The 115,343-nt window shown below is 57.5% G+C and carries 93 protein-coding genes, 1 other RNA gene and 3 pseudogenes (2 of these 97 cut by a window edge); 24 read left to right on the forward strand and 73 right to left on the reverse strand.

What is annotated here, in order from left to right; genetic code table 11:
* Both rnhA and FDP08_RS02895 read right to left on the reverse strand, forming a co-directional pair.
* Positions 1–88: the beginning of a ribonuclease HI gene (gene rnhA, locus FDP08_RS02890; RefSeq protein ID WP_137434529.1), read on the reverse strand. Its footprint begins 356 nt before the window's first position; 88 of the gene's 444 nt are visible here — the first part of the coding sequence; the start codon lies at positions 86–88; its stop codon lies beyond the left edge, outside the window.
* Entirely contained in the window at positions 88–909 is an 822-nt protein-coding gene (locus tag FDP08_RS02895; RefSeq protein ID WP_137434530.1) for a class I SAM-dependent methyltransferase, read from the reverse strand. The genes rnhA and FDP08_RS02895 overlap by 1 nt, the downstream gene beginning before the upstream one ends.
* 108 nt (positions 910–1,017) lie before the next feature.
* Between FDP08_RS02895 and gloB the strand changes: the two genes are divergently transcribed.
* From gloB to FDP08_RS02930, 7 genes are all read left to right on the forward strand, one after another.
* A complete protein-coding gene (gloB, locus tag FDP08_RS02900) occupies positions 1,018–1,812 on the forward strand; it encodes a hydroxyacylglutathione hydrolase (protein WP_137434531.1) in 795 nt (264 codons plus the stop codon).
* 165 nt (positions 1,813–1,977) lie between these two features.
* Positions 1,978–3,711, forward strand: coding sequence for a lytic transglycosylase (locus tag FDP08_RS02905; protein ID WP_137434532.1), 1,734 nt, complete (start codon positions 1,978–1,980; stop codon positions 3,709–3,711).
* An 80-nt stretch (positions 3,712–3,791) separates the two neighbouring features.
* Positions 3,792–5,561 carry an extracellular solute-binding protein gene (locus tag FDP08_RS02910; RefSeq protein WP_427901849.1) on the forward strand — a complete coding sequence of 590 codons (1,770 nt, stop codon included), beginning with the start codon at positions 3,792–3,794 and terminating at the stop codon, positions 5,559–5,561.
* A gap of 38 nt (positions 5,562–5,599) precedes the next feature.
* The gene (locus tag FDP08_RS02915) at positions 5,600–6,685 is read left to right on the forward strand and encodes a microcin C ABC transporter permease YejB (protein WP_137434534.1); all 1,086 of its coding nucleotides are present in this window, start codon (positions 5,600–5,602) and stop codon (positions 6,683–6,685) included.
* Positions 6,682–7,710, forward strand: a complete 1,029-nt coding sequence (locus FDP08_RS02920) for an ABC transporter permease (RefSeq protein ID WP_137434535.1) — start codon at positions 6,682–6,684, stop codon at positions 7,708–7,710. The genes FDP08_RS02915 and FDP08_RS02920 overlap by 4 nt, the downstream gene beginning before the upstream one ends.
* Before the next feature lies 1 nt (position 7,711).
* Entirely contained in the window at positions 7,712–9,328 is a 1,617-nt protein-coding gene (locus FDP08_RS02925) for an ABC transporter ATP-binding protein (RefSeq protein ID WP_137434536.1), read from the forward strand.
* A gap of 63 nt (positions 9,329–9,391) precedes the next feature.
* Positions 9,392–10,177, forward strand: a complete 786-nt coding sequence (locus FDP08_RS02930; protein ID WP_137434537.1) for an enoyl-ACP reductase FabI — start codon at positions 9,392–9,394, stop codon at positions 10,175–10,177.
* A gap of 49 nt (positions 10,178–10,226) precedes the next feature.
* On the opposite strand, the gene FDP08_RS02935 is transcribed toward FDP08_RS02930, so the two are convergent.
* Positions 10,227–10,631, reverse strand: coding sequence for a PilZ domain-containing protein (locus FDP08_RS02935; RefSeq protein ID WP_137434538.1), 405 nt, complete (start codon positions 10,629–10,631; stop codon positions 10,227–10,229).
* A 31-nt stretch (positions 10,632–10,662) separates the two neighbouring features.
* Complete coding sequence (locus FDP08_RS02940) at positions 10,663–12,486, reverse strand: DUF1631 family protein (RefSeq protein ID WP_137434539.1); 1,824 nt, start codon at positions 12,484–12,486, stop codon at positions 10,663–10,665.
* 123 nt (positions 12,487–12,609) lie between these two features.
* Between FDP08_RS02940 and FDP08_RS02945 the strand changes: the two genes are divergently transcribed.
* Positions 12,610–13,683, forward strand: a complete 1,074-nt coding sequence (locus FDP08_RS02945) for a 3-deoxy-7-phosphoheptulonate synthase (protein ID WP_137434540.1) — start codon at positions 12,610–12,612, stop codon at positions 13,681–13,683.
* 38 nt (positions 13,684–13,721) lie between these two features.
* On the opposite strand, the pseudogene cobA reads toward FDP08_RS02945, so the two are convergent.
* From cobA to leuC, 21 genes and pseudogenes are all read right to left on the reverse strand, one after another.
* Positions 13,722–14,543 (reverse strand): annotated as a pseudogene (gene cobA / locus FDP08_RS02950) (uroporphyrinogen-III C-methyltransferase); the annotation flags it as partial.
* A 14-nt stretch (positions 14,544–14,557) separates the two neighbouring features.
* Positions 14,558–15,832: a serine--tRNA ligase gene (gene serS, locus FDP08_RS02955; RefSeq protein WP_137434542.1), complete on the reverse strand. Its 1,275-nt coding sequence runs from the start codon at positions 15,830–15,832 to the stop codon at positions 14,558–14,560.
* Positions 15,833–15,959: 127 nt separating this feature from the next.
* Positions 15,960–17,297, reverse strand: a complete 1,338-nt coding sequence (locus tag FDP08_RS02960; protein WP_137434543.1) for a replication-associated recombination protein A — start codon at positions 17,295–17,297, stop codon at positions 15,960–15,962.
* Complete coding sequence (gene lolA / locus FDP08_RS02965) at positions 17,297–17,956, reverse strand: outer membrane lipoprotein periplasmic chaperone LolA (protein WP_486624536.1); 660 nt, start codon at positions 17,954–17,956, stop codon at positions 17,297–17,299. The genes FDP08_RS02960 and lolA overlap by 1 nt, the downstream gene beginning before the upstream one ends.
* A 9-nt stretch (positions 17,957–17,965) precedes the next feature.
* Positions 17,966–19,510 (reverse strand): annotated as a pseudogene (locus tag FDP08_RS20670) (DNA translocase FtsK); the annotation flags it as partial.
* Positions 19,511–20,035: 525 nt separating this feature from the next.
* Positions 20,036–20,566 (reverse strand): annotated as a pseudogene (locus FDP08_RS20675) (DNA translocase FtsK 4TM domain-containing protein); the annotation flags it as partial.
* Between the two features lie 6 nt (positions 20,567–20,572).
* Positions 20,573–21,814 (reverse strand): O-succinylhomoserine sulfhydrylase, encoded by a 1,242-nt coding sequence (locus tag FDP08_RS02975; protein WP_137434545.1) that lies wholly within the window; start codon positions 21,812–21,814, stop codon positions 20,573–20,575.
* A 30-nt stretch (positions 21,815–21,844) separates the two neighbouring features.
* On the reverse strand, positions 21,845–23,368 hold the full coding sequence (gene purF, locus FDP08_RS02980; RefSeq protein ID WP_137434546.1) for an amidophosphoribosyltransferase: 1,524 nt from the start codon (positions 23,366–23,368) through the stop codon (positions 21,845–21,847).
* 35 nt (positions 23,369–23,403) lie between these two features.
* Positions 23,404–23,973, reverse strand: coding sequence for a CvpA family protein (locus FDP08_RS02985; RefSeq protein ID WP_137434547.1), 570 nt, complete (start codon positions 23,971–23,973; stop codon positions 23,404–23,406).
* A gap of 94 nt (positions 23,974–24,067) precedes the next feature.
* A complete protein-coding gene (locus tag FDP08_RS02990) occupies positions 24,068–24,700 on the reverse strand; it encodes an SPOR domain-containing protein (RefSeq protein WP_137434548.1) in 633 nt (210 codons plus the stop codon).
* Between the two features lie 121 nt (positions 24,701–24,821).
* The gene (gene folC / locus FDP08_RS02995; protein ID WP_137434549.1) at positions 24,822–26,138 is read right to left on the reverse strand and encodes a bifunctional tetrahydrofolate synthase/dihydrofolate synthase; all 1,317 of its coding nucleotides are present in this window, start codon (positions 26,136–26,138) and stop codon (positions 24,822–24,824) included.
* The gene (accD, locus tag FDP08_RS03000) at positions 26,122–27,048 is read right to left on the reverse strand and encodes an acetyl-CoA carboxylase, carboxyltransferase subunit beta (RefSeq protein ID WP_137434550.1); all 927 of its coding nucleotides are present in this window, start codon (positions 27,046–27,048) and stop codon (positions 26,122–26,124) included. Before accD ends, folC begins: the two co-directional genes overlap by 17 nt.
* A gap of 41 nt (positions 27,049–27,089) precedes the next feature.
* On the reverse strand, positions 27,090–27,902 hold the full coding sequence (trpA, locus tag FDP08_RS03005) for a tryptophan synthase subunit alpha (protein ID WP_137434551.1): 813 nt from the start codon (positions 27,900–27,902) through the stop codon (positions 27,090–27,092).
* A gap of 20 nt (positions 27,903–27,922) precedes the next feature.
* On the reverse strand, positions 27,923–29,131 hold the full coding sequence (gene trpB, locus FDP08_RS03010) for a tryptophan synthase subunit beta (protein ID WP_206077304.1): 1,209 nt from the start codon (positions 29,129–29,131) through the stop codon (positions 27,923–27,925).
* Positions 29,124–29,753, reverse strand: a complete 630-nt coding sequence (locus FDP08_RS03015; RefSeq protein ID WP_137434553.1) for a phosphoribosylanthranilate isomerase — start codon at positions 29,751–29,753, stop codon at positions 29,124–29,126. The genes trpB and FDP08_RS03015 overlap by 8 nt, the downstream gene beginning before the upstream one ends.
* Positions 29,754–29,760: 7 nt before the next feature.
* Positions 29,761–30,657, reverse strand: a complete 897-nt coding sequence (gene truA, locus FDP08_RS03020; RefSeq protein ID WP_137434554.1) for a tRNA pseudouridine(38-40) synthase TruA — start codon at positions 30,655–30,657, stop codon at positions 29,761–29,763.
* Between the two features lie 106 nt (positions 30,658–30,763).
* On the reverse strand, positions 30,764–33,967 hold the full coding sequence (locus FDP08_RS03025; protein ID WP_137434555.1) for a FimV/HubP family polar landmark protein: 3,204 nt from the start codon (positions 33,965–33,967) through the stop codon (positions 30,764–30,766).
* A 391-nt stretch (positions 33,968–34,358) separates the two neighbouring features.
* The gene (gene asd, locus FDP08_RS03030) at positions 34,359–35,474 is read right to left on the reverse strand and encodes an aspartate-semialdehyde dehydrogenase (RefSeq protein ID WP_137434556.1); all 1,116 of its coding nucleotides are present in this window, start codon (positions 35,472–35,474) and stop codon (positions 34,359–34,361) included.
* 119 nt (positions 35,475–35,593) lie between these two features.
* On the reverse strand, positions 35,594–36,667 hold the full coding sequence (gene leuB / locus FDP08_RS03035; RefSeq protein ID WP_137434557.1) for a 3-isopropylmalate dehydrogenase: 1,074 nt from the start codon (positions 36,665–36,667) through the stop codon (positions 35,594–35,596).
* Between the two features lie 131 nt (positions 36,668–36,798).
* The gene (gene leuD, locus FDP08_RS03040) at positions 36,799–37,446 is read right to left on the reverse strand and encodes a 3-isopropylmalate dehydratase small subunit (protein ID WP_137434558.1); all 648 of its coding nucleotides are present in this window, start codon (positions 37,444–37,446) and stop codon (positions 36,799–36,801) included.
* A gap of 17 nt (positions 37,447–37,463) precedes the next feature.
* Entirely contained in the window at positions 37,464–38,882 is a 1,419-nt protein-coding gene (gene leuC, locus FDP08_RS03045; protein ID WP_137434559.1) for a 3-isopropylmalate dehydratase large subunit, read from the reverse strand.
* Positions 38,883–39,358: 476 nt separating this feature from the next.
* On the opposite strand from leuC, the gene FDP08_RS03050 reads away from it, so the two are divergent.
* Positions 39,359–40,225 carry a LysR family transcriptional regulator gene (locus FDP08_RS03050; RefSeq protein ID WP_137434560.1) on the forward strand — a complete coding sequence of 289 codons (867 nt, stop codon included), beginning with the start codon at positions 39,359–39,361 and terminating at the stop codon, positions 40,223–40,225.
* 6 nt (positions 40,226–40,231) lie between these two features.
* Here FDP08_RS03050 and FDP08_RS03055 read toward each other — a convergent pair whose 3' ends face one another.
* The 10 genes from FDP08_RS03055 to FDP08_RS03100 all read right to left on the reverse strand — a co-directional run bounded on the left by FDP08_RS03055 (position 40,232) and on the right by FDP08_RS03100 (position 51,321).
* The gene (locus FDP08_RS03055; RefSeq protein ID WP_137434561.1) at positions 40,232–41,371 is read right to left on the reverse strand and encodes an MFS transporter; all 1,140 of its coding nucleotides are present in this window, start codon (positions 41,369–41,371) and stop codon (positions 40,232–40,234) included.
* A gap of 214 nt (positions 41,372–41,585) precedes the next feature.
* Positions 41,586–42,680 (reverse strand): chorismate synthase, encoded by a 1,095-nt coding sequence (gene aroC / locus FDP08_RS03060; RefSeq protein WP_137434562.1) that lies wholly within the window; start codon positions 42,678–42,680, stop codon positions 41,586–41,588.
* 24 nt (positions 42,681–42,704) lie between these two features.
* Entirely contained in the window at positions 42,705–43,589 is an 885-nt protein-coding gene (prmB, locus tag FDP08_RS03065; protein ID WP_137434563.1) for a 50S ribosomal protein L3 N(5)-glutamine methyltransferase, read from the reverse strand.
* A gap of 60 nt (positions 43,590–43,649) precedes the next feature.
* Positions 43,650–44,861: a patatin-like phospholipase family protein gene (locus tag FDP08_RS03070; protein ID WP_137434564.1), complete on the reverse strand. Its 1,212-nt coding sequence runs from the start codon at positions 44,859–44,861 to the stop codon at positions 43,650–43,652.
* 5 nt (positions 44,862–44,866) lie between these two features.
* The gene (locus FDP08_RS03075; RefSeq protein ID WP_137434565.1) at positions 44,867–45,739 is read right to left on the reverse strand and encodes a DUF4892 domain-containing protein; all 873 of its coding nucleotides are present in this window, start codon (positions 45,737–45,739) and stop codon (positions 44,867–44,869) included.
* Between the two features lie 19 nt (positions 45,740–45,758).
* Positions 45,759–46,676, reverse strand: a complete 918-nt coding sequence (locus FDP08_RS03080) for an alpha/beta fold hydrolase (protein ID WP_137434566.1) — start codon at positions 46,674–46,676, stop codon at positions 45,759–45,761.
* 8 nt (positions 46,677–46,684) lie between these two features.
* Entirely contained in the window at positions 46,685–47,035 is a 351-nt protein-coding gene (locus FDP08_RS03085; protein WP_008171779.1) for a PilZ domain-containing protein, read from the reverse strand.
* 114 nt (positions 47,036–47,149) lie between these two features.
* Positions 47,150–48,154 (reverse strand): DNA polymerase III subunit delta', encoded by a 1,005-nt coding sequence (gene holB, locus FDP08_RS03090; RefSeq protein ID WP_137437200.1) that lies wholly within the window; start codon positions 48,152–48,154, stop codon positions 47,150–47,152.
* Positions 48,155–48,175: 21 nt separating this feature from the next.
* Positions 48,176–50,287 carry a transglutaminase TgpA family protein gene (locus FDP08_RS03095; protein ID WP_137434567.1) on the reverse strand — a complete coding sequence of 704 codons (2,112 nt, stop codon included), beginning with the start codon at positions 50,285–50,287 and terminating at the stop codon, positions 48,176–48,178.
* Positions 50,284–51,321: a DUF58 domain-containing protein gene (locus tag FDP08_RS03100; RefSeq protein ID WP_137434568.1), complete on the reverse strand. Its 1,038-nt coding sequence runs from the start codon at positions 51,319–51,321 to the stop codon at positions 50,284–50,286. Before FDP08_RS03100 ends, FDP08_RS03095 begins: the two co-directional genes overlap by 4 nt.
* A gap of 230 nt (positions 51,322–51,551) precedes the next feature.
* On the opposite strand from FDP08_RS03100, the gene FDP08_RS03105 reads away from it, so the two are divergent.
* Positions 51,552–52,184: a hypothetical protein gene (locus tag FDP08_RS03105; RefSeq protein ID WP_137434569.1), complete on the forward strand. Its 633-nt coding sequence runs from the start codon at positions 51,552–51,554 to the stop codon at positions 52,182–52,184.
* Positions 52,185–52,333: 149 nt separating this feature from the next.
* On the opposite strand, the gene FDP08_RS03110 is transcribed toward FDP08_RS03105, so the two are convergent.
* The gene (locus tag FDP08_RS03110) at positions 52,334–53,323 is read right to left on the reverse strand and encodes a DUF6160 family protein (protein ID WP_137434570.1); all 990 of its coding nucleotides are present in this window, start codon (positions 53,321–53,323) and stop codon (positions 52,334–52,336) included.
* Between the two features lie 184 nt (positions 53,324–53,507).
* Positions 53,508–54,104: a hypothetical protein gene (locus tag FDP08_RS03115; protein WP_137434571.1), complete on the reverse strand. Its 597-nt coding sequence runs from the start codon at positions 54,102–54,104 to the stop codon at positions 53,508–53,510.
* A 126-nt stretch (positions 54,105–54,230) separates the two neighbouring features.
* On the opposite strand from FDP08_RS03115, the gene FDP08_RS03120 reads away from it, so the two are divergent.
* Complete coding sequence (locus tag FDP08_RS03120) at positions 54,231–55,535, forward strand: anthranilate synthase component I family protein (protein WP_137434572.1); 1,305 nt, start codon at positions 54,231–54,233, stop codon at positions 55,533–55,535.
* A 44-nt stretch (positions 55,536–55,579) separates the two neighbouring features.
* Here FDP08_RS03120 and thrH read toward each other — a convergent pair whose 3' ends face one another.
* Positions 55,580–56,191 carry a bifunctional phosphoserine phosphatase/homoserine phosphotransferase ThrH gene (thrH, locus tag FDP08_RS03125; RefSeq protein WP_137434573.1) on the reverse strand — a complete coding sequence of 204 codons (612 nt, stop codon included), beginning with the start codon at positions 56,189–56,191 and terminating at the stop codon, positions 55,580–55,582.
* Positions 56,192–56,394: 203 nt separating this feature from the next.
* Between thrH and FDP08_RS03130 the strand changes: the two genes are divergently transcribed.
* A complete protein-coding gene (locus FDP08_RS03130; RefSeq protein WP_137434574.1) occupies positions 56,395–57,117 on the forward strand; it encodes a phosphoadenylyl-sulfate reductase in 723 nt (240 codons plus the stop codon).
* Positions 57,118–57,128: 11 nt separating this feature from the next.
* Here FDP08_RS03130 and cysB read toward each other — a convergent pair whose 3' ends face one another.
* Positions 57,129–58,106, reverse strand: a complete 978-nt coding sequence (gene cysB, locus FDP08_RS03135; protein WP_137434575.1) for an HTH-type transcriptional regulator CysB — start codon at positions 58,104–58,106, stop codon at positions 57,129–57,131.
* Between the two features lie 240 nt (positions 58,107–58,346).
* On the opposite strand from cysB, the gene FDP08_RS03140 reads away from it, so the two are divergent.
* Positions 58,347–61,079: a winged helix-turn-helix domain-containing protein gene (locus tag FDP08_RS03140; RefSeq protein ID WP_137437201.1), complete on the forward strand. Its 2,733-nt coding sequence runs from the start codon at positions 58,347–58,349 to the stop codon at positions 61,077–61,079.
* Between the two features lie 260 nt (positions 61,080–61,339).
* On the opposite strand, the gene dinG is transcribed toward FDP08_RS03140, so the two are convergent.
* The 5 genes from dinG to FDP08_RS03165 form a co-directional block, all read right to left on the reverse strand.
* Positions 61,340–63,529: an ATP-dependent DNA helicase DinG gene (gene dinG, locus FDP08_RS03145; RefSeq protein ID WP_137434576.1), complete on the reverse strand. Its 2,190-nt coding sequence runs from the start codon at positions 63,527–63,529 to the stop codon at positions 61,340–61,342.
* Positions 63,529–64,275 (reverse strand): general secretion pathway protein GspB, encoded by a 747-nt coding sequence (locus FDP08_RS03150; protein WP_137434577.1) that lies wholly within the window; start codon positions 64,273–64,275, stop codon positions 63,529–63,531. The genes dinG and FDP08_RS03150 overlap by 1 nt, the downstream gene beginning before the upstream one ends.
* Before the next feature lies 1 nt (position 64,276).
* Positions 64,277–66,022, reverse strand: a complete 1,746-nt coding sequence (locus tag FDP08_RS03155; RefSeq protein ID WP_137434578.1) for an AAA family ATPase — start codon at positions 66,020–66,022, stop codon at positions 64,277–64,279.
* 98 nt (positions 66,023–66,120) lie between these two features.
* Positions 66,121–67,608 (reverse strand): DUF3336 domain-containing protein, encoded by a 1,488-nt coding sequence (locus tag FDP08_RS03160; RefSeq protein WP_228263217.1) that lies wholly within the window; start codon positions 67,606–67,608, stop codon positions 66,121–66,123.
* 36 nt (positions 67,609–67,644) lie between these two features.
* Positions 67,645–68,436, reverse strand: a complete 792-nt coding sequence (locus FDP08_RS03165; protein WP_137434580.1) for an MlaA family lipoprotein — start codon at positions 68,434–68,436, stop codon at positions 67,645–67,647.
* Positions 68,437–68,472: 36 nt separating this feature from the next.
* Between FDP08_RS03165 and FDP08_RS03170 the strand changes: the two genes are divergently transcribed.
* Entirely contained in the window at positions 68,473–68,880 is a 408-nt protein-coding gene (locus FDP08_RS03170) for an acyl-CoA thioesterase (RefSeq protein ID WP_137434581.1), read from the forward strand.
* 31 nt (positions 68,881–68,911) lie between these two features.
* Here the strand turns inward: FDP08_RS03170 and FDP08_RS03175 are convergent, their stop codons facing one another.
* From FDP08_RS03175 to FDP08_RS03185, 3 genes are all read right to left on the reverse strand, one after another.
* Positions 68,912–70,033: a beta-ketoacyl-ACP synthase III gene (locus FDP08_RS03175; protein WP_137434582.1), complete on the reverse strand. Its 1,122-nt coding sequence runs from the start codon at positions 70,031–70,033 to the stop codon at positions 68,912–68,914.
* 152 nt (positions 70,034–70,185) lie between these two features.
* Complete coding sequence (gene hrpA / locus FDP08_RS03180; RefSeq protein WP_170978962.1) at positions 70,186–74,112, reverse strand: ATP-dependent RNA helicase HrpA; 3,927 nt, start codon at positions 74,110–74,112, stop codon at positions 70,186–70,188.
* An 8-nt stretch (positions 74,113–74,120) separates the two neighbouring features.
* Positions 74,121–75,797: a long-chain fatty acid--CoA ligase gene (locus FDP08_RS03185; RefSeq protein ID WP_137434583.1), complete on the reverse strand. Its 1,677-nt coding sequence runs from the start codon at positions 75,795–75,797 to the stop codon at positions 74,121–74,123.
* A 208-nt stretch (positions 75,798–76,005) separates the two neighbouring features.
* Between FDP08_RS03185 and FDP08_RS03190 the strand changes: the two genes are divergently transcribed.
* A complete protein-coding gene (locus tag FDP08_RS03190; protein WP_137434584.1) occupies positions 76,006–76,491 on the forward strand; it encodes a MaoC/PaaZ C-terminal domain-containing protein in 486 nt (161 codons plus the stop codon).
* Here FDP08_RS03190 and FDP08_RS03195 read toward each other — a convergent pair.
* The 21 genes from FDP08_RS03195 to FDP08_RS03295 all read right to left on the reverse strand — a co-directional run bounded on the left by FDP08_RS03195 (position 76,488) and on the right by FDP08_RS03295 (position 95,461).
* A complete protein-coding gene (locus FDP08_RS03195; protein ID WP_228263218.1) occupies positions 76,488–77,459 on the reverse strand; it encodes an AgmX/PglI C-terminal domain-containing protein in 972 nt (323 codons plus the stop codon). The two genes, FDP08_RS03190 and FDP08_RS03195, sit on opposite strands and share 4 nt — an antisense overlap.
* Entirely contained in the window at positions 77,452–77,946 is a 495-nt protein-coding gene (locus tag FDP08_RS03200) for an ExbD/TolR family protein (protein WP_137434585.1), read from the reverse strand. The genes FDP08_RS03195 and FDP08_RS03200 overlap by 8 nt, the downstream gene beginning before the upstream one ends.
* On the reverse strand, positions 77,943–78,458 hold the full coding sequence (locus tag FDP08_RS03205) for an ExbD/TolR family protein (protein ID WP_137434586.1): 516 nt from the start codon (positions 78,456–78,458) through the stop codon (positions 77,943–77,945). Before FDP08_RS03205 ends, FDP08_RS03200 begins: the two co-directional genes overlap by 4 nt.
* A gap of 16 nt (positions 78,459–78,474) precedes the next feature.
* Positions 78,475–79,131, reverse strand: coding sequence for a MotA/TolQ/ExbB proton channel family protein (locus FDP08_RS03210; RefSeq protein ID WP_137434587.1), 657 nt, complete (start codon positions 79,129–79,131; stop codon positions 78,475–78,477).
* 16 nt (positions 79,132–79,147) lie between these two features.
* Positions 79,148–79,465, reverse strand: coding sequence for a hypothetical protein (locus FDP08_RS03215; protein ID WP_137434588.1), 318 nt, complete (start codon positions 79,463–79,465; stop codon positions 79,148–79,150).
* A complete protein-coding gene (locus FDP08_RS03220) occupies positions 79,466–79,936 on the reverse strand; it encodes a tetratricopeptide repeat protein (RefSeq protein ID WP_137434589.1) in 471 nt (156 codons plus the stop codon).
* Positions 79,926–82,727 carry a tetratricopeptide repeat protein gene (locus FDP08_RS03225; protein WP_137434590.1) on the reverse strand — a complete coding sequence of 934 codons (2,802 nt, stop codon included), beginning with the start codon at positions 82,725–82,727 and terminating at the stop codon, positions 79,926–79,928. Before FDP08_RS03225 ends, FDP08_RS03220 begins: the two co-directional genes overlap by 11 nt.
* The gene (locus tag FDP08_RS03230; protein WP_228263219.1) at positions 82,724–84,331 is read right to left on the reverse strand and encodes a hypothetical protein; all 1,608 of its coding nucleotides are present in this window, start codon (positions 84,329–84,331) and stop codon (positions 82,724–82,726) included. The genes FDP08_RS03225 and FDP08_RS03230 overlap by 4 nt, the downstream gene beginning before the upstream one ends.
* Before the next feature lie 48 nt (positions 84,332–84,379).
* Positions 84,380–84,931 (reverse strand): AraC family transcriptional regulator, encoded by a 552-nt coding sequence (locus FDP08_RS03235; RefSeq protein ID WP_228263220.1) that lies wholly within the window; start codon positions 84,929–84,931, stop codon positions 84,380–84,382.
* Between the two features lie 325 nt (positions 84,932–85,256).
* The gene (locus FDP08_RS03240; protein ID WP_137434592.1) at positions 85,257–86,435 is read right to left on the reverse strand and encodes a vWA domain-containing protein; all 1,179 of its coding nucleotides are present in this window, start codon (positions 86,433–86,435) and stop codon (positions 85,257–85,259) included.
* A gap of 22 nt (positions 86,436–86,457) precedes the next feature.
* On the reverse strand, positions 86,458–87,300 hold the full coding sequence (locus FDP08_RS03245; protein WP_137434593.1) for an AAA family ATPase: 843 nt from the start codon (positions 87,298–87,300) through the stop codon (positions 86,458–86,460).
* Between the two features lie 87 nt (positions 87,301–87,387).
* Positions 87,388–89,346 carry a vWA domain-containing protein gene (locus FDP08_RS03250; RefSeq protein WP_137434594.1) on the reverse strand — a complete coding sequence of 653 codons (1,959 nt, stop codon included), beginning with the start codon at positions 89,344–89,346 and terminating at the stop codon, positions 87,388–87,390.
* A 35-nt stretch (positions 89,347–89,381) separates the two neighbouring features.
* Positions 89,382–89,726, reverse strand: coding sequence for a hypothetical protein (locus tag FDP08_RS03255; protein ID WP_137434595.1), 345 nt, complete (start codon positions 89,724–89,726; stop codon positions 89,382–89,384).
* Complete coding sequence (locus tag FDP08_RS03260) at positions 89,726–90,172, reverse strand: YcgN family cysteine cluster protein (RefSeq protein ID WP_137434596.1); 447 nt, start codon at positions 90,170–90,172, stop codon at positions 89,726–89,728. The genes FDP08_RS03255 and FDP08_RS03260 overlap by 1 nt, the downstream gene beginning before the upstream one ends.
* Positions 90,169–90,462: a YcgL domain-containing protein gene (locus FDP08_RS03265; protein ID WP_137434597.1), complete on the reverse strand. Its 294-nt coding sequence runs from the start codon at positions 90,460–90,462 to the stop codon at positions 90,169–90,171. Before FDP08_RS03265 ends, FDP08_RS03260 begins: the two co-directional genes overlap by 4 nt.
* Positions 90,459–91,607, reverse strand: a complete 1,149-nt coding sequence (locus FDP08_RS03270) for a ribonuclease D (protein WP_137434598.1) — start codon at positions 91,605–91,607, stop codon at positions 90,459–90,461. The genes FDP08_RS03265 and FDP08_RS03270 overlap by 4 nt, the downstream gene beginning before the upstream one ends.
* Before the next feature lie 19 nt (positions 91,608–91,626).
* Entirely contained in the window at positions 91,627–92,229 is a 603-nt protein-coding gene (recR, locus tag FDP08_RS03275; RefSeq protein WP_137434599.1) for a recombination mediator RecR, read from the reverse strand.
* A gap of 12 nt (positions 92,230–92,241) precedes the next feature.
* Entirely contained in the window at positions 92,242–92,565 is a 324-nt protein-coding gene (locus tag FDP08_RS03280) for a YbaB/EbfC family nucleoid-associated protein (RefSeq protein WP_137434600.1), read from the reverse strand.
* Positions 92,566–92,623: 58 nt separating this feature from the next.
* Positions 92,624–94,486, reverse strand: a complete 1,863-nt coding sequence (dnaX, locus tag FDP08_RS03285; RefSeq protein ID WP_137437205.1) for a DNA polymerase III subunit gamma/tau — start codon at positions 94,484–94,486, stop codon at positions 92,624–92,626.
* 110 nt (positions 94,487–94,596) lie between these two features.
* Positions 94,597–94,693: signal recognition particle sRNA small type (gene ffs / locus FDP08_RS03290), an RNA gene on the reverse strand.
* A gap of 87 nt (positions 94,694–94,780) precedes the next feature.
* A complete protein-coding gene (locus FDP08_RS03295; RefSeq protein WP_137434601.1) occupies positions 94,781–95,461 on the reverse strand; it encodes a 2OG-Fe(II) oxygenase in 681 nt (226 codons plus the stop codon).
* Positions 95,462–95,604: 143 nt separating this feature from the next.
* Here FDP08_RS03295 and FDP08_RS03300 point away from each other — a divergent pair, with 143 nt between their 5' ends.
* From FDP08_RS03300 to FDP08_RS03340, 9 genes are all read left to right on the forward strand, one after another.
* Positions 95,605–96,498, forward strand: a complete 894-nt coding sequence (locus FDP08_RS03300; protein WP_137434602.1) for a D-hexose-6-phosphate mutarotase — start codon at positions 95,605–95,607, stop codon at positions 96,496–96,498.
* 17 nt (positions 96,499–96,515) lie between these two features.
* On the forward strand, positions 96,516–97,331 hold the full coding sequence (locus tag FDP08_RS03305; protein ID WP_137434603.1) for a lysophospholipid acyltransferase family protein: 816 nt from the start codon (positions 96,516–96,518) through the stop codon (positions 97,329–97,331).
* Positions 97,331–98,278 (forward strand): SDR family oxidoreductase, encoded by a 948-nt coding sequence (locus tag FDP08_RS03310; RefSeq protein ID WP_137434604.1) that lies wholly within the window; start codon positions 97,331–97,333, stop codon positions 98,276–98,278. Before FDP08_RS03305 ends, FDP08_RS03310 begins: the two co-directional genes overlap by 1 nt.
* Before the next feature lie 29 nt (positions 98,279–98,307).
* Positions 98,308–100,446 (forward strand): XrtA/PEP-CTERM system histidine kinase PrsK, encoded by a 2,139-nt coding sequence (gene prsK, locus FDP08_RS03315; RefSeq protein ID WP_137434605.1) that lies wholly within the window; start codon positions 98,308–98,310, stop codon positions 100,444–100,446.
* 121 nt (positions 100,447–100,567) lie between these two features.
* On the forward strand, positions 100,568–101,941 hold the full coding sequence (prsR, locus tag FDP08_RS03320; RefSeq protein WP_137434606.1) for a PEP-CTERM-box response regulator transcription factor: 1,374 nt from the start codon (positions 100,568–100,570) through the stop codon (positions 101,939–101,941).
* Between the two features lie 51 nt (positions 101,942–101,992).
* Positions 101,993–104,695, forward strand: a complete 2,703-nt coding sequence (locus FDP08_RS03325) for a tetratricopeptide repeat protein (RefSeq protein ID WP_137434607.1) — start codon at positions 101,993–101,995, stop codon at positions 104,693–104,695.
* Positions 104,696–105,001: 306 nt separating this feature from the next.
* On the forward strand, positions 105,002–106,828 hold the full coding sequence (locus tag FDP08_RS03330; RefSeq protein WP_228263221.1) for a PA14 domain-containing protein: 1,827 nt from the start codon (positions 105,002–105,004) through the stop codon (positions 106,826–106,828).
* 215 nt (positions 106,829–107,043) lie between these two features.
* Positions 107,044–107,718, forward strand: a complete 675-nt coding sequence (locus FDP08_RS03335; protein ID WP_137434609.1) for a PEP-CTERM sorting domain-containing protein — start codon at positions 107,044–107,046, stop codon at positions 107,716–107,718.
* 80 nt (positions 107,719–107,798) lie between these two features.
* On the forward strand, positions 107,799–108,848 hold the full coding sequence (locus FDP08_RS03340) for a glycosyltransferase (RefSeq protein ID WP_170978963.1): 1,050 nt from the start codon (positions 107,799–107,801) through the stop codon (positions 108,846–108,848).
* A gap of 6 nt (positions 108,849–108,854) precedes the next feature.
* On the opposite strand, the gene FDP08_RS03345 is transcribed toward FDP08_RS03340, so the two are convergent.
* The 5 genes in view from FDP08_RS03345 to FDP08_RS03365 are tightly spaced (at most 21 nt apart) and all read right to left on the reverse strand, a layout consistent with a single transcriptional unit that may run on beyond the window.
* Positions 108,855–110,897, reverse strand: coding sequence for an acyltransferase family protein (locus tag FDP08_RS03345; RefSeq protein ID WP_137434611.1), 2,043 nt, complete (start codon positions 110,895–110,897; stop codon positions 108,855–108,857).
* Positions 110,898–110,913: 16 nt separating this feature from the next.
* Positions 110,914–112,470 (reverse strand): exosortase, encoded by a 1,557-nt coding sequence (gene xrt, locus FDP08_RS03350; protein WP_137434612.1) that lies wholly within the window; start codon positions 112,468–112,470, stop codon positions 110,914–110,916.
* A gap of 21 nt (positions 112,471–112,491) precedes the next feature.
* Positions 112,492–113,688: a GNAT family N-acetyltransferase gene (locus FDP08_RS03355; RefSeq protein WP_137434613.1), complete on the reverse strand. Its 1,197-nt coding sequence runs from the start codon at positions 113,686–113,688 to the stop codon at positions 112,492–112,494.
* Positions 113,631–114,527, reverse strand: coding sequence for a glycosyltransferase (locus tag FDP08_RS03360; protein WP_228263222.1), 897 nt, complete (start codon positions 114,525–114,527; stop codon positions 113,631–113,633). The genes FDP08_RS03355 and FDP08_RS03360 overlap by 58 nt, the downstream gene beginning before the upstream one ends.
* Before the next feature lie 8 nt (positions 114,528–114,535).
* On the reverse strand, positions 114,536–115,343 hold the 3' portion of the coding sequence (locus tag FDP08_RS03365) for a glycosyltransferase family 2 protein (RefSeq protein ID WP_137434614.1). The gene runs 74 nt beyond the window's last position; the window shows 808 of its 882 coding nt (coding positions 75–882); the start codon falls outside the window, past its right edge; its stop codon occupies positions 114,536–114,538.

Here is a 115,343-nt window from a genome sequence, read left to right on the forward strand (position 1 = left end):
TGCCATAGCTCAGCACTACACCCCAACCTCCCGGCCCCGGGTTTCCCTTGCAGGCGCCATCGGTGTAGAGAACAACCTTACCGACCATCAGTATTCCTCGAGTTGATTATGGTTAAGCGCAGCCCCGCTGCGGTTCCGTCCTTTCCCGGGGTACGAAAGCGAGGCTCCAACGGCCCCCCTGCCCGGCATCGCAATCACCTTCTTTCCCTGCCAGACCGGCTTGCGGGGTATTCTTGAGTAAACCCGTTTTTTGGCAAGAATACAGTAATAGGCGCCTACCGGCAGGAACCGATTGCCACAAACACGCTCCACGATTCCCGGGCCATCACTCAACACTGCTCGCTGGAGCGGCACCTGAAAAAAGGAGGAACCTGCGGACTCCACGGAAAAATCAAGCAACCGGAGCCAGTCTTCCATCCGCCGTTTCATCATGAAGCGTCCGCCCCAGGGGCCGCCGCGGTGCCTTGACGCCAGCTTCCGGAGCCCCCAGAGGCTGAAAGGGTTGAACCCGATCAACACCATCATCCCTTCTCCGCGAAGAACCCTGGACGCCTCACGCAACGCCTGGTGGGGATGCGGTGAAAAGTCAGCGGTATGGTGAAGTATTACCAGGTCCATGGAATCCCCGGGGAAGGGCAATTCATCCGCATCACAGACCGCTACTCCGTCAGGTATGGCGGAATTCCACATAGGGGTGGTGAGGATTCTCTGGGAAAAATCGGCGGTGCTTGCCAGCGGCAGGCGGTGGCTAAGGCCAACCTGCAACTGCCTGGCCCCCGACAGCTTCTGAATATGATGATCAACGCAAGCCCTCTGATCCGCCAGCAGCGAACGGCCCAGGGGGGTCTGGAACCAGCTTTCAAAACTTTGCTGTCGGGCAGAGTAATCAATCTCACCTGCTGGGGTCATCGCTGCATTCCCTTCGTTCATTGCGCGTTCGTTGCGGCCTTGATGTTGGGACGTCGCTGTTAATGCACTATCATAACAGTCACATTCGTTTTGCACATGTGGGAGCCTATGCTGACCATCAGCGCTATTCCAGCTTTTAATGACAACTACATCTGGTGCCTGTTCAACACCGACGACCGCAAGGCACTGATTGTCGACCCTGGCCAGGCGGAACCCGCCATTCGGTTCCTTGCTGACAACGGGCTGGAGCTTGATACCATTCTGGTCACCCACCACCACCCGGACCACGTTGGCGGAGTCGATACCCTGGCCAAAACGGTTTCCGGATGCCGCATCATTGGCCCCGCCAACTCACCCTTCAAGGGCGCCACCAGCGAGGTCCACCCTGGTGATGAAGTGGTGTGGCAAGACCTGACCTTCAATGTGCTGGCTGTGCCCGGCCATACACTCGACCACATCGCCTATTTTACAGATTGTCATGTGAACGACCGCCCGGTGCTGTTTTGTGGCGACACGCTGTTTGTCTGCGGGTGCGGGCGACTGTTCGAAGGAACGCCGGAGCAGATGAAACAGTCCCTGGAGAGCATCCGCAACCTGCCGGATGAAACGGCCGTCTATTGTGCCCACGAATACACAATGGCCAACCTGAAGTTTGCCAGGCACTGGCTGCCGGATGACGCGCAACTGCGTGAATTTGAAGCCCGGTGCCAGAAGCGCCGGGACGACGGCGAACCAACCGTGCCGTCCATCCTGGGTGACGAAAAACGACTGAACCCCTTCCTTCGATGGGATGATCAGGCGGTGATCGATTCAGCAAAAAGACATGCCAGCAAAGCAGGACTGACCATCACGTCGGAGAATGACGTTTTCGCAGTAACCCGGCATGGCAAGGATACCTTTTAGGGGGTCGCGGGTAACAAATTCTATCAATGACGTAACCAGAGTCTTGTTGACCCCCTGAAAAGCGTTCCAATAGAATCCGTATAACTTTTGCGCCGTAAACTACTAAATATGCCGGGTTTTCAGACAGATCATCCCGGCGTCGCCCAGCCAACCGGAAGTCGTTATATGTCGGTCTCGCGAGTATCAATCCTGTTTCTTCTTGGCACACTAACCAGTGGTTGCAGCCTCTTCGCCCCTGCAGAGCGAGATCACACGGAAGCTTCCGCAAACGTTCTTGAAACCGAAAGGTTGACTGTTGCTGCCGGAGACGAGGATCTCAAGGAATCCATTGAATCCGACCCCGATAACAAATCAGCTGACAAATCGTCCCGCACGCAACTGGATGATGCCATCGAGCCCTCACTCAAAAAAACAGCTGAAGATGCCAGACAAAAACTGGACACTCCCAAACAGGAAAATTCCGCTGAAGAGGTCGCCGTATCGGATCTTTGGCAACGACTGAGATCCGGGTTCGCGCTGGACCATGACGCCAGTGACCCCAGGGTCCAGGCCCAGCTCAACTGGTACAAAAAACACCCGCGCTACATTGACCGCGTTGTAGAGCGAGGAAGCCGTTACCTGCACTACATTGTCACGGAAACCGAGAAGCGTGGTCTGCCCACAGAACTGGCTCTGCTCCCTGTGGTGGAAAGTGCGTTCGACCCGTTCGCCTACTCCCATGGCCGCGCTGCTGGCCTGTGGCAGTTCATTCCGTCAACCGGCAAGTATTTCGGCCTGACCCAGAGCTGGTGGCACGACGACCGGCGTGATGTGATAGCAGCCACGGACGCGGCACTGACTTACCTCGACAGGCTGGCAACCCGTTTTGACGGCGATTATATGCTGGCACTGGCTGCCTATAACAGCGGCGGCGGCACCGTTTCCAGTGCTATGAGGCGTAACCGCAACAAGAACGCAGCGACTGATTTCTGGTCACTGGATCTGCCCAGGGAAACCCGCCATTACGTACCCAAACTGATCGCGCTTGCAAAGATATTTGACCAGCCGGAGAAATACGGCATTGAATTGCCGGCGCTTTCCGATGAGCCCTATTTTGAGGTCGTGAAAACTGGCTCACAGCTGGATCTTGCCCAGGCCGCGGAACTGGCGGGTGTGGACATTGACGAAATCTACCTGCTTAACCCGTCTTTCAATCGCTGGGCGACGTCGCCGGACGGCCCCCACCGTCTGCTGGTGCCAAAGGAAAATGCCAGCACCTTCATCGCGGCACTCGAGAAAACCGATCCTTCGCAACGCGTATCCTGGAACAACTATAAGGTGGTTTCCGGCGATACGCTCAGCACCATCGCAAAACGTTATTCTACAACGCCTTCGGTTATCCAGCAGGTCAACAATCTCAACAGCCACATTATCCGTATCGGCCAACGGCTGATGATTCCTTCTGCAGCCAAGCAGTCAGAGACCTATGCACTCAGCGCCAGTGAGCGGCTTGCCAGTAAACAGGAGCGCAGCGGCAAGAACAGCAATGGCACCCGCGTTGACTATACTGTTCGCTCAGGTGATACCTTCTGGGATATTGCCCGCGAACACCGTGTCTCTGTCCGGCAGGTTGCATCCTGGAATGGCATGGCACCGGGCGACCCGCTGATGCCTGGCAAGAAACTGGTTATCTGGTCCAAATCCAAGCAGCCTGCCATGCTGGCCAGCAACAACAGAGGCAAGGGCATGGTCCGCAAGGTGGGCTATCAGGTCCGTAAAGGCGACTCCCTGTCGACCATCGCCAACCGTTTCGCGGTGAATGTGAGGGATATCGCAAGCTGGAACGATCTCAACACGTCACGTTATCTGCAGCCCGGGCAAAGTCTGGTACTCTATGTGGACATAAGAAACAGTCCCTGAGCCTGAACCGGAAGCGCGCGAGATCTATGACAAGAACACGGAAAGCCCCATCCCTCATCAGTGCTTTTACTTTTGTCGCCATGGCTCTCCTGCCATGGCAATCCATCTCAGCCGATACTGCGGCAAAACACGGCATTGCGATGCACGGGGATACCCGTTATCCCGAGGGCTTTCCCCACTTTGATTACGTCAATCCGGACGCCCCCAAGGGCGGCACCATACGTATGGCGGTGGTGGCCAATGGTTTTGATTCCTTCAACCCTTTCGTAATCCGTGGCGTGGCCGCGGCCGGCATTAACGCCTACCTTTACGATACGTTGATGGAGGCCTCTGCAGACGAGCCTTTCTCAGCCTATGGCTTGATTGCAGAATCCATAGAGACACCCGAGGACCGGAGTTACGTCACTTTCAACCTGCGCGAAGAAGCCCGCTTCCAGGACGGCGAGCCGATTACCGCCGAAGACGTGAAATTTTCTTTCGACGTCCTGACCACCAAGGGCCACCCTTTCTATCGCAATTACTATGCGGACGTAACAGAAGTAACGATCGAGGATGAGCGACGAATCCGCTTCGATTTTGCAGAGACCAACAACCGGGAACTGCCCCTGATTCTTGGTCAGCTGCCCGTCCTTCCCAGTCATTACTGGGAGAATCGTGAGTTCGGAGATAACGGCCTGACACCCCCTGTGGGCAGTGGCCCCTATCGAATCGGAGACTTCGAGCCAGGTCGTTCCATTACGTTCGAGCGAGTAGAGGATTACTGGGCAGAGGACCTTGGCGTCCGCAAAGGCAAGTTCAATTTCGATAACCTTCAATACGACTATTACACGGACGACACCGTGGCGCTGGAGTCGTTCCGGGCTGGCAACTTTGATTTTCGGGTGGAATCCTCTGCCAAGAACTGGGCAACCGCCTATAGGGGTGACCAGTTCGAATCCGGCAAGGTAAAAACCGAGGCGGTCAAGCATGGTCGCCCGGCAGGAATGCAGGCCTTTGCCATGAACACGCGCCGCGAGGTGTTGAGTGATCCGAAAGTGCGCGAAGCACTCAGCTACGCGTTTGACTTCGAATGGGCCAACAAAAACCTGTTCTACGGGCAGTACACCCGTACCTCCAGCTACTTCGAGAACAGTGAGCTGGCCTCATCCGGCCTCCCCGAAGGCCGGGAACTGGAGATTCTGGAACCCTACCGGGAACAGCTACCCGCGGATGTCTTCACGGAAGCATACCAGCCACCCTCGACCGCTGGTGAAAGGAGCCTGCGCGACAACCTCCGTACCGCACTTACCATGCTCCGGGACGCCGGCTACGCTGTAAAAGATGGCACCATGGTGAATCTCGAAACCGGTCAACCCTTGGCGTTCGAGATTCTGATTTACCAGAAAACGTTCGAGCGGGTGGTACTGCCCTTCAAGAACAATCTGGCAAAGCTGGGTATCGATGTATCGGTACGGCTGGTGGATACCAACCAATACATCCAGCGAATCCGTGAATTCGACTACGACATGACCGTGCAGGGTATCGGACAGTCCGACTCTCCGGGTAATGAGCAAAGAGAGTACTGGCACTCGTCCACCGTCGACGTGAAAGGATCGCGCAACTACATGGGTGTCGACAGCCCGGTGGTTGATGACCTTGTCAACATGGTGATCCAGGCACCGACCCGGGAGGAACTCGTTCACCGGGTACGGGCGCTGGACCGGGTGCTGCTCCACGGGCATTACGTGATACCGAACTGGTACCTGCCCAAGGACCGCATCGCCTACTGGTCCTTCCTGACGCGGCCGGATACTGTGCCCAAAAATGGCGTTGATATTAACAACTGGTGGGTGAAAAGCACTGACCAATGATGCAGTTCTCTGACATAAACGAGACGGAGTTCCGCTGAATGGGCAGTTATATCCTCAGGCGCCTGGCGCTGATCATCCCCACATTGCTTGGAATCATGCTGCTCAACTTCGTGATTGTTCAGGCCGCCCCGGGCGGCCCGGTTGAACAATTGATTGCGGAAACCGAAGGGCATGGTGGCGGTGCTCTCGCCAGGGCCAGTGGCGGTGGCTCGGGCGGCGAAGTTACCTCTTCAAGTGGCGATAGCCGTGGCTCCCGCGGGCTCCCGGAGGAGCTGCTCCGGGAGATCGAAGTCATGTACGGCTTCGACAAGCCAGCCCATGAGCGCTTTCTGAAAATGCTCGGCGACTACGCCACTTTCGATTTCGGCGATTCCTTCTACCGTGACCGGTCAGTCATCGAGTTGATACTGGACAAAATGCCGGTGTCGATCTCCCTGGGGTTATGGTCCACCCTGATCATCTATCTGATTTCCATTCCACTGGGCATCCGCAAGGCCGTCACCGACGGCTCCCGGTTCGATGTCTGGAGCAGTTCTGCCATCGTGGTGGGCTACGCCATTCCCGGCTTCCTGTTCGCCATACTGCTGATTGTCCTGTTTGCCGGCGGCAGCTACCTGGACTGGTTTCCCTTGCGGGGGCTGACCTCATCCAATTTCGACGAGCTTAACTGGTACCAAAAAATCGGTGATTATTTCTGGCACCTGGCACTGCCCGTCACCGCCAATGTGATCGGGGGGTTCGCCACCCTCACCCTGCTGACCAAGAACTCTTTCCTTGATGAAATCAGCAAGCAATACGTTGTAACTGCCCGCGCCAAGGGTCTGGAAGAAAAGCAGGTGCTATACGGGCACGTGTTCCGCAACGCGATGTTAATCGTCATTGCCAGTCTTCCCGGGGTACTGGTCTCACTATTCTTCACCGGCTCACTGCTGATCGAAGTGATCTTTTCCCTGGACGGGCTGGGGTTGCTCGGCTTTGAAGCGGCCCTGAACCGTGATTACCCGGTGATCTTCGGCACGCTCTTTATCTTCACGCTCATGGGCCTGGTGCTGAAACTGATCAGCGACATCACCTACGTTCTGGTGGACCCGCGCATTGATTTTGAAAGCCGGGAGGGATCATGAGTCTGGTAAAGCTGACCCCGATCCAGCAGCGCCGGCTTGCCAACTTCCGCAAAAACCGCCGCGGCTTCTGGTCTCTGTGGGTATTCCTGGCCCTGTTCGGGCTCTCCCTGATCGCCGAAGTGATCGCCAACGACGTGCCGCTGGTAGCCTACTACAAGGGGGATCTCTATTTCCCGGTGGTGGAAAGCGTGCCCGAAGAAACCTTCGGTGGATTTCTGCCCACGGAAGCCGATTACCGCGATTCCTTTATTGCCGATGAAATCAACGATAACGGGTGGATGATCTGGCCCCCGATACGCTTCAGCTACAACACCACCAACTACAACCTGGAAGTTCCGTCGCCCGCGCCCCCGAGTGCCGAGAACTGGATAGGTACCGACGATCAGGGCCGTGACGTTGCGGCAAGGGTCATCTACGGATTCCGGATCTCGGTTCTGTTCGGACTCATCCTTACCATACTCAGCTGCATCGTCGGGGTCATTGTCGGCGCCATCCAGGGCTTCTATGGCGGCAAGATCGACCTGGTCGGACAACGGTTCATCGAGATCTGGTCCGGGCTTCCGGTTCTGTATCTGCTGATCATTCTATCCAGTATCGTGCAGCCGAACTTCTGGTGGCTGCTGGGCATCATGCTGCTTTTCAGCTGGATGGGGCTGGTGGATGTGGTGCGGGCGGAGTTCCTCCGTGCCCGCAACTTTGAGTATGTGAAGGCTGCCAGAGCCCTGGGGCTGGGCAACCGCAAGATCATGTTCCGGCACATTCTGCCCAACGCCATGGTCGCCACGCTTACGTTTTTGCCATTCATACTGACCGGCGCCATCACCGGCCTGACCTCGCTGGATTTCCTGGGTTTCGGCCTGCCCTCCGGCTCCCCGTCGCTCGGTGAGCTGATTGCCCAGGGAAAATCCAATCTCCATGCGCCCTGGCTCGGCATTTCGGCCTTCGTTTCCCTGTCCATCATGCTGACCTTGCTGGTCTTCGTCGGCGAAGCGGTGCGCGATGCCTTTGACCCGAGAAAGAACTGATATGTCGCAGCTTCTGGAAATCAAGGACCTGTCCATCACCTTTGACGCCACCGTTCAGGCCGTCCAGGGGCTGTCGCTCCGGATAGACCGGGGCGAGACCGTCGCGCTGGTGGGGGAAAGCGGTTCCGGAAAATCGGTATCGGCGCTGTCGGTTCTAAGGCTTCTGGATGAGCGCCACGCCAGTTACCCGAGCGGTGAGATCCTGTTCCAGGGCGAGGACATGCTGAAAGTCAGCCAGAAACGGCTGCGGCAGATCCGCGGCCGGCAGATCAGCATGATCTTTCAGGAGCCGATGACTTCCCTCAACCCGCTGCACACGGTTGAAAAACAGATCAGCGAGACGCTCGCGCTGCACAAGGGCATGCGCGGCCCACAGGCAAAGACCCGCTGTATAGAGCTGCTGGAACTGGTGGGCATACCTTCGCCGGAGGATCGCCTGAACGCCTACCCGCATCAATTATCGGGTGGCCAGAAGCAACGGGTGATGATCGCCATGGCACTGGCCAATGAGCCGGACCTATTGATTGCGGATGAACCGACTACCGCCCTCGATGTTACCGTGCAGAAACAGGTCCTGGAGTTGCTCAAAGACCTCCAGCACAAGCTTGGCATGGCCATCCTGCTGATTACCCATGACCTGTCCATCGTTCGTCGCTACGCCGACCACGTCGTCGTTATGGAGCGAGGCCTGCTGGTAGAGGAAGCGGCGACAACAACCCTGTTCGACGATCCAAAGCACCCTTACACCCGTCGCCTGCTTGACGCGGAACCCCCCGCCTCACCTTCAGGCGCCATGGTCAACAACAAGCCGCTGCTGGATGTGGACAACCTGGATGTTCGCTTTATTACCCGAAAAAGCCTGCTGGGCACGCCGAAAGCCTGGTTCCAGGCGGTAGACAACGTCAGCTTTTCCCTCAACCAGGGCGAGACGCTTGGCATCGTGGGTGAAAGCGGCAGCGGCAAAACCACCATTGGCCACGCGCTGCTGAAACTGACCGGTAGCACCGGGAGCATACGGCTCACCGGATCGGAGTTATCCCATTTAGACCAGAAAGCATTCCGCCCCTGGCGCAGCCGACTCCAGATTGTGTTCCAGGACCCCTTCGGCAGCCTCAGCCCCCGCATGTCGGTCGCCGAGATTGTTCGGGAGGGTCTCGAAATTCACGCACCGGCCACCCCGGAGGAACAGGACCGGAAAGTTATCCAGGCACTGAACGACGTGGGCCTGGACCCGGACGCCCGACACCGCTACCCCCATGAATTTTCAGGTGGCCAACGGCAGCGAATCGCCATTGCCCGGGCGCTGGTGCTGCAGCCGGAGCTGATCATTCTGGACGAGCCCACCTCGGCCCTTGATCGAACGGTGCAAAAGCAGGTGATTACCCTTCTGAGAGATCTACAGGACAAATATGGTCTAAGCTATGTGTTTATCAGCCACGACCTGTCCGTGGTCCGGGCGCTTAGCCACAAACTGCTGGTGCTCAAAAACGGCTGCGTGGTGGAATATGGCGAAGCATCCGGAATTTTCAACACACCGAAACACGAGTACACCCGTGAACTGCTTGGAGCGGCGCTTTTCTATACCGGGTACGACAGGCTGGACACTACGACCAATTGAGCGTTACCCGCACCGCTGCGGTTCATGGATAATGCCTTAAACTGAAACACAGGGAGAACTGTTATGGGATTACTCAGTGGCAAGAAAGCACTGATTGTCGGCGTTGCAAGCAAGCACTCAATTGCCTATGGCATTGCAGATGCCTTCGCCAGAGAGGGCGCCGAACTGGCTTTTACCTACCAGAATGAAAAGCTTAAATCCCGGGTGGAGAAATTCGCCGAAGGCTGGGGCAGTTCACTGATTTTTCCATGCGACGTTGCCAGCGATGACGAAATCGAAGCTGTGTTCACCGATCTGGGCAAGCACTGGGATAATGTCGACGTTATTGTGCATTCCGTTGGCTTTGCGCCGGGCAACGAACTTGATGGCAACTACGTGGACGTCACTACCCGTGAGGGCTTTCGTATTGCCCACGAAATCAGCTCCTACAGCTTTGTAGCGCTGGCCAAGGCCGGCCGCAAGATGCTGCACGAAAACAGCTCGCTGCTGACCCTGAGCTACCTGGGCGCCGAAAAGGTACTGCAGAACTACAACGTGATGGGACTGGCCAAGGCGTCACTGGAAGCCAACGTTCGCTATATGGCCGGCAGCCTGGGGCGTGATGGTATTCGGGTTAACGCCATCTCCGCAGGGCCCATCAGGACTCTGGCGGCCTCCGGCATCAAGAGCTTCCGCAAAATGCTCGCGGAGAATGCCCGCAGGGCGCCCCTGCGTCGGAATGTAACTACTGATGAGGTTGGCAATGCCGCCGCTTTCATGTGCTCCGACATGGCCAGTGGTATTACCGGCGAAATCATGTACGTGGATGCCGGCTTCAACATCACCGGCATGGGCGAACTGGAAGACTGACAGCGCCTGCAGTTCCCCGGTGGGGCCTCTGCCCTGCCGGGAACCACGGTTAACCTTCCGCCATCGCCCTGGCAACCGCTTCAACCCATTCCAGATACGCCGTATCGTCAGACTCCAGAATCTGCAGCCCCACCAGCCAGCCACTTCCGTCGGCCGGACGACACCACACCACTTCCACCATTAACCGGAAGGGTTCGGAGACTTCTTCCAGACTCACCCAGGCAGGCAGTATCGCCCCTGTTGTTAACGGCTCAGAGGTGGCGAGCCGGATTCCCCTGGCAGACAGATCACTGGTTCGCGACACTATTGTGCGTTCGTTGCCGGTACCATCAGGAACCGACGACTCCAGCTCCATCGTCACCTTCGCACTCGCCGTCAGTCGGTATTCGGACCGGTTATCCCCGGATTCCGGAGAATCGTCGTAGTCACCAAAGTTGTAATCAATATCACTCATGATTTCCCACCTGACGTTGCCGGTTACCCGATCAGTTCCGGCCAACCCGGATGCGCCCCACAACCCTGGACAGGGTTTCGTCAAATTCTGCAGAGGCCCCCAGTACGCGAATGCGGCCCGCAACGATCTCGTCTACCAGTTCGTCCACCAGGAACTCCCGGCGATTCAGGCCCAACCGGTCCACAAATACCAGTTTTTTCGAGGCGTTGATCCGCACCGCCAGTTTCAGGCGAACCGAGTCCTGGCCCTTCCCGGAGCCTTCTTCCACGATCCAGCCACCAAGTTTGATACCGTCAACAAGTTGCTGCGCTGCGGCGACTTTCTCGCGCAACAAGCGATCCTGTTCGGCCTCTTCATCGGCCACGCGCTGAGCCTCTGCTGCCTGTTCGCTGCGGGTAAGTTCCTCCTGCCTGGCGGTTTCTTCTTCCCGTTGTCGCCGTTCTGCCTCGTCCTTTTCCCGGCGCAGCGCGTCAGCTCGCGCCTTTGCTTCCTTCGCTGCTTTTGCGCGCTGAAGCTTCTGACGATCAAGCACCACCGACAGAGAGGTAACCGTTTCCGCCAATACCTCGCCAAAGGGTTTCAGCGGTGGCAAGGAGCGCAGGGTGCCGCTGTCGAGACCAGCCACAAATCGCGCCCAGGGCTGTACACCGAGTTTGACGCCCGCGCCATTGGTCCAGAGCACTTCACAGGTGTCTGGCAGCAGCGCGAAGAAGAATCTGCGCCGTTCCTTTGCGCCCTCGCCCTCAACGTACCACTTGCCCTTCAGGGGCGATACGTCCGCTTCAGCAGGTTCGGAGAAGGTGAGCCAGGCAGAATCCCAGGAAAAGCGGTTATCGGTCGGCAGAGCGGGCACAAGATCCGGTGTTTCACCCCGCAGGCGTGCGACCATGACGGACTGAACACCCTCCAGGGCTTTTTCTTCCAGCGGGTTCTTCTGAACCCGGTTCCACACGTCGGTTATGCGATCACCAATCTGTTCACCGACCGTGTAGAGCCGGTTCCGGTCCCGGTCCGAAAGGCCGGGATCGCCAATCCACACCAGCCACTCCAGGAGCTTGCCGGCATGTCGCCAGTTTTCACCCTCGGTGCCCTCTTCCCAGACGATCTGTTTCAGCAATCCGAACCAGTGATCAAAAATGAAATTCACCACTGCCTGTGGCAATTGACGATTCTGCAGGGCCCGCCCCACCAGAGCACGCGCTGTCTGCTCCGCCCGTCGCTGCCTGGCGGCTCCCTGCTCCGTTTCGAGCAGGCGCTGACGCAGTCTGTCGTTCTGCTGTTCCCGTCTGGTGGCGTCCTCTTCCCACTGGCGGCAAAAAACCAGCACCGGCTCGATATCGCCGGAATCGAAACTGCCGGAAACCGCTATAATCAGTGCATCCAGCTGATCCAGAATTGCCCTGGCCGACCGTCCACCTGAGGCACTCCAGCCGCGGCAGTCCTGCAGGCTGTCGAGCCACTGAATCAGCGTTTCATGGAGTGCACCGGCGCCTTCAAGATTCATTCGCCAGGCAAAAAAGAACCTCAGGCGGGCGATGCGACGGGCGAGCTCAGGGTGCAAACCACTGGTTTTAAGGAAGACGCCCATGATGCGGTCGGCAACATAGGCGGAGTTGATCTGCCGGACAGACCAGGTCAGGGAAACCGAGCGAATCACATGGGTGACAGGCTCGTCCCTTTGCTCTGTCCAGCAGGAAAGCAGTAGCGGCCCCCAGTCGCTGACCGCGTCCGGTGACAGCTTTCGGGCCGGGTAAGGAAGATCTGGTACGCGAATGCCGGAGAGCACGTCGGCCATCTTCTCTGGAACCCGCTTCCGGGGCAGGACTTTCCCCTTGTTCTGCGTGCTCTGCTGCATCCGTTCTCCGCGCGTCAGAAGCGTTGAAAAGGTCTATCAAATAACGCAGTATAACCAACTCGCCGGGGTTTACTGCAACTTAACGCCGGCCAGTCATGTTTATGCGACGGGGATAACAACAGAATGTCGGGCACCAATCTAGAGAATCTGAATGTGGCGAGTCAGGAACCATTGATCACACCTGAAGCGCTGAAGCAGGAATTGCCGCTTTCCGGCAAGGCTGCGGAAACCGTGGAAAACGGCCGCCAGGCCATCTATGACATCATGGACGGCAAGGATCATCGCCTGTTTGTGGTGGTGGGCCCCTGCTCCATTCATGATGTTGAAGCTGCCCGGGACTATGCTGTAAAACTCAAGAAGCTGGCGGATGAAGTCAGCGATACCCTGCTGATTGTCATGCGGGTGTATTTCGAGAAGCCACGCACCACCGTCGGCTGGAAGGGCTTGATCAACGACCCACACCTGAACGATACCTTTGATATCGAACAGGGCCTTCACATTGGCCGCCGCCTGCTGCTGGACATTTCCGAACTCGGCCTGCCCACGGCCACTGAAGCCCTTGACCCGATTTCCCCGCAATACCTGCAGGACACTATTTCCTGGTCCGCCATTGGCGCCCGTACCACCGAATCCCAGACGCACCGAGAGATGAGCAGCGGTCTGTCCATGGCCATCGGCTTCAAGAATGGTACCGATGGCAGCCTGGACGTCGCGGTCAATGCCATGAAGTCGGTCTCACATCCCCACAGCTTCCTGGGCATCGACCAGCAGGGCAAGGTGGCGATCATCCGCACCCGCGGCAACAACTATGGCCATGTGGTTCTCCGTGGCGGCGGTGGTAAACCCAACTACGATTCAGTCAGTGTTGCCCTCTGCGAACAGGCGCTCGAGAAAGCGAAACTGCGTCAATCGATCATGGTCGACTGTAGCCACGCCAACTCCAGCAAGGACCCGGGCATTCAGCCATTGGTCATCCAGGACATTACCCACCAGATTCTGGAGGGCAACCAGTCCATCCAGGGCCTGATGGTGGAAAGCAACCTGAACTGGGGCAATCAGTCGATTCCGGAAAACCTGGCTGATCTCAAGTACGGCGTGTCGGTCACTGACGCCTGCATTGACTGGGAAACCACTGAAAAGGCCCTGCACGACATGCGGGACAAGCTCAAAGACGTGTTGCCGAATCGGCGCGGCTAATCCGGTGCCGCGGCTGGTCAAGAGCCGCGGCTGAAGGCTCAGCCGCCTACCCAATCCAGCCTGCTTCTCAGGGTCACCACCCTGCCTATGATGACCAGTGTGGGAGCAGGCACCTCGTTCTCCTCTACCCGCTCGACGATAGTGGACAGGTCTCCGGTAACAACCTGCTGCTGGGGCGTGGTGCCCCGGGACACCAGTGCCACCGGCATATCCGGGGACATTCCGTTGGCAATCAGCTGCCGGCAGATGATGGGTAGGCCCACCAGTCCCATGTAGAACACCAGGGTCTGGTTGTTCTGCACGAAATCCTTCCACGGCAGGTCGCAGGTATCATTTTTGAGATGGCCGGTTACAAAGCGGACTGACTGGGCATGATCGCGATGAGTGAGCGGTATCCCGGCGTAAGCCGCACATCCGGACGCAGCAGTGATTCCCGGCACGACCTGGAAGCGCACGCCAGCCGCGGCCAGGGTTTCGATTTCCTCGCCACCACGACCAAAAATGAAGGGATCCCCACCCTTCAACCGTACAACTTTGTGCCCCTTGCGGGCGAGTTCCACCAGCCGGTTGTTGATCTGCTCCTGGGGCAAGGTATGGTTCGACCGCTGCTTACCTACGTGAATCCGTTCCGCGGTTTCCGGAATGAGTGACAGGATTTCCGCCGATACCAGGCGATCGTACAACACCACTTCTGCCGACTGAATCAGGCGCCAGGCCTTCAGTGTCAGAAGTTCCGGGTCACCGGGGCCGGCGCCCACAAGCGCGACCTCACCCTCGGAACTGTTGGGGTTTTCGGTGACCGGATTCTTTTGGTATCGAACCGGTGCAGGCTTTGCACCAACGCCCCTCCATGGTGCATCGTCGGATCTGTCACTCATTGGATTTTTTCTAAACCTCCCATGTACGGCTTCAGGACCTCCGGAACCAGAATGCTGCCGTCTGCCTGCTGGTAGTTCTCCATGACCGCGATCAGTGCACGGCCAACGGCGAGACCGGAACCGTTCAGGGTGTGGACCGGCTCAGGCTTGTTGGTTTCCGGATTACGCCAACGTGCATGCATGCGCCGTGCCTGGAAATCCCGGGTATTGGAACAGGAAGAAATTTCCCGGTACTTGTCCTGCCCCGGCAGCCACACCTCGATATCGTAGGTGCGAGCCGCTGCGAAGCCCATGTCACCACCGCACAGGTCAACCAGTCGGTAAGGGAGTTCCAGTAGTTGCAGTACCTTTTCCGCATGGCCGGTGAGGGCCTCGAGCGCTGCCTCGGAATCTTCGGGCCGCACCACCTGGACCAGCTCTACCTTGTCGAACTGGTGCTGCCGGATCATACCCCGGGTGTCACGGCCGTAGGAGCCGGCCTCGCTGCGGAAACAGGGGGTATGGCATACCATCTTCAGAGGCAGCTCTTTGGCGTCCAGGATGGTGTCACTGACCAGGTTGGTGGCAGGTACTTCCGCCGTGGGAATCAGGTACAGCGGCTTTTCGCCATCCATACGGAACAGATCTTCCTCAAACTTTGGAAGCTGGCCGGTACCGTAGAGGGTCTCGGCATTCACCAGATAAGGAACATAGGCTTCCATATAGCCATGCTCTTCGGTATGCAGATTCAACATGAACTGGGCCAGTGCCCTGTGCAACCGCGCAACCGGGCCGCGCATCACCGCAAACCGGGAATGGGCCAGGCGTGTCGCGGTTTCAAAGTCCAGACCGCCAAGCGCTTCGCCGAGTGCGACGTGGTCTTTGGGCTCAAAGTTGAACGTTTTCGGTGTGCCCCAGCGACGAACCTCCACGTTGTCGTCTTCGCTCTCTCCCGCCGGTACCGTCTCATCCGGCAGGTTAGGAATCGCCGCAAGGAAGTCATTCAGTTCTTCCTGAAGCATGCGCAATTCGTCTTCTGCTTCTGACTTCTGCTGCTTCAGGTTTTCCACCTCATCCAGCAAGGGCTGAATGTCCTCACCGGCCGCCTTGGCCTTGCCGATGGATTTGGACCGGCGGTTCTGCTCGCCCTGCAAGGTTTCCGTTTTCACCTGGATCGCACGGCGGCGTTCCTCGAGCTGATCGAAGGTGGCTTTATCAAAGGTAAAGCCCTTGATGGCCAGGCGACGGGCGATCTCTTCAGTCTGGGTGCGGACACGTTTGGGATCGAGCATGGTTATCCTGAGTTTTCCGGTTCAAAGGTAAGTGGACAAGTGTCTGTTTTCTGACGATTGACTGGGCATTATACCTGCGAGGATGTCTGTGGCTACAGCAGGCATGGCCCGGCAGACTATTTCAGGTTTACGGATAACGCTTGCGGGGGCTGTTACGGTTCCACTGATCAAGTCGATCCCGCTTTTCAGCCAGTTTGATTTCCAGACCACGATTGACGGGCTGGTAGTACCGGCGTTGATGGATAGCTTCCGGCAGGTAGGATTCGCCGGCGGCAAAGGCCTCCGGCTCATCGTGGGCGTAACGGTATTCATGACCATGGCCCATCGATTCAAGCAGCTTGGTAGGCGCATTGCGCAGGTGAACGGGCACTTCATAGTCCGGATCCTTGCGGATATCGGCCATACACTGGTTGAAGGCCTTGTAGACGGCATTGCTCTTTGGCGCCATCGCCAGGTAGGTCACCGCCTGGGCAAGGGCCAACTCCCCTTCCGGCGAACCCAGTCGCTCCTGAGCCTCCCAGGCGTCCATGGAAATCTGCAGTGCCCTGGGGTCAGCGTTGCCGATGTCCTCACTGGCAATTCTGGCCAGCCGGCGAGCCACATAAAGGGGGTCACAGCCGCCATCGAGCATACGGCATAGCCAATACAGGGACCCATCGGGGTCCGAGCCACGCACCGACTTGTGCAGCGCCGATATCTGGTCGTAGAAAACATCGCCGCCCTTGTCGAAGCGTCTCAGGCTGGTCTGCAGAACCTGCTCCAGGTGATCGCGGGTGATTCTCGCGGCGTTTTCTTCATCCGGCTCGGCAAGATCCGTTGCCACCTCGAGTATATTCAGCGCCCGCCTGGCATCTCCGCCTGAGGCTGACGCCATAAGGTCCAGAACGGGGCCATCAACCGTGAAACGTCCGTCCAACCCCTCCGGAGCGGACAGCGCCCGGTTCAGCAATTCCAGAATATCGTCATCGGAGAGATTCTTGAGGACATAAACCCGGGTGCGGGACAGCAGTGCGCTGTTGAGCTCGAAAGAAGGGTTTTCTGTGGTGGCGCCCACGAAAATGAAGGTGCCATCCTCGATGTGAGGAAGGAACGCATCCTGCTGGCTCTTGTTGAAGCGATGAACCTCATCAACGAACAGCAGGGTATCCCGGCCTTCACTGCGCTTGCGGTTTTTCGCCCGTTCCACAATCGCGCGGATATCCTTTACACCGCTCAGAACCGCGGAGACGGTCTCGAAGCTCAGGTCACTGAGGTTGGCAAGCAGGCGAGCGAACGTGGTCTTGCCGACGCCAGGAGGCCCCCAGAGGATCATGGAATGGAGCTGGCCCTGCTCCACAGCCCGGCGAAGGGGCTTGCCCTCACCCACCAGATGGGCCTGGCCGACGTATTCGTCGAGGTTTTCCGGGCGCATTCGTGCAGCCAGTGGCCGAAACCCCTGCTGTTCACCGAACAGGCTTTCCTGCATCAGGCTCCGTCCCGGATCACATCCACGTCATCGGGGTATTCAAGGACAAAGGCGCTGTCGCTCACGTCTTCGTTGAGACGGATATCGTCGAAGCTGAGCACGCTCAACTGGGACAACGAATCCTGCATACGCATCTCCTGCAACTCGCCCTTGAAGAAGGTCAGACGCAGAGACACGAACAGCGAATCCTCTCTTCTGGGTTCCAGGGTAAATTCCCGGGTGTTTTCGCCAACACTGCGCATTGACACCTCGTAGGTTTCATCCAGATTGTCTACTTCACCACTGAGCAGCAACGCAGGTGTCGTCGAGACTTTTTCGTCCAGACTGTGGACGGTGACCTGTTCCAGGTCCGGGTCGTAAACCTCTACCTTGTTGCCATCGCTGACTACGAACTGGGAATGGGGCTGGCTGGTCTCCCAGTAGAACAGGCCCGGGCGTTTGGCCTTGAGGGAACCACGGCTTTCCTGCACACGGTTGCCGTTTTCGTTAACCACAATCTGGATGAAGCTGGCCTGAAAGGTTTCGTAACTCTCCAGCATGGACGCCAGTTCCGCTGCGGCTTCTTCCCCGCTCTCTTCAGCGTGGGCCGGCAGGGCAAACATCAACACCGCTGCCAGAATGGATAAGATCCACAAACCCTTTGGTGATTCCATCATCATTCGGTACTCCTAATCTCGTGGTGGCGGTGGTGCCAGTACTTCGCGGGCGCCATTGTGCCCGGCAGAGCTGACCACACCGGATGCTTCCATGGCCTCGACCAGGTTTGCCGCCCGGTTATAGCCGATCTTGAATTTTCGCTGCACGGATGAAATTGAAACACGTCTACCCTCGGTGACGAACGCAACAGCCTCGTCAAACAGGGCGTCCCCTTCACTGTCCCCGCCGCCATCGCTCAGGCTGGGCACACCGGGAAGGTTTTCGCCTTCGGCGCCGTTGAGCACATCATCGACATAAACCGGCTCACCGCGCGCTTTCCAGGCACTCACAACCCGGTGCACTTCGTCGTCATCCACGAAGGCACCGTGAACACGTACCGGAAGCCCGGAGCCGGGGGGCAGGTAAAGCATGTCGCCATGCCCCAGCAACTGCTCTGCTCCGCCCTGATCCAGTACCGTGCGGGAGTCAATCTTCGACGACACCTGGAACGACATACGGGTGGGAATATTGGCCTTGATCAGGCCGGTAATGACATCAACCGACGGCCGCTGGGTGGCCAGAATCAGGTGAATACCGGCGGCACGGGCCTTCTGTGCAATCCGCGCGATGAGTTCTTCCACTTTCTTGCCAACAATCATCATCATGTCGGCGAATTCGTCGATCACCACCACGATGAACGGCAGTGTTTCCAGCTCTGGCCGCTCCTGTTCATCGTTTGCGAGATATTCATCCGGCTTCCAGGTGGGATCCAGCAGGGGCTCTCCCGCTGCAGCGGCGTCTTTTACCTTGCGGTTGTACCCGGCCAGATTGCGAACACCCAGGCTCGCAAGCAGCCGGTAACGTCGCTCCATCTCCGCCACGCACCAGCGCAAGGCGTTGGCGGCATCTTTCATGTCGGTGACCACCGGTGCCAGCAGGTGTGGGATACCGTCGTAGATGCTCAGCTCCAGCATCTTGGGGTCCACCATGATAAAGCGGACTTCTTCCGGTGTGGCTTTCAGCAGCATGCTCAGGAGCATGGCATTCACACCTACCGACTTACCGGAACCCGTGGTACCTGCAACCAGCAGGTGCGGCATCTTGGCAAGGTTCGCCACCATCGGATTGCCGCCGATGTCGTTGCCCAGCGCCAGGGTCAACGCAGAGGAGGATTCCGTAAACACCCGGGCACTCAATACCTCACTGAGCCGGACCATTTCACGTTCTTCATTGGGAATTTCAATGCCGACAACCGACTTACCGGGAATAACCTCAACCACACGGACACTGAGAACCGCCAGTGAACGGGCCAGGTCTTTCGCAAGGTTGGAGATCTTGCTTACCTTGACCCCGGCAGCAGGCTTGATTTCGAAACGGGTAATAACCGGCCCGGGATTAACCTCGACCACTTCCACAGAAACCCCGAAATCCGCCAGTTTCTCTTCCAGAAGGCGCGACATATGCTGAAGCGACTCCTCGGAATAGCCCCTTTCCTTGTGCTCTTCCGGCGGATCCAGAAGCGAAATCGGAGGAATGGGACTCTCGATGTCTTCCAGCAGCGATGCCTGTTTGCTTTTTCCACTGCCGTTTGTGGTGGACTGATCTTCACGCTTGAACGGGGAGATCTTCAGGGACTTGCCAGCGGGACCTGTGGGTGGCTTTTTGCCACTTTTCAGGCCGGCTTCAGGCATATCGGCACCCGGAGCACTGTCATCCCGGGAGCTGAAGCTTTCAAGCCGCGCCGGTTCGGCATCGTCCACGGATTGCACACCCTCAAGCCCCGGTTCACGCCGTTGTTTCGGCGGAGCCGCTGGCTTTGCCTTGTCCTTGCGGGGGCCCAGACCCAGCAGACGTCTCCACCAGGGCACACCTGCAGCCTTGTTCCTGACCGATGCCGCTACCTTGTCCCGCACCACCGGCGGTTCCACAGGTTTCTTCGGGGGTGCGGTCGCTGCCGGCCCGGGAGCATCAGGCGCAGTCCGCGCCTTGGCGGAAGACGAAAACAGGCTCTTGATGCTGTTAGCCGCGCGCAGGGTCAGGTTGCCCAGTTGATCCATCAACCAGAACCAGGACAGCCCGGTACTCACCGTCAGTGCAAACAGGAAGATGGAGATCAGTAACAGCGTTGTCGCCGGCAAGTTGAAGAAGCGCACCATCGCCTCGGAAACCGCTGCACCAAGCACACCACCGGAGGTAACCCCGAGCCCGAACACGGAATACAGTGACAGCAGGCTGGTCGCCGACAACAGGATCAGCAGAAACCCGCCGAATCGCACCAGGAACAAGGGCACGTGCATATCGATGGGATCATTCCGGCGGCGGATAAGCATCAGGGCGTAGGCCGCGATCATCACCGGAAACAGGAAGGCCACATGACCAAAGAAGTCGCGGAGCAGGCTGGCGAGCCAGGCGCCGGTGCGGCCAGCGTAATTCTGCACACTGGTTTCATGCCCTATGCTGGCCCAGCCGGGATCCGAAGGGCTGAAGGTCACCAGTGCCATGCCCAGATAGATACACAGCGCAATCAGCGCAATCACCGCCCCTTCCCGGGCCCCCTGGGCCAGAAAATGACGGAACCGCAACTGTTTGTCTGTCAGCTCTCCTGATTTTTTTGCTTTTGCGCTCTCAGCCATGAATGCTCAGACAGTTCCCTGACGGTAATTTTCAAGAGCCTCAAACCCACGCTGCAAGTCGGTTTTGAGATCCTCAACAGCTTCAATACCTACCGAGATCCGTACCAGATTTTCGGTAATACCCGCGTGCTCCTTGTCCTCCGGAGACAGTCGGCCATGAGTGGTTGTGGCCGGATGTGTAATCGTTGTTTTGACATCACCAAGATTGGCGGTGATGGAGATCATTCGGGTTGCGTCGATAAACGCCCAGGCCTGCTCTCTCCCACCTTTCACGGTAAACGAGAGCACCCCGCCGAATCCGCTCTGCTGGCGTTTCGCCAGCTCATGCTGCGGATGGTCGGACAAGCCAGCATAGAATACCCGGTCTACGGTGCCCTGCCCTTCCAGCCATTTGGCCAACTCTAACGCATTGTCACAGTGGGCGCGCATACGGATTGGTAAGGTTTCCAGACCCTTGAGGAAAACCCAGGCGTTGAACGGGCTCATGGTCGGGCCGGCTGAGCGCAGGAAGCCGTAGACCTCCTCCATCAGTTTGTCGGGACCAACCACCACACCGCCAACACAGCGACCCTGTCCGTCCAGGTATTTGGTTGCGGAGTGAATAATGATGTCTGCACCATGCTCGAACGGGCGCTGCAGAACCGGTGTGCAAAAACAGTTGTCCACCACAAACAGGGCATCGTTGTCATGGGAGAGTTTGGCCAGGGCCGCCATATCCGCCACTTCGCACAGCGGATTGGACGGTGTTTCGATAAACACCATTCGGGTTTCCGGTCGCACGGCAGCCTGCCATTGCGCCATGTCGGTCAGGCCCACAAAAGTGGTTTCGACACCAAATTTGGCCAGATATTTCTGGAACAACACGTTGGTGGTACCGAACACGCCCCGGGAACAGATCACGTGATCACCGGTTTTCAGCAATGCCATGCAGGTGGCCAGAATAGCTGCCATGCCGGAAGACGTCGCCACTGCCCTTTCACCGCCTTCCATCGCTGCAATCCGGGCCTCGAACGCCTGCACCGTGGGATTGGTAAAACGGGAATAGATATTGCCCGGCTCTTCGCCTCCGAACCGTGCCGCCGCCTGGGCGGCACTGCCATAGACAAAGCTCGAGGTGGGAAAGATCGCATCGCTGTGTTCCAGCTGGCCAGTACGGATCTGCCCTGCACGGACCGCGAGAGTATCCACCGACATGCCCTCAAGATCCGATTCCGGGATCAGGACGTGCTCTTCGCGGCGATAGGTCATGACAAACTCCTGTTTACGACCGTGGCGTGGTCAATCTTCATCGTTATACAGATCAATAATACCGTTATCGGAAGAATCTCCGGAACCGCCCTCGAAGCGGTTCTCATCGTTGCGGGCGGCTTCCAGCTTGTTGAGATACGCAGCGTCCACATCACCGGTGATGTAGTTGCCGGTAAACACCGAGCACTCCCAGCCTTCAATATCCGGGTTAACGTCACTGACACAGGTAATCAGGTCTTCCAGATCCTGGTACAGCAGCCAGTCTGCGCCGATCAACGTCGCAATCTCGTCAACGCTGCGATCATGGGCGATCAGTTCATTCACCGACGGCATGTCGATACCGTACACGTTGGGATAACGCACCGGGGGCGCCGCTGAGGCAAAATAGACCTTGCGGGCACCGGCATCCCTGGCCATCTGCACGATCTCCTTACAGGTGGTGCCCCGAACGATAGAATCGTCCACCAGCATCACGTTCTTGCCACGGAACTCCAGGTCAATCGGGTTCAGCTTCTGGCGTACTGACTTCTTGCGCATTTTCTGGCCGGGCATGATAAAGGTGCGGCCGATGTAGCGATTCTTGATGAACCCCTCCCGGAACTTCACCCCCAACCGGTGCGCCATCTGCATCGCAGAGGTACGGCTGGTATCGGGTATGGGCATTACCACGTCGATATCATGATCCGGGCGCTCCCGCAGAACCTTCTCCGCCAGGGTTTCCCCCATTCTGAGGCGAGCCTTGTAAACCGACACCTGGTCAATGATGGAGTCAGGCCTTGCGAAATACACATGCTCGAACACGCACGGGTACAGGTGGGGTTCTTCTGCACACTGCTGGGTATACAACGTGCCATCAGTTTCAATGTAGACCGCCTCACCAGGGGCTATGTCGCGCACCAGTTTGAAACCGGCTGCACTCAGGGCGACGCTTTCGGATGCAATCATGTACTCCTCGCCCGCCTCGGTCTTTCGCACGCCATAACAGGCCGGGCGGATACCATTGGGGTCGCGGAAGCCGACGATGCCATAACCGGTGATCATTGCAATGACGGCATAGGCGCCACGGCACCGTTTGTGCACCGCACGCACGGCGGAAAAAATCTCTTCCTTGGTCGGGTCGAGCTTGCCCAGCTTCTGCAGTTCGTGGGCAAATACGTTCAGCAGTACTTCCGAGTCCGAGTTGGTGTTGATATGGCGCAGATCGGTGCGGAACAGGTCATTGCTGAGGTCTTCGGCGTTGGTCAGGTTACCGTTGTGGGCCAGCGTAATGCCGTAGGGGCTGTTGACATAGAAAGGCTGAGCTTCGGAAGAGCTGGAACTGCCGGCGGTAGGGTAACGGACATGGCCGATACCCACGTTGCCCACCAGCCGTCGCATATGACGGGTACGGAATACATCCCGCACCAGCCCGTTGTCCTTGCGAAGGAAAAAACGCTCGTTCTGAAAGGTTACTATTCCCGCTGCATCCTGGCCCCGGTGCTGTAATACGGTCAGCGCGTCGTAAAGCGACTGATTCACGTTGGAAGTACTGACTATGCCGACAATGCCACACATGGATACGGTAATCTCCGAAGCGTTAAAACTGAATGTTAGCGGGACGCGGAAGCGGGTTCCACGTTATCTTCCTGTTGCGATTCCGGGGAGTCGTCCATGCCTCCACCTGCGGGCCCGAGAAAGCGCGCGAATTCGTCTCCCAGGGTCCTTCGTGACCAGTCCTCCACAACGGCCAGACGCTCAATCATCACTGACGTACGCCACCAGGTATCTTCGGCCAGGGGTGTATAGCGGGTAAAGGCGATTGCGACAATCACCACCACCAGCCCCCGTAACAGGCCAAATCCCATGCCCAATACCCGATCGGTTGCCGACAGGCCGGTAGCCTTGACCAGGTGGCCAATCAGGTTGTTGATGATGGCACCAACGATCAGGGTGGCAAAAAACAGGATGGCAAAGGCCGCTACCAGGCGCACCAGTGGCGTCTCGACGGTGCCCTCGAGGAGAGACTGCATCTGGGGATGAAACGTTCGGGCAATAATGAACGCACCCACCCAGGTTATCAGCGACAGCGCTTCCTTGATGAAGCCACGCTTGAGACTGATAAGGGTAGAAACAGTAATCAGGGCAATGATGACCCAGTCGATCCAGATCAGCGCATCCATGAAAAACCCGGTGGAGAAAAGGAAGCGCGAATTCTATCAGGAAACGTCACCTGACCAAACCGTCCATTACGCAATACTGAGGCAGCCCGACGCTCTATTTTTCGCCGGAGGTTACCAGGCTGTTGAGGCCGAAGGCTTTGTCGAGGACCTGCTTGGCTTTTTCGGCTTCCGCTTTCTCGGCAAACGGCCCACTGAAAACCCGGGTAAGCTCGGCGTCGCCACGGGTTACTTCCTGAAGGTGGGAGTTGTAGCCCTTTTCACGCACCTTGTTCCGGAGGTTCCTGGCGTTATCGGCGCTGCCAAAACTGCCCAGTTGCACAACCCAGGCGCCCTCCAGGGACCGGGTAAACTCGGCAGCATCCTCCTCCCTGACAGGTTCTTGCGTTTCCGGCTCGCTGACTTCCTGTTGCGATACTTCAGGCTCTTCAACGGTGGGGACTGGCTCTGGCGCTTCCACCTCTGACACCGCCTGTGGCGGATCTCCAAAGGCAGGCTCTTGCACTACAGGCTGCTGATCGCCATTACCGGATTCTTCAAGACGGTAGGCAGGTGCTTCGGCAATCTCGGGTTCCGGCGCTTCAACTTCGGGGAACGGAGGCTCCTCGGGAATTTTGATGGAAGTGGATTCACGTTCGGAGTGTGGTTCATCAAACATCATCGGCACAAAGATAACGGCAAGAGACACCAGCACGAGCGCCCCGATGATTCTTTGCTTCAGTCCATCCACGTTACGCAATCCCCTGTTAATTCACGACTCGCCAACATTGACCAATACTGTGCCCGATAGTAACCGCCACCTGTTGAGAACTCAAAGCCTCATGGCAGGCATGACGGATATTTAAGATGGGTCATTTTCCCAGAGCGTCACGGGCCGCCGCAACGGTAAAGAACGATCCGAACACAATGACCAGGTCATCCTGAGTTGCTTCCGCCAGGGCGTTTTCCAGAGCCTCCCCGACCGATGACGACAGCGCCGGCGAGGCCTCGCCGATGATTCCCGTCAGGCGTGCTGCCAGTTCCTGGCAACTCAGGCCACGGGGAACCTCCAGCCCGGCAAGATACCACCGATCGACAACCCGGCTCATTGCACGGCCAACGCCTTCCACATCCTTGTCGGCCAGGGCTCCATAGATGGCGATAACACGCCCCTCAGCCTTTCGCTGGCGACCGATTCGGTTGGCCAGCCAGTCAGCGGCATGGGGATTATGGCCGACATCCGCAATGACCCGGGGGGAGGCACTCAAAACTTCGTAACGTCCCGGGAGCGCAAGCCCGGCGAGCAACTGTTCAATAGCCGCCAGTTCCAGGCCAGGCTCGAGCTGACGTATAGCAACAACGGCAGCTGCCAGGCTATGGACAGGAAGCCCGGTATCGGGAAGCCTTACCTCGTCACCATAACGCGCCTGCCTGAGGATGAATACGTTCGCTGCCTGCCCGTCGTTCTTCGTTGGTACCAGCTGATAGGTCTCACCCGGGCGTTCAAGGTGAACCTTCTGGGCGGACGCCTGCTGAAGCACGGACGCCGGGGGATCTGTATCGGCATAGATGGCATTGACGCCAGGGCGCAGTATTCCGGCCTTCTCGAAGCCAATAACCTCACGGTTATCCCCGAGAAAAGATACGTGATCAATATCCACCGAGGTAATGATCGCCAGGTCCGGATCCAACACGTTCACTGCATCCAGCCGGCCCCCAAGCCCTACCTCGAGAACCCAGTCTTCCACGCCGGCTTCCTCGAACAATACAAAGGCAGCCAGGGTGCCAAACTCGAAGTAGGTCAGCGTGGTGTTGCCGCGGGCCGACTCAACCCGTTCAAAAGCGCGAACCAGACTGTCATCGGTAACATTTGAACCGTTGATCCGGACTCGCTCATTGTAATGCTGCAGGTGCGGTGAGGTGTAGGCGCCGGTCGAACGACCAGCCCTGATCAACAGTTGTTCGATCGCTACAACGGCACTGCCTTTACCGTTGGTGCCACCGACAGTAATGATTCGCGCCAACGGATTGCGACGAAACAGTCGCCGCAGCACCAGGAGAACCCGGTCAAGGCCAAGGTCAATTTCGGAAGGATGGATGGATTCGAGATAACTGAGCCACTGCTCAAGTGTGGCTCCGGCGCCCGGCATATTCGAATGCCGGGCGCCGGAATCATTCTGCGGGGACATCGCTTTCCGGCCGCTCCGATACTTCAAACTCGATCGGTGCTTCCGTGGCAGGCTTGTCCATACCGGCAAACTTGGCCAGCAATGCTGCAATGCGTTCGCGCATATGGTGACGGTGCAGGATCATGTCGATCGCGCCATGGTCCAGCAGGAATTCACTGCGCTGGAAGCCCTCGGGCAGCTTTTCGCGAACCGTCTGCTCGATAACACGGGGGCCGGCAAACCCGATCAATGCGTAGGGCTCGGCGATGTTAAGGTCGCCCAGCATGGCCAGGCTGGCGGAAACACCACCAAACACCGGGTCCGTCATCACGGAGATGTAGGGAATGCCTTCCTGCTTCATGCGCTCAAGCGCCGCAGCGGTCTTGGACATCTGCATCAGCGACAGGATGGCCTCCTGCATTCGCGCGCCACCACTGGCCGAGAAACACACCAGGGGAATCCGTTCTTCCAGGCACACGTTGGCCGCCTGGACAAACTTCTCGCCCACAACCTGGCCCATGGAACCGCCCATGAAATTGAACTCGAAGGCCACCGCAACCAACGGCGTCTCGAGACAGGAACCGCGCATGGCGACCAGTGCGTCTTTTTCACCGGTGGCTTTCTGGTTCTGGGCCAGCCTGTCCTTGTAACGTTTGCTGTCCTTGAACTTAAGGCGATCCCACGGCTCCAGGTCAGCCGCAATTTCCTGGCGGCCTTCCTTGTCCAGAAAGATATCCAGGCGCCGACGGGCCGTTACCCGCAAGTGGTGCTGACATTTGGGACAAACATCCAGGTTCTTGTCGAGTTCCGGCTTATAGAGAAAGGCGCCGCATTTCGGGCATTTCTTCCAGAGGCCTTCGGGAACCCCGGTCCGTTGCTTGGATTCCGAGCGAATCTTGCTCGGCATGATCTTGTCCAGCCAGTTACTCATGGTCTCATCCTGTCCTTTGTTGCCTGCCGGATACCTGTCTGTCAGGAGGCCAGGCTGTCCAGTGCTTCGCGCATCGGGTGAAGCAGATCTGTCAACGCCCGCTTGAGCTGATCGGGATCTGCCTGATTCCGGGCTATTGTATCTACCAGCACACTGCCGACAATTACACCATCGGATACCCGTCCGACAGCGGAGGCAGTAGCTGCATCACGAATACCAAAGCCGACAGCAACCGGAAGAGCGGTCAGTTCATGAATGTGAGCGACCTTGGCGGCCACTTCATCCACATCAATTTTGCCAGCTCCGGTTACGCCCTTGAATGAAACATAGTACACATAGCCGGAACTGTGCTCACTAATTGCACGAATCCGGTCATCGGTGGTGGTCGGCGCCAGCAGAAATATCGCATCCAGGTTACGTGCGGTAAACAGCGGTGCCACCTCGTCCGCTTCTTCCGGCGGCAGGTCCACCGTGAGTATGCCGTCCACACCGGCATCAACGGCAGCGTCAGCAAATTTTTCCTGCCCCATGGCTTCCATGGGATTGAGATAGCCCATCAACACAACGGGGGTCGCATCGTCTTTCTCACGGAACGTTTTCACCATCGCCAGCACCTGGCGCAGGGACGTGCCGTGCTTGAGCGCCCGCTCACAGGCCCGCTGGATCACCGGGCCATCTGCCATGGGGTCCGAGAAGGGCACGCCCAACTCGATAATATCCGCGCCCGCGTCCACCAGCGTGTGCATCAGATCAACGGTCTGATCCGGGTGTGGATCACCGGCGGTAATGTAGGGGATCAGCGCCTTGCGACCCTGCCCTTTCAGGGATTTCAGAACCCCTTCGATTCGACTCATGCCAGCTCCTTTGCTGTAGCTTAAACCTCGATACCATCTATCTCGGCGATGGTCTGCATATCCTTGTCGCCGCGCCCGGAAATATTAATCACCACCATCTTGTCTTTATCCATGGAGGCGGCAAGCTTGATCGCGTACGCAACTGCATGGGCCGTTTCCAGCGCCGGCATGATGCCCTCAACGCGGGTCAGCTTGCGGAAGCCGTCCAGCGCCTCGTCGTCGGTCACCGACACATAGTGTGCACGACCAATATCCTTCAGCCAGCTATGCTCCGGCCCCACACCCGGGTAATCCAGACCGGCACTGACAGAATGTGTTCCGGCAATCTGGCCGTTCTCATCTTCCATCAGGTAAGTTCGGTTGCCGTGCAGCACACCCGGACGACCGGCGCTGAGCGGTGCAGCGTGCTGGCCAGTTTCGATACCAAGGCCGCCGGCTTCCACACCATACAACTCCACACTTTCGTCGGTCAGGAACGGATAGAACATACCAATCGCGTTGGATCCGCCGCCGACACAGGCGACCAGAGCGTCTGGCAGCTTGCCGGTCCGGTCCAGGGACTGCTGGCGGGTTTCTCGACCAATTACCGACTGGAAGTCACGGACCAGCAGAGGATAAGGATGGGGCCCGGCCACGGTTCCGATAATGTAGAAGGTATCGTCAACGTTCGCGACCCAGTCCCGCATGGCGTCGTTCATGGCGTCTTTCAGGGTGCGGGTGCCACTGGTAACCGAATGGACCTCGGCTCCCAACAGCTTCATCCGGTAAACGTTCGGAGACTGCCGCCGGATGTCTTCTTCACCCATGAACACGTGACATTCAAGCCCCAGACGGGCACAGACGGTTGCGGTAGCCACACCGTGTTGGCCGGCACCGGTTTCGGCGATGACGCGTTTCTTGCCGAGAAAACGGGCCAGAAGTGCCTGGCCTATGGTGTTGTTTACCTTATGGGCGCCCGTATGATTGAGGTCTTCACGCTTGAGCCAGATCTGGGCGCCACCGGTTTCCCGGGTCAGCCGCTCGGCAAAATACAGCGGGCTGGGACGGCCCACATAGTGCGCCAGGTCCCTGTCGAATTCGGCCTGAAACTCCGGATCGTCCTTGAGCCTCTTGTACTCGCGCTCAAGGGTCAGCAGCGAATCAAACAGCGTTTCGGACACAAATCTGCCGCCGTAGGCACCGAAGTGGCCCCGTGCATCCGGAAGCGCCTTGAGCATTTCTTCAGTCAGTTTCATCGACACGGTGAACCTCGTTTATAAAATCAGTGATTTTTTGAACGTCTTTGATGCCTTTGCTGCTTTCTACACCACCACTGACATCAACCGCCCAGGGCCGAACCTCCGCGACAGCGCGGAATACGTTATCAGAAGCCAGGCCGCCGGCCAATATCAGCGGCAATGGACGGGCCTCCGGAATCAGTGACCAGTTGAAGGCCTGCCCTGTTCCGCCGTATTTATCCGGGTCCCAGGCGTCAACCAGCAACCCGCTGGCATTGCCGTAATTCCGAAAGGCATTTTCAATGTCCGAGCTTTGCCGTACCCGTACCGCCTTGATCCAGCGCACACCGAAACTGTTGCAGAACTCCGGGGATTCATCGCCATGAAACTGCAGCATGTCCAGAGGCACCTGTGACAGAACTTCCCTCACATACTCCGCGTCCGGATTAACGAACAGCCCTGTTGCCGATACAAACGGCGGCAACGAACGAACAAGCGCTTTCGCAGCGGTTGGCGCCACGTATCTGGGGCTGGGCTCGTAGAAGACAAACCCCAGAGCGTCCGCACCGGCCCTGGTCGCATTTACAACGTCCTGTTTCCGGGTAATCCCGCAGATTTTGACTCGGGTTTTCATAGGGCTGTTATCGCTGCTTTCGATGTATGTGAGTCGGGGGGCGCGGTCTGTTGTCGGCGTCGCTGAACCAGGGCGCCACAAAGCCTGGCCCACATTGTGCCGCGGGAATCGGGAATTCGGCCGGGTACCCCACATCCACCAGGTACAATCCATGGGGTGGCGCAGTCACGCCCGCAACGGTCCTGTCCCTGCTCTCAAGTATCTCACGAATCCATTCCGGCTGCTGCTGCCCGCTACCAACGGCCATCAGTGCGCCGGCGATATTACGGACCATGTGGTGTAGAAATGCATTGGCCTGCACATCAATTACGACGAACTTTCCCTTTCGGGTTACGTTGATGGCCTCAAGAAACCGGATGGGGGATCTGGACTGGCAACCGGCGGCACGAAATGACGAGAAATCGTGCTCCCCTCTCAGGAACTGGGCCGCCTGATTCATCACGCCGACATCCAGTGGCCGGAAGGTCCAGCTGACCTGACCACTGAGGATGCCCGGCCGTACCGGGTGATTATAAATCACGTACCGGTAACGCCGGTACGTTGCCGAGAAACGCGCATGGAAGTCCCCCACACCATTGCCGGCCCAGTGCACGGCAATATCCGAAGGCAGGGAGGTGTTGATACCCATTACCCACGAGCGGGGATTACGTACAGAGGGGGTTTCGAAATGGGCAATCTGGTAACTGGCATGGACACCAGCGTCGGTGCGGCCCGCGCAGACCAGTTCAACCGGGTGGTCCGCCACTTTTGATACGGCATGTGTCAACTCGCCCTGAACCGAGCGAACACCGGACTTCTGATACTGCCAGCCGTGGAATCCCCGGCCGTCATACTCGAAAGCGAGCGCTACACGCCCCGCCCCGATGGAGCTATCGGTGGTCAGTGGTTGCGGTGTAAGAAACAATGAGTCGTCCGGAATTCGGTGCTGATGACAAAGCAAAACGCCGGCATTTGGTCCAGGCTTGGCCCGGTAGCCGGCGTTTTGCGCTTCCTCCCCTGATTATAGCGAATCAGGACAGATTTTTAAGGAGATCCTGCGCTTCCGCTTTCTGCTCCTCATTTCCCTCCAGAGCAACTTCCTCCAGGATATCCCGGGCTCCGTCCACATCACCCATCTCAACGTAGGCCCTGGCCAGATCCAGCTTGGTTGACGCCTCATCGGTGCCCGACAGGAAGTCAAAGTCATCGTCGTCGCCCAGGTCGGACTCATCGATGTCAGCCGATTTTGACGCAGCCGCCGTAGAGGCAACGGGAGGCTCTTCGTTCGCCTCGTCACTTTCTGCATCTTCGCCAAGTTCCGGCAGCTCTTCTTCAACAGCTTCGGCACCGGCAACAGTCTCTTCCGGGTCTGCGGGCTCTTCGCCGCTCAGCGCGTCTTCAAGCCCCAGTTCCTCGTCGAGTCGTGCAGCGTTGTTTTCCACGTCAGTACCGTCTGTACCTGCACTATCGCCGGAGTCTGCGAACTCTTCCATCAAAGCAAGGTCCTCGTCAGAAACATCGAGCTCCAGATCATCCAGCTCATTTTCATCGCTGTCGCCAGATGCACCCTCATCTCCGGCAACCTTGTCCAGTTCTGCATCCAGCTCATCAAGGAATGACTCGTCCAGCGAATCGAGTTCGCCTTCCTGCAAGTCATCCTCTTCTGGCTTGCTTTCCTCAGCTTCCGCAGTCTCAGGCTCAGCCTCAGACCCGGAGGGTTCCAGCTCTTCTTCATCGAGCTCCAGTGAGGCGAATTCGTCGGCATCAGCATCAACGTCACCGAGCTCAAAGCTCAGATCTTCTTCATCGTCTGCCTTCGCCGCCCCGTCGGTAGACTCATCCTCCAGGGTGAAATCGAAGGAGTTGTCAGCCAGGTCATCAGCCTCGGACTCGCTGGCGCCCTGCTCCGTCAGTTCATCCTTTTCATCTGTGGACGACTCCACACCGGAGAGGTCGTATTCAATCATGTCATCCGGACCGGATTCCCTGTCAGTGCCCGCTTCTTCCTGTTCATCAATATCAAGTTCGGAAAAGTCCGTTTCCAGACTGCCAAACTCATCTTCTTCCTCTTCGCCTGGACGGGATTCGTAGCGATCAGAAGCGAATTCATCAGAAAGGCCGTCCTCAGCGGTGTCATCCGCCTTGTCCACGGAGGACTCAGTACCGTACGAATCGGACCTCAGCTGTGACTCAAGGTCATCAATGCTCGGCATTGACTCGGCTTCTTCAAGGCGCGACCGCATATCATGGGCTTCGGCAATAGCCTCATCGTCATCCAGTGCCTCAACTTCGCCGAGCTGTTTCTCGAACGATGCCCGGTCCTGCGTATCGGCATAGACCCCCAAAAGCTTCAGCCGGAGATCTGTGCGGCTTGGCTCGCGCGAAATGGCGGTTTCAAGGGACTGGGCAGCCTGGTCCATTCTGCCATAGGCAATGTAGGTGTCCGCTTCGGCCAATGGATCGCCTTCCGGACTCTCCGCGCCTTCCTCGTCGTCCAGCGTCAGGTCGAAGGTGTCAGTGTCACTGTCGGCATCGCCGTTAAGCTGATCGTAGAACTCTTTTTCGCGATTGGCATTGCGACGGGCCAGAAGCAGTAACAGCAGCAGCAGAAGAATCAGACCACCGCCCAACGCAACCTGGTAAAGGGTATTGTTGGTAATGGCGCTGATAATATTGCCCGGAAAGCCCTTGTCAGGCTGCGCCGGCGGCGTAGTAGGCTGCTGGCCTGGCTGCTGCGATGCCGGTGCTGCAACTGCAGCCTCTTCGTCGCGTTCGTCATCTGCCGCAGCGTCATCGGATCCGGTTGCGGCAAGGTCCGATGGCTCTTCACCTGTAGCTGATGGCTCTTCACCCGTGGCTGACGGCTCTCTGTCCGATGCTGAAGGCTCTTCATCCATTGCTGACGGCTCTGCCTCGTCGTCATCAGCAGCAGCTACCTGGTCATCAGCCATTTCATCAGCGTCAACGGCATCAGTTTCAGCGGTATCAACCTGTTCAGTTTCCGCTTCCGCGAGATCTGCTTCGGAATCACCTTCGGCTTCAACGTCGTCTTCCGCTACCTGTTCGGCAAGGGTTTCGTCATCAGGCGCATCGACGGGTTGCTCTTCGCTTCCCTCAGCGTCCGCCTGTTGAATCTCCGCAAGCTGGGTGTTCTTGAGTTCAAGCAGCCGCTGGAGCGTCTCTACCTGCTCCTGCAGGTCATCGACACGTCCAGTGAGTTCGTCGTTCTCGCGGCGGGCACTCTCAAGCTCTTCCATCGCAACGGCGGTGCCAGCATCGACACCACCTGCAGTATTGCCATCCCCACCTGCTGAACCACCTTCGTCTGCATCGCGCGAACTGCTGTCATCACTGGCAAGCAATCTCAGTTCATCACCGCCAGTTGTCCCCTGGGTATCCTGCCCGGAGGCGACCTGGGTATCGGTAGCGTCTACCGTACGCTCGGGGCTGGAGAATGCCTCGTTCTGCAATGCGACCTGCCTGGTGGCCTCATCACGGGAACGGCTGCGGATATCCTCGATGGAAGGCACACGCAGAACTTCACCGCGCTTGAGGCGGTTGATATTGCCACCGATAAAGGCATCCGGATTAAGATCCTGCAGCGCCAGCATCACCTGCTGTGTGGAAAGGCTGTTATCCGGCCGAACGCTGACCGCGATGGTCCACAGGGTATCCGAAGGACCAGTGGGGCCAAAGGTACGTGAACGCTGTGAAGTAGAGCGCTGTAATTCCTGCGACCTCGCCTGGGCCCGCGGCTGGGCCTGTCCTTGTGACGGTTGCGATGCCTGTCGAGTGGCAGGTGCGGAAACCTGCTCCTGCACCCCTGACTCCTCGGCGTAAACCGGAGGATCCACCAACACGGCGTATTCACGCATCAGCCGGCCGTTTGGCCAGGTCACTTCCAGCAGGAAGTTGAGGTAGGGCTCCCGCAAGGGCTCCCTGGACGAGACGTTGACCACCAGGCTGCCATCTCTGGCCGTTGTCACCCGGAAATCGAGTTTGGTAAGGAAATAGTTCCGGTCGATACCAACCCTTTCATAGGCTGACTCGGGAGCGATGTTTACAAACACATCACCGGGGTCCACTCCCTCGCTTTTACGCAGATTGATCTCTGCGTCCAGAGGCTCATTCAGATAGGACTGTAATTCAATCTCTCCCAGACCCAGGGCCTGTGCGACGCCGGAACCGAGCCCTCCCGCCAGAGCCAGAGCAACCGCAAGCTTGCGTACCTTCATGCTTTTTCCTTACCAGTCTCCGTTATTCGTTACTGTTCCTGGGAACAGATATCGGACGAGGTTGGATGACTTCCGTCTTGATTACTATCGTTATTATGTAATGTTTTTAATATTCAGTTGCGCAAGTATTGTTGATAATGCCTATTTTATCAATCATGAAGCTGCAGACCTTGTACCATTTTTTCATATATACTTGGTAACATATTGTTACCAAACGATGATCCGGTTACTCCAACAGCCAAAACCCTACCCTTCCGAGCCTTAAATGGCCGGAACATTTACAAAACGCTTCCGAAAATAACAGGGGCGGAGGCGTATTTCAGCCTCCGCCCCTGACCGGTTCTCTGAAACCGGACACAGTTGGCATAATCTTGCCCGCTGCAGGACCGCGCTACTTCTCCTGAAGGATGCGGAGCATCCGGCGCAGCGGTTCAGCCGCACCCCACAGCAACTGGTCACCTACCGTGAATGCAGAGATATACTCCGGCCCCATGGCAAGTTTCCGGATCCGACCGATCGGAACACTCAGGGTTCCGGTAACCTTCGCAGGCGTGAGTTCCCGGATGGTGGCATCACGCTCGTTAGGAACCACCTTCACCCAGTCGTTGGCTTTCGCCAGAATCGACTCTATTTCGGATATCGGCAGATCCTTCTTCAACTTGATAGTCAGCGCCTGACTATGGGAGCGCATGGCACCGATACGGACACAAATACCATCTATGGGAATAGGATTGTCGCTGCGACCAAGAATCTTGTTGGTTTCTACGCCAGCTTTCCATTCTTCCTTGCTCATGCCGTTATCAAGCTGCTTGTCGATAAACGGAATCAGGCTGCCTGCCAGTGGTACTTCAAAGTGCTCAGTGGGGAAACCGTCAGAGCGCATGGTGTCGGTGACCTTGCGGTCAATCTCGAGAATGGCGGATGAAGGATCTGCCAACTCGTTGCCCACGGCGTCCTTGAGCTCACCCATCTGGTTCAGCAGCTCACGCATGTTCTGCGCGCCTGAGCCTGAAGCAGCCTGGTATGTCATGGGCGACACCCACTCGATCAGGTCCTGCTCCAGCAAGCCACCAAGGGCCAGCATCATCAGGCTGACGGTGCAGTTGCCACCGACGTAGTCTTTCACGCCCTTGGCCAGTGCGTCGTCAATCACATTGCGATTGACCGGATCAAGCACAATGACGGAGTGATCGACCATCCGCAGCGTGGAAGCCGCATCAATCCAGTAGCCCTGCCATCCGGCATCACGGAGTTTCTGGTACACCGCACCGGTGTAATCGCCACCCTGACAGGTAACCACCACATCCAAGGTTTTCAGGGTGTCGATATCGAAGGCATCCTGCAATGCAGGTACACCCTCTTTCCCTACGTCCGGAGCCGGTTTGCCGGCCTGGGACGTGGTAAAGAAGATCGGTTCGATATCCGCGAAATCGTTTTCTTCACGCATGCGCTGCATGAGGACAGAGCCCACCATACCGCGCCAGCCAATAAGTCCAACTCGCTTCATGTGCGACCTTTGAACCTCGTTTTATGCCCGCCCTCTGCCTTTATCGCTGGCAGGGACAGGATGGATGATCCCGCGACAACAGCATCGCGTTGTCGTCGGGTCTCAAAACATTACCGGCCTCAGAGCGCCGCCAGAACCGCATCACCCATCTCACGGGTGGACACTTTCCGGCCCTCGGCAGACATGATATCCGCCGTTCTCAGGCCCTGATCCAGCACCTTGCTGACCGCCGCCTCAATCGCCCCGGCAGCTTTATCCTCACCGAGACTGTACCGCAACATCATGGCGACACTAAGGATAGTGGCCAGCGGATTGGCAATGCCCTGGCCCGCGATATCGGGCGCGGAACCGTGACAGGGCTCATACATGCCCTGCTTCTCGGAGTTCAGGGAAGCAGACGGCAGCATACCGATGGAGCCTGTCAGCATTGCCGCTTCGTCCGAAAGAATATCACCAAACATGTTGCCAGTCACAATCACATCGAACTGTTTCGGCGCGCGCACCAGCTGCATGGCGGCATTATCCACGTACATATGGGAAAGCTCCACATCCGGGTATTCCCGGCGCAGATCTTCCATGATTTCCCGCCACAGAACAGTGACTTCCAGAACATTCGCCTTGTCAACTGAACAGAGTTTCTTGCCCCGCTGCTGGGCGGCCTCAAAGGCTACCCGGCCTATACGACGAATTTCCGATTCGGTGTAAGCGTATGTGTTGTAACCCTGACGCTCGCCATTTTCCAGCTCACGAACACCCCGTGGCTGGCCGAAATAAATGCCACCGGTCAGCTCACGGACGATCATGATGTCCAGGCCGGAAACCACTTCCGGCTTCAGCGAAGACGCGGAGGCGAGCTGCGGATACAGAATCGCGGGGCGCAGGTTGGCAAACAGCTCGAGATTGGAGCGCAGACCCAGCAACCCTTTTTCCGGGCGACTGGCCATGGGACGTTTGTCCCATTTTGGGCCGCCAACAGCACCCAGCAAAATCGCGTCGGCCTTGCGGGCCTTGTCCAGGGTTTCGTCCGGGAGTGGCGTGTCGGTCTCGTCGATTGCCGCTCCGCCAACGAGAGCGGATTCGAAGTGCAGATCCAGGCTGAACGTTTCGTTGACCTTGTGCAGGATCTTTTCCGCTTCCGCGACAATTTCCGGGCCGATGCCGTCTCCCGGGAGCAGCAGGATAGTTCGGGACATTTTGTTTCCTTTAAAATTTTTCACATTGTCGGATTACGCTTCGCTAATCCGACCTACGGTTTGCGATCCAATGTAGGTCGGATTAGCCGAAGGCGTAATCCGACAAACTCTCATACTTTACCGAACGCCAATCAACCACCCGCCCCAAACAACCAAGGCGCCGTTTCCCGCCGCGATGTTTCGTAGGCCTTGATCACCTCCGCATCCTCCAGCGTCACACCAATATCATCGAGGCCATTCAACAAACAATGCCGGCGGAAATCATCCACCTCGAAGCTGAACGACTCGCCGGATGGCGTGATAACGGTTTTCGCTTCCAGGTCGACGGCCAGTTGATATCCTTCTTCAGCTTCTGCTTCCTGGAAAAGTCGATCAACACTTTCTTCATCCAGAACAATAGGTAACAACCCATTCTTAAAGCAGTTATTGTAGAAAATATCCGCAAAACTGGGCGCTATGATAACGCGGAACCCGAAATCTTCCAGCGCCCAGGGCGCGTGCTCGCGGCTGGAACCGCAGCCAAAGTTGCGGCGGGCGAGCAGTACGCTGGCGTTGCTGTAGCGGTCCTGGTTAAGCACGAAGTCCGGGTTGATCGGCCGTTGGGAACAATCCTGGTCCGGCTTGCCCTCGTCCAGGTAGCGCAACTCATCAAACAGGTTGGGGCCGAAACCAGTGCGCTTGATGGATTTCAGAAACTGTTTGGGAATAATCATGTCCGTATCCACATTGGACCGGTCCATGGGGGCAACGATGCCCTTGTGTTGCTTTAACGCTCGCATGGTGTCTCTCCTGTGGATCAGTTCATCATCTCGCGGACATCAACAAAGTGCCCTTTGATCGCCGCCGCAGCCGCCATCGCCGGACTCACCAGGTGCGTTCGCCCACCAAAGCCCTGACGGCCCTCGAAGTTGCGGTTGGAGGTAGATGCACAATGCTCTCCCTGCCCCAGCTTGTCGGCATTCATGGCCAGGCACATGGAACAGCCCGGGTCACGCCACTCAAGACCAGCTTCGAGAAAAATCTTGTCCAACCCCTCCTGCTCGGCCTGAACCTTCACCAGGCCGGAGCCTGGCACAACCATGGCCTGCTTGAGCGATGGTGACACCTTGTGCCCTTTGACCACCGCCGCGGCTTCGCGAAGGTCTTCGATGCGGCTGTTGGTGCAGGAGCCGATGAACACACGGTCCAGCTTGATCTCGGTAATCGGCATATTGGGTTTAAGGCCCATGTATTTGAGGGCGCGGACAATGCCTTCCCGCTTGATGGGATCACTTTCTGCCTCAGGGTCCGGCACCTTGCCACCCACGCCGGCGACCATTTCCGGAGACGTACCCCAGCTCACCTGCGGCATGATCTCGGAGCCTTCGAGCTCCACCACCTTGTCGAACACCGCATCGTCATCGCTGTGCAGCGTCTTCCAGTATTCAATGGCCCTGTCGCGCATCTCGCCTTTCGGAGCGAACGGGCGATCCTTCACGTAGTCGATAGTGGTCTGATCCACTGCCACCATACCCACCCGGGCACCAGCCTCGATGGACATGTTGCAGATGGTCATGCGGGCTTCCATGGAGAGGTTACGAATCGCCTCGCCACCAAACTCGATCGCGTGGCCAGTGCCACCCGCAGTACCGATCTTGCCGATGATGGCCAGTACAACGTCCTTCCCGGTCACGCCAGGCCCCAGCTTGCCATTCACCTTCACCAGCATGTTCTTCATCTTCTGCTGAACCAGGCACTGGGTCGCCAGCACGTGCTCGACTTCGGACGTACCAATACCATGGGCCAGACAGCCGAAGGCGCCGTGGGTAGAGGTGTGAGAATCGCCACACACGATGCTCATCCCCGGAAGCGTTGCGCCTTGCTCCGGCCCGATCACATGCACGATACCCTGGCGCTGGTCCTTGATCTTGAACTCAAGAATCCCGAACTCGTCGCAGTTCTTGTCCAGGGTTTCCACCTGAATCCGCGATACCGGGTCGACGATGCCTTCCACCCCACGGGCGCGATCCGTGGTAGGTACGTTATGATCCGGCGTTGCCAGGTTGGCGTCCAGCCGCCAGGGTTTGCGACCGGCCAGGCGGAGCCCTTCGAAGGCCTGTGGTGAGGTAACTTCGTGAAGCAGGTGCCGGTCGATGTAGATCAAAGCTGAGCCGTCGTCCCGCTGCTTGACGAGATGGTCGTCCCACAATTTGTCGTATAAGGTCTTGCCCGCCATGTTCTCTCTCACTGTCCGGGGGTTTCTGGTTTTACCGCTATGGTTCTATCTTACCGCTTCGCCCTGGATAACCTCAATTCATGTTTTTTATGTTGTGCATTCCGGTTTGGAATATTACGCTTTGGTTTGGCTAAGCCCACCCAAAGCCGGGCCTGATGATTGCGTGCGGGTCGCCTGGTGGTAAGGGCCTCCCAAAACACGCCGTTAACCCATCCGTGGGGGCTCGGTCGCGCCGTCCCTGGCGCTCCACGGTTTTGGGAGGCCCTTACCACCAGGCTTGTCGGACCTTATTCGAGCCTGCAGGTGCCGATTCATCGTAGGTCGGATAGAGCGGAGCGAAATCCGACGTTGTTCTTGCCGCCAACACCGATGTCGGATTACGCCTTCGGCTAATCCGACCTACGTTAATGCGAAGACAACACGCAAATTCACGGCATAGGACCTCCACCTGAGCCGCAGTCAAAGAGGCAAAAACCATGGACGCAAACTCACTCAAGGCCTTCCTGACAATCGTGGACCAGGAGTCCTTCTCGGAAGCCGCTGAGCTGCTCCATCTGACGCAGCCCGCAATCAGCAAAAGACTGGCGGCACTGGAAAACCAACTGGGAACAAAGCTGATTGACCGCAGCAACCGACAGGTCAGGCTGACGGATGCCGGCGCTCGTCTGTTGCCCCATGCCCGCCGAATTCTGGATGAAGTCCACAATGCCCGGCAGGCGCTTTCGGATCGGGAAGGTGCGGTTTCGGGGCCACTGTCGGTAATTGCCAGCCACCACATCGGCCTGCACCACCTGCCGGCCTGGTTGCGGCGGCTGAACCGGGATTATCCGGAGGTGTCGTTGGAGCTGCAGTTCATGGACTCCGAAGGCGCTTTCGGGCGGATGCGCAAACGTACCGCAGAGCTGGCGTTTGTTACCCTGAGTGAAAGCATGGACCAGGCGTTCGAGGTGTATGTGCGCTGGGAGGATGCCATGGCGTTTGTGGTGTCGCCGGAGCATCCATTGGCTTCACTGGAAAAACCTGGGCTGGAAGATCTGTCCCGCTTCGATGCCCTGTTACCCGAAGCCGGCACTGCCACCTACCGCACAATCAGCCGTCTGTTTCTGGACGCTGGCCTGCCTCTGAAGATCCAGATGCCGACCAACTACCTTGAAACTATCAAGATGATGGCCAGTGTCGGGTTGGGCTGGAGTGTGTTGCCAGTGAGTATGGTGGACGACTCCTTGACCGTGCTGTCCGTGCCACACTCCGTCAGCCGTATCCTCGGCGGCGTGGGATTGAAAGGCCGGTCGCTGAGCCCCCAGGCCCGGGCATTGCTGGATATCGCATCCGAACTGCAGTAGCGCCGGTTAATGCTCCGGTGGCGGTCTCAGACCCCGCCAGGTGATCACAATGGCGATGGCCATTGCGATCGCGCCACCCCAGAAAGCCGCCGAGGTACTGAACCCGTCCACTAGAAAGCCCGACATCCAGGCGCCAATCGCACCACCAGCGCCAAAGGTCAGTCCGCTATACAACGCCTGCCCCTGACCGTGGTGGTGTTGACCAAAGAATCCCTGGATGTACTGCACCGAAATCGCGTGGAGTGCCCCGTAAGAAGCCGCATGGAGAAGCTGCGCGAAGATCAACACGGCCAGCACATCCGTCACTTCCGCAATCAGCACCCAGCGAATCATCGTCAGGGCAAGCGCTCCAATCGCAATTTGCCGTACCGTGAAATTTCTGGTCAGCCGGTGCATCACCAGAAACAACCCGATTTCTGCAAGCACCCCCAACGACCACAACAGCCCGATTGCCAGCTTGCCGTACCCGTGTTGCTCAAGATGAATACTGAAAAACGTGTAATAGGCTCCGTGGGACACCTGTAGCAGGAAATTCATCAGGAAAAACGTCACCACCGCGGGGTGCGTCACAATCGCCTTCAGACTGCCCTTGGGGGCGGGAGGCTTACGCTCACCCCGCTCTGACGGCACCAGAAACGCCGACACCGCAATCCCCGCAAACACCGGCAACAGCAACCAGGGCAACAGATTGATCGGAACCAACTCCAGTATCCCGCCCACCAGCGCCACAGCACCGATAAACCCCACGGACCCCCACAGCCGAACCTTGCCGTACTTGTCCCGCTGGGTACCCAGCGCCCGCAGGGTGATCACCTCATAAAGTGGGAGAATCGCGTTCCAGAAAAATGTAAACGCCAGCATCACCAACAGCAGCCCATAGAACCCGGGCTCCAAAAACACACCGGCAAAAAACAGCGAACCAACAATCGCCCCGAACCGGACCAACCGAACCCGCTGCCCGGTCCTGTCCCCCAGCCAGCCCCAGACATTGGGCGCGATAATCTTGGTAAGCTGGATGGTCGCCATCAGAGTGGCGATCTGAAGGTAGGAAAACCCCCGGTCTTCGAGGTACAGCGACCAATAGGGAAGCAGCCCGCCGAGGAGAGCGAAGAACCAGAAGTAGAGGTTGGATAGTCGCCAGTAGATAACGAAATCTCCAGAGAGTTATCACAGAAGTCCGACCGCCACGGCAAGCAGGGCCTCTAAAAACCGTGGAGGGCCAGGGATGGCCCGACCGAGCCTACATGGACGTACTTGCGGCGTGTTTTGAGAGGCCCGGCTTGCTGTGGCTTGCACCGCTTGGCAGGCTTGTTGTCGGATTACGCCTTTGGCTAATCCGACCTACGAACTACCCCGGATATCAGGCCTGCCCGATATCCGGGGTAGCCACCGAAACATCCGCATTCTGGCCGCGATGGCGCAGGTAATGGTCCATCAACACTATGGCCATCATTGCCTCCGCAATCGGTGTCGCACGAATACCCACACAGGGGTCATGCCGCCCAGTTGTGATTACCTCCACCGGATTGCCGTTCACATCAATACTCCGCCCCGGCAACCGCAGGCTCGACGTCGGCTTGAGCGCAATGCTGGCCAGAATCGGCTGCCCGGAAGAGATGCCGCCCAGCACGCCGCCGGAATGATTGGAAAGGAAGCCCTCGGGCGTCAGCTCATCCCGGTGCTCCGTGCCCTTCTGGTCAATACAGCCAAAACCGGCACCTATCTCCACACCCTTTACCGCATTGATGCTCATCAACGCATGCGCCAGATCCGCATCAAGACGGTCAAAGATAGGCTCGCCCAGTCCGGGGGGCACGCCTTCGGCAACGACATTGATACGGGCGCCAATGGAATTCCCTTCTTTGCGCAGAGCGTCCATGTAGGCTTCCATCTCCGCAACCTTGTCCACATCGGGGCAGAAGAACGGGTTCTGGTCGACCTGCTCCCAATCCAGTTTCTCGATCTTTATCGGGCCGAGCTGCGACAGGTAACCACGGATGGTGATACCCAGGCGTTGCTCCAGAAACTTCCGCGCCACCGCACCCGCGGCCACCCGCATGGCGGTTTCCCGCGCCGAGGAGCGGCCACCACCGCGATAATCCCGCACACCGTACTTGTGCATGTAAGTGTAATCAGCGTGAGCAGGACGGAATTGCTCGGAGATCTTCGAATAATCCTTGGAACGCTGGTCCGTGTTTTCGATCACCAGGCCAATGGGGGTACCGGTGGTTTTGCCTTCGAAAACACCAGACAGGATCTTGACTTCGTCCGCTTCCCGGCGCTGGGTTGTATGCCGTGACGTACCCGGCTTGCGGCGGTCCAGGTCCCGCTGCATGTCCTCTACTGACAGCTCCAGCCCTGGAGGGCAACCGTCAATAATGCACCCGAGCGCGGCGCCGTGACTTTCACCGAAGCTGGTGACCGTAAACAATTTTCCGAAGCTATTTCCCGACATGATTCAGTATCTTATCCAGGGTTCTTAATTAAGGTCTTCAGCAGTCAACAGGAACACTCCGTCACCACCGTTCTCGAATTCCAGCCAGATAAAGGGCAGATCCGGATAGGCTTCCTGCAGCGCCACCCAGCTGTTACCTACTTCAACAATCAACAGACCGCCCGGGTTGAGGTGCTTCGCTGCGCCAGCGAGTATCCTGTGAGCGATGTCCAGCCCATCACCACCGGCAGCCAGGCCCAGTTCCGGCTCATGGCTGTATTCGGCCGGCATGTCCGCCATGTCTTCAGCATCTACGTAGGGCGGGTTGCTGAGGATGATATCGTAACGGCCTTCGATGCCGTCAAAGACATCCGAACGAACAGTTCTGACCCGGTCTCCGACCTCATGATACTCGATGTTTGCAGCAGCGACCTCCAGCGCATCGGGCGAAATATCCGACAGGTCCACGTCCGCCTCACCAAACACGGTGGCGGCAGCAATACCGATACAACCGCTGCCAGTGCACAGATCCAGCACTCTCCCCACCGGATGATCTCCCAGCCACGGCTGAAAACCGCCCTGAATCAGTTCCCCCAAAGGCGACCTGGGCACCAGCACACGCTCATCCACGTGGAAGGGCAGCCCCATAAACCAGGCTTCGCCCAGCAGATACGCCAGCGGCACGCGGTCACTGATCCGGCGTTCCATGCGTTCCACGATCAGTTGCCGCTCATCGCGGGTCAGGCGCGCGTCCAGGAACAGGGTGTTGTTTTCCAGGGGCAGATGGAGGCTGCGCATCACCAGCTGGACCGCCTCGTCCCAGACATTATCGGTGCCGTGCCCGAAATACAGCGGGGAATCGGCAAAACGCGAGGAAACGTAGCGCAGGTAATCCCTGACGGTATGCAGGTCATCGATGGGGTTGGTCACAAACTCTCTTCCTGTCCGGAAATGGTCAAGGGGCGGAATTATACGCTTCCGCCGCCATGATTACAGTGCCAGAGGCCCGGAGCTGTTGAGGTTTTCTTCGTAGCGGTCCAGTGCAGCCGCCATGCGCTCACGTCCCAACCGGATCAGTTCCGGCGCCTTGTGATAGTCGTAGCTGCGGCCGGCGTTCTTGGGAATATTCACCAGCAGATCCGGCGGATACCCGGCAATCTTGTACTGCACCAGGGCGCTCTGCATGGTTTCGATGGTCAGGTTCATCACGTCGAACTTGCCGATGCCCAGCTTGTCCCAGTCGATGGTTTCATGATCATCCTTATGCTTTGCAGGTTCCGGTTTGATGGCGGGCAGTATTTTTTTTGTCTCCTCTTTTTTAACCGCCCTACTGATCTTTTCTTCCGGAGAGTCAGGCGACGCCGACTCTTTTCTTGCCGTGAACGTCTTGATCGCATCCCAGTCAAACCAGCGGGAGGCCTTGTCGCGGATCTTGTCCACCCACTCATCCATATCGACACCGCCTTCACCGGTGTTTTCGAACGCCGCATCCGGCAGGCGGCGACTCCGATCATCCTCACCACTGAGGTTTACAGCGACCACCATATCTGCATGGGATGAAATCGTCGGAATGATCGGCAGGGGATTCAGCAGGGCACCATCCACCAGCACACGCCCGTTAAGTACCAGCGGGGTCACCACGCTCGGAATGGCGACGGAAGCCCTGATCGCCTGATCCAGCGGGCCTTCCTGGAACCAGATTTCCTTGTGGGCAAGAAGGTCTGTGGCAACGGCGGTGTAGGCCAATGGCAGGTCTTCAATCCGGGTATCCCCAATCATTTCCCGGACCACAGAAAAGATCTTTTCGCCGCGGATGGCACCCACGGAATTAAAGGTGAGATCCAGCAGTTTAAGCACATCAAACTGCCCCAGGCCGGTTACCCAGTCCTTGTAGTCCTTCATCTTTCCGGCAGCAAACACGCCGCCAATCAGCGCCCCCATGGAACAACCGGATATGGCAATGATCTCATACCCGCGTTCCACCAGTATCTCGATAGCACCGATGTGGGCATAGCCCCTTGCGCCACCACTACCCAACGCCAGTGCAACAGTCTTGCCCTTGCCGGTGTTGCCTGAAGCGGGTTCCTCTTTCGCCCTGGAGGACTGCGCCGCAGAGATGCCCGAACTGGTGACTATTTGGGAGATGTCGTCTTTGGGCTTCTGATCTTCATCCTGAGATGTGGAATCTGTCGGCTTGCTCATCCCTTTCACCTCGTAATCACCATCACTTCCACCCGGTCACCCTGGCGGTCGGGATTGGGTATAACAACCGCGGGGCCAACCGTAATGATTGTCTGCCGGCTCTCGGAAACACCACTCTTGGCCAGAACCTGAGCCAAAGACTTTGCGGCTTCCTCTGCCCGCGCTGCAGACTCTTCAAAACTCTCGTTTTCCTTGAGCTCCGAATAGGCGGTCAGTATGACCCTCGCACCCTCTTCGCCGGCCCAGTCATTGATAATGCGGCGATCCGCGCTGCTCCATTCAAAGCGGTACGTAATACCCCCCTTCCAGGGTACTATAACCGGCCCCTTGATTCGCGCACTCTCGTTCCCCAAGCCAGGAATCTCGGTACCCTGGGGGGCCACCAGGTGCTCAACCCAGACATACTGGCGCTGGTTGGCACGGGTAACCGTGTAGACCAGTGTCAGCCAGGGTTTACCGTTCTCGTCCACGGACCCCGCCACCAGGTAGTCCTGGTTGTTATCACGGCCATAGAGGCTGGATTGATCAAAGATCTGGTTGGCCCACACATTACTACGCCCGCAGTTTCGACCAGAACACTCGAACAGGATCTGGGCACCACGGGTCTGCAGTTCCCTCAGATAGTGATCGCGGGCCTCTTCACGGTTGGCTCCGCCCTGTACTTCGTACAACTGGCCGAGCCCCTTGACCGGAAGCCGTGCCATAACCGCCGAGCGGATTTCGTTATTAACCTCACGAACCGGGCTGAACAGCACCAGGTGCCCCGGCGAAGAAATGGTAATTTCCTGTTCCAGCCGCGAATCCGGAAAAGGCTCCGGGGGAGGCATCTGCGCCGACACCACGGCCGGGCCGCCGACTAAAAAAGCGGCGACCAACATGACTAACTGCGACAAGCGCTTATTCTGCATCGTCTAAAAAGCCTCTGACTGCATCGACAACCGGCCCGACATCCCCTTCCAGGTGGCAATGATGGCCACCCGGCACGGTCATCAGGTCAAGTTCTGCAATGGCATTCGTTCGCGAACCCAGCTCGGGGCGACTCGCAAGCAGCCCTTTCTCGGCACGCAAAAAACGTGTGGGGGTAACAACCTTTTCCAGACAGGCCGTTACCTGTGCTTCGTCCATCATCAACATGGAAGGATGACGTAAACGGGGGTCTGCCCGCCATACGAAACCCTGTCCTGACTTTTTCATACTGCGGGCAACCAGCATCCTCGCCGCCGGTGGAGACAGGGGAATCATGCCCCCCTCCCTGGCTTTGGCTGCTGCCGCGACATCAGGGTATACGACCGGTTTTCCGGAACCCGTCATTCGTTTGGAAATGGCCTTACGCATCTGCCCGATCACTTCCTCGGGTTTGCGGCTGATAGGGCCAAGGCTGTCGATCATCACCAGCCTGCGCACCCGTTCCGGAAAGGCTGCCGCATAAAGCACACTGACGATGCCACCGAGGGAATGGCCAACGAGGTCGATCCTGCCACCCGGTGCCTCACTGAAATGGGTTTCAACCAGCTCCGCCAGATCCGCCACATAATCCATCAACTGATAGCCCTGCCCCGGCGGCCGGTGCCCGGAATGGCCGTGGCCCGCCATATCCAGTGCATAGACATCCCGGTGGCCCGCCAGTTCCGGAGCCAGCCGAGCGAATGACAGGGCATTATCCAGCCAGCCATGGGCCAGCAATACGGGGGGCTTGTTGGTGGTGCGGTCAGCAGGCCAGTGCAGGCCTGCGAGGGTGATATGGTTCAGTGGCCAGTTTTTTTCCCGATACAGGGCCTCGGCATCGTGAAAGGTTTCCAGAGCGGTGTCGTTCATTGAAACGCTTACATGGTGTGGGTGGGTCGGTCCGAGCTCAGTGAACCCGCCAGATAGGATTCAATCTTGGTGCGGGCGGTTTCGTCATCGCCGTTGAACTGCACACCAATGCCGGCAGCGCGGTTGCCCTGAGCGCCCTTGGGGGTAATCCAGATAACCTTGCCGGCCACCGGAATCTTCTCCGGTTCATCCATCAGGTTCAGCAACAGGAAAACCTCATCGCCCAGCTGATACTGCTTCTGTGTGGGTATGAACAGGCCACCCTGTCGGATGTAGGGCATATAAGCCGCATAGAGTACGGCCTTGTCCTTGATCGTCAGGGTAAGAATGCCACTGCGTGCGCCAAAACCGGGCCCCATAGTTAACACCTATCTTTATTGTGATGACCGGAGTTCAGAAACTCCTGATATTTCGCAATCATAGCAGTAGTTGCCTGAAACTGCCCTATCCCGCCAGGCACCTGACAGGGAAAATCAACCCGCTGCAGGGCGGCGTACCGGCATCAGTTTTTGCCAGGCAATCAGTAACCGCCCCGCCTCAAGCTCGGGACTGACATTGTATACACCGGCGGACCGGGATTCATGGATGGCATCCAGAATTTCATGGGCACGCCAGGGCGGATTATGGCTGGCAAGGAACGTCAGCATGTCCGCTGCGTCCTTGTCCCGGGGCTGACTACCAGCGCCGATACGAGCCAGATCACCGGCCCAGCCTTCAAAAAGCCACAGCGCACTTTCAAGCCCCATCGCCTTGAAGGGCTTTGCAGCCTCGGCAAGGGAGAGCTGCCCCTTCATGAAACAGCGGAAGTTTTCCAGCGCTTCGTCCCGAGTGGTGATGAAATTACCGGTGACGTATTCCAGCGCCAGGCGCGGTGCATTGGCGGCCAGGCCCAGCGCCTTTTCGCACTGTTCCGGAGTCGGGCGACTGTCATCATCCAGCTCTTTCACCGCGCCGGCCAGCCAGGTGGCGGCCTGATCCCTGCCGGGGGTGGCGATCAACAGGCTCTGGCAACGGGAACGGATGGTGGGTAAAACCGGCCGACCACTCTCCTGCAGAAGAACAAGTGTGACATCGTCTGCGGGCTCTTCCAAGGTCTTCAACAACGCATTGGCCGAGTTGATGTTGAGCTGGTCAGCCCGGTCGATGATTGCCACTTTACGTGACGCCACCTGGGGTGAGCCCACCGCAAACGAAGACAGTGCTCGAATCTGATCGATCTTTATCATCCGGGACTTTTCCGGGGTATAAACACGGATATCCGGATGGGTGCCGGCAGCGACCAGCTCACACTGTTTGCAAGTACCGCAGGGGGAGTCGCCGGCCATGGCCGGCTTTTCACAGACGAGCAGTCCTGCCAGGGCATCGGCAAACAGGCGCTTGCCGACGCCGTTTTCGCCAGTCACCAGCAGCGCGTGTGGCAGCCGCCCACCCGTCATACGCTGCATGAGCCTGTCCCAGCTATCCTGTAGCCAGGCCATTGTTGCTATGGACGTGTTCACTCATTCACCTTCAGTGATTACCCTCGGAGACCCCGAGGACAGGCGATCGACCTTTGGCTTGCGGTCAGCCTGGCGCTTCATCGTCGCCAGCAGCCGTTTTATCCTGACGAGGTCGCCCCGACGTTCAGTATCCGATTTGCCCCCATAGTAATGTTTGTTAACCATACGGGCAAAGGCGTTTGCGGTCCCCGCTGCGGCAGGTCTGGCCCGGGCAAGCCTGGAAGCCAGCTGGGAAGGCGTTTCACCATGCCGCACAGGCACACCTGCGCGATCACACAGACGGTGCCAGCGTGCCACGACCCGGCCAAAAGGATCCCGGATTTCAACGCGACGATATTGCCAGGCGGTCACCAATCCGGCCAGCAGCAAGGCCACACCGATGATACCGGCGGTGATATAGCCAAGTTCGCGCAGACCGATTCCACCCGGCAACCGGGACATCAGGTCCATCTGGGACTGGCCCTGGTAGCCCACCACCCAGCGTTGCCAGTGGTAATTCATCAGGTCCAGTTTCAGCGACGCCCACTGAAGCACCGCCATATCACCGTAGCGCTGTGGTGAGGTCCATTCATTTTCCAGGAACGAACCCTCTTCTGCCATGGCATCCCTCAGGCCAGATTCAATTCTCTGGGGAGCGATAGCGGCGGTTGGATCCATGCGCACCCAGCCCCGCCCGGGCAACCAGGCTTCCACCCAGGCATGGGCGTCGTACTGGCGAATGATCAGGTACTGGTCATCGGCCCCGGAATCACCCCCCTGGTAGCCCACCACCACCCGTGCGGGAATGCCGGCAGCACGAAGCACAAAGGTGGCAGCACCGGCATAATGGGCACAAAATCCCCGTTTTTCATCGAACAGCAAAGCGTCGATACCGTCATCCGGCATGGCGGGCGGGCGCAGGGTGTAGAAGTACTCCTGCTGGCGGAAACGGTCCAGCAAGTGCTGAACAATGGCCTCAGGGTTGTCGTACTGCGCAGCCAGTTCTTCCGCAAATGCCCTGGCTCTGGGATTGCCGGAACGGGGCAGCTGGAGATAACGCTGCGCGTCGTCCGGAAGCGGTCCGAACTGATCGGAGCGGTCTTCGCCGGTCAGCGCCATGCGATACCGGACCGGGCTATCGGCCGGCCGGTCAAAACGGAAAAGCCCCTGTTCGTTGGGTTTGACGTTGTCAGAAACGGCTTTGGAATTTTCCAGTGCAAACGCCCAGATCTGATCCGTGGGCTCCATCAATACACCGTACTGGTTCGGTTCCAGCTCGCCCACACCGCCGTCAACGGAGACCCGTCCGGGCCTGCGGAGCTGACGCCCGAAGCCCTGCTGCCAGGTTTCACCATCGAGCCTGTCCAGGATCAGCCCACGCCAGTAGCGGTCCCGGTAGGCGGGCAGTTCACCGCCAAACGTCACCCGGAAAGCCCGCTCGCTGCTCTGGGCAAGACTGGAGATATCGCCGGGCGTCATGGTGTCGCTGATACCAGTGCGGGCCTCCCCGGAGACCAGTGGCACGCTCCACAACGGGGCCATGCGGGGAAAGAATACAAACAACAGCACCACGATCGGCAGGGTTTTCACCAGCATCATGCCCAGGCGCCGCCAGCCTGATTTCATCGCCCCCGGAATGTCCGGTGCATTGACGACCTGCAGGCCCACCAACAACAGGGCAACTCCCACCAGGTTAATCACGCTCCAGTGAATTTCCTGATGGAACAGGAAATTGACCGTGGCCAGATACACCAGGATGAAAAACAGCACGTAAAAATCCCGCACCGACCGTGTCTCCAGCCATTTCATACCCACGGCCAGCACGAAGAAGGAAGACGCTGTCTCCACGGTGAAGCGCCCCTGAACCGTGGCAATATAGACCGCCACCAGAACCAGCATGATGCCGCTTCGCAACCACTTGCCGGGTAACCGCAGCCGCCCGGACTGGGCCAGCCAGCGCCAGCCCGCAAGCACCGCACAACTGGCGATGAGCCAGACCGGCAACCGGTCCCACTGTGGCACAAGCAGCAGTGCGAAGCTGGCAATCAGCCATATCAGCGCCCTGCCCGACACCAGCTCGGTATTTTCCGGCGTTTGTGCGGAGCCGCCCCGGTTTCGCCAGCGCATGATCATGCAAGCCCCCCGCCGCCGGCATGGGCCGCTCGTCCAGCACCTTCGCCGGCACGGGTACCATGGAGTAGCGGTCCTCCCTCCCTGGGCTGTTCAAGGCCAAATATAGCCAGCGCCTTCAGGCAGCGATTGGTGTGGGCCGCACCGGTGTCCGGTTCTATCACCTGGCCGGGCAGGTTCAGTCCGAAGCGGCTATTGTTCCTTGAACGCTCCAGCACCTGGTGCGTCAGGTAGCCCAGCCGCAATTCCCGATCCGTGCCGGCGAAGGCCTCGTAATCGAGCCAGTGAGGGCTACCCTGCTCACCTTCCCAGTCCGCAATCACCATCTCGCCGGTGCGGGCATAACGCTTCCATTGCACCCGCTGGCTCATATCGCCTTCGCGCCAGGGCCGGATATCCGCATGATCATTGCCATCGAGCGAGCGGGATTTCGACTGTTCTTCACCATCCTGCACCGTGCTCGCCACGTCCGGCGCTACCAGAGGGTTGGGATAGACAATGCCGGAGGTCACAGGCCGCAACCAGGACCAGGCGCGGAACAACCCGAATGGAAAGCGGGTTTCCACCAGGATGCGCTGCGGCTGCAGGTAACCCCGCTGGTATGAAGGCACCGAGAGGTGCAGGTCCGCCTGCTGTCCAGCCGGGATATGCTGCTGAGTCAGAATCACATCCTCACAGGCCAGGGACAGAGCCAGGGTATCGTGGCGGGGAGAGACGGCGCGAAGCCGAAACGGAATCAGGTCCCCGGCGAAGCCCTCACCGGCCTGAATCAGGGTCAGTTCCAACCCGGACAGGTTGCGGTGGGTCTGGTGCATGGCAGCTACCGCCACCGCACCCAGAAGGAAGGTCAGCAGATAGATCAGGCTGTTCTGGTAGTTGATACCGGTGATCAGCATGATCAGCAACAGGAAGCCAAACACGACACCGGCACCGGTCGGCAGTATGAAAATATTACGTTGCCCGAATGCCCGCTGGTCTGAGCGGGGAATCCTCTGGTTCACCCAATGCTGCCAGCGCTTGCGAATTGCCTTCAACATAAATGCCCTGTGAAAACCGGTTTAATCAGCCACGACTATAAACACGTTTGCGGGGCCTTGCAGAAGAATACTGCAAATACTCCGATTCTGATCACAAATGCCACAGAAACGCCTTGAATTACGGGCTCCGCAGCAGAATACTTGTAAAGATATAGAAAGGAGCCTACTGACTGCAGTCGATTTTCAGCAGCGCCTCATTTTCGCGTTTGGACACGGCAAGAGGCTACGTCATGATACGCCGCACACCCCTTTACATTGCCCTGGCCGGTACCGCCAGCCTGGCAGCATCCTTTACGCCTCCATTGATGGCTGGCGTGCAATCGATGACATCCGATGAGATGGTTGAAACCTATGTGAAGGATTCCGCCGTTATCGTGGTGCCAAAACAGAGACAGAAAACAGACGCGGACCGCCGACAGATTCTCCGCTCCCTGACCATATCACCGGGAGAGCCGGTGCGGACAGAAGCGGAAGAAGAGGCCTATCGCGAAGCCCTTCAGCGTTTCCAGCAGGAAGGAAAAGCCGACGCGCTGGAAAGCGCGGAAGAGGAATTCCTCCGGCGGGCGCTGCTGCTACCCCAGGAAGAACTGGCCCGGGCTCAGCCACCACGGGACCTCACCCCCAACATTCCGCCTATTATCTTTGGGCAACAGACGCAAATACCGGATGAGCCTTTCACCCAGACATTCCTCAATGACCAGCTGGGTATCGGCTACGACGGCCAGAACCTGAATTTCTCCATCGGCAATCCGCCGGGCATTGATAATATCCAGGTTCCCCATGGCATTAATGAAGGGCCGGTTACCCTGACGCCCCGGCCGGGTGGCGGTTTTGATCTTTCAATCAAGGTACCGGATCAGTAACCCTGCTCCCTCCCTCGAACCACAACGCAAAAGAAAAAAGAGCGGCAACCTTGTAAAGGCGCCGCTCTTTTTCATGCCTGAACCTTTCTCAGGCATAAAAAACGCCCCGCAGAGCGGGGCGTTCACACCAGAGGTGTTATCCGGTCAGCTTAGTGACCGTAAACAGCCAGCTTGGTGTTGCTGATGTGCAGGTTGTCGATACCGATCGTACCGATGTTAGTTCCACCAATCAGAGTCTGACCGATGTTCACATCCATCAGGACGTTGTCGACATCGATGCGCAGGACGTCAGTCGCTGTTGACGCGCCAATGCCGTTGCCCTTGTAGATATCAAGACCAACCAGTGCAAAGCCCTTCTGAGCAAGGCCAAGCTGATATTGCTCATCCGCACTCAGGTCTGCAACGGCTTTCCCGAACACCTTATTTGCAATTTCTTCAGCGGTTAAATCAACATTGTTCTCAGAACCACTGGCAGTAAGGCCGTTTACCGCAGTTGCATCAGTACCAGTGTTTGCACCGGTGATGCTCATGTTCTGAACGCCGATAGCCAGGAAGTCTGCGTCGAAGCTCATGTCGTTAACGGTAAACGCAACGTCCAGGTTCAGAGTACCGGTTCCGGCCTGACCGCCGACATCGTCAGTGTCTACACGTATATCCAGTGCACCCAACAAGCCCCAAGCTTCCATATTAGAGACAAGCACAGTATTCTCATTACCGCTGCCGTCCAGCTCCATAGAGCCTGCGGTCATGCCCCAGTCAATAGGAATAGGATCGCCAGAGGTCGGGTCTGTCTGCAGTGATCCAACGTGGATAACGGCGTCGCCATCAGCTTCGACATCGATATCAATCTTCAGTTGGTCAAGTAGCCCGGTTCCGCCTGTGTTCGCAGAATAACCAGCGGCGATCGCTGAACTGCTTGTTGTAGCACCACCTAATTTAATATCGTTAACCGAGAAGGTGCCTTCGTCGGTGTAGGTAAACCGACCGATTTCCACCTGGGTTTCCAGCTCGATGGTCACACCGGCTTGACCGGTAACGTTACCCATCATGCTGTCGTCCATCGCCTGCAGCTCTGCTTGAGCGGCGAAGGGCGCAGCAGCAACCGCGGTTGCCAGTGCAATTTTCTTCAGGCCTTTCATATTGTTCTCCTTGATTGAACTTATTGTTATCCAGTTGAACTTTTAGTTCTGTTGCGAGGCTCAACCTCACCTCTACATTTAAGATTGTTTTACATTCTGTTTCCGTGAATACATTCACAAATTGTCACAAATCACCTTAATTCCTCACAAACCATGAAAAATTATATTATATCAATACGTTATATTATTTCTTGGATCCTTCTTCACTATCGTAGAAAAACTGGAACTGCTTGTCTTGGGACATGGCTTCCCCAAACGTGACCTCACCTTTATCCAGTTTTACGGGAATCAATTTCAGGCCCGAAACCCCAAGTCGATGTTCATGCTCTACTACCATGGTACGGAGGGTTTCTCCGTTCTTTTCGAGGCTACCCGGGTAAGCAACCAGCCCCGCATGGATTTCTCCATGCCTTGCCAGGGACTTAAGACCGGCGCGGTACATGAGAACTTTAATATGAGACGGTGCATCTTCACCTTCGCCATCAAGTTTCATTTTCCGGACTTCTCCGGAAGACTTCACAAACATGAATGCCATCGGACGGAATATTCCGGCCTCCTCAAGCTCCTCTTCAGCGGCTTTAACGGCGGCTTCGGTCATTTTTTTAAGATGGTTCTGTGCAGTCGCCACAACAGCCCCCACTTCCGTAATGTCCAGCTTGCCATCGGAAAGCACGTGATCCTCCATCTGTATTGCATCCTGTGCAAAAGCCGCCGTTGAAATTGTAAAACCGATGATGAATGCCGAGACGAAACGCTTACCAATGCGGTTACAAGTCTTCATACTGGTTACTGCCCCCGGGATTATTGTTTAGAATGCACCGGCCAAAGCCTTTCCAGGCCCGAAATCGGTGACGTGCTGCACAGGCTACCGTGAACCCATGCAAGATTTTGTTAAGTATGTAACATCGTGAAAACATTAAATGCGGAAGAGGCAGGCTGCCTGGTTTCACAGATCAGCGATCATCATGGGTTTATCGATTACACGGACGCCGGCAGGCAACGGCGGGTCATCACGGCGTTTCCGGTGAGGCACTGGCAAGTGCCCCGAGAGCAGCTGGCTTTTTCGAGGCTGACCAATGAACTTGAACAAGCCTGGATCGAATTTGCCACGGGGACGGATAGGGCCACAGCCGGCGGCCTTATGGGCACATTGTTCTACGAGGCTGGCAACCACACGGTTCCGGGTTTTTCCGGTACCGCCGGCACCGACACCGGGGACTATGGCTATATCGGCCTCTATCTCTGGCAACTGACCCTCGATACGACTGGCAACCAACCTCCCCGGCTCGACTTCCATCCCGATTGCGCCAGCGATACCAGAGACCGTGTTCTCAGGCTTGCCGGCCATGAACCTGATTTCCCCACGCGCTTTGTGGTAAGCAAGGGCTTCGTGGCTGATAAACCCTCATCACACTACCGGCACGGCGTATCGGAAGTACTCCGCTATATTCATGCCGGGGACTGTTATCAGGTCAACCTGTCCAACAAATACACCGGTAGCTACCAGGGCGCACCCTACTCCGCATTCCAGGCCCTGTGCCGGGCTGTTCCGGTTCCCCATGCAGCCTATCTTAATGCCGGTTCCTATCAGGTACTCAGCATTTCCCCGGAGCTGTTCCTCAGCATCGAACAGGGCCGAAAAGTCATCAGCAAGCCTATCAAGGGCACCCGTCCCAGGGATCTGAGCTCTGCAGAGAGCGACCAGCTGATAGCCACGTCCCTGGCTGTTGCAGAAAAGGATCGCGCCGAAAACCTGATGATCGTGGATCTGATCCGCAACGACCTGTCGCGGTTCTGCGAGCCTTTCTCCGTTTCGGTGCCGCAACTGTTCAGCATCGAAAGCTACGAGAATGTGCATCAACTGGTCAGCACGGTAGAAGGCAGGCTGCGGCCCGATACCACACCGCTGCGGGCGTTTCTTTCAGCCTTCCCCGGCGGTTCCATTACCGGTGCCCCCAAACGCAGGGCGATGGAAATTATCGACAGCCTGGAGCAACACAGCCGCGGGCCCTACTGTGGCTCGGTATTTCGCTGGGATTTTTCCAACAATCTGGAAAGCAACATCGCCATCCGAACCCTGATGACGGATTCGGAGGGACAGATTCACTGCTGGGCGGGGTGTGGCATTGTGGCGGACTCAGACCCGGACGATGAGTACCGGGAGTCTGTGGACAAGGTCCAGAAGCTGATGGATGTACTGGAGACGATGTAACTGAACGCCGGGGCGGCTCAACCACCCCGGCTCCATGCATTACATCAGTTGTGGATGGCGCTGGCCTTCAGGAACTCGGCTTTCAGCTCGTCAAAGGTATGTACCGCGGGGAACTGCGGAAACTCTTCAATCACGTTCCGCGGCGCATGGAACAGGATGCCCGCTTCCGCCTGGCCCAGCATGGTGGTGTCGTTGTACGAGTCACCTACTGCAATCACCCGGTAGTTCAGTAGCTGGAATGCCCTTACCGACTGGCGCTTGGGATCACGCTGGCGCAACAGGTAGTCGGTAATCCTGCCCTCTTCATTCACTTCCAGTTTGTGGCACAACAGTGCCGGGTAGCCCAACTTCGCCATCAGCGGCATGGCAAACTCATAGAAGGTGTCGGACAGAATAACCACCTGGAACCGTTCGCGAAGCCAGTCCAGGAAATCGCTGGCACCGGGCAGCGGGTCCAGCTCGCCGATCACTTCCTGTATCTGTGGCAGTCCGTAGCCGTGCTGGTCCAGCAGTTTCAGGCGCTGCGTCATCAGCACGTCGTAGTCGGGAATGTCGCGGGTGGTCGCCTTGAGTTCCTCAATGCCGGTTTTTTCCGCAAACGCGATCCAGATTTCCGGGATCAATACTCCTTCAAGGTCAAGGCACGCGAGTTCCACAGTGGTCTCCTGGTAATTGAACGCTGGTCAGCCCGGCGGCTCGATAACCGCCCGGGATTGAAAACAGACGGTATGATAAGAAAATCCGCGGAGGAATGCATCGTGGATCTGTCCGGCTATAACGATATATTCCGGCATTCCTTCAGACTGCTGCCTGTTAATGGTAGATTTATCACACATTTACACTCCAGGTGATGCTTTCGATGACGGATATTTCACAGCTACAGACGGAGCTTGAGGGCCAGAGCCCAAGGGCTATCCTCAAGGCCGCACTGGCGAAGTACGACAATATCGCCATTTCCTTCAGCGGTGCGGAAGACGTCGCCCTGATCGAACTTGCCCACAAACTGACCGATAACCTTCAGGTTTTCACCCTGGACACGGCCCGCCTGCACCCGGAAACCTACGAGTTCATTGAAAGGGTTCGCAAGCACTACGGGATAGACATTGAAGTGATGTTCCCGGACGCCGCGGAAGTGCAGGACCTGGTCAACCGCAAGGGCATGTTCAGCTTTTACGAGGATGGCCATTCCGAATGCTGCGGTATCCGCAAGGTAAACCCGCTACGGCGAAAACTGGCCACCGTTGACGCCTGGATCTCCGGCCAGCGCAAGGACCAGAGCCCCGGCACCCGTAGCGATGTACCCGTGGTGCAGATCGACGACGCTTTCTCCACCGAGGACAAACAGCTGGTGAAGTTCAATCCGTTGGCAAACTGGAGCTCAAAGGAAGTCTGGGACTACATCCGCATGACGGAGGCGCCCTACAACAAGCTGCATGAGAAAGGCTTTGTCAGTATCGGCTGCGAGCCGTGCACACGTGCCATCCTGCCCGGGCAGCATGAGCGCGAGGGCCGCTGGTGGTGGGAAGAAGCCACACAGAAAGAGTGTGGCCTTCATGCCGGAAACCTGATTGCCCGGGACTGACTGGGCAATCATTAATAGGTTGGCAACTCGATATCGCTGAACAGACTCTCGATTTCCGCCCTGCTGCCCTGATGGGCAACCGCCTCATCAACCCGCTCACGAGTCAGGTGAGGCGCAAACCGCTGGATAAAGTCGTACATGTATCCCCGCAGGAAAGTCCCCTTGCGGAAGCCGATCCGGGTCACACTGGGACGGAACAGCTTGCTGGCGTCCAGGGCTACCAGGTCAGTGTCGTTCTTCTCATCAAAGGCCATGCTGGCAATGATGCCAACCCCCAGCCCCAGTCGCACATAGGTCTTGATAACATCGGCGTCCGCTGCAGTGAACACCACCTTGGGGGTCAGCCCGTAAGCCTGAAAGGCTTCATCAAGTTTTGAGCGGCCGGTAAAGCCGAACACGTAGGTCACCAACGGGAATTCCGCCAGATCCGGCAGGGTCAGTTCCGGCTTCTTCGCCAGCGGGTGATCCTTGGGCACGATAATGCTGCGGTTCCAGCGGTAGCAGGGCATCATGATCAAATCGTTGAACAGCTCCATGGCTTCGGTGGCGATGGCAAAGTCCACCGCGCCGTTGGCGGCCATTTCCGAAATCTGCATCGGTGTGCCCTGGTGCATGTGCAGGGACACATCCGGATAGGACTCGATAAATCCACGGATAATCGGCGGCAAGGCGTAGCGAGCCTGAGTGTGGGTCGTCGCGAGGCTCAGGTCGCCCTTGCGCTGGTTGCTGAATTCCTGCGCAATTTTCTTTATCCCTTCCACCCGGCGCAGTATCTCGCCTGCCTCCCGGATAATGATCTCACCACCGGGTGTTATACGTGTCAGGTGCTTGCCGCTGCGGGCAAAAACTTCCAGGCCCAGTTCATCCTCCAGAAGGCGGATCTGCTTGGATATTCCCGGCTGTGAGGTGAAAAGGCTCTGGGCAGTGGCGGATACATTCAGATCATGGTGCGCAACTTCCCAGATATAGCGCAACTGTTGTAATTTCATCGACCCTGTCGCTCCCCGATTTACATAAAAACGTGATTTTTCATTCTTATTGAGTATACATAATCCCGTCCATCACAGTTTAGTCCAAAAAAATGAGAACGCAGCATGGTGACGCTGTCATTTGCCTTTGCGGCCCTTGACTTAACTGTGACAAAGCACACAATCCGTTATCTAATGTCCCGGCTGGTTAACGAATTCACCAGACGGGACACTACCCATTCACTGGCATTCAGGGAAACGATGCTGTTAACCACCAAGTTCCTGAGACCAACCGCCGACCCCCGCTCGGTGCAGCGAGAGCGCCTGCGCGCTCTGCTGCAACCGGACGGTGCAAAGCGACTGAACCTGGTGGTGGCACCGGCCGGCTTTGGCAAGACCACTCTGGTGAGCCAGTGGTGTTCCCGAACTTCCTCCAACGTCGTCTGGTTATCGCTGGATGAGCACGATGACGAACCCCGGCGGTTCTGGCGGTACGTGGTCGGTGCGTTTGAACACAATGGCCTTGCGGGCCTGGAAGAATGCCGGCAGCAGCTGAGCCATTGCAGCCTGCAGGAACTGGAAGGCCCCATCACCGGTCTGATCAACGTTCTCGCGGCAGATGGCGCGGCCTGGTCGTTCATCCTGGATGACTACCACTTCATCCGTGACCCGCAACTGCAGCGGCAGGTGTCCTATTTCATCGACTACCTGCCCCCCGATGTCATGATTACCCTGGCCTCCCGCACGGAACCCGCGTTGCCGCTATCCCGGTGGCGGGTACGCCGCTGGGTAGAGGACGTCCATCCCGGCTTGCTGGCGTTCTCCGAGGAAGAGTGCCAGCAGTTTTTCCACGACACCATGGGGCTTGAGCTTTCTGAACAGGAGGTTCGCAAGATCTGTCGCAAAACCGAGGGATGGGTGGCCGCCATGCAACTGTCTGCCCTGTCCGGTGGCAGCATTGAAGATCAGAGCGCCGGTGGTGGCCAGCAACGGATCGATCTGGATGAACGCAAGATCAGTGATTATGTGCTGACGGAAGTACTGGAACAGCAACCGGCGCCGGTACGTGACTTCCTGCTCGACACCGCCTGCTGCCCAAGGTTGTGCGCATCCCTGTGCGATGCGGTGCGCGGCACCACCAACAGCCAGGTATTACTGGAGCAGCTGCTGCGTGAAAACCTGTTCCTGATTCCCCTGGACACCCGTAACGAATGGTTCCGCTATCACGATCTGTTCCGGGATGCCCTGCTGCAACGGGCCAGGCAGTTCAAACCGGAGGACACCGAAAAACACTGGCAGCGGGCCGTAAACTGGTTACTGACCCACGGCCACGTCCAGGAAGGCATCTCCCAGATCGTTCAGCACCGGGACTGGCCCTGGCTGGCCCGGGTCCTGGCGGAACACGGTAACAACCTGATCCACGGTGGTTTTCACCTGCCGGTTCTGAGCTGGCTCGATTCCCTGCCCGTCAATATCCTGCAGGAAAGCCCGCAGCTGCTGATGTTAAGGGTCTGGGCCCTGTTTTTCGCCAACCGAGTGGATGTGCTGGACCCGTTGCTGAACGAGCTGGAAGACATGCTGGACAAACAAGTGGCAGACTCTCACCCGGACGCCGAAGGTGCGCTGGGCCTGCAGAGCGAAATTTCACTGATCCGCTCCTACCTGGCCCGCTCCAAAAGCGATGACAAGAGCGCCAGCGACCTCACCCAGCAGGTGTTGAGGGATATAGACCACACCCGGATTCCACTGAAGTCGGTCACCTATTATGGGGTGGGGCTGGACTACTACGGCAAGGGTGACCTGGCCGCTGCTGAAGACGCCCTCAAGTCTGCGGTGCGATACGGTGAACTGGAACGCAAACCCAGCACCGTGCTCTCCAGCGGCGGACTCCTGGCCTGGATACAGTACAACCGTGGGGACATCGACGAAGCCCTGGATACCTGCACCCGTGTACGTCAGTGGGTGGACCAACACCACAGCGACCCCCGCCAGCCGATGCTGATCTCCTGCTGGCAGAACAGCGCGCTGATCGAGATATACCGGGAGCGCAACGAACCCCAACTGGCAGCCTCCTACCTGGCACCGTTGCTGGACCATGTGAATAACGGAACAGAGCCGGGCCAGCATGTCATTATCCAGTATGTCCGTGGCCACCTGGCTTTCAGCGAAGGCCGCCACCAGGAAGCCATCGAAGCACTGGAAGATGCCGCCAGCGTGGCAAGGCGCAGACGTGACCACATCCTGTTTGAACCCCCGGCCTGCTCTGCCATGCTGGCCCGCTGCTACCTGGCCACCGGGCACCTGACCCAGGCGGAAGAGTGGATGCAACAGGTCACCAACGACCGTTTCACCAACCCGCTCAATCGCGAACAGAACCAGATCAGTGTCGCCCGTGTGCAGGTTGCACTTGGTCACCCGGGAGCTGCCATGGCCACCCTGGCACCCCTGCGCCTGAGCGCCGAGAAGGATCAGCATTACCGCCACCTGGTGGAAATCCAGCTGGTCTACAGTGATGCACTTTATGCTGAGGGCAAGACCCAGGAAGCAGATCAGATGCTGGCGCAGGCGGTACAGCGGGCAGCGGACGCGGGTTTCATGCGCCTGCTTGCTGAGGAAAGCCCCAGCATCCGCAAGCTGTGCCTGGAACTGCCCCTGCTGAAAGCACCGGGGCGGTGGAACAGCCGCGTTCTGGGCATGCTACGTGAGCAGGCGGAAGCAGATGCAACAGCATCCGTACCCACTCCGGCATCCAAAAACGAACCTACAGCCCCAGCCGATTCCGGCAACGATGAACTGGCAGAACCCCTCAGCCAGAGGGAACTTGAGGTGCTGGAACTGATCAACCAGGGCCTGGCCAACAAAGACATTGCGAGCACGATGGGCGTAGCGCCCACTACGGTGAAAGCCCATATCCGTAATCTCTATGGCAAGCTGGCAGTGGGGTCGCGCACCGAAGCCCTGGCTCGGGCCCGGGAACTGCGGTTGCTGGCGTAACGACAGGTTTATGGTGGGCCCGGTTCCTGGGCGATTTTGTGAACCACGTCACATTTTATCCGGTTTTTGTACGCCCTCTACGCCCTTTGGACGATCCGGATACGCCCCCTTCTCCCTTATTATTCTCCCAACGCTGAGGGAAACCTCGGTGAGAATTCTGAAACTTCAGGCCTTCAGACTTCTTGTTCCGCGTTGTTTCGACGCCCGGGTTCGTCAAGAGCCCACTCTCAAAGAGCCACCCCTATGGGTTGGCTCTTTTTTTATGGTTCGATAATACGCCGGAAAGGCGGCAGAGCATCCAGCAGCAACTGCCCGTAACGGCGGGCGATGATGCGGCGATCCAGTATGGTGACCCGACCCGTGTCGGACTCGGTCCGCAACAGGCGCCCAACCGCCTGGACCAGTTTGATGGACGCATCAGGCACGGTGATTTCCATAAACGGATTGCCGCCCCGGTGGGTCACCCATTCCGCCAGGCTGGCCTCGATGGGGTCATCCGGCACCGAGAACGGCAGCCGCGTAATCACCACGTGGCTCAGGTATTTGCCTGGCAGGTCGATGCCCTCGGCAAAGCTGGCAACGCCGAACAGAACGCTGGGCAGCCCCTCGTCCACACGACTGCAGTGGCGGCGCAGAACCTCCCCTTTCGCCATGTCGTCCTGGGTAGTGATCAGCTCCGGGTATTCCGGTGCCAGAGCGTCCCGGACCAGTTTCATCTGTTTGCGTGAAGTAAACAGCACCAGGGTTGCCTTCTCACCGGCCCAAAGGTTAGGCAGCCGCGACACCACCTGATCGGTAAAGCTGTCGTCGGTGGGCATGGCGGTCATGGCCGGCACTTCCACCGTTGCCATTTCGCCATAGCGGAATGAGCTGGGCACCACCACAAAGCGGCTGGTTTCCGGCAGGCCGGCCCGGGCCTTCAGTCGGTCGAACCGGCCCAGGGCCGTCAGGGTCGCACTGGTCAGCACCGCCCCATAGGCTCGGGACCAGAGTCTGGAATACAACAGGTTATCCGCCAGTACCGGACTGCTGTAGAGGGTGATGTCTTCTGCGTGCTCCCAGCGTTGCCGCACCGCCCAGCGGGCCGCAGGTGGGCCGGAACGCTTCGTTTGCCTTGCGGCATCGTCTTCGCTCTTTTCCGGATCTTCGGCCGGCTGTCCGGGATTATCGCTCCAGGCCGCCCACAACCGTAGCTGATCCTCTGCACGGCTATGGAAGGAGCCAATCACCGGATACCAGGACTCCGCCGTGTCCCGGTCTACATCGCTGGCCTTGCGCTCGTCAAAGGCCGTCTGTAGTTCATCCACCATTGCGCCAAGCTGACGCGTGAGCGTTGCCGTGGCTATACGGGCTTCCACCGCCAGTTCCGCCAGTGTCTCAGGCAATGCGCCTTCGGGGTATCGCCACTGGGCAGACCGGCGTTCTTCGTTGAACTCCCACCCGGTGTTCTGCTCTGCTTCCTCGTAGACCTTCGCAAGGGTGACATCCAGCTCCCGGGAGGCGGAGCTGATTCGGTCGATGGTTTTTGCCGCCTGGGTTCCGGGCGTCAGGAACGGCTGCATCTTGCCCAGGGCCTGGGACAATTGCTTGAGCCACTGGCGTGTGGAGTAAAGCGGCACCGACGCTGCAAAGTGGTTGAGCGCCTTGTCCGGCAGGTGATGGGCCTCGTCGAAAATAAACAGGGCGTTCTCCGGCTCCGGCAGAATGGCGCCACCGCCAAGGGCCAGATCCGCCAGCACCAGATCGTGGTTGGCCACCACAATATCGGCGTCATCCAGATCCTTACGGGCGTCGAAGAAGGCGCAGCTGTCGAAATAACTGCAGTGGCGATTGGTGCACTGGCGGTGGTCGGTGGTGACCTGGCGCCAGACATCATCGGGGATCTGGTCCGGCCAGTGGTCGCGGTCACCGTCCCACTTGCGGGAACCGTAGCTGGCCAGCATGTCCTCGAAGAACGCCCGGGTACCGGGCTCTTCCTTGCCGGGACCGTCCAGCAGGAACAGCGGCATGGTATCGCTGTCGCCGTTGCCCTCGTCGTGCAGGCGCGCTTCCAGGCGGGACATGCACAGGTAGCGGCCACGGCCCTTGGCCAGGGTCCAGGTGAAATCCTGTTTGCTGTGCTTCTTCAGGTCCGGCAGGTCCTTGTGCACAATCTGGTCCTGCAGGGCCACGGTTGCGGTGGAGATCACCAAGGTTTTGCCCAGCGCCCGGGCGACGGGAATGGCGGCAATCAGGTAGGCCAGGGTTTTGCCGGTACCGGTACCCGCCTCCACCACACAGGCGCCCGCCGGTGACGTACGCTGGCCGTCATTCTCGGTGATATCACCCATGTAGCGCGCGATCTCGGCAATCATCAGACGCTGGCCGTAGCGCGCGCGTATGTCCTTGCCGGCCAGCACGTCGCGATAGGTCTGCTGAATCTGCTGTTTGACGTCCTCGGAAAGTGCCATTACTTGGGGCTCACCCAGTTCCGCACAACGCCCACGCGGAATCGACGGCCATCCATGCTCAGCTCAACACCTTCCTCGGTAATTCGCTCAACGGTAATGCCGGAGAACGACTCCCCGGGTCGCAGGTAATTGTCATTGATCATCACCCGTCTGGAGGATGGCTCGGACGCATAGATATGACTGTTGAAAATCAGGTCAGGTACCCTTTTCTGGAATGACAATGGAAGCTCTACAAGGTGTGGAGTGCGTTCTGCTGGCGCATCGCTGTCGGCCCTGTTGGACGGATTAACGGCCCTGGGTTCACGGGGTGTCGGCACGATAACCGTGGGCCGCTCGCGGCTCGCTTCTTCAACCGGAGCCTCCGTTACTTTGGGGACGGGTATCTCGATGGCATTGTCCAGCGTATCAGCTCGCCTCGTCGATGTCGTCGCGGGTGAAGACGAAAGCTCCGGCTCGGCTTTAACCGGCTCCTGTTCAGACGCAACCGGCTCGGCTTCTGCGCGGGACGTGGCAGTCTTTTCAGAGGTACCGGCAGGCTCCTGTATCGCGGTTACGGAGGCCCGGGGCCAGAACGCCCAGGCCAGAATGACAGCGTTAAGCACAAGACCAAGGGCAACCCACACCATTACCGGTACGGATTTTCTCTTGGGTTTGTGGATCATCTGGACCTGTTGGCCCAGATCCGGCACCCGGCCCTGACGGCGTTCCGTCTCCGACTTTCTCAATGCATCAAGAATATAGGACATGTCAGTTAACCATCCCCCCCGAACTGAGCCGGGGACCATCGGATTCCAGGTCATTATTCATCTGGATGATGGTCATGGCACCGGCAATGCCGTCCACCGTCAGGCCTTTCTGCCCCTGGTACCAGCGAATTTGCTCTTCCTTGGGCATTCGGTTTACGCGATTTTCCTCTTCACGGGAACCGGAATAACGGCTGGCCAGCTCCATCATCCGCGAGCCCATCCATATCTGCTCTGAAATGTCGTCGTTAGCGCCGTCCCCGCTCTGCTGAATATGGGACGGCGCTTCCCACAACACCGTGAACTCGCCGAACCAATAGGGCTCCAGGCTGGAAAAGCTTACTTCCCGCTGGCCATCCGGAAGCTCAATGGTGGCACGGTTCTTATCGAGGCCACTCAGTACTGCGTAACGGCTGTCACCGTCACCATTGCGAAGTTGCAAAATGGCAGGCCGGTTCAGGTATTCCAGGCTCCTGCGCGAGCCCCGGTTCTCAAGGCAGCGCAGGCCCTCCTCCTCGGCATAACGACAGGCCACCGGATTGTCGGCGGTGCTGTATTCCCTTCCCCACACACTGAACAACTCCCGGAAGGCTGCTGGCAGAGACAGCGTGTTCGCGGGAAACTCAAAGCCTGGTAGAGGATCCTCCGCTGGTATTTCCCGCTCTGGGGAAGGCCCTGTTGAGAGCTCCGGTAATGGTTCCTCTGATGGCTCTTGCATAGGTTCCGCTGATGGCTCTTGCATAAGCTCCGCTAACGGCTCCACACGCTCAATGGTGCCGGACAGGACGTCGCTGTCTGCTCCGGCGGACGCGTCGGGGGTCATCCAGCCGGCCCCTGGCAAACGGTCCAGCGCCCAGGCGGTCATGATAACGGCGATCACCAGGCTGGCCGCCACCAGCAAAATGTCGGGTATGCCGGAAAACACGCCAGAACCTCGGCGGGCCCGGTTGCCGTTCACTTCACGGGCTGCGGTGCGTATATGGCCAGCACTGATCTGGTGCTCGCCTTCCGCATAAGCCCCCAGTAATGCCCGATCGCTGATCAGGTTGATCAGCCGGGGCACTCCGTGGCTGGCTCGGTACAACGCCCGCGTTGCCCCATCGGTGAAGATCTCACCGCGAAGGCCGGCAACACTGAGCCGGTAGCGCAAGTAGGCTTCTATCTCCTCACGGCCCAGAGCGTCCAGGTGATAACGGGCCGTGACCCGCTGATTCAACTGCCGCAACTCCGGCAACTCCAGAATGTCCTGCAGTTCCGGCTGGCCCAGCAGTACAATCTGCAACAGCTTTTTCTCAGCGGTTTCCAGGTTGGTCAGCAGGCGCAGTTGCTCCAGTACCTCGGCAGACAGGTTCTGGGCTTCGTCGATCATCAGAACCTTGTGACGACCGGCGGCATGGGCCTTGAGCAGATCATCGTTGATCAGCCCCACCAGTTCCTTGATAGACGACCCTACCGGGTGGGCGATCTCCAGTTCATCGCAGATGGAGGACAACAACTCACGGGCGGACAACCGTGGGTTCAGGATCAGCGCGATATCCACATGGCCCGGAACATTCTCGATAAAACAGCGGCTGACCGTGGTCTTGCCGGTGCCAACTTCACCGGTGATCACGATGAAACCGCCCTGCCCCTGTACGCCATACATCAGGTGCGCCAGCGCTTCCTTGTGGCGCTCGCTGAGGTACAGGTAGCGGGGATCGGGGGCTATCGAAAACGGGGGTTCCCGAAAACCGAAGAAATCGTAGTACATGAGTGTCCAGTCAGGTGCTCAGGCGGAGCTTGCGGGAACCGCCAACGGGCTCCCCGGCTATCGCGGTATCATACCGCCCGGCTCCCGGGGCTGTCATCTCATGATGTGCCGGAATCCGCACTGCTTACCAGTCTTAACTCAGCCGTAGAACGGCGCTGTTCCGTTTTCAGCCTGTGAATACAGCGCTCCAGCGTCTTCGAAATCCGGGCATGGGAGCGGATCATCGAGATCTTCGGCCAGGTTGCCCGTTCTCCCTGCAGTATCATCTCACGCACCCAGACCGGATCGGGATTGGCCAGCATACGGCGGTAATCCTTCAGACGGTATGATGGTGAAATGGTCACATCACCGGAATACCGCTGCCCCATGATGGTATGCATCTGGCCTGACAGCTGCCGCAGGATCTCTGGCTGCACCCTTTTGCGCAGATAATCGAAAATGCCCTGGCCATGAAACTGGATTTCCGATTTCAGCAGGTGCACGGGCAGGCTGGCGAGGCTGACCTTCTCGTCGCGACCACGTCGATTGAGAAACGGCACCACGTGGGGATTGGTCTGGCTGACAACGGTGAAATTCACATCGTACAGGTGCATCAGCCGTTCAATGGGCAGGTCGCTGACCACAGAACCGTCCACGAATTTCAGACGTGGCATGTATGGCAGGATGTTGCCCTCGATGTCTTTTTTCATCAGCGGTACCGGCGGGAAAATACCGGGTACTGCCGCACTGGCCAGAACCGCGCTCCAGACCAGCAGGTAGGGAGAGGTGTAACCACACAGCAAGCGGGCTTTTTGATGCGCTTGAACCGGCGACACGCTCACATTGATGGAGCGACCGCTCTTCTGGAAGGCTTCCTCGAACGTGTATTCCCCGATGTTGGCCCGCAGGCAGGTTTTCAGCTGCTCCTGGTCCATCAGGCCGTGGCCACGAATGGCACTGAACAGGCCGCGCCATTTCCAGGCCTTGAGATCATGATTCTCCGGCACCAGCATTTCCGGTACTTCGGCATCGCTGTGGACACCCAGTATGCCCGCAATAATGGCGCCGATGCTGGAGCCGGCAATCACCTGTGGCAACAGGCCCTTTTCCCAGAGCGCCTTGATCACCCCGAAATGAAACATACCCAGGGTTGCACCGCCGCTTAATAAAAGCGCTGGCCGGCCATAACTGGTGAGGGTATCGCGGAAGAACTGCAGCTTGTCGGCAACGGGGAAGCCGGGCACTCGTGTATCGCACAGGAAATCCAGGGACTCACAAACCTGGGTGATGTATTCCTCGATAAGATGCTTGGTACCCACATGAGACCGGGTGTACAGAGCGGTGTTGCCCATGTTGCCGAGGTCGTGATGGAGACCTTCCCTCAGAGCACGCTTCAGGCGCTCGAAATCGTTCTGCTGGCGGTAGCTGCGAAGGTTGCTGAGGCGGTCGTAAATCAGTTCATAGTGGTAAAGGTCAGAGGCAAAGTCCTCTTTCCATTCCACATTGCCTTCCAGAAAATCCAGTTCCAGAGCTGCTGCCTTCCACACCTCGTAATTGGGCGCCTCCGCCAGCATCTTGCGGAACTTACGGATACGGTCATCGACCATCAGGTTAACCTCCTTTGTTCCAGCAATTCCCTTCCTTCAGAAATCCTCGAGCATCAGATCCTCATCATCGCCGCTGGCAAATGGATCATTCACTGTCCGGCCATCGTTAATCAGATAGGCACGGCGCTGAAGGTAGGCGTTCCGCACAAATGTATAGTTATCACCAGACATGAAGGCTTCTGCGGGGATCAGGTCGGCACGCTTGTCCACAACCTGCAACGCCCTGGCATAGTAGATATCCGGGCTTTCCGCGAGGTCCCGGGCTGAGGGCAATACCAGCATATCTGTGGCGAAACCGCCAAAGTCCCTGGGACTCGACGGCCCCAACAACGGAAGCATCAGATACGGACCGGATTCCAAGCCCCAGTAGCCCAGTGTCTGACCAAAGTCCTCGGGCCGTTCTGGCAGTTCAAACTTGGTGGCCACGTCGATGAATCCACCAAGCCCAAAAACGGTGTTGTAGGTAAACCGCCCTGCGGCAACCACCGCCGATTCGCCCTTGAGCTGGAAGATACTGTTGGCAAAGTTGCGAAGTTCCGTAAGGTTGTTGAAAAAGTTGGTTACCCCACGGTCAGCGAAACCCGGCATAATGTTGCGGTAACCGTTGGCAACCGGCCTCAGCAACCAGTTATCAATGGTTTCATTGAAACGGTATACCTTGCGGTTCCAGTTCTCGTAGGGATCAACCTCACTGGCCGGGGCACCAACTTTCTGACCAGCTATGTCCGGATTGGCAGGCTGGACAGTTTGGGCAGTTGCGCCACCAGCAAACAGGAACAGTGCAAACAAGGCGCCGAATAAAGAGGGCCGGAAAAAAAATTGTCTCATTATCAGACCTGAGGTTGTTAAAAAAGGAGCACATCGATGTCAGTACCCGGAAATCTTGTCAGCACCATCTCCATGCCACTACGCTGGGGTGATATGGACGCATACGGTCACGCCAACAATACGGTTTTTTTCCGCTTCTTCGAAGAAGCCCGCATTACCTGGTTAGCATCCCTTGAGCTGGGTGCAGAAAACGACCCCGATGGCCCGATCATTATAAAGACCAGCGCCACCTTTCTGAAGGAGCTTTCGCACCCGGCAACCGTCGCGGTAAGAACATACGCTGATAAGGCAGGCAATTCCAGCCTCGACACCTATCACATCGTGACCGATATCGAGAGCGGGGAGCTTTACGCGGAAGGCTACGCAAAGATAGTCTGGTTTGATCGCACCAATCGCAAGTCCATGGCTCTGCCAGACAAACTCAGGGCGCTGGCGGCCGGCTGAACCAACCACTACCACCCTTGATGGCTTCACTCTATCGGCGGCGAACCACAACGCTGCCGATGGAGTAGCCGGCACCAAACGAGCAGATGACACCCAGATCGCCAGCGGTAAAATCATCCTTGTGCTTGTGGAAAGCAATGATGGAACCGGCAGAACTGGTGTTGGCGTATTCGTCCAGAATGACCGGCGCCTCTTCCGTATCCGCATCACGCCCGAGTACCTTGCGGGCAATCAGCTGATTCATGTTCAGGTTGGCCTGGTGCAGCCACATGCGCTTGAGGTCATCCGGCGCCAGCGACAGGCTGGACAGCTGCTTGAGGATGGTCTCCGCCACCAGCGGCGATACTTCCTTGAACACCTTCCGGCCCTGCTGGACAAACAGCTTGTCCGGCTTGTTGATCCCGGACTCATCACCCCGGTTCAGGAAACCGAAGTTATTGCGGATGTTATTGGAGAACTTCGTCAGCAGGCTGGTTCCCAGTATTTCGAAACCCTGATTTTCAGCTACATCGGCGTCCCGTTCAACCAGGATGGCGGTGCAGGCATCGCCGAAAATGAAGTGACTGTCGCGGTCGCGGAAATTCAGGTGGCCGGAGCAGATTTCCGGGCTTACCACCAGCACAGCCCTGGCTGTGCCATTTTCGACAGCATTGACCGCTGCCTGCAGGCCGAAGGTGGCTGAGCTGCAGGCCACATTCATGTCGTAGGCGAAGCCTTCAATGCCAAGGGCATCCTGAACTTCGACTGAAATGGCCGGGTACGGGCGCTGCATGTTGGAACAGGCAACGATAACGGCATCCACATCAGAGGCAGACTTGCCGGCTTGTTGCAGTGCCTCGTTGCAGGCTGCAATCGACATCTCACACTGCACCGACGGTTCGTCGTTGCTGCGGTCCGGTATATTGGGGCACATCCGCTCCGGGTCCAGAATGCCTTCCTTGTCGATGACATGGCGGCGCTTGATGCCCGAGGCTTTCTCGATAAATGCAGAAGAGGAAGGCTGAAGTGGCTCCACATCCCCGCTGGCGATGTCGTCGGCATGACGGGCATTGTGGAGTTCCACGAAGGCATTGAATGCCTCCACCAGCTCGTCGTTGGTAATGGTTGCTGGCGGTGTGTACAACCCGGTCCCGCTGATAACGGCTCTAATCACGCTAACCCCACGTAGTAGGTCGGATTAGCCGAAGGCGTAATCCGACATAGATATGAATGCACCAATATTGGCCAAATACTAACACAGTCTGACTGTTTTGCTCGCGGCGACCATCGTCTTAGGCCCGGGCAATGTTCAGGCCCGGCGTCATTCTACACCCGGGTTTTTTCCCACTGCCGGTCCAGACGTTTCACCGATACCGGTACGGCTGTACCAAGTTGCTGCGCAAAGAAGGATACCCGGAACTCCTCCAGCATCCAGCGATACAGCACCAGCTCCGGATCCCGAACCCCCTGGCGTTGCTGCTCATCCCGTTTGCTGGCGTAGCGGGACCACAGGGGCTCCATGGTATGCAGGAACTCCCGTTCCCGGCCAGGTTCCCTGGGCATTTTTTCGAAACGGAGACTGGCGGCCTCGAAATAACGGCCAAAATGCGCCAGCCATTCAGGCGGCGTTGCCACGAGAAATCCCGGATAAACAAGATTTTGAAGCTGAAACTTCAGGTCCGCCATACTATTGGCCAGCGCCAGGCTGATTTTGCCCTTCAGTTGCTTCATCACGCCGTGGTAGCCGGTCATGGCCTGATGCAGCCTTTCGTCTGCTTCCTCCAGGGCCGGGATGAACTCCGCCCTGCCGGCGTCGAACACCTGCTCGAAGGACGTGCTGTCACGGGGTACATCGCCCGGCACAAAATGCTGCATGGCGGTTGCCAGCAAAAGGTCATCAAGCAGCACACGAGCCTTGCCCACCGGCGCAAACATCAGCGCCGAGGCCTTGAAGTGGGGTAACTTCCGGTCGATGTCGTCCAGTCTGCTGCCCAGCCGGATCAGGATCAGCCGCGCCACTGCCTTGCGCGTAGCGTCATCCGCTGTCAGGCGGTCCAGGAACCGGGTCTGGCGAACCGCATCGCCCTGATCTTCCAGCGCCGGGTACACGGTGACCTCCATGCCACCTTTCTCGGTTCTGACCGATTGCGGAAGCTCGCCGAAATCCCACCCGGTCGATGGCCTGGCAGGCTCATCGCCTGGCTGCTTTTGAGTGGCTGACGACAGCGCTGCTTCCGCCCGGCCTTCCAGTTCACTCTGCAGCTTTTCCGTTTCCCGGCCCTCAGCGATGGGTTTGCCGGCGTCATCCACTACCCGCAGGTTCATCCGCAGGTGCCTGGGCAACTCCTCTTGTGGCCAGGCATCGGGGTCGATCCGCACGCCGGTCATCCGCCGCAGCTGTTCGCCCAACTGCAGTGCAAGGGGTTCATTGGAGGGTTGGAGATTCTCCAGCGCCGCTTCCACAAAGTCCGGCACCGGCACAAAGTTGCGCCGCAAGGCCTTGGGCAATCCCTTCACAAGCGCAATGCACTTCTCCCGCAACAGCCCGGGCACCAGCCACTCCAGCCGCCTGGCAGGCAGCTGCTTCAGGGCCATCACCGGCGCCTGCAGGGTAACGCCATCCCGCTCGCTTGTGGGCTCAAACTCGTAACTCAGCGGGTAACGCACACCCTCCCACTCCAGGTAATCCGGGTACAGGGCGCCAGCCTGCTCGTCCACAGGGCGCTGGAGAATATCGGACTCCGTAAGCTCCATGTTACGGAGTTCGTCGGCGCTGAGCTGCTTCCACCAGCTTTCGAAATGCCGACCGCTGACGATGTCGGCGGGCAGGCGCTGGTCGTAGAAATCCACCAACACTTCGTCTTCCACCAGCAGGTCCCGGCGCCGGGTCTTACGCTCCAGGTTCTCGACGGTATCCAGCAATTCCCGGTTGCGGGCAATGAACGGTGCTTTGGACTGGTAATCCCCTTCCACCAGCGCATGACGGATAAACAGATTGCGGCATTCGGCCGGATCTACCTTGCTGTACGGAATCCGCCGTTTGGGGATAATATCGAGGCCGTACAGGGAAATCTTTTCGTAGCCCATCACCTGGCCGCGCTTCTGCTCCCAGTGGGGCTCGAAGTAGTGATGTTTCACCACATGGCCGGCAAGGGGCTCGATCCATTCCGGCTCGATCTTCGCCACCACCCGGGCGAACACCCGGCTGGTTTCGACTATTTCGGCCGCAACAATCCATTTGGGCCCGGCTTTCGACACCTTGGAGCCAGGGAAGATCATCACCTTGCGATTGCGGGTGGCCAGGTATTCCTTCTTTTCCAGCTTGACGGCCACATGCCCCAACAGCCCGGCCAGAATGGCCTTGTGGAGCGCTTCGTAACTGGCGGTTTCCTTGTTCAGACTGAGCTTCTGTTCGCGACAGATCAGCGTGAGCTGGCGATGGATGTCACGCCATTCCCGCATCCGCATCCAGGACAGGAAGCTTTTCTGGCACACCTTCTTGAGCTGGTTCTGGGACAATTCCTGGCGTTGTTCCTCGTAGAAATTCCAAATGTTCAGAAACGTCAGGAAGTCGGATTCCTTGTCGTTGAACGGCGCATGGGCCTGGTCGGCGGCCTGCTGCTTGTCCTGCGGCCGCTCCCTGGGGTCCTGTACACTGAGGCCGGCGATGATCACCAGGGTTTCCGCCAGGCTGCCTTGTTCCGACGACGTGACCAGCATGCGGGCCAACCGCGGGTCCAGGGGTAACCGCGCCATGGTGCGCCCAAGGCCGGTGACCCGCCGCTTGTCGTCCACCGCCCCCAGTTCTTCCAGCAGTTTGTAGCCGTCGTTGATCAGGCGGGCGTCCGGCGGCTCCAGGAACGGAAAATGCCGGATGTCTCCCAGCCCGGAGGTGGTCATCTGCAGGATGACGGACGCCAGGTTGGTGCGAAGGATCTCCGGGTCCGTGTATTCCGGCCGGTTGATAAAGTCGGTCTCGTCATAGAGCCGGAAGCAGATACCCGGCGCCACCCGGCCACACCGCCCTGCCCGCTGGTTGGCACTGGCCTGGGACACCGGCTCAATGGGCAGACGCTGGATTTTCGAGCGCACACTGTAACGGCTGATCCGCGCCACGCCGGTGTCGATCACGTAGCGTATACCCGGCACCGTCAGGGAGGTTTCCGCCACGTTAGTGGAAAGCACTATGCGCCGGCCGCGGTGACCCTGGAATATCCGGTTCTGCTCCTGGTTACTGAGGCGTGAATACAGCGGCAGCACCTCGGTATGGCGCAGCTCCGCGTGGCGCAACACCTTGCTCAGGCTGCGGATTTCCCGCTCGCCAGGCAGGAATACCAGCACATCGCCCGGGGGTTGTTTTTCCGCCCGCTCGTGTTGCTCGATCTCCTCCATGGCCCGCAGCACGCCGTCGGTCCAGCCCTGGTCACGATCATCTTCGTCACCGGTCAGGGGGCGATAGCGGATATCCACCGGAAAGGTGCGGCCGCTGACTTCAATCACCGGGGCATCGTTGAAGAACTGGCTGAACCGCTCCACCTCAATGGTGGCGGAGGTGATAATGACCTTCAGGTCCGGGCGTTTGGGCAGGAGCTGTCGCAGGTAGCCCATCAGAAAATCGATGTTGAGGCTGCGTTCGTGGGCCTCATCAATAATCAGGGTGTCGTAACGGTCGAGAAACCGGTCGTGCTGGACTTCCGACAGCAGGATGCCATCGGTCATCACCTTCAGTCGTGACTGCTCTGAGGTGGTATCGGTGAAACGTACCTGGTAGCCCACCTGGCCACCGGTATGCTCTCCGAGTTCCTCGGCAATGCGGCCGGCGACGGTGCGGGCAGCAATTCGCCGCGGCTGGGTATGGCCAATCAGCCCGCGAATGCCGCGGCCGCTGTTCATGCAGATCTTGGGAATCTGGGTGGTTTTACCCGAACCGGTTTCACCGGCAATGATCACCACCTGATTCTGTTCGATGGCCTCGCGAATATCATCGACCCGGTCCGATACCGGAAGCGACGAGGGAAAGGTGGCAGGTTTGTGCAGCGCCAGGCGCTCTCTGACTCTGGCCTGACCGCGGTCAAGCCATTGCGCCATTTTCTCAAGGTCTTTCTGCCCCGGGTGGCCTTTTTTACGGGCCACCAGCTTGTGAATACGGGCTGCTTCAATCTGGTTGCAGGTATCCAGCTGTTCCAGGACGGCCTTTACGGCCGCCCTGCAATCTGGTGTATTCGCTGGCTGTGCTGGTGGGGCTTGTGTCATCGAACCTTTTACTTGTTGTTGGCTTCGTCCCGGAGCTCGCGGCGCAGGATCTTGCCAACGTTGGTTTTCGGCAGTTCTTCGCGGAACTCGAACGACTTGGGCACCTTGTAGGCGGTCAGGCGTTCACGGCAGAACTCTTTCAATTCGTTTTCCGTAACGCCTTCTGCGGTGGGCACCAGGAAGACCTTCACGGCTTCGCCGCTCTTGGCATCTTCCACACCGACAGCGGCACATTCAACCACTTTCGGGTGACCGCTCACAACATCTTCGATTTCGTTCGGGAACACGTTGAAGCCGGACACGATAATCATGTCCTTCTTGCGATCCACGATACGAATATAGCCATCTTCCTGGATCAGGGCGATGTCGCCGGTTTGCAGGAAGCCATCGTCGGTAAAGGATTTCTGGGTGTCCTCGGGGCGCTGCCAGTAGCCGCGCATCACCTGCGGGCCCTTCACACACAGCTCGCCCGGCTCGCCAATCGGGGTTTCGTTGCCGTCATCGTCAATGGTTTTGACTTCGGTGCCCGGAATCGGCAGGCCGATGGTACCAAGCTGAATGGCACTATTGGGGTTGAAGGTGACTACCGGCGACGTTTCGGTCATGCCGTAACCTTCACTGATTTCACAGCCGGTGACGCGCTGCCACATCTTGGCAGTATCGCTGGTCAGCGCCATACCACCCGACGAGGTCAGCTTCAGCCCACTGAAATCCAGATCCTGGAACTCCTCGTTGTTACACAACGCCACGAACAGAGTATTCAGGCCCAGGAAAGCCGTGAACTTGTATTTTTTGAGTTCCTTGACGAAGCCCGGAATATCGCGGGGGTTCGGAATAAGCACGTTATGAGCGCCGGCTTCCAGCATGATGCCGCAGTTCAGGGTGAACGAGTAGATGTGGTACAGCGGCAGCGGTGCAATCACCACTTCCTTGCCCTCTTCCACCGTGTCTTCCATCATCGGGCGTACCTGCAGCAGGTTCGCCACCAGGTTGCCGTGAGTCAGCATGGCGCCCTTGGCAACACCCGTGGTACCACCGGTGTACTGCAGTACCGCGATATCGTCTTTCTTGCACTCAACCGGAGTGAACTTTTCCTTGCTACCGGCGCTGAGAACCGCTGGCAGTTTGTGGGCCTGTGGCAGGTTATAGGCCGGTACCATCTTCTTCAGGTGTTTTACCGCCGCATTCATCAGCGTACGCTTCAGCGGAGAGTGCATGTCAGCAATTTCGGTAACAATGACATGCTCGATGCTGGTATGGGGGAGCACTTTCTCGGCGTTATTGGCCATGTTGGCCAGCACCACGAGCGCTTTGGCGCCGGAGTCGTTAAACTGGTGTTCCATCTCGCGAGTGGTATACAGCGGGTTGGTATTCACCACGATCAGGCCGGCGCGCATGGCACCGAACACGACAACGGGATACTGGGTGACATTGGGCATCTGAACCGCAATCCGGTCACCCGGTTTGAGGTCAGTCTTGTTCTGCAACCAGGCCGCAAAATTACGGCTCTGGGTGTCCAGATCGCGATAAGTGAGCGTGGCGCCAACAGCGCTAAAGGCAGGCCGGTCGGCGTATTTTTTCACCGCCTGATCAAATACGTCCACCATGCTGGTGTACTTGTCCAGGTCAACGTTGTGGGGCACACCGGCGGGGTATTTGTCCTGATAGAACTGCTCAAAATCCATCACCATCTCCTGTTGGGCGTTTGTGCTTATAATGTGTACGGATATCGGATTGATCAATAAATCAACCAGACAAAAGTATCAGCCTCGAAAAGTCGGGAGAGAATAGCAGTTTTGTGAACGATGAGGTAGTTTTCGAGGCAGGACTGTAGCCTTTACAACCAATAACCTGATTGGCAATTATCCCGTCAGGACCGCCAGCGGAGCCCAAATGAGCGACACCCTCGATACGCTTGAAAACATTACCTACGACGAACTTCAGGAAGGCGACTCTGCAACCTTCGTAAAGACACTGACAGAAGACGAGCTGGTGCTCTTTGCGGCGGTATCCGGCGACGTTAACCCGTTGCACCTGGATTCCGAATTTGCCGCCGACTCCGGGTACCATGAGCGTATTGCTCATGGCATGTGGAGCGGTTCGCTGATTTCCGCTGCCCTGGCCACCGTGATGCCGGGACCAGGCACTGTCTATCTGGAACAGAGCCTGACGTTCAGACAGGCAGTCAAAGTGGACGATACACTCACGGTAAACCTGAAAGTGCTTAGCAAGGGGCGAAGGAACCGCGTGACCCTGGCCTGCGACGTTCGTAACCAGAATGGTGAGAAGGTAGTCACCGGTGAAGCCAAAGTAATCGCCCCCACCCAGAAAGTGTCCCTCAGCAAACCCCGGCTACCCAAGATTACCATTGAACGCTAGCCCGGCAGAAAGTCGATGGGGAATCTCACCGTGCGGGATTCCACATCGTCTTCACCGAAGTTGAACAGGCGTACCCGTGTGGCGATACGCTGCTCCAGACTGTCATTGTTCAGCTCGGAACTCACCACCTCGCAGCGGGACACCGAGCCATCTGGCTCGATCACCAGCTCCAGCATCAGCTTGCCTTCCAGGGTCGGGTCCTGCCTCAGCTCCCTTCGATACAGCGAATAAAGCGCAGTTTTCTGGGCATCAAATACCTGGCGGATATTGCTCATGGCACGTTTCCCTGGCCCGGAATCCGGCGCGGGTACCGGCTCGGGCGCCGCTTCCTGTGCCACCTCGACCTCTCTGACTTCGTGGCCGGCAACGGCGACGTCGGCTTCCGGCGCCGATTCCCGACTCACACCCCCGCTGCCTGCCAGAGCTGTATCCGCATCGGATTCGGCGCCGAACAGGTCTCCCGGCCTGGTATCACCTGCGGCCTCGACGTTGGCGGAGAGGGTTTTCACCCGGTCCGGCTCTGGCGTGCGCATGCTGGCAAGCTGGTCCTTCATCGCTAACAGGCCTGAACGAGAGGCGGTTTCGCGCGCCTGCTCCACGGTCTGTTTCGGCTCTGTCCGGGCAGGCTCCGGTGGCGGCGTTTCTTTGATTGCCTCGGCCACTGAGGGCGCCTGGATTTCCGGTTCCGGCTCTGCCGGTTCGGGATCGGGTTGCGGGTCGGGCTCTGGCTCCGGCTCTGGCAAAGACACCGGCTCCGGTGGCTCGGGCTGTTCCACCAGCCTGGCCAGTTGAGGTGGTATTTTCTCCGCTTCGCTGCGTTCCGGTTCGGGAAGATTCATGGCAGGAATCAGGAATGCCGGCGGCAGAAAAACCGCGACCATAACCAGCAAGGCCAATACGAATCGGCGGTTTTCACCTTTCTCCGCGCCCCAGGGCAAGCCGGAAGGCAGGTTCTGACGGTCAGCCACTACCCACCTCCTTTGTTGACTCCACAGCGAGCCGCACCTGCCGGAAATCTTCATCAATACAGGTCTGCATGATCTTTCGAAGCAGTCGGTAATCCGTCGAACGCCCCGCCATAATGGTTACTTCATGTCCCTGCTCCGGCACCTCTCCCCTGCGATTCCTGACCCACGCGAGCTCTTCGGCCAGCCCGCCAATGGTTTTGTCGCCAGTCTCGATGCTGTCCAGTGTGGCCACTTCACGGCCCTGAACCAGAATAGACCGGCCAATCACCTGAACCATCATGGATTCCACTGCGTCGTTCTCTGCAGTGGATTCCGGAAGCGGTACGTCAGCCGTATTCTGCATCACCTTCACATCGGAGGAGCTCACCATCAGAAAGAACACCAGAATGGTGAAGATATCCATCAGTGAGACCAGGTTCAGGCCACCGGGCCGATGCATGCGCCCGTAGTGGCGCTGCATCCGGCGGGCGCGACGGGATGTTTTCATACGCCCTCCCCGGTATCCGACAGTGCCCGGTCTTCAGCAGCGTCAGCCAGGGCAACATCCGGAAACAGCTCTCCTTCCACCACGCTGGCGGCCACTACGGCCTGGTAGGAACGAAGCGTGTCCATGGTTGTCACCAGTGTCTGGTAATCGATCTCCGGGCCGACCTCAAGGACGATATCCGTCTTGTCCGGCACCTGTTGCTTGACCTGCTTCAGGGTTTCCCGCAAGCCGTCGAAATCCTGCTCGCCTTCCACCAATGGCAGCGTGCGGATGACGCCGCGCTCGCTGTCCAGCACTTCCAGACCGTCCGGTATCAGGGCAACCACTAGCCGCAACTCGTCGGCCTCCGGTGCCTCACCGGCTTCCATGCCCGGGAAGTTCAGCTCAATCATCCGGATCTGGCTGAACACCATGCCCAGCAGCAGAACCGGTACCAGCACGATCATCAGATTCAAGAACGGCGTGATGTCCAGTTCCGGATTGCTGGCGAGCCTGCGATGCTTTCGTCTCATACTGCGAAACCCCGGCTCAGGCGGCGGATTGCTTTGGTGAGGGCGACGTCTGCTCGGAAATGATGTTCAGCAGCTTCACACCGGCCATCTCGAAACTGTCGACAATCTCGTTGGTGCGGGTCTGAAGCAATGCATGGAACATCAGCAACGGAATCGCCGACATCAGCCCGAAGGCGGTGGTGTTCATGGCCACGGAAATGCTTTCCGACAATAAAGACGCCTTCTGAGACGGGTCCGCGGCGGCGACCGCCGTGAAGGCGGCTATCAGTCCAATGATGGTGCCAAGCAGCCCCAGCAAGGTAGCTATATTGGCCAGTGTGGCCAGGTACTGGGTGCGTTTCTCCAGCCGCGGCAACACTTCCATCAACCCCTCTTCCATGGCGTATTCAACATCTTCGCGGGGATGATTATTGAGCAGCCGACCAATACCGGCACTCATGATAGAGGCGATAGCACTGTCGGAACTGCTGGCCGCTTTCATGGCACGCTGGTAGTCCCGCTTACGCAGCAGCGGCAGTATGCCTTTCTCGAACGCCAGGCGGTTCCGTCGTCGCACCGAAGCGAGATAGACAAAACGTTCAATCGTGATCGCCAGGCCAACCGCCAGCACAAGGGCGATGGGGTACATGAAGGGACCACCTTCCTGAAAAAATCGAACAACAGTTTCCAGCATATTCAGACTCCCGTTTCTACTGCAGGGACAGCGTGGAATCCAGGGACGGATTCAGCGTTTCACGAAATTTCCGGTGACGCTCCAGCGTCAGCGGATCCTTGGGTTCAAGTAATTCCTCGTTACCGGCCTCCAGCTCTGCCCGCGTCCGGCGTGGCAGGGTTGGTGGCTGCCAGGGCAGGATATAGAGCACGCCCGGGTCGTCATCGCCGGTGTGGCGGGTGATACCCTCCACCGAGAGCGCTACGGTTTCACTTTCTGTCGCAACAGCCTGTGACGGAAGTGTTGCCAGAAGCGCAATCAGTCCGGTTACTGCCATCAAGGGGGATTTGCTCATTTACTCGACCCTCCTCTCCAGGTCCGCAATCCAGCCGGCCACCTGTTTGCCTTCGGCATCGGCAAGCTCGCTGTAACGGCGGTAATGACGTAGCGCGGTATCCAGGTCGAGCAGGTAAAGCTCCGAGATAATCGCCAGGTTGTAATGCAGCTCTTCGGTGTCCGGCGAATGCTCCAGCCCTTTTCGCAACATCGATGCGGCCTCACCAAAGCGCCCCTGCTCCCGCAACAGCAACGCCAGGTTATTGGCCGTCATGGCATTGCGGGGGTCCAGGCTGAAAGCCTGCCGGTACCGAGCCAGGGCCTCTTCAGTATTGCCCTGCTGCTGCGCCTGCCATGCCTGGCGGGCGAGCTCGCCGGCCTCGGCACTGTTGTCCACAACAGGTACGGGCTCGGGCTTACTGGCACAACCGGTGACCAGCACAGACAGACAGAACATCAACAACAGGGAGCGAACCGCGTCAGGCACCATCGTTAGACTCCTCATTCCATGTCATCCAGCGAACGTCCCGGTCATAACGGCCGGGGAACAGCTTTGCCAGCACCTGAAGGCTTTGCTCGACCCAGCGGTCAAACTCACCATCGGCCAGCCGCTGATGATTCTGCGCATGCAGCTTGATGGCTTTCTCCTCGAACGGATAAGCCTCTTCCTCAAGCAGCATCTGATACTGCATCGCCTCCAGCTCGTTCAGGTCCGCTGGCGCTTGCGAGGCAATCAGGTCCTGAGCCATTACCCGATAGAGCTCGGCACGCCGGAAGAGAATTTCTGAGCGCAGGGCATCGCCACCCAATTGTTCAGCCTGCGCCAGACGCTCCCGGGCCGATTCCAGTGCCTGCTGTTTTTTCTCAAGCGATGGCCCCAGGGGATGTTGCAGTGACACGTCCGCAAATTGCACCGCTTCGACCTCAGCCAGCGCCATGGCTGCCCTGCCGGCCCAGGCCAGGGTTTCCTCCGAGTGCCAACGGCTGGCCAGTTCCTGTTCCACCAGTTCAGCGCGATACTTGGGTGGTTCGACGTCGGCCGCTATCAGGCGCTGGCGCATGGTCTGGTTGCGGATGTGGGCGCCGGAATCCGGCGGTGTAAGAGCGGCTTCGGCACCATTGAGCCAGGCCACGTAAATGCGGTTACGCCGGTTATGAGCGTTGGCCTGGTGGTAAAGCTCCGCAGCCCTGAGCTGGCGTTCCCAAGCTGGTGTTTCAGCGCCTGCTCCGGCCATCAGCTCGTCTGCGGCCCGAACCGGTTGTTCTGAAGACTGGTAGGCGAACACCAGTTTTTCGCTGACCGTACTGGTGAGCTCATGGTTCGGATAGTCAGCACGGAAACGGTTCAATTCATTGATCGCAGCCTGCCATCGATCCGCCTTCAACAGGGTATTGGCGGCATCGTAACGACCCTTGACGGCAATATCCGATCCCGGAAGGGCGGACTCCACCCTCTGGAAATGGGCAACTGCCTGATCCGTTCTACCCTCCTCGGCGGCCTGCTCACCCTGATAGTAAATACTGCTTGCCAGTTGGCGCTGCAGGCTTTCAGTGTCTTTGCCCTGTTTATCCGGAAGCTGGCCGGATTCCAGCAGCGCCAGCGACTTGCGCCAGGCGTTTTCAGCCAGACCTAAAGACTCCCCGACAACAAACGCCTCACCAGCAACCAGCCAGGCACTGTAACGCTCCTGGCCGCTGGCGGCCGGATGGGCAATTGCCGCCTCGGCGAAGCGCAGAGCGTCATTGTGACGCCCCTGCGCCAGCAACCGGGTGGCGATATCGGCATTCAGCCCGGGCAGGCGCGAGTCATCCGCAAAGGCTTCAGCAAAACGTTCTGCTTCAACCGCCAGATCGTCCAGTGTGGCGCTCAGGGCATATCGGCTGTCCAGAGCTCCGCGCTGGAGTGCAACAGCGGCCCATGCGGCATCTCCAGCGCCTGGATATCCGCTGGTGTCATATGCCGCCTGCCGGAATCCGGTCAGTGCATCCCGGTACTCGCCAGCCTGCAGGAAGGCATCGCCGGAGAGTCGGAGCACTTCACCGGGCCCGGTAACCCGTGGAGCGAGCTGGCGGTAGTAATTCGCGGCCAGGCGGAATTGCTCACGCTTACGGTCACCCGCGGACTCTTCCGCCTGATCATAATGGTAGTCTGCCAGCGACCGGCTGAACGTCTGCCAACGCTGGCGATCGGAATCGGTAAGTGTCTGGTACCGGTCTGTCTCTGAAAACATTGTCACGTAATCTGCCCGGGCTTCCCGGGCGCGGTCTGCCCGCCCGGCCATAAGCCACACATCCACATTCTGGGCAAGAAACGCAGGCACAGCCGGGTGGTTGTGGTGCTCATCCACAAAACGCCGGTTGACTGTCACGCTGCCCTCATAGCGGGCGTTGCTGGCGTAATAGTCGGCAAGCCGGTCATAAAGCAGGTATGCATAGCCCCTGCCGCCGACGTTATCCAACCATTGCGCCAGTGAATTCGCGCCCCGGGCGTCCGCCGCCATCAGGGCGATAATCCGGAAGGTGTCCTCCACCAGTTCGGCATCATCGGTGGGAATCCGTCGAAAGCTGTCCGTTTCACCGCTGAACCTGTCCAGTACCGCCAGAAACGTTTCACCGGCTCTTTTCCATGCGGAAGGGCCCTGCTTGTACTGGCTCCAGCCCTGCATGTAACGAGCCTTGGTCTTGAGGCTTTCTGCACCATCTCCCGAGATGACCCGGCTATACTCAGACTCCGCCACCGCATAGTCACCCGCCGAGAAAGCCGCTTCAGCAATCCGGAAACGGGCTTCCGGCACCAGGGTCGACGAAGGATAAAGGCCGACAAGCTGGCGCAGGCGATCAATGGACTCTTCCGCCTGACCGGTATAGGCATGGGCTTTCGCCATCTGGTAAAGCAACTCATCAAGCCGGCCCTGATAGGAGCCACGGTCCAGGATGGATTCGTAGCTGTCCAGGGCCTGGCGGTATACCTGCTGTTCCCGCTCATTGCTGAAACTGACGTCTTCATCGGTAACCTTCTGGATGTTCGATAACCGGTTCAGGGCATCAATCCGCACCTCGGGCTCGTCGGAATTATCGAACAGCCGCTGGTATCGCCGGGCCACTTCCGTGGGAGAGATTGCCGGCATGGGGCGGGTTTTGAATTCGAGAAAGACCGGCCGCATGTCGCCGATGGTTTCTCCATCCCGCCCCAGCTCTACCCGGAAGGATTCCTGGGCCATTGCCTTCGCGCCGGACAACGACAGGGTCAAGGTCAGGGAAACGAGCAGCAGGCGTCTCATGGCTCACCCCGTTCGATGTTCTGCAGGGCAAGGTATTCATACAGATGGGCGATCTGCTGTTCGGTGCGGTCCAGGGCAAACGCCATGCGATTGTCCTGGTCTTCCACATAGGCCAGCGCAATCTTGTCGAGGGCTTCTTCAGCCTCACCCTGCAACCGCATGGTCCGGCTTCGAATCCCTCTTACCCGCTCCATGGCCTGGTCGGTCCGGGCCAACAACTTGCTCAGGCGGCGGTCCTTTGCTGCAAGCCTCTGATCCAGTTTCCCAAGGGAGAACTTCAGGTCTGCCAGGGTACTGGCGGCGCCTCGTAACGCCTCCTGCTGTGCAACAGACATCGCACGCTCGCTCAAAGCAGCAATGCGCTCCGACAGCCCCTCGATCTGATCGTTGTAGCGAGCGCCGTTAGCTGTGGAATTGTCAGCGGGCCCAAGGCGCTCCCGGATGGCACGGCGGAAGACCGCGAGGCTGTCTTCACGCTGGGCGAGCTGTTGGCTGATCTGTTCCAGTTCCGCCACGCGGTTGACGGCTTCCTGGGCCCGGGCCTGTTCCATGAATCGCAGCAGATAGGCCGTTCTTGGCTGGGTCAGTGTCCGGCTGTCCGCCAGGAACCACTCAGCGTTGGAATCCCGGGCATCTCTGACCAGTGCCTGGTAGGCGCCCTTGTCGCGAATCTGGTCTGCCAGCTTCCGCAGGGTTACCCGTTCGCTCTCGAACGAGGCGTTGGCAGCCAGATAGGCTTCTCCGGCCTGACCAAGATAACCGGAAAGATCGTACCCACGACCAGTCCCCAACCAGGCATTGGCAACACCCGGATAGGCCAGCGGGTACTTTTTGGCGCGATGCCAGGACTGCATGGCTGCCCGCTGATTACCGTTCGCTGATAGCGCCAGGCCGTGGAGATACAGACCCTGGGGTGTGCTGTAACTCTCAAGCGGCACCTTTTCCAGAAAGCTGATGGCCTTGTCGTGGTCTTCGTGCATGTGCGCAAGATGGCCTGCCCGCACCAGAAGGCGACTTCTGAGTTCCTCGCTGCGCCGGCTGTCGGTGTCTTCTTCCGACATGGCCAACGCCACCCGCAGCGCTACCAGTGCGCGGGACGGGTTCAGGTCCCGCTTGCCGTAATCAGCGGAAATATTCATGTAGCCCAGGGCCGACCAGTAACCGGGCTCCATGGCGGCGAGCACCTGCCCGGCCCTGTCGGTTTGATCCGCTTCGCGGTGGAGCTCGGCCAGGCGATACAGTGCCTGCTGCCGCGTCTCGCCGTGGGCAAGTCTGGCTGCGGTTTCAAGATATTTCCCCGCCGCTTCTTTCTCGCCGCTACTCGCCGCCAGGTCAGCCAGCAAAAGGGCCGCCTGGCCACGATAGTACTGCCCGGCCAGAAGTTGGTCGAGTAACCTCCGGGCGTTGTCGCCATTACTGGTAACCATAAGCGCTCTGGCGCGAACGAGCTGGTCCGCTTCAGTGGACAGATTCCGTGTATAGCGCAAAGCGGCCGCCGGGTCCCCGGAGTCCAGAGCGAACCTGGCCAGACCGCCGAGCAATTGGGCTTTGTCATCCCCCACAGGGCTTGCCAGCACGGGCAGGCAGGCCAGCGCAAGGACCATAAAACCAGTGAATCTAATGAGCCGGAGTCGCAACGCCATCATGTCGCCCTACTTCCATTCCTGAAACGAAACTACCGGTTCGAAATCGGGGGCCCGGGCATCCAGCGTCATCTGGAGTCGGGATTCGCCAGGGCGTTTGCGGAAATCGTGAGTAACTTCCCGGCGAACGAATCGCTCATTTGCAGATCGGGCTGTGAGCACCGCTTTCAGCTGATGGGCTCCGTGGGGAAGGTTACCGATGTAGAGGCGCTGGACGCCGCCCTGTTTGAGCGAACCACGCTCTCGCTCGGTATAGAGGTGTGAGGCTACTGGCGTGCCGTTGAGGTACAACTCCACCGTGTCCAGCTCAAGCCCTTCCCGATCCTTGAGTGTCAGGAAAACTGCCACCTGCGTATTGGCGGGATAAAGTACTTCCTCTTCCAGCTCGTAGAGAGTCTGGCTGAGATCCGCCACGTCGGCTTTCAGGCGGTCTATCTCACTGTCCAGCGTGTCGGCGAAGGCCGCTTGCCCGAAGGGGACAGCCAGGGCAATGAACAAGGCCGCCACAGTGGCCAGTGTCCCGCCGAATCTGCGCTCAACCAGTTCTGTTACCTGCGCCATAACCTGGTCTCCGGCAACCATACGCTTCCTGCCTCTTGCAATGTTCTGTAACAAACCGGAAGAAAGAGTAACACTTGGTAACAGGCAAGAACGGTATCCAGATCACCAATTGGGAATCCGAAAGCGTCGGTTTTTTTGACAGGGAAGAAACAGGGGGAGTGTCACGTTAGGCTATGACACATTTTTACAGAGCCATGTTATTGATTTGTAATACTATTAATTACATGGCCCTGGACTTGCAGGTACCGAAGTGCGGGGAAGCTACGATAGCTACCCCGTTTGATATGCCGAGCTTAGCCGATGCCCTCAACCGCATCGGCTTTTTTTATTTGCTCAACTGTTTCATGGCCGATTCCAGGCCTTCAATGGTTAGCGGGTACATGTGGTCATTCACCAGTTGCCGGGTCATGCCCAGTGAGCCTCCCTGCCCCCAGTAATGCTCTGGCAGCGGGTTAATCCACACAACCTTGCGGAAATGCTCAGTAATACGCTGGAACCATGTGGCCCCCGCTTCCTCGTTCCAATGCTCGATGGAACCGCCCGGGTGCGAGATCTCATAGGGTGCCATTGTGGCATCCCCCACAAAGATCACTTTGTAGTCCGGGGTGTATTTGTGAAGGATGTCCCAGGTACTGGTGGTCTCGTTCATGCGGCGAACATTGTTCTTCCAGACGCTCTCGTAGACAAAGTTATGGAAGTAGAAGTATTCCATATGCTTGAACTCCATCCGCGCGGCTGAGAACAGCTCTTCGCACACCCGCACGTGGGGATCCATGGAACCGCCCACATCGAAGAAGATCAGCACTTTGACCGCGTTGTGCCGCTCGGGAACCATTTTCAGGTCCAGGTAGCCGGCATTGCGGGCCGTGGACCGGATGGTATCGTCCATATCCAGCTGGTCCGCAGCGCCCTGGCGGGCAAATTTCCGCAGCCGACGCATGGCCACCTTGATATTGCGGATGCCGAGGGTGACGCTGTCATCCAGATCCTTGAACTCGCGCTTTTCCCAGACTTTCACCGCACGGCCGTGACGGCCCTTGTTCTGGCCAATACGGAAACCTTCAGGGTTATAACCGTTAGCGCCAAACGGTGAGGTGCCACCAGTACCGATCCACTTGTTGCCGCCCTGATGCCGTTCCTTCTGCTCTTCCATGCGCTTCTTGAAGGTTTCGATCAGCTCTTCCAGACCACCCAGGGAATCGATCTTTGCCTTGTCTTCCTCAGACAACTGCTTTTCGAATTCTGCGCGCAGCCAGTCATCCGGGATCAGCGCTTCCATCAGGTCGTCGAGGTTTTCAATACCCTCGAAATAGGCCTGGAACGCACGGTCAAACTTGTCGAAATGGCGTTCGTCCTTGACCAGACACACCCGGGCCAGATAGTAGAATTCTTCCATGTTGGCGAAAGCCAGCCGGTTCTGCAGGGCCTCCAGCAAATCGAGGAATTCACGCAGGCTGGCGGGGACCTTTGCGCGCCGGACTTCGAGAAAAAAATCAATCAACATACTGTGTTGCTCTTGCCGGATTTCAGCTGCGACGACGGGCCATGAAGGCCAGTTTCTGCAACAGGTGGACATCCTGCTCGTTCTTCACCAGGGCGCCATAAAGCGGCGGCAAGGCGGAACTGGTGTCCTTTTCCTGTAACATTTTGGCAGACAACTCGTCCGCCATCAGCAGTTTCAGCCAGTCGATCAGTTCGGAGGTGGAGGGCTTCTTCTTCAGGCCCGGCACCTTGCGTACGTCAAAGAAGACTTCCAGCGCATCCCGTACCACCTGTTGCTGCAGGCCCGGGAAATGCACATCCACGATGCTCTGCATGGTGTCGTGGTTCGGGAAGCTGATGTAGTGGAAGAAACAGCGGCGCAGGAACGCATCCGGTAGCTCTTTTTCGTTGTTGCTGGTGATCACGATGATTGGCCGGTGTTTCGCGCGCACAAGCTTTTGTGTCTCGTACACGAAGAACTCCATGCGGTCGAGTTCCAGCAATAGATCATTCGGGAACTCGATGTCCGCCTTGTCGATCTCGTCGATCAGCAGCACTACCTGCTCCTCAGACTCGAAGGCTTCCCACAGTTTACCCTTGACGATGTAGTTGCCGATGTCCTTGACCTTCTCGTCCCCGAGCTGGGAATCCCGCAGGCGGGAGACCGCATCATACTCGTACAGGCCCTGCTGGGCTTTGGTAGTGGACTTGATGTGCCAGGGAATCAGGCGCATACCAAGGGCGGCGGCCATCTCTTCCGCCAGCAGGGTTTTACCAGTGCCGGGTTCACCCTTGATCAGTAACGGCCGTTGCAGCGTGATGGCTGCATTGACCGCCATTTGCAGGTCGTCAGTGGCTACGTATTTCTCGGTACCGGTAAACTTCATGCTGTCAGTATCCTGTTCAATTAACGATTAAACGGCTGTTTGAAATGAGCGCTCAAGTATAAAGAACCCAAGCCCTTCTGATAAGGGTCAGTTACTTTTTCCCTTGTCAGGCTCATCCTCATCGTCGAGTAGCCCCTTTTCCTCATCAGTATCCGGCAGATCGTCAAATTCGGACAGGTCAAAATCCTCAAGACCAAACTCATCCTCTTCCTCTTCGTCCGGAAGGGCGTCGTCTTCCTGCCCGGGCTCTGGTTCAGACTCACTCTCCGGCTCCGGTTCGGGTTCGGGTTCGGGTTCGTCCACTGTGGCATCAGCGACAGGGATCTCCTCCTCAGTCACTTCCTCTTCAGGCTCGGGCTCTGGTTCTGGCTCCGGATCCGGCTCAGCAACAGCCAGAGGTATCTCTTCGTCACTCTCCGGTTCGGATTCACCCGGCTCATCCGGGACTATCACGGGAGGCTCTTCCCCGGATTCAGCCTTTTTCCGGCGCACGACCAGGAACACCGCCCCGGCGATAACCAGTACGCCCAGGCCGCCAGCCGTCGCGATTGTCCAGAAAGGCAATCCGGCGGATTCTTCAGGCTCTGCGGATGGTTCCGGATCAGCTTCTTCTACCTGGGTGATATCGATTGGTCCATTATCGGCAACGGGTTGCTCTGCCACTTCCGGCTCTGGCGCTGGTTCAGGCGCTGGTTCCGGTGCTGGCCCGGGTTCTGGCTCTGGCAGTGCTTCGACAGGCTCGGCTGCAACGGCTGCCTCTTCACCCTCGGGTAATACAAAACGGGTCACGGCACTGAACCGACGCGAGAACGTCTGGCCGTCGGCGACGATATCCAGCTCGTACTCGCCCTCATCGGGGAGCCGGGGTATATCGTCGGTGTAAACACCGTCTTCGGGGACTTCCTCTCCGGACAGCGTCTTGGTGCCACTGCGGCCATCGTCCGAAGTCAGCGTCAGACGAACGTCAATCACCCCGAGAAAATCGGCATTATCGATTTTCTGGTCATCTTCGAAGAAAGCCACACGCACAGCTATGGGCTCGTTTGCTGTGAACGTGGGCGGCACCGGGCTGACAACCATTCGCAGGTCACTGACAACCGTCACCCGGCTGCCCTCACCCAGTTCACCGTCAATCTGCCACTGGCCTGCGGCCGGGGCCGTTACGGTGATCAGGTCATACTCGGTTTCCCTGACCCAGCGCATGCCATCGGGTACCGATTCAGAGGTCGCTTCCGTCCCGTCCGGGCTGATCAGTCCAAGCTCGCGAGTGGCCGCGGGCTCTTCATCGGCGCGAAAAATCAGTGCAGTGAATTCCTCAACGCCTTCGTCCACCTTGAAGCCATCGCCCTCGATGGGAATCTGCTGTTGAGGAACCGCCGTGTTCAGCGCCTTCAGAAAAGCGCGGGTCAGGGCTTCCGCGGAGGGTGCCAGGGAGTAACTGCCACCGGTTTCTGCAGCGAGCGACTCAAGCAGCGCCAGGTCCGCCTCCTCTGACAGCGCCACGGTGTGAATGGTGGCACCACGGCTGTTCAGCGCCTCCAGCAGGGGGCCAAGAATATTCTCCCGCTCCTTCTCATTGGCGTCAGCATCGCTGGCAATATCCACCTTGCCATCGGTCAGCAGGATAAAGTCGGTATTGTCCAGGTCATCACTGCCTGACAGGTAACGGTCACTGGCCACGCGCAGGGCTTCGCCAAGATTGGTTCGCAGCGCAACGGAATTGATCTGCCCTGAGCGGTCGACGGCCTGCTCTCGCCAGCCATCGGTAACCTCGTCATGGGGAACCAGCATGTTGACGTACTGGCCGAAGGTCCACACCCCTGCACTCGAGCCTTCCGGCAGCATTCGTGCCAGCAGCCGGACTGCAGGCTGACGCAGATTGTCGGGATCGTTGGCTTTCATGGAGCCGGAAATATCCACGATAATGCGGATATCGGCATTCTCAGGCAGTTCGAGCGGGGGTGTCTGGACAGGTGCCTGTTGGGCAGACACCGCGAAAGGCAGGCTGAAAAAAGCGACAAACAGACAGTTCAGAAGTCTTCGCATCAGGGCTCCACGCGGGTTGTCAGTAAAGGACGGTTTCAGCGTTTCACCAGCCGGTATCTCACCAGGTCAAGCATCCACACCAGCAGCATGACCGCGGAGGCGATGCCGAAATTCAGGAAGGCACGCGCGGCTTCGCTGGCGTCGCCCAGAATGGTTTCGTAACCACCGTGCAGCCACGCCGGTATCCACCAGTTAGCGACCTCGGCCGATTCCACCGGTGTCAGGAAGACGACAACCAGAGCTGCCTGAAGCAGTGTACGGATGGCGTAAACCGGAATGATGCGGAACAGTCGCCCCATCGTGTAGAAGAAAACCACAAAGGCGACTGCGTACAGGGCCCAGAAAATTCCGTAAGCGAGGTTTGTTTCTGCGTCTATCATTAAAGGATCCAGTGAATAATGTGTTCTTCCCAGTCTTGCTCTGCCACATCGGCCTCGGACATAACCCGGTGGCGAACCGACACGCCGGCGTCATGCACCGTTTGCGGGTCGCCCGAACGCAGCGGGTGCCAGTCCGCCAGCGGGCGGCCTTCGGCCAGTGTACGATACGCGCAGGTAAATGGCAGCCAGTGGTAATCGCCCAGTGACTCCGGGGTCAGAACCGTGCAGGCCGGCACTTTCTGCAAACGCTCGGAATACACCGTGCACTGGCAGGTGTCCTGGTTCATGTAGCGACAGGCGAGCTCCGTATAGTAAACATCGCCGGTGTCTTCGTCTTCCAGCTTGGCCAGGCAGCATTTGCCGCAACCGTCGCACAGGGATTCCCATTCTGCAGGCGTCATCTCGTCCAGGCGCTTGCGCTGCCAGAACGGAATCTCCGCAATCATTCGCGGCTCTGCTCCGGCTTGCGGCGGAAGTCCACCACGTAGCCGCTGCTCTCTTCCGGCATCTGCAGGAAGAAATCCTTGTCCGCGATGGCATCCAGTACCTGCTTGCCAGAGGTGCGCGCGAGTTTTCGCTCCGGTGTCATGATCAGGTCCATGGAATGGATCGGCTTACCAAAGATCTCCCGCAGACTGTCAGGCAACTCATTCCACACCTGGCCACGGCGAACATAAAGGTAGGTGTCCACTTTTTTGCTGCTGCGAAACACCGATACAAAGGTTTTTCCGGTCATGATGTCAGTAATTCCTCGATTTGTTCCCGCACTGGCGCCAGGGTTTCCTGGCGCCAGCCTTCATCAAATAGCCCGGCAGATAAATCCCTCTGGCTTACCACCGCCTCGAGGCGCTTGCGCGGGGCCAGCAATTCCACGGGAATATCCCGGGCTTCGGCTGCCTGGACCATCTGGCGTTTGACCTGCTTGTAAAACATCTGCTGGTCCCGGCTCAGTGGCGGGGTAATGGTTTCTATGCCGGAATTGTCAGCGGAGGCAGCATTCGCCACCAGCTCAATGATCTTATCACCATAGCGGCGAACCACCGCAGATGGAACGCCCTGAATCGAGGACAGTTCCCGCACCGATTTCGGCAGCTCCTGGGCAATGGCGATCAACAACGGATCAGCCACCACGCGACCCCTGGGCCGGTCACGGTGCCGTGATTCGTGCTCGCGCCAACGTACCAGATCCCGAAGCACACCCTGCTGCTGGCGGCTCAATGTCCATCCACCCCGCAGTTTGAGGTAATGGTTGTCCGGGTCATCCTGGGCCGCAAGCTCCCTGGAGAACCGTGTCGATTCTTCCAAAAGGGCCTCTTCAAGGCCGCGTTCCCGCAACTTCGCCATGACCCAGTGATACATCGGCACCAGAAAACGCACGTCGTCCAGCGCATAACGCTCCTGGGCTTCCGAAAGTGGGCGTGAAACCCAGTCGGAACGGGTAGCGGATTTATCAAGGGTTTCCCCGAACAGGGTTTCCACCAACCGGGCGTAACCCACGGAGAACCCGGCGCCGGCCAGCGCGGCGCCAATCTGCAGATCAACCAGACCCTCCGGCTCCAGTTGCAGCCAGTGACGGAAGAGCTCAAGGTCTTCGCTCATGGCATAAAGCAGCTTGGGAACGTCCGGATCCGTCAGAATACGGCGGAAGCCCTCGGAGGCTTCTGCAACCGCAGGGTCCACCAGACAGAAGCTTTCTCCCAGCCCCAACTGAACCAGGCCCGGAATCGGGTAGAAGGTATTCACCCGTTCGAATTCGGTATCCAGCGCCAGGGGCTCGCCTTTTCCTTCGGCAATCCAGCGGTCCAGTTCATCCGGCTCCCGGATCCAGGAAACAGTCTCGGGAGCCGCGGGAACGAGTGCGGCCGGGTTGGTAACGTCCATAGTAAAAGCCAGGTCAGGTTTATTCAGTCAGGGGTTTACGGCCGCGGAAGGCGTGAGTCAGGGTGAATCCGTCCACGTAGCCCAGCTCGCCACCCACCGGAATACCATGGGCAAGGCGAGTAATGAGAATGTTGCTGCCATCCAGCCTGTCGGCGATGTAGTGGGCCGTAGCCTCACCCTCCACCGTTGGATTGGTGGCCAGGATCAGCTCCGTTACGCCTTCGTCATAGATCCGCCTGAGCAGGCGTTCGATGCCGATTTCCTCAGGACCAACACCATCTATGGGCGACAGGTGCCCCATCAGCACAAAATAACTGCCACGGTAGTCACCCGCCTGCTCGATGGCCAGCAGGTCCGACGGGCTTTCCACCACGCACAGGGTGCCATTCCGGCGATCGGGGTTTTCGCAGATATTACAGGTGGGGGTGTCGGCAAAGTTCTGGCAGCTTTCACACCGGCGGACGCCGGTCATGGCCCGTTCCAGTGCATCGGAAAGCCGCGAGCCACCAGAGCGGCCCCGCTCCAGCAGGTGAAACGCCATGCGCTGGGCTGTTTTCTGACCGACACCAGGCAGACAGCGGAGCGACTCCACCAGTTCGTCCACCAACGGACTAAAAGCCATCAGCAATCCTCATCAGAACGGCATTTTGAAGCCCGGGGGCATGCCCATACCGGACATCATGCCGGACATTTTTTCTTTCTGGTTTTCTTCGACACGGCGGACGGCGTCGTTAATTGCCGCGGCCAGAAGATCCTCCAGGATCTCCTTGTCTTCACTCAGCAGCGAGGGATCAATGTCCACTTTGCGCACATCGTGACGACCGTTCATGGTCACCTTCACCAGGCCCGCACCGGACTCGCCTGTAATCTCCGCCTTGGCAGCCTCTTCCTGGGCCTTTTTCATCTCTTCCTGCATCTGCTGGGCCTTTTTCATCAGCTCGCCCATATTTTCCATCATCTTCACCTTCTCCAGATTTGGCTCAAGAGTGCCGGACGCATCGCTACGCCCGCACTCGTTACCCTTTTGCCTGCTGCGGCGGCCGGATACTGTCTTCGACTACTCTCGCCTCAAATCGTTCAACAATGGACTGCACCGCCGGATCATTGCGAATAGCCTCTTCCGCTGCCTTCTGACGAGCACGACGCTGGCGCTCTTCCCAGGCTGCCGGAGTTTTTCCGCCGGCATCGCCCTGCTCTATACGCAGGGTTATGGTGTCACCAAACCGATTCCTCAATGCCTCGAGGATCTTTTCTTCATGGCGCGCGTTCAGCAGGCGGGCGTGGCCTTCATCGATGGTCAGTACGATCTCATCGCCATTGCGGCTCATGGCGGCGTTGCTGGCCAGGTTGCCCGGCATGCCGACGATATCCAGGCTGCGGAAATGCCGCTCCCATACAAATTCACCAGTATCCTGATGGGGTTCAGGCTCGGGTTCAGGCTGAGGCTGTTCCTCCACCACCGGTTCAGACTCATAATCTTCGACAACGGCAGATTCAGCCGCTGCGGACTCGGCAGCCGCGTCGAGGCTTGCCAACCAGGCATCATCGGCTTCCGCCGGCGGAGGGCCGGCCTCCGGTTCCTCAGCGACGGGTTCGGATGCGACCTCTTCGGGTATAGCCTGTTCAGGGGCAGCTTGTTCGGCGACTGGTTCTGAGCGCTGCGGCTCTGAGTGCTGTGCCTCTGAGTGCTGTGGCTGTGGCTCAGGCGCGGCAGGGCCAGGTTCGGGGTCTTCCCGTTGTTCCTGCCCGGACGACGAACCACCGGATGCAATCGCAGGCGGCTCCCGGCGATCGGCACCGGGCCGGAATGCCAGCATGCGCAGCAACGTCATCTCGAAGCCCATGCGGGCGTCGGGCGTTACCGCCAGGTCTTTACGGCCCATCAGGGCAGCCTGGTAAAACAGCTGCGCGTCTTCCGCACTCAGCCGGCGCGCCAGGGATTCCACCTGGGCTGCATCCCCAAGGGCGTTGTCGACACTGCCCGGCACCACCTGCTCCATGGTCACGCGGTGGAACAGGGAGAGCAGGTCCGCCAGGATCACGCTGTAATCCGGCGCAAAATCAGAAATACGGCTGATTTCGGAGAGCAACGCCGGCCCGTCATTTTCCACCAGCGCGTTGACCAGCTTCTCAATGTCCCTCTGATCAATGGTGCCCAGCATGTTGCTGACATCACTACCTGAGAGCTTCTGGTTACCAAACGCAATGGCCTGGTCAGTCAGGCTCAGGGCATCCCGCATGCTGCCATCGGCGGCGCGGGCCAACAGCCACAGGGCTGGTTCTTCAAAAGGAATACCTTCCTGCGTCAGCACATGCCGCAGATGCCCGGCAATATGCTCCGGCGTCATCCGTTTAAGGTTGAACTGCAGGCAGCGGGACAGAACGGTGACGGGCAGTTTCTGGGGGTCTGTGGTGGCCAGCAGGAACTTGACGTGCTCCGGGGGCTCTTCCAGGGTTTTGAGAAAGGCGTTAAAGGACTGGTTGGTCAGCATGTGTACCTCGTCAATGAGGTACACCTTGAAACGGCCACGGGACGGCGAGTACTGCACGTTATCCGTCAGCTCCCGCATGTCATCCACGCCGGTACGGGAGGCAGCGTCGATTTCAATCAGATCGACAAAACGGCCCTCCTGAATCTCCTGGCAACTGGAGCAGGTTCCGCAAGGGGTGGCGGTGACGCCAGTTTCGCAGTTCAGGCAGCGTGCCAACAGGCGGCCGATCGTGGTCTTGCCCACCCCGCGAGTACCGGTAAACAGATAGGCGTGGTGCAGCCGCTGGTTGTCCAGGGCGTGAATCAGTGCCTGGAGCACATGCTCCTGGCCGACCATATCTTCAAATGTACGGGGGCGCCACTTACGGGCAAGTACCTGGTAGCTCATGTTCTGCCAACTGCCGTTAAAAATGGGTTTAACCATAGCACGGTCATGGTGTCAGAAGAAGTCGATAGCGGACGATCAAGACGGGATAAAAGGGGGAAATCTGGGGGTGACTCCACCAGCGACACTCCGGCACACAAGTCCACCGCTTCGGCTGCTCCCTTCCGGGCCTGACCGGGTTCACGGTTTATCGTTGCGGAGGCACCAATGGAGCCACCATAACGGGCTTAAGGGCTAAATCCCCGAAAGCGGCGCGCATATTAGCAAAAGGGTTCCGGCACTACAATGATAATGACACTACAACGGCAATGGCACTTCATCACAACGAAACCAGCAGGCAATGCTGTACCGGGTACGATTGGCCGGCAGCACCTCGTGAGGAACTTCCTCGCTCATGAACAGGGCCATATGCCCATCCCGGGGTAACACCGTGCCACAGACTTCATCGTTGTTCTCGCGATTGTAGATCTGCAAGACACCGCCGTCAGCTTGCTCCCAGCCTTCGTTCAGGTACAGCACCAGGCTCACAACCCGCGACGCCCTGCCCTGAAAACTGTCCACATGGCGGCGGTAGAAATCGCCCTCGTGGTAGGTGGCGTAATGGGCCTCGAATCGTTTGAGGCCCAGGAACAGCCGTTGGTTCAGCCCGACCCGAACAGACTCGAAAAAGGCAAACAGATCCGCCTGTACCGGGGTTACGCCCTGGAGCCAGGCAATCTTGTCACGACGCACGGACCGGTCCCGAAGCAGATCGGAGCCACGGCCCACACCAGCCTTCCGCAGGGCCTCTGTACGATCCAGTATCTGAACTTCACTGTGCAGGCCAGCCAATAGCTGCGCCCCCAGACGGGACGACACATTCTGGCTCATCCAGCCGTGTTCGGTCAGGCCATCGGCAAGCTCATCAAGCCACAGGTCGCTGACAACCGGGGCTGGCTCACTGTATGTAAGAATGGGCGTGACGAACTGGTTATTCATTAAACAAACTCCGGCCGGGACCGTCGATTTTAGGCCGGTTTCTCGCCGTAAAGACAGTTTTAATTTACCCTGACCGTAAGGAAATCCCGTAACACACAAACGTCATCGTGAAGTCGCGATGAAAGGCAGTAACGAGGCACCAAGTGACACTAAAACCCGGGCACTGGTCATTTACCCGCTGGACAACCGTCGGGCAGCTGGAAGCCATTGAAGTGCACCACCCCCAGTTTCGCGCCCGCCTGTTCCTGCAGGGCGCTCATCTCACCCAATTTGCGCCCCGTGATGAACCGGACTGGCTCTGGGTCAGTGACACGGCCCGTTACGAACCGGGCCGGGCCATTCGTGGCGGAATCCCCGTGTGCTGGCCATGGTTCGGTGTCCCTGACAGGAATCCACCGGAAGTACGGCGGCGGATACTGACCGACGCCTCCCATGGCTTTGCCCGCGCCGCCGTGTGGAAACTCGAGGATGTGCGCGAAACCGCCCAGGAAGTGGAAATCAGCTTGTCCCTGGATGCAAACACTGATTTTGCCGATGTGTGGCAGGGGCGCGCGCTTTTGTTGATGACATTCAATTTCTCGGCTGATGGGTGCCAGGTTGTACTGAGCACCACCAACCCCGGCGCAGAACCTCTCGCCTTCAGCCAGGCGCTTCACACTTACCTGCCGACTGCGGATATCGGGCAGACCCGGATCGAGGGACTGGAGAACTGCGAGTACGTTGATTCCCTGAGGGACTGGAGCTACCACTCCCAACAGGGCCCCGTGCAGTTTGAGGGTGAAACCGACCGCATCTATGAAAGCGGCGCGCCATTGATCGTCTCTACCCCGGCGGGAAACCGGAAACTGACCGCCATCGGCAGCGACTCCACGGTGGTGTGGAACCCGGGCCCGGATAAGGCCGCACGGTTATCGGATTTTCCGGATGATGCCTGGCAGTCCATGCTCTGCGTCGAAAGTGCCAATGCTCTGAGTGATTATCGCGTTCTTAATGAAGGCCAAAGCCATACCCTTGGCGTTATGATTGGTCGGGTTTAAAAAAACAGGGAGCCCACATGGGTCTAGCATCGTATCTGAAATCCAGGCTGATACCGGCGGAGCTGGACAGCCACATCAATCGTATCCGAAAGCCCATTGGCTCGCTCGGATATGATCCCTGGGGCTATAACAACGAGGTGATGAAGTACGGCTTCTCCCTAACCCGCCAGATCTATGATAAATATTTCCGGGTGGAAGCCACAGGCGTCGAAAAAATACCGGCCGAAGGCCCCGTTCTGATCGTGCCGAACCACAGCGGGCAGTTGCCGATTGACGGGTTGCTGATTGGTTATGCCCTCGCCTCCCGCGAGAAAAATCCCCGCATTCCCCGGGCAATGATCGAGCGCTTTTTTCCCACCGTACCCTACCTTGGCAACCTGCTGAACGAGTTTGGTGCTGTACTGGGTGACCCCACCAACTGCGCCAAGATGCTGGCCAATGGCGAAGCGGTGATTGTGTTCCCGGAGGGTGTTCGCGGCTCCGGCAAACTCTACCGGGACCGCTATCAGCTCAAGCGTTTCGGTAACGGCTTCATGCACCTGGCGATGAAATACAAGGCACCCATTGTGCCGGTTGGCGTGGTGGGTTGTGAGGAAACCATCCCTGCCATCGCTGACATCAAGCCGCTGGCAAGGCTATTGGGCATACCCTACGCGCCCCTTGCCATGCCCGTGGTGTTGCCTGCCAAGGTGCACCTCAATTTTGGCGACCCGATGATGTTTGATGATCTGGAAATCCCGGAAGAACAGGTCACCGAGCGGGTGGAACAGGTAAAAGCGGCAATCAGCGAACTGATTGATACCGGGCTGAGCGAAAGGAAAAGGCTGTTCTGATGGACGAACAACGCAGACCACATATTCTTGTTACCGGTGCCGCTGGGGCCCTGGCGCAACAGGTAATCGACCGACTGCGGGAGACCTGCAACCTGGTAGCGGTGGATTTCCGTGAGCAGGTCTACCTGGGCGACGATATTCCCAGCTACTGCATCGACTTCAACAAGCGCTCCTTCGAGGATCTGTTCCGGCGCTACAAGTTCGACGGCATCATCCACCTTGGCCGCATCATGTCCAGCCAGCTCACCCGTATGCGCCGGTATAATGCCAACGTACTGGGCACCCAGAAGCTGCTGGATCTCAGCCACAAATACAACATCAAGCGGATGGTGGTTTTATCCACGTTTCATGTCTACGGCGCGGTGGCCTACAACCCGGCACTGATAGACGAAGAGGCGCCACTGAAAAGCGCCGGCCTGAGCGCAGACCTGATCGATTCCGTAGAACTGGAAAACCTTGCCAACATATACCTCTGGCGCTACCCGGACCTGAATATCACCATTCTTCGGCCCTGCAACATCGTCGGCCCCGGCGTACGCAATTCCATCAGCACCCTGCTGGGCATGGAACGGGCGCCCGTACTGGCCGGCTTTTCACCGATGATGCAGTTTATCCATATCGACGATATGGCCGATGCCATTGTGCTGGCCTACAACAAGCCCCAGCGAGGCATATACAATGTGGCGCCGGAAGACTGGGTGGCCTATCAGCACGCCCTGAAGCTCTGCGGCTGCAAGCGAATCCCGATACCGTCCATTCCGCCAATTCTGCCGAGACTGATACTCCGCACCCTGAACCTGCGAAGTTTTCCTTCGTATCTGATGCACTTTTTCAAGTATCCTGTCGTGATTGACGGCAGAGCGTTCGCCCGGGAGTTCAATTTCACCCCCAAGCGGCCGCTGAAAGAAATATTCCGGTTTTACCGCGAGAATAAAAAACCGGTGTAAGTAATGGCGCATAACGCAGGACGCGAGCCATGTTGGACGATTTCAGCCTGATCAGTCATGCCACGGCAGCCATAGCCTATGGGCTGCTTGCCGCGGTTATTGCCACACGATACCTTCGGCGGGATATCGACCGTTCGCTGCTGCTGGCATCCCTGGCGACCATGATCTGGGCCGCGTCACTGGTTACCCAGAGCCTGTGGGCTGAACCCGGTTTCTTCATCCGCTACATGCTGGAACTGTTGCGGGACGCAGCCTGGATCCTGGTGCTTTTCGCCCTGCTTCGGGATTCCTTCCGCAGCGCCAACCTGGTGGGCCGTCTGCGCCGGATTCTGGCAACTGCCACTGTAGCCCTGGTGGTCCTGCTCCTGGGTTCCGGGCTGATGGAATACGCCTTCGGACTCACCATTCTTGACGGTAAAACCAAGGTGGTGGGCCAGATCGCCCTCTCCCTGCTGGGTCTGTCGCTGGTTGAACAGATCTGGCGCAACTCGCTTTCGTTTGGCCGCTCGAGCATGAAGTATATCTGCATCGCGGTAGCCACCCTGTTCGCCTTCGACTTTTTCATGTATGCCGACGCGCTTCTGTTCGGCCAGGTGGCGGACTCCTTCTGGAATGCCCGGGGCCTGGTCAACGCGGCGCTGGTCCCCCTGTTTGCCGTCAACGTTATCAACACCCGCAAACAGCCAGTGGATTTCCAGCTTTCCCGGTCCGCCGTATTCCATGCTGGCACCATGCTGCTGGCCGGGGCCTACCTGCTCTTCCTGGCGCTCGGTGGCTACTACGTCAAAACCCTGGGCGGCGACTGGGGCGAGGCCCTTCAGGTGCTGTTCCTCACCATTGCCCTGGTATTTCTCGCCACCTTACTGACCTCGCGGCGCGTCAGATCCCGGCTGATGGTGTTCATCAGCCAGAATTTCTTCGACTACAAGTACGATTACCGGGAAGAATGGCTGAAAATGACCCGGGAAATGGCGGACCTCAGCGACAACCCGCCACTGCCTGAGCGGGTGATCCGCATCCTCACCGGACTGGTGGAAAGCAATGCCGGTGCCCTGTGGATCCGCGAAGACCACGGGGACTATCTGCTCAAAACCGCTGTAAACCTGGTAACCCCGAAATACACCTCCATTGACGCCCACTCGGAACTGGTCCGGTTTTTCGGCGAACGTGAATGGATTATTGACCTGCACGAATACCAGAACGATCCGGTAGCTTACAACCTGCTGGAAATTCCCGATTCAATCTCGAAAATATCCGACGGCTGGCTGATTATTCCCCTATATCTCAGCAACGACCTGTACGGCATTGCCATGATCGGCAATCCCTACGCCCGGGTGGAGCTGAACTGGGAAAACTTCGACCTGATCAAGGTAGTGGCCCGGCAAACCTGTAACCTGCTGGCCCAGGCAGATGCCCAGAACCGACTTTCACGAGCCATGCAGTTCGAGGCCGTGAGCAAGGCTTCCGCCTTTATGGTGCATGACCTGAAAACGCTGATTGCACAATTGTCTCTACTGGTGAAGAATGCCCCCAGGCACCGGGAAAACCCGGCCTTTATCGACGACATGATCACCACCACCGACCACGCCGTTCGCAAAATGTCCAACCTTGTGGACCATATCCGTAAGCCAGCCGACGAGACGTTGGTGACCGAAGAAGTAGAACTTCGCGAGGTGATCACCCACCTGGCGGAGCACTATTCCCGTCGCAAGCCAGCACCACGGGTGGCCGGTGACTCCGGAAAAATCTATATCAATGCCGACCGGGACCAACTCTGCAGCATCCTCGGCCACCTGATACAGAATGCCCAGGACGCCACACCACGAGACGGTGAGATAACCCTGACCCTGAAAACCGCCAGCGGCAGTGTGGTACTGTTTATTCAGGATACGGGGGCCGGCATGACCGAAGATTTCATCCAGGGCCAGCTGTTCAAGCCCTTTGAGAGCACCAAGGGGCTGACCGGAATGGGCATCGGTGCCTATCAGGCGCGGGAATATGTGCGTAACGTGAGGGGCAATATCGATGTTACCAGCGAACCCGGGCTGGGCTCATGTTTTTCAATCCGTTTCCCTCTCGCCCGGCCTGTAGAGGAACATATCCCAGACGAACTCGAGCCGGAACAAGCGCTTACGGGCGAGGCAGAGCCAAAGCAGAATGCCAAATAATTGGCGGAAATAAAATCGACCGAACACTATCATTGCAAAGCGTCAATGTTCGGTTAAAAATCAGGGGTGAGAGGATTCACCGCAAGACCATCACAATACGAAAAAAGGATTTGTAGCCGTTGTGAGTAGACGACTTTTAATCGTAGAGGACGACCCGGGCCTGCAAAGCCAGATGCGCTGGTGTTTCAGCGAAGACCTGGAAGTGACCGTTGCCGCCGACCGTGAATCTGCACTGGCGGCCCTGCGACGAACTGAGCCAGAGGTAATCACCCTGGATCTGGGGCTCCCCCCCGATCCCGGTGGAGCGTCGGAAGGCTTCCTGTTGCTGGAAGAAGTCCTGCGGCTCGCGCCCATGACCAAGATCATCGTGGTGACCGGCCGGGAGGACAAGGAAAACGCCGTCAAGGCCATCGGCATGGGCGCCAGCGATTTCTACCAGAAACCCCTGGATGCCGACATTCTCACCTTTGTGGTCAACCGCGCATTCCGGTTAGCAGAACTTGAGCGTGACAACCGCGAGCTTTCACGCCAGCGCAACGGCACCAGCATCAAGGGCATTGTCGCTGCCAGCCCACAGATGCTCTCCATCTGCCGCACCCTGGAAAAGGTTGCGCCCACGGACGTGACCACCCTGATTACCGGCGAGACCGGTACCGGCAAGGAACTGCTGGCACGCGCCCTCCATGACCTGAGCCATCGAGCGGACAATCCCTTTGCCGCAATCAACTGCGCCGCCATTCCAGAGAACCTTCTGGAAAGCGAGCTGTTCGGCTTTGAGAAAGGCTCCTTCACCGGCGCAACCCAGAGCAAGAAAGGCAAGATTGAGAACGCCAACGGCGGCACCCTGTTTCTGGATGAGATCGGCGACATGCCCATGGCCCTCCAGGCCAAGCTCCTGCGCTTCCTGCAGGAACGAGTGGTAGACCGGGTGGGCTCGGTGAAACCGGTACCCGTGGACGTGCGGGTGGTGTGCGCTACCCACCGGGACGTTCAGGAACTCATCACCCAGGGCACCTTCCGCGAGGACCTCTATTACCGCATCAGCGAGATCACCCTGGATGTACCGGCCCTCCGGGATCGGGATGGCGACGCCCTGGTCATCGCGCAATCGTTGTTGAAATCACTGGGCAAACAGATGGACCGCCCCAACCTTGCCTTCACTGAAGACGCTATCAAGGGCATCAAGAGCTACGCCTGGCCTGGCAACGTGAGGGAAATGATCAACAAGGTAAAACGAGCCACTATCATGGCGGATGGCAAACGGGTGACCGCCGCTGACTTGCAACTCAACTGCGAGGAGGAAGGCCCCGAGAGCCAGCTCAACCTGCGGCAGGTGCGTGAAAACGCCGAGCGTGCGGCAATTATACAGGCACTGCAGTCCTGCAGTTTCAATATGGCACAGGCCTCGCGCCTGCTGGGCGTAACACGGCCAACGCTCTACAACCTGACAGACAAATATCATATAGAGACATCCGCTGAATCGCCAAGTGCCTGAATAACAGGCAGGGAATCCATAACAATACCCAGAAAGGAAAGGAACAGGGCCATGAAACCAGTGTTAGCAGTACGTGCCACCCTTCTCTCAGTTGCCATTTCGCTCGCCCTCGCCGGTTGCAGCGGCAACGACAGTGATGAAATGAGCCAGGAAGAGATCCAGTATATCAGTCACCTGGACCAGTCGCGTTTCTTCCAGCGCCAGGGTGAGCTCAAGGCCAGTACGCTGGAGGCGCGTAGTGCTATTGAACTCCAGCCTAATCGCATCGAACCGTACCTCGTCATTGTCAATAACCTGCTCACTGCCGGTGATGCCCGCAATGCCGAACGACAGCTGGATCAACTGCTCTCGGACGTTGGTGAGCAGTCCATCAGTCAGCCAAACCGGAACAAAGCAGCCCTGATCCGAGCCGAAGCCAATCTGATGCAGCAGGAATTTGACGACGCACTGGCCGCTCTCGAAGAATTGAAAGAGCCCGACCGCGTTCAACAACTGGAAGGCGCCTTGATCAAGGGGGATATCCACTTGGCCGCAGGCCGCCTGGATGCAGCCAGGGAAGCCTATTCCGTTGCCCGAGACATTGATTCAGGTGAGGCAGAACCGCTGATCGGGCTTTCGAAAGTGGCTTACAGCCAGAATGACCCCGAGCAGGCTAACAAATACATCGCCCAGGCAGAAGAGCTGAACCAGGACAATGTGGAACTCTGGCTGTGGAAAGGAAAAGTGGCTCAGAATGAGGAAAACTGGGCTGACGCCGAGCAGGCTTACGTCAACGCACTGGAGACCATCGGTCAGTACGACATAATGACATACCAGAAGTTTGGAACCATGTCGGCGTTGATCAATGTACTGCGGGAACAGGGCAAATCCTCTGAAGCCTTTGTCTACGAGGAAATTCTCGCCAAATCGGCGCCCGGTACCATCAGAAGCAACCTGATAGCCGCACAGGAAGCGTTCAACAACGGCGAACTGAATAACGCCGCACGCTATCTTGAGGAAGTGCTGGCCCAGGCACCGAGCCAGGAACAGGCCGCCCTGATGCTGGGCATCATCCGTTATCGCCAGGGCCGGCCCGAGGAAGCGGAAGCCCTACTCGCACCAGTCGCCAATATGGATGACTCCCAACAGGCAAGAAAACTGCTTGCCGCTACTCGCCTCCAAATGCGCAACCCGGAAGGTGCCAAAGAAATCCTTGCCAATCTCGAAGACCAGGATTCAGACCCGGAAACCCTGGCGCTGGTGGGCATCGCCTCACTGGTCAGCGGCGACACCGAGAGCGGTGAGCAGTTTATCGAAAAATCCCTGGAACTCGCACCAGACAACAACACCCTGCGGCTGCGGTATGCAACCTATCTGGTGCGCACAGGCAAAACCGACAGCGCCATCGAACAGGCCAACCGGGTACTGGAGACCGACCCGGAATCAGAACAGGCAAGATTGCTGGTCGTCCAGGCCCATGTATCTTCCAACAACAACGATGCAGCCATCGCCGCTGCTTCCGACTGGGTGAAGGAACAACCAGAAAGTGTTGCCGCACTGATTACTCGAGGCAATGTCGCCGCCAACGCTGAGAATATCCAAGAAGCCAAGCAGTATTATCAGAGGGCGGTAGAAGCGGATAGCGAAAATCCCGCCGGGCTTAACGCCCTTGGCAACCTCGCACGGTTACGCAATGAAACAGAGCAGGCAAAAGACTACTACCGTCGTGCTATCGAATTGTCCCCGGACAACGGCCAGGCGCTGCAGGGGATCTCTTCGGTAATGCCGCGTGAAGAGCTGACAGCGCTAATGGAACGGATCCGGAAGCAACACCCTGAAGCCTACGGCCCAAGGCTGATATTGCTGGAATCGGCGCTGGTCGACGATAACACCCAACGGGCCGATGACCTGACAGCCAGCCTTCTGGAACGTGAAAGCGAATCCAGCCCTGCCCCGGCTGAATCGGCGGTTGCCTCGGTCTATCACGGCATTGCAACCCAACTGGCCCAGCGGGAACGACTGGAGCAGGCATCCGATGTGCTTCGCCGGGGACGCATACTGTTCCCCGAGAACGAAGAAATCGGCATCCAGGCAGCTGCAATCCAGTTCACCCAAGGAAATACCAAAGAGGCCCGGGACATCCTGAGAGACGTCAAACAACAACATCCCGAGTCCGCAGCTCCGTTCCGTGTCGAAGCCCGCTATTTTGAAAGGCAGGAAGAGTATCAGGAAGCCGCGGAGCTCTACCAGCTTGCCCTTGAACTCGAACAAACTGCCGAGCTGGAAGTTGCCCATGCCCGAGCACTTGTCCGGTCGGGGCAGCGCGTCAAGGCTGTCGAATCCCTTGAAAATGCCCGCCAGGCGTTTCCACGCAATCCTCAGATTCTAATGAACCTGGCCATGCTCCACCAGGAGAACGAGGCACCGGAAAAAGCGATACCGCCCTACGAAGAACTTCTTGAGGTAACCCCACGGAACGTGGTCGCACTCAACAACCTGGCGTGGATCTACCATCAGCAAGGCGACGAGCGCGCTATGGAACTGGCCAGGCAAGCCTTCGAACTGAACTCGGACAACGCCGCCATTGCCGACACCTACGGCTGGATCCTGTTCAAGGCGGGGCAAACAGAGGAAAGCCTGCCAGTTCTGGAAAAAGCCCACGAACTGCAACCGGGTTCCGAGGAAATTGCCATGCACCTGGCGGAAGCCTATCGCGCGACCGGCCGGGATGCGGATGCAAAACGAGTACTGGAGAAGTTTGGAGGCCGGAGTTAAAGTCAGAAAAGAAATAATGAGTATAACTACCGCCACACCATACCGAAACGTTCCTAGAACCCGGTGGCAGCTAATGGATTGCCCAACAATACTTACCGAGTATAACCATTGACCTGAAGGCCCCGTGGGAACACCTCTCGCGGGCCTCCATGGAAGGAAAGGTGGCTTATGTCGGTAAGCAAAGCTCTAGGCCTTGGAAGCGCCGTAATTTTCATCTCTGGCTGTCAAAGCTGGCAGTTCAGGGACATCGAGGGACTCCCCCCCACAGCCTCAATCCCCCAGGAAAGTGAACCCGGGAAAGTTGATGTGTGGTATTTCGACGGTATCAGCGGCACTACGGTTGATACTCTCACCAGCAGCCCGGCCTATCCGGATTCACCTGACGAAATAACCGAACTCACCGAACTGGAAAACCTGCAAAACCGGGCAAACAATTACGGCACATTGATCCGCGGCTTTATTGAAGCGCCGCAAACCGGCGAATACACCTTCTATGTCGCCGGGGATGACGAAACCCAGTTCTGGCTATCAGCCTCTGAAACCCCCGATTCGGTCAGTCAGATCGCGACCACCGGAAGAGCCACCCCCATCAGGGACTATAACCGTTACACATCCCAAACCTCCCCTGCCATTTATCTGGAAGCGGGCAGCCGCTACTACTTTGAGCTCCGGCATAAGGAAGGGGGATGGGATGATCACTTCAGCGTAGCGTGGGAGGGGCCAGGAATCAGCCGCCAGGTCATCAGTGGCGATCACCTCTACAGTTGGGCACAACGCTTGCCCACCACCGACCAGGAACTGACCGCCGAAGACGCGTATGAAATGGGCTATCGAGTTGGTTTCTTTGATGCGGAACAGGGGCTGGCCTTTACTCCTGGCTACCCTGTCCTGGATGGCGACGGTGATGGCCTGTATGACAACTGGGAGGTGCTCTATGGCCTTAACCCGGCCGACCCGACCGATGCCAATTCGGACCAGGATGATGACCTTCTCAGCGCCCTGGACGAGTTCTGGAGTGCAACCGACCCAACCAATCCTGACACCGACGGCGATGGCATTCCCGATGGCTATGAGTTTGCCTATGGACTGGACCCGCGTGACCCAACAGACGCATCGGTAGATCTGGATGGCGATGGGTACAGCGTGCTGGAAGAATACCTGGCTGGAACCGACCCCACCAATCCTGACGACAGCCCGGTCCAGGAAACGCAGTATACCGCCGGCTTTATCGGTCAGTATTTTCAGGGAACGAGTTTTGACGATTTCCTTTACACTCAAAAAGACCCGTCCATTCAGTTTGACTGGGGCAGCGGCAGCCCCTCATCGCAGGTACCCAACAACCAGTTCAGCATTCGCTGGCAGGGATGGTTTGTACCACCTCACACTGATGGCACCCGCAGCTATCAGTTAACCACCCGCACGGACGATGGGGTGCGCCTGTTGGTGAATGGTAAGCCTGTGATAGACCAGTGGAAGAACCAGTCTGCTACCTCCTACTCCCATGAGCTCAGTCTTGAGCCGGAAGAGCGGGTAGCGATCACCATGGAATACTATGAAGGGGGTTGGGACGCATCAGCAGCATTTACGGTTACTGACCAGCAAACAGGTACCGAACTCAGCGCCAGCAACGTTATTGAAAGCCTCGATCTCAGTACCACCCCGGAGGTCAGTACACTGGAGGACGGCATTAGTGATATCTACAAGCTGCGCTACGGTCTACCCCTGCTACAACCCAGCGCAGACATGGTACTCAATAACGAAGGTGTAACGGTATGGGATGCCTACCAATCAGGCCTGCACCCTTACACTCTGGAAACTGTAAGCGAACCTGACGCCCCCGCAACAGAACCCGCACCAACAGAGCCTGCTGTCTCAACAGTAACTCTGAGATGGAGCGCGCCGGGCACCCGGGTTGATGGCAGCAGTATCTCGCTCAGTGAAATCAGTCACTACGAAATAAACTACGGGCAATCGCCTGACAACCTGGATCAGGAGGTTCGTGCAGACTCCACTGCCACGGAATACACCTTGGAAGGTCTGGTCGAAGGCACCTGGTACTTCACCATTCGGGTCATCGACACAGAAGGCCTCACCAGCCAGGCATCAGACATCGTAGAGTTTGTGGTCCAGTAACCTGCCCACTTCGGAGGATGCTCATCCGGGATAGGTGCCGACAACTGGCTCTATCCCGGGGTACTCAAGCAAACCTCCACATTTGTCGATTTACTTTACACACCCATTAAAGATCCATATATTATTTCTTTAATATCAACAATATATATTTTCGGCACGTTATCTGCATATGTGTTACTTAAACGTAACAACTAAAGCGCACTGGAGTAGTAGATATGAAAGGATTTTCGAAAGGCATGGTATTCGCCGCAACATTTGCCGTTTCCGGCTTTGCGAGTGCTGCCTATATTGGTTCGGTCTCTAACGGTAATGCACCAGGCGATGTTTCCGAACAGACCGTACCGGGTGATAACGATTATGCTACGCGCGTGTTGGGTAGCTGGACAGCAGATGCTCCTCTTTACAATGTAGGAAGCAGTGTCGACTTCGGTCACAACCTGAAATCCACTACTGATGGCCCTTTCCGGTTGACCTTCACCTATCTTGGTAAGGAAGCCAGCGATAACAACCAGTTCTGGTACAACAACAGCCTGATTTTTGACAAAAATAGCACACCGGACGATGAATTCAGCACCATTTTCTTTGGCTCAGCTGACACCTTCCTGGACTTCTACTTCCAGAGACAGTCTGGCCAGCAAATTGTCAATGATGGGACAAACGGTAGTCAGTTGGTTGTTGGCGTTAACAGTGGCACCACCACGAATTTCAATATCTTTGAAGTATCAGAAGATTACTTCATCCTTAGCTTTGACGATGGATTCGCCAAAGACGACAACCATGACGACCTGGTGATCGCAGTACGCGCTTCCAGGGTTCCGGAACCCGGAACACTCGCACTTCTTGGCCTAGGCCTTGCCGGGCTCGCCCTGCGCAGGAAGGCCAAAGCCTGATTCGCTTGACCAGGCCCTGTAGTACAATAAAACCCCGCTGATTGCGGGGTTTTTTATGCTGCATGAAGGAATGCTATCTGGTGCGTGTCAAAATCATTTACACCATGTCCGGTCGGGGCCTCCATAGGGATGCTGAGTTATTAGCTTACGTATTCAAATCGCTGGGGCATGAAGTAAGCTCGCAGTCGGTCCAACCCGCGTCCCAAAGAGCTTTATGGCTCGAAAGAAAGTGGTATCGGGCTGTCGAAAGAATGCTGCCTCCTGCTCTCCGTGACTCCACCCTTACGCTACAGAGGCAACTAAGGCTGCTTATCAATGGTAGAAGCCCCTTCGACCTGATAATTCATCTTCAGAGCATCCAGCATCGGCACCTACATAAGAACTGCGCCCAGTGGCTCGTACCCAATCAAGAATGGTTTTCTCACAGCCAGCTCCATTATCTAAAAGTCTTCGATGCCGTTGTATGCAAAACCAGGGAAGCTTTGCACCTCTTTTCCCGTTACCACACCAATGTGCAGTACACAGGTTTTTCATCACCTCTGATTTCCCACCCTCCCCCAGTACCTGAAAAAAACTTTCAGAAAGCGCTTCACGTGGCGGGGAACAGCGGCTTCAAGGGGACAGCTGCCCTGGTCAGGGTATGGCGCAAACATCCGGAATGGCCACAACTGACATTGGTATGCAATCAACTTCCAGCCCACGATGAACTACCGAACAATATCGAAGTACTTTCAAACATATCTGATGACAACCTTGCAGACCTTTGGGCAACTGCTGGCATTGCTATCCTGCCCTCAGAAGTGGAAGGATTCGGGCAGATTCTGGTGGAAGCTCAGGCATACGGATGCGTAGTCGTCACAACTGACGCGCCACCAATGAATGAAGTGGTCGACCCTTCATTTGGCATTCTGGTGCCCTACCACTCTACTGGAGCATTCCGAATGGGGGTTCGATACTTCGTCGACCCGGATGGGTTGGAGCATGCGATCCAGGAGCTTTGGAGGCACAAAGATGCAGACCTGCATAGAATGTCCTTCGACGCAGCACAGAACGCCACGGAGAACGACAAGGCTTTCAGAAGGCGCATTAAATATTTGATTTCGGGGCTGGAGCGCTCTACGTCAATCTGACAGAGGCTATCTCAAAGAGAGACCAGGCTCCAGTTCGATCATCTGTAACTCCAGAACTGGAGCCAACGACTCCATGTACGCCAAAGAAATATGGTGCCGGTCCCTGTAAACCTGAATATTCCCAATTACCGGATGACAAAGATTTTCATCACAAAGATAGTCCGACAGATCCAATAACGAGAGGCCCTCTTGGCTTTTGGCAACTTCTATCGAAGGATTGATCTCTGCCAGGACTTCCTCACGCCCAATCTTACAACGCGGAGAACCAGGGCCAAACACATCAACGCACTCTGCAGGGGAATAAACGCCTTGCCACCAGGGGTTATCCCTCACGCCAATTACCTCTATCCCATGCTCTGAAAGCATCTCCCAATAGTCCACGTATCCAGCAGGAACATGTTCGTTTCCTCCTTCTGCTCTAGTAGCCATGGTAAATACGTAGTCCGGCTTTGTTTCAATTAACGTGGCCAGAACGTTCTCATTCCACTCCAGGCAATCCTGATTACTTCCATCCTTAAGCTCTGCGCTGAACCAACATTCGCTCTTGGTAAAATTCAATATTTTCCAACCTTGCCTGAGCGCAATCTTTTCCAGGGCGGGAAGCCACTGTGCGGAGTGGCTACCGCCAACAAGTGCCAAACTTATCTTTCCGTCACCATCACCATAAACACAGTAATCGGCATCGGTTCCCTTCTGCTCCTTGTGACAGCCATCGAAATAACTTTCGGGGATGCTGTTATGGACAGTAAACGGATCGGGGTATACAGGTGGTTGGGAGTGGTATTCATCGTTATCCTGTTGGTCCCAGTTACTGGTGGCGACAGCGACTGCACCAGGATATGCACCCTCTCCGGGGATTACATCCGTCTGGAAAGCGTCAGCTTTACGCTGCGCAACTGTATGGGCACTCCATGCCCCAAAAACCAGAACAGCAGGCATACAGCAGGTTAAACCAAATACGAAAGCTCTGGACGGAAAACGCTTACCAATGGCAGAGAAACGGGCTGGCTCCTCGACTACTCTGGCAGTTATCCAGGCAAGGAGACCCGATACTCCAAGCACGATAAAACCATCCGCTATGTCTGCCTGAGTAGACCCCTGCAGTAAAAGATAAAAAGTCAGGACTGGCCAATGCCACAGATAGAAGCTATAGGAAATATCACCAAACCAGGTAAAAAAGCGTGATGACAAAAATGCACCAGCACCAAATCTGTCGGCACTACCGCATACAATTACCAGACACGCTGCCACCGTCGGCCACAGAGCTGCATATCCAGGAAAAACAGTTGATACCTGTAACAAAAGGCCGCAGCTGATGATTGCCAGAACCCCTACCCAACCAAGAACCAGCCTTACCGATCGCGACGTCCCAAGATAAGGAAGGGCGAAAACCAGCAGTCCGCCCAATGCAAACTCCCACATTCGGGCAAACGTATTGAAGTATGCAAATGCCTGATTCGTATAGGTTGAGTAGACAGAGTAAACAAGAGAACTGGTAAATATAATAGCCAATACACAGGGAATGAGAACCCCCAGTGACAGACGAAATCTGCGGGCCACAAACAGTATCGCCCCAATCAGCAAAGGCCACATCAGGTAAAACTGGCCCTGAACCGATAGCGCCCAATAGTGCTGGAACGGATTGGCCGTCTCCCGATCTGCCAGGTAATCAACAGCACTGAAAGCCTGCTGCCAATTCTCCATATACAGAATGGCTGCCGCACCCTGCTTAATAATCGGTATCCAGTTCACTTTTGGCAGCAGGAGGAAAGAGGCAATCGCGGTAACCGTAATAACCAATAGCGCTGCCGGGATTAAGCGCTTGATCAACCCGGCCCAGAATCTCAGGAACATGACATTTCCCTGAGCCTGAACCTGTCTAGCCAAGGACCCTGTTATCAAAAAGCCTGACACCACAAAAAACACATCCACACCACCAGAAACTCTGGCAAACCAGATGTGATAGATGGCTACAAGTATCGCTGCAATCGCTCGCAGACCCTGAATTTCTGGCCGATATCCTGAGGCAGGAACTCGATAATCTTTCATTCCATTGATGTCCTGGTTACGGCCTATATTGCTGGTTAACGGCCTGTACTACTGAGTCAAACGTATTGTCTATCAAGTCCGCAAGCCTGGCCTGTCGGTCGCATTCATCACAGGAAACGCCATAAAGAATCCATGAGGCGTCAGTTCTTTTATTGGCAAAGCCTCGGACCTGCGCAAGCTTCGCCCTGAGATCGTCAGTTTCCCAAAACCCTTCCACATAATAGGTGTAAGCAATATCGATTGTTTTGCCGGTTGCGCGATTTCGTATGGTAACGCCACGGAAAGTTGCTGGGCCAGAAACGTCAACCTCATAGAGATCTTCGGTATGCCACTCTTCCCTGTTGTAAAGACGATTGGAATATTGAATCAATTCGGCGGAATGGCGCTGATAATCGTAACTGTACACGGCGCTGTATAAGGTTTCCGATGCCCCGGCACCCTCACTCACCTTAGTGCGATCAAAAAGCGTTTGCACATAGGCCCGGTCCGGATTACGTACCCTGGGGCGCCAGCCTTCAAGCCTGTTCGAAAACAGGGTGCCATATTGCTCCCCGTCCAGGCGAAGGTCCATCGGTGCCGGCTCTGCCCGTACATTTCGCTCTGTCGAGGGAAGTAAAGCCCAGAATGCCAATGGTAGAGCCACCATCGCCACTACACCCGTTGTTAGCCGTTTAATGCCGTGATAGGGGGTGGGCTGCGTATGGGCTGCAACCTCCGCAGTGGCATTTGTTTGCTCCAGGGCGGAGGTTTCAAGCCAACGGCCAACAAAGAACAGCGGAACCAAGGTGCCTGCAAAAACCCACCAACCAAAATTGTCATGGTCCTCGATCAGGCTGGTTTGCATGTTGGTTTCGTAACCCATGTAAATAATAACAAACACACGGATCCAATTGGCCATCAGCGCTAGTGCCACACCTACAGCAAATAGAACTACCCTTGACCGCAGGCGCGTGAGATTCAATTCCCCATAGAGCAACGCCAGTGACTGGCCGACCAGGAGGTAGCGCAGCCCAGAACACCCATGGGCTATCTCAAAGGCGCCCACGCCGATCAGGTAAACAAACACTCCCTCTACACGGAATTCAATATTCATCATTCCGAGTAGCAACTGATTGATTTCGACCGTAATGACCTGGAGTGTCCAGGACAGAAAGTCCCAGACGGGCACTGTAAAGAACAATAAGCCAATGGGAATGATAAAATGGCGAACCTGCCTCCAGCCCATAAACACGGCAAGCACACCAAGCAGGAGAGGCACCACTACAAGCTCCCGAGCTGCCTGAATACGCAGGATATCCCCAAGACCGTATCCGATCAGCGCCAGAAAGAATGGCAGGAGCCAGATGGGGTAAAATCCAGGGCGCACAGGATGGTTCAGACAGGTGCGCACCACAAGAAACAGGGAAACCGCCAGCATCAATAGACCGTGCGAATACGACTCATCAAATTTGAGCCACCGGCTGACAATACCCTCAAGCGTCGGAAAGGTAAGCCATGCAAGCGCAGCAAAACTGAGAACAAAAGGGAGCATCAAGCGACCAACCTGTGCCCACTGCATCCTTTCCAGTGTCATAACTCTCTTCCTTAAAACTGACTACAACCGGAACACACGGTTGATTCGAGAAACCAGATTTCCCGGCAACCAGGGTCGGCAGTGATAGGCCGCCCTTAGTATTGGGGAACGCACAAAATCCAGCGTCGGAAAATCGACCTGTTGCCCATGAAAGTGCGACTTGTAGAATGTTTTCTTACCAGAACCTGCCAGTAAATCGTAACAACAGACTGAGGGATGGTGAAACGCCCTTTCAATGGCATACCCCAGGTGAAGCGTGCCAAGTGACAGCTTACGGTGAAGGCTCTCATCGTACCCGGATTGTAGATTATAGATACGTTCCCCGGCTCTTATATCGTACAACACGGAAACGACTTTGCCGTCGGCCACCAAACCTGACAACTCCGGCCTTTGGTTACTACCCAATCGGCCCAGTAACTTCAAGTGAAATTCAAGCGCTTGTCTGTCGAAACAGGGTTTGCCCCATCGCCTCTGATGAAAGTCATTCAGAGAATCCATGAAACGCGACTGGGACACCTGGTCCTCTTCCACAGGTTGCCAATGACCACTTAACTCCTTCTCGAACACAGCTCTGCGATTGAATGCCTTGAGCCGGGTATTGGCCCCAAGGGATTCGGCCCATGTTCGAAATGATCCGGTAGTGTCCACCCGGATACCCTGGGATTCACTGCGAAGTAACGGGATTGCATTGCAATGCTCAGCGAGCGCCTTACCAAAGGTGCCACCATTGATTTGCTGACTGTCCGGGATCATCAACTCATCCCACTCAGTGGCACAAAGATAACGCGCCACCGCGTCGGCGACCTCTCTTTCCCTTTGAGGTTCAACGATAAGCCCTACGTATTCAGTGCGCACCGTAGGGCTTACCCGCCAGGCATTTCCGAGAAAATGCAGCCTGGTCACTTTCATTCCGATCGCGATACGAAAGCGGTGACGATACAGAGGCGCGATACCAACCAACTGTTTTCCATCCGGAAGGTATACGCCAAGCAAAACCAACTCGAGGCCGAGACGGCTCCCCCAGGTTTCCCACCAACTGTAGAGCCAGGGCCAGCTCATAAACAGTGGATCTGCAGTACTTGTATGCAGAAGCCTTGCCCAGTCCTTCTCAACAGAGCCAAATTCCTTTTCACTGAGCGCTCGTACCTCTAACCTGACACTCACGGTATCACCGCCCTGAGAGTGACTTTCGCTGCCCCCCGCCAGGGGCCTGGCCATAAAGCGTCTTGCCTGATCGACCGGCCGATGTCCCTGTAGGCCTCCAGATAAGACTTTTCCGAAGCCAGGAACCGGGCACGCCGTAAATAGAAGTGACTCAAACCGCGACACCTTTGTTCCGAGGTAACTGAATCGGGATAGGTCTCAAGAAAGGAAAGCAGGATCTTCTCATTTGCATAAAGACGCCTGCGTTTATCGGAAGAAATCTGGTGTTCCATTACCCTGTAAAAGCCGAGAACTTCGGCCAGGTAATAGAAACAATACCGGGTAGACAGTCTCAGCCAAAGGCCATAATCCTCTGCCAACCGGTCCGCCTCATCGAACCCGCCCATAACCTCGAAACACCCGCGGCGGGTCATGGTGGTGTTCATGCTGACAAAGTTATCTTTCAAGAGCTCGGGCGTAATAGCCCCGGAATACCGGCGCATCCGGTTGAGACCAAGCTCCCTTCCCCACTGATCGATTTCAATATAGTCACCGTAAACCACATGGCATTCCGGGTTTTCCCGAAATACCTCGAGAGACTTCGCCAGTTTATCCGGCAACCATGCGTTATCGGAATCGAGAAAACAGACAAAGTCACCCCGCGCCTCTCTTATCCCGCGATTGCGGGCAACACTCTGCCCCTGGTTCGGCTGTCGAAAATACCTGATTCTTGGATCACCGGCATACCGTTCCATAAGCTCAGGAGTAGCATCCGTGGACCCATCGTCAACGACCAGTAGCTCGAACCGATCTACAGTCTGAGCCAGAACGCTCTCAATCGCATGGTGAAGATAATCAGCACGGTTAAAGGTCGGCGTTACAACGGAAACAATTGGTTCTCTCTCAGTCATCATAAATCCATTTACCTGAGCGTTACTGCTGCTACACCTCTCCACACCACTTTTCCAAAGGGCCGGTGCCTCAGCGCTTTGTAGAGCTCTCTGAACGCTTCTTTTTTTCGGCCCACTGCAGCAAGGTAGCGTGCCTTACGCACATAAAACACCGCGAAACCGGCGTTGAACTCCTCTTCACTCACGGCATCCGGGTAACTACGCCTGAAGTCATGAATAATGGCTTCATTGGATGCAAACCGTGCTGTCTTGTCTGAAGAAATCTGGTCGTCCATAACACGGTAGTAGGCCCAGAATTCGGGAACATACAGAAACTGAAATTGGGCAGAGAACTTTAACCACAGGTCGTAATCATCAGCTACCCGTCGCTGACCACTCATCCCCCCCATATCATCAAAGCATTTTCTACGTGCCATGGCTGTATTCATGCTCACGCAGTTATCCCGAAGCATCCATTTTGCGATATGGCCGGAATAACGGGTCATATTGTGGCGGGTCAGCTCAACCCCGTTTTCATCAATGGTGATGGTATCGCCATAAATGACATCAACCTCGGGGTGCTCATCAAATAGCGCAACCTGCTGTTGTAGCTTTTCAGGGGGCCAGTAGTTGTCAGAATCAAGGAAGCATATATATTCGCCTCTGGCTTCAGCCAGGGCCCGGTTTCTTGCGACGCTTTGCCCCTGATTCTCCTGCCGGAAGATTCTGACACGGCTATCCTTCGCTTCGTAATCCGCAAGAATTTCCGAAGAATTATCCGTTGAGCCATCATCAACTACTATCAGCTCAAAATCGCCGAACGTCTGCGCCAGAACACCG

The organism is Marinobacter panjinensis, assembly GCF_005298175.1.
GTDB classification, from domain to species: Bacteria; Pseudomonadota; Gammaproteobacteria; order Pseudomonadales; family Oleiphilaceae; genus Marinobacter; species Marinobacter panjinensis.

Bases quoted from the DNA above. Each gene is read 5' to 3' on its own strand.
- FDP08_RS02925 (WP_137434536.1), top strand. From the start codon at position 7,712: ATGTCGCAGCTTCTGGAAATCAAGGACCTGTCCATCACCTTTGACGCC.
- FDP08_RS03170 (WP_137434581.1), top strand. From the start codon at position 68,473: ATGTCAGTACCCGGAAATCTTGTCAGCACCATCTCCATGCCACTACGC.
- FDP08_RS02985 (WP_137434547.1), bottom strand. From the start codon at position 23,973: ATGGATGCGCTGATCTGGATCGACTGGGTCATCATTGCCCTGATTACT.
- aroC (WP_137434562.1), bottom strand. From the start codon at position 42,680: ATGTCGGGAAATAGCTTCGGAAAATTGTTTACGGTCACCAGCTTCGGT.
- FDP08_RS03335 (WP_137434609.1), top strand. From the start codon at position 107,044: ATGAAAGGATTTTCGAAAGGCATGGTATTCGCCGCAACATTTGCCGTT.
- xrt (WP_137434612.1), bottom strand. From the start codon at position 112,470: ATGACACTGGAAAGGATGCAGTGGGCACAGGTTGGTCGCTTGATGCTC.
- FDP08_RS02920 (WP_137434535.1), top strand. From the start codon at position 6,682: ATGAGTCTGGTAAAGCTGACCCCGATCCAGCAGCGCCGGCTTGCCAAC.
- FDP08_RS03085 (WP_008171779.1), bottom strand. From the start codon at position 47,035: ATGGGGCCCGGTTTTGGCGCACGCAGTGGCATTCTTACCCTGACGATC.
- FDP08_RS03190 (WP_137434584.1), top strand. From the start codon at position 76,006: ATGAGCGACACCCTCGATACGCTTGAAAACATTACCTACGACGAACTT.
- FDP08_RS03140 (WP_137437201.1), top strand. From the start codon at position 58,347: ATGCTGTTAACCACCAAGTTCCTGAGACCAACCGCCGACCCCCGCTCG.
- FDP08_RS02935 (WP_137434538.1), bottom strand. From the start codon at position 10,631: ATGAGTGATATTGATTACAACTTTGGTGACTACGACGATTCTCCGGAA.
- FDP08_RS03205 (WP_137434586.1), bottom strand. From the start codon at position 78,458: ATGAGACGAAAGCATCGCAGGCTCGCCAGCAATCCGGAACTGGACATC.
- FDP08_RS03150 (WP_137434577.1), bottom strand. From the start codon at position 64,275: ATGTCCTATATTCTTGATGCATTGAGAAAGTCGGAGACGGAACGCCGT.
- FDP08_RS03345 (WP_137434611.1), bottom strand. From the start codon at position 110,897: ATGAAAGATTATCGAGTTCCTGCCTCAGGATATCGGCCAGAAATTCAG.
- leuB (WP_137434557.1), bottom strand. From the start codon at position 36,667: ATGTCCCGAACTATCCTGCTGCTCCCGGGAGACGGCATCGGCCCGGAA.
- FDP08_RS03165 (WP_137434580.1), bottom strand. From the start codon at position 68,436: ATGAGACAATTTTTTTTCCGGCCCTCTTTATTCGGCGCCTTGTTTGCA.
- FDP08_RS03100 (WP_137434568.1), bottom strand. From the start codon at position 51,321: ATGTTGAAGGCAATTCGCAAGCGCTGGCAGCATTGGGTGAACCAGAGG.
- FDP08_RS03265 (WP_137434597.1), bottom strand. From the start codon at position 90,462: ATGACCGGAAAAACCTTTGTATCGGTGTTTCGCAGCAGCAAAAAAGTG.
- FDP08_RS02975 (WP_137434545.1), bottom strand. From the start codon at position 21,814: ATGACCTATCGCCGCGAAGAGCACGTCCTGATCCCGGAATCGGATCTT.
- FDP08_RS02930 (WP_137434537.1), top strand. From the start codon at position 9,392: ATGGGATTACTCAGTGGCAAGAAAGCACTGATTGTCGGCGTTGCAAGC.
- dnaX (WP_137437205.1), bottom strand. From the start codon at position 94,486: ATGAGCTACCAGGTACTTGCCCGTAAGTGGCGCCCCCGTACATTTGAA.
- FDP08_RS03215 (WP_137434588.1), bottom strand. From the start codon at position 79,465: ATGAGCAAATCCCCCTTGATGGCAGTAACCGGACTGATTGCGCTTCTG.
- FDP08_RS03210 (WP_137434587.1), bottom strand. From the start codon at position 79,131: ATGCTGGAAACTGTTGTTCGATTTTTTCAGGAAGGTGGTCCCTTCATG.
- FDP08_RS03270 (WP_137434598.1), bottom strand. From the start codon at position 91,607: ATGGACGTTACCAACCCGGCCGCACTCGTTCCCGCGGCTCCCGAGACT.
- FDP08_RS03245 (WP_137434593.1), bottom strand. From the start codon at position 87,300: ATGAAGTTTACCGGTACCGAGAAATACGTAGCCACTGACGACCTGCAA.
- FDP08_RS03025 (WP_137434555.1), bottom strand. From the start codon at position 33,967: ATGAAGGTACGCAAGCTTGCGGTTGCTCTGGCTCTGGCGGGAGGGCTC.
- dinG (WP_137434576.1), bottom strand. From the start codon at position 63,529: ATGGCACTTTCCGAGGACGTCAAACAGCAGATTCAGCAGACCTATCGC.
- FDP08_RS03105 (WP_137434569.1), top strand. From the start codon at position 51,552: ATGATACGCCGCACACCCCTTTACATTGCCCTGGCCGGTACCGCCAGC.
- FDP08_RS03295 (WP_137434601.1), bottom strand. From the start codon at position 95,461: ATGAATAACCAGTTCGTCACGCCCATTCTTACATACAGTGAGCCAGCC.
- FDP08_RS03325 (WP_137434607.1), top strand. From the start codon at position 101,993: ATGAAACCAGTGTTAGCAGTACGTGCCACCCTTCTCTCAGTTGCCATT.
- FDP08_RS03310 (WP_137434604.1), top strand. From the start codon at position 97,331: ATGGACGAACAACGCAGACCACATATTCTTGTTACCGGTGCCGCTGGG.
- recR (WP_137434599.1), bottom strand. From the start codon at position 92,229: ATGGCTTTTAGTCCGTTGGTGGACGAACTGGTGGAGTCGCTCCGCTGT.
- FDP08_RS03095 (WP_137434567.1), bottom strand. From the start codon at position 50,287: ATGATCATGCGCTGGCGAAACCGGGGCGGCTCCGCACAAACGCCGGAA.
- FDP08_RS02915 (WP_137434534.1), top strand. From the start codon at position 5,600: ATGGGCAGTTATATCCTCAGGCGCCTGGCGCTGATCATCCCCACATTG.
- FDP08_RS02945 (WP_137434540.1), top strand. From the start codon at position 12,610: ATGTCGGGCACCAATCTAGAGAATCTGAATGTGGCGAGTCAGGAACCA.
- FDP08_RS03015 (WP_137434553.1), bottom strand. From the start codon at position 29,753: ATGAAAACCCGAGTCAAAATCTGCGGGATTACCCGGAAACAGGACGTT.
- folC (WP_137434549.1), bottom strand. From the start codon at position 26,138: ATGTCCCCGCAGAATGATTCCGGCGCCCGGCATTCGAATATGCCGGGC.
- FDP08_RS03220 (WP_137434589.1), bottom strand. From the start codon at position 79,936: ATGGTGCCTGACGCGGTTCGCTCCCTGTTGTTGATGTTCTGTCTGTCT.
- FDP08_RS02905 (WP_137434532.1), top strand. From the start codon at position 1,978: ATGTCGGTCTCGCGAGTATCAATCCTGTTTCTTCTTGGCACACTAACC.
- FDP08_RS03080 (WP_137434566.1), bottom strand. From the start codon at position 46,676: ATGAACGACACCGCTCTGGAAACCTTTCACGATGCCGAGGCCCTGTAT.
- purF (WP_137434546.1), bottom strand. From the start codon at position 23,368: ATGTGTGGCATTGTCGGCATAGTCAGTACTTCCAACGTGAATCAGTCG.
- FDP08_RS03115 (WP_137434571.1), bottom strand. From the start codon at position 54,104: ATGAAGACTTGTAACCGCATTGGTAAGCGTTTCGTCTCGGCATTCATC.
- FDP08_RS03260 (WP_137434596.1), bottom strand. From the start codon at position 90,172: ATGATTGCGGAGATTCCGTTCTGGCAGCGCAAGCGCCTGGACGAGATG.
- FDP08_RS03235 (WP_228263220.1), bottom strand. From the start codon at position 84,931: ATGGCGCAGGTAACAGAACTGGTTGAGCGCAGATTCGGCGGGACACTG.
- FDP08_RS03360 (WP_228263222.1), bottom strand. From the start codon at position 114,527: ATGATGACTGAGAGAGAACCAATTGTTTCCGTTGTAACGCCGACCTTT.
- trpA (WP_137434551.1), bottom strand. From the start codon at position 27,902: ATGAGTCGAATCGAAGGGGTTCTGAAATCCCTGAAAGGGCAGGGTCGC.
- FDP08_RS03110 (WP_137434570.1), bottom strand. From the start codon at position 53,323: ATGAAAGGCCTGAAGAAAATTGCACTGGCAACCGCGGTTGCTGCTGCG.
- serS (WP_137434542.1), bottom strand. From the start codon at position 15,832: ATGCTCGATCCCAAACGTGTCCGCACCCAGACTGAAGAGATCGCCCGT.
- cysB (WP_137434575.1), bottom strand. From the start codon at position 58,106: ATGAAATTACAACAGTTGCGCTATATCTGGGAAGTTGCGCACCATGAT.
- asd (WP_137434556.1), bottom strand. From the start codon at position 35,474: ATGAAGCGAGTTGGACTTATTGGCTGGCGCGGTATGGTGGGCTCTGTC.
- FDP08_RS02895 (WP_137434530.1), bottom strand. From the start codon at position 909: ATGACCCCAGCAGGTGAGATTGATTACTCTGCCCGACAGCAAAGTTTT.
- prsK (WP_137434605.1), top strand. From the start codon at position 98,308: ATGTTGGACGATTTCAGCCTGATCAGTCATGCCACGGCAGCCATAGCC.
- FDP08_RS03305 (WP_137434603.1), top strand. From the start codon at position 96,516: ATGGGTCTAGCATCGTATCTGAAATCCAGGCTGATACCGGCGGAGCTG.
- leuD (WP_137434558.1), bottom strand. From the start codon at position 37,446: ATGCGAGCGTTAAAGCAACACAAGGGCATCGTTGCCCCCATGGACCGG.
- FDP08_RS03280 (WP_137434600.1), bottom strand. From the start codon at position 92,565: ATGATGGAAAATATGGGCGAGCTGATGAAAAAGGCCCAGCAGATGCAG.
- FDP08_RS03070 (WP_137434564.1), bottom strand. From the start codon at position 44,861: ATGAGCAAGCCGACAGATTCCACATCTCAGGATGAAGATCAGAAGCCC.
- FDP08_RS02910 (WP_427901849.1), top strand. From the start codon at position 3,792: ATGGCTCTCCTGCCATGGCAATCCATCTCAGCCGATACTGCGGCAAAA.
- FDP08_RS03155 (WP_137434578.1), bottom strand. From the start codon at position 66,022: ATGTACTACGATTTCTTCGGTTTTCGGGAACCCCCGTTTTCGATAGCC.
- FDP08_RS03200 (WP_137434585.1), bottom strand. From the start codon at position 77,946: ATGAAAACATCCCGTCGCGCCCGCCGGATGCAGCGCCACTACGGGCGC.
- holB (WP_137437200.1), bottom strand. From the start codon at position 48,154: ATGGCCTGGCTACAGGATAGCTGGGACAGGCTCATGCAGCGTATGACG.
- FDP08_RS03130 (WP_137434574.1), top strand. From the start codon at position 56,395: ATGACGGATATTTCACAGCTACAGACGGAGCTTGAGGGCCAGAGCCCA.
- FDP08_RS03160 (WP_228263217.1), bottom strand. From the start codon at position 67,608: ATGGTCGATGACCGTATCCGTAAGTTCCGCAAGATGCTGGCGGAGGCG.
- FDP08_RS03225 (WP_137434590.1), bottom strand. From the start codon at position 82,727: ATGAGACGCCTGCTGCTCGTTTCCCTGACCTTGACCCTGTCGTTGTCC.
- leuC (WP_137434559.1), bottom strand. From the start codon at position 38,882: ATGGCGGGCAAGACCTTATACGACAAATTGTGGGACGACCATCTCGTC.
- FDP08_RS03355 (WP_137434613.1), bottom strand. From the start codon at position 113,688: ATGGCCAGGCCCCTGGCGGGGGGCAGCGAAAGTCACTCTCAGGGCGGT.
- FDP08_RS03050 (WP_137434560.1), top strand. From the start codon at position 39,359: ATGGACGCAAACTCACTCAAGGCCTTCCTGACAATCGTGGACCAGGAG.
- FDP08_RS03250 (WP_137434594.1), bottom strand. From the start codon at position 89,346: ATGCGAAGACTTCTGAACTGTCTGTTTGTCGCTTTTTTCAGCCTGCCT.
- lolA (WP_486624536.1), bottom strand. From the start codon at position 17,956: ATGATGATGGAATCACCAAAGGGTTTGTGGATCTTATCCATTCTGGCA.
- hrpA (WP_170978962.1), bottom strand. From the start codon at position 74,112: ATGACACAAGCCCCACCAGCACAGCCAGCGAATACACCAGATTGCAGG.
- FDP08_RS02960 (WP_137434543.1), bottom strand. From the start codon at position 17,297: ATGCAGGAAAGCCTGTTCGGTGAACAGCAGGGGTTTCGGCCACTGGCT.
- FDP08_RS03075 (WP_137434565.1), bottom strand. From the start codon at position 45,739: ATGTTGGTCGCCGCTTTTTTAGTCGGCGGCCCGGCCGTGGTGTCGGCG.
- gloB (WP_137434531.1), top strand. From the start codon at position 1,018: ATGCTGACCATCAGCGCTATTCCAGCTTTTAATGACAACTACATCTGG.
- FDP08_RS03240 (WP_137434592.1), bottom strand. From the start codon at position 86,435: ATGTTGATTGATTTTTTTCTCGAAGTCCGGCGCGCAAAGGTCCCCGCC.
- FDP08_RS03230 (WP_228263219.1), bottom strand. From the start codon at position 84,331: ATGGTCCTTGCGCTGGCCTGCCTGCCCGTGCTGGCAAGCCCTGTGGGG.
- FDP08_RS03185 (WP_137434583.1), bottom strand. From the start codon at position 75,797: ATGGATTTTGAGCAGTTCTATCAGGACAAATACCCCGCCGGTGTGCCC.
- accD (WP_137434550.1), bottom strand. From the start codon at position 27,048: ATGAGTAACTGGCTGGACAAGATCATGCCGAGCAAGATTCGCTCGGAA.
- FDP08_RS02940 (WP_137434539.1), bottom strand. From the start codon at position 12,486: ATGCAGCAGAGCACGCAGAACAAGGGGAAAGTCCTGCCCCGGAAGCGG.
- FDP08_RS03255 (WP_137434595.1), bottom strand. From the start codon at position 89,726: ATGATAGACGCAGAAACAAACCTCGCTTACGGAATTTTCTGGGCCCTG.